Origin of the sequence: Paenalcaligenes hominis (genome assembly GCF_011927625.1) — a bacterium.
GTDB lineage: Bacteria > Pseudomonadota > Gammaproteobacteria > Burkholderiales > Burkholderiaceae_B > Paenalcaligenes > Paenalcaligenes hominis.
In genome coordinates this window covers 230687-344363 of the sequence record NZ_JAATIZ010000002.1, presented here as the reverse complement: position 1 = coordinate 344363, position 113677 = coordinate 230687, and the positions used below count along the sequence as shown (strand labels likewise).

Below are 113677 nucleotides of genomic sequence, written 5' to 3'. Positions count from 1 at the left end.
GCGACAAAGCGAACTGCGTAAAGATGGTCGCTTGCCTTGGTTACGCCCTGATGCCAAAGCTCAAGTTACCTTCCGTTACATTGATGGCCGCCCTGTTGAGGTCGACACCGTGGTGGTCTCCACTCAGCACGACCCCGATCTGTCTCAAGAAACCATTCGTGACGCCGTCATTGAAGACATTATTCGCCCTACTTTTGCCGAGGGCCTGCTAACGGATAACACGCGCTTTTTAGTGAACCCGACCGGTAAGTTTGTTATTGGTGGTCCAAATGGGGATTGTGGCTTAACCGGACGTAAAATTATCGTTGACACCTATGGTGGCGCATGCTCTCACGGTGGTGGGGCTTTCTCCGGTAAAGATCCCTCTAAGGTTGACCGCTCTGCTGCCTATGCGGCGCGTTATGTCGCCAAAAATATTGTGGCAGCTGGGCTAGCGCGTCAGTGCGAGGTGCAAGTCAGCTACGCGATAGGGGTGGCCGAGCCAATTAATATCACTGTTTATACCAATGGCACAGGCATTATTCCCGATGATCAAATCGCGTTATTAGTCCGCGAGCATTTCGACTTACGCCCACGTGGTATTGTGCAAATGCTTGATCTATTGCGTCCTATTTACACCAAAACCGCCGCTTATGGCCATTTTGGACGTAGCGAACCCGAATTTACTTGGGAAGCAACGGATAAAGCGGCTGCCCTAAAAGCAGCTATCTAAGGCGAAAGCCATAGACCCTGAAACCACGCTAATGGTATGATAGGCGTGGTTTCTCACCTGCTTGAGACAGGCGCACACGCGCCACAAATTTTGATGTAAGCCAATCTGAGGAGCGTTGCGACTTTGTCGATGCCTAGCATCCAAAGCCAGGCTCAGATTTGGAACGTTGCTCACGTTTTTACCTAGAACAACGACGCTCACCTACCTTCTGATCGACAGGGTTGGTGAGCTTTTTTTTGCTCCGACCCTTTTCTACGGATTTTCCGGAGCTTCTATGTCTACTTTTACCGATTACAAAATTGCCGACCTCAGCCTAGCGGATTGGGGGCGTCGAGAGATTGCGATTGCAGAAACCGAAATGCCTGGCTTAATGGCAACCCGCGAGGAATATGCAGCGGCTCAGCCTCTAAAAGGGGCGCGTATTGCAGGCAGTCTACATATGACTATCCAAACGGCTGTATTGATCGAGACGCTGGTGGCTTTGGGTGCCGAGGTGCGCTGGGCATCATGCAATATTTTTTCCACACAAGACCATGCAGCGGCTGCCATTGCGGCTAACCAAATTCCTGTGTTTGCCATAAAAGGGGAAAGCCTCGAAGACTATTGGGAATATTGCCATCAGATTTTCAATTGGCCAGGCGAACAAGCCAACATGATTTTGGACGACGGTGGTGATGCTACCGTGTTGCTGCACTTAGGTGCTAAGGCTGAAAAAGATTTGTCTGTACTTGATGCGCCATCAAGCGAAGAGGAAACCGTCCTGTTTGCAAGTATCCGCGCCAAGCTTCAAGAAGACGCCACATGGTATTCAACTCGCTTGGCTCAAATCCAAGGGGTGACCGAAGAAACCACCACCGGGGTGCAGCGCCTTTACCAAATGGCGAAAAAAGGCGAACTGGCTTTCCCTGCTATTAACGTGAACGACTCCGTCACCAAATCCAAGTTTGATAATTTATATGGGTGTCGCGAGTCCTTAGTCGATGGCATTAAGCGCGCCACCGATGTGATGGTAGCCGGAAAAATCGCGGTAGTATGTGGTTTTGGTGACGTGGGTAAGGGCTGCGCCCAAGCTCTACAAGCACTACGTGCCCAGGTTTGGGTAACAGAAATTGACCCGATTTGTGCTTTACAAGCCTCTATGGAAGGCTACCGTGTGGTCACCATGGAAGAAGCCGCTGACAAAGCGGATATTTTTGTAACCGCTACGGGCAACTACCATGTGATTACACGCGAACATATGGAGCGCATGAAAGACCAAGCCATTGTGTGTAATATTGGTCACTTTGATAATGAGATTGATGTGGCGGCCTTGTCTGACCTCGAGTGGGAGGAAATCAAGCCTCAGGTAGACCACGTGATTTTCCCAGATGGCAAGCGTATTATCCTGTTGGCTCAAGGTCGTTTAGTCAACTTGGGTTGTGCGACAGGGCACCCGTCTTTTGTGATGTCTGCATCATTTACTAACCAAACCATTGCACAAATTGAGCTTTTTACTCAGGGTGATCGCTATGAAAGTGGTAAAGTTTATGTGTTGCCCAAGCACTTAGACGAAAAAGTGGCTCGTTTACACTTGGCAAAGCTCGGTGTTAATCTTACTACGTTGTCGGAAGAGCAAGCCAAGTACATTAACGTACCGCTTGAGGGACCGTTTAAGGTCGATCATTACCGTTACTAAAAATAAGTCAGGCACCACTGGGGTGCCTGTTTCATAAGGAGCGTAATCATGACATTACTACTCGTCTGGATTCTAAACGCAGTAGCGTTGCTTATCGTGGCCTATATTTTGCCCGGTATTCAGGTTGCAAGTTTTACCTCAGCCTTAGGCGCTGCGGTGGTGCTGGGCTTACTGAACATGCTGGTCAAGCCTGTACTGCAAATCCTCACGTTACCCCTGACCGTGGTCACTCTGGGTTTATTTTTGCTAGTGATTAACGCTCTGGTATTTTGGTTGGCAGGGTCTATTTTGAAAGGCTTCCAAGTGACTGGATTTTGGTGGGCCTTTATCGGAGCCATTGTGTACAGTATTGTCACTAGCTTGCTTTCGAACCTTATCCCAAACTAAATCCATTAGGTATTGCCCTAGGCTACCACCTAACACTGCAATACGTACCTGTGTTGAGGTGGACACCTAAAGAGGGGCTGGCTTAGGCCAGCCCTTATCTGTTAGTACTGCGTCTAAAGGCACATCGTGTGCCGCGGCCACATAGTCCATTTGACTTAGGTCGCCTACTGCCCAACTTAGGCCAATGGTCGTAAAAGTCTGTTGGCGTGCTGTTAAGTCTGCTAAAGTGCGGTCATAATAGCCTTTACCATAGCCTAACCGATCGCCTTGGCGCGTAAAACCCAAGGTGGGCACAAGAATGATTTCTGGGTCAGGTGCTAGTTCTGGCGTATCGGGCTCAAGCACACCAAAAGCCGCTTTTTTCATAGCTTGCCCAGGGTGCCATGGCTTAAATACTAACGGCGAATCGGGGCTAACCACACAGGGTAGGCTAACGTGAATGGCTTCCTCTTCTGCCCATTGCACAAGCAAAGGCCCTAAATCAGGTTCATGAGCCAATGCCCAGTACGCTGCAATATGCAAGGGCTGTTGCGGTTCAGGGCGGTGTTGTCGGTATTGGTTAAGCCAAGTAAATAAACGGCCTCGCATTAGCAGTGCACCGCGGCGTGTGTCTCTGGATTCTTGGGCAGCGCGTAGATGTAATAATTGTTGGCGTAGGTCATGATAGTTTGTCATAGTGAGTCATTTATAAAGGGCTAGTCCATGTTCTTACAGCTAAGGTATCAGAAAAATAGCCTTCTAGGCAGTAGCGTGCCACGGAATCGTTGGTTGATGCACGTCGGTCTTATCAGCAGTGTGTTTTTAGTTGGGTGCGCTGGTGCAGCCAAAGCGCCTGAGGTCGAAGCGCATCAAGCACCTAAACAAATGGCTGCGCTCGCTCCTACCTATGCGGCACCCCCTCCGGCGGTGCGTTGGAATCAACTGCCTTCTGTACCAGCAACTGCGCGCCAAGCCGTTATCGATGCTCGCGCTGCATTACAAGCTAAAAACTGGCGCCGTTTGGTAGAGCTTGTACAGCCCGCCAAAGCCGATCCTGTATTAGGGGCTTATCCCGCCTATTGGCATTTACGCCAACAAATTCATGACTCCACTCGACCGATTCCTTCTGACCAACTTTGGCAGTTTTTACGTGAGTACGACGACGAGTACTTAGCGCAACGCCTAAAAGGGGACTGGGCGATTGCGGCAGTACGAGCCGGTGATTTTCAGCTCATCAATCAATTGCAGCCCCAAGACCTTGGTAATTCACAAGTGCGTTGTGCGGTGGCCTATGGTAGGCATATGACTCAGCAGTCTTTAGATATCCAACGGGTTTTGTCTCAGTTTGTGCCGGGTTCGACTTGCTGGAGCCTGTTGGATCAGCTTTGGGAAGCCAAAGCAGTGGGCTTTACCGATGTGCGAGATTTAATGCGCGCCGCCTTAGAGCAAGGTAAAACCAGCGAAGCAAGACGCTATGCAGCTATTATTTTTGATGGCAAACAAATGCAAGACTACACAGCTCTAATGGAAGCACCGCGTCGTTGGCTAGACCAACAAGGGCAGGTCCAAGGGCAGGCTCATACCGAATTAGTTTCTTTAGCCTTATCACGTCTAGCAAGACAAAGCGATCGTGCGGCTCAAGCCCAGTATATCGAACAAAAATGGGCGGCTCAGTTACCTCAGGCAAATAAAGATTGGGTATGGGGGCAGTTTGGCTTAATACCGGCTTTGCGTGTGGAAAATGATGCAGCACGTTGGTATCGCTTATCAGGCACTACTCCCAAAACAGACTATAACCATGCATGGGAAGTGCGAGCCGAGTTGCGCCAGTACCCCATCGACTGGAAGCAAGTTGAACGCGCTATTGCGAAGATGTCTGAGCCTCAGGCCTCCGAGCCAGTGTGGGTGTATTGGAAAGCGCGTGCCTTAGCTGCTCAAGGCCACCAAGCCCAAGCGCAAGCCGCCTATGAGTCCATTAGTAGTGATTTAAGTTTTTATGGTCAGTTGGCCAACGAAGAGCTAGGGCGTGCTATTCCATTGCCACCACAGCCTACACCGATTAGTGTGGCTGAAAAACGCGATGTGGCAACACGACCTGCTTTTTTACGCTCTTTAGAGCTATTTAAACTGGGTTGGCGTCCCGAGGCCACGACAGAGTGGGCCTTTGCTTTGCGTGGCATGAACGATAGGCAGTTACGTGCTGCGGCCGAGTTAGCCCGTGATAACCATGTGTATGATCGTGTAGTGAACACGTCTTTATTAACCAAACAAGAGGTGGATTTCAGTCAGCGTTTTGTAGCGCCCTTTGAGGGCGGGGTCACAGAAAAAGCCCGCTTGATCGGTTTAGATCCAGCATGGGTATATGGGCTCATTCGTCAAGAATCCCGATTCATGATGGATGCGCGTTCGGGTGTAGGGGCATCGGGCTTGATGCAGCTTATGCCCGCTACTGCAAAATGGACGGCCAATAAAATAGGAATGACTCATTTCACGCCTTCGATGGTCAATGAGTTCGAGACCAATACTATCTTGGGTACTAATTACCTAAACATGGTGCTGGGGCAACTAGGTGGTTCCGAGGTCTTGGCCTCTGCTGGTTATAACGCCGGGCCCAAACGGCCTATTAATTGGCGCTCACGTCTACAAGGGCCGGTCGAGGGTGCCATTTTTGCAGAAACCATTCCCTTTACCGAAACGCGTCTGTATGTGAAAAACGTGCTGTCCAATGCCACCTATTACTCCATGATGTTCAGCGGCCAACCCCAGTCACTCAAACAGCGTTTAGGTACAATTAGTCCTCAGTCTAGTCGTACGACGGAGTTGCCTTAATGCCAATTAGTCCAACGCAACAGCAGGCCTTAAACCAACTGGTTGCTCAGCCTGATCTTTTGCTAGATGGCTTGCAGTGCTATGTGGTGGGGGGGGCTGTGCGCGACACGTTGCTCGGTCTGCCGGTCGGAGACCGCGATTGGGTCGTGGTCGGCGCGAGCCCCGAGCACTTAGCCCAACGTGGCTTTATTCCGGTAGGCGGAGACTTCCCCGTCTTTCTGCACCCGCAAACTAAAGAAGAGTTTGCCTTAGCCCGCACAGAGCGTAAATCGGGGCGTGGCTACCAAGGGTTTACTTTTTATACGGGGCCTGATGTGACATTGGCTGATGATTTGTCACGCCGCGACTTGACGATTAACGCTTTAGCCATTGACACCCAGGGGCAGTTTTATGATCCATTGGGTGGCTATGCCGATTTAGAGCAGAAAACCTTACGCCATATCGGCACAGCCTTTGTCGAGGACCCGGTTCGGCTCTTGCGTTTAGCGCGTTTTGCAGCACGCTTTAGTTCATTTCGGATCGCAGCCGAGACAGAGCAATTGGCGCTGCAGTTAGTGCAAAACGGCGAGGTCGATGCGCTCGTGCCAGAGCGCGTCTGGCAAGAGCTACACAAAGGCTTGCAAACCCATGACCCTTTACGCATGGTTCAGGTATTAGCGCAATGCGGCGCCTTAGAGCGTGTTTTGCCTGGGCTGCGGCTTAGCCCAACGTTGGACACCGCAATGGCGTGTGCTATCAGGCACGACCTGTCTACGCTACAGCGGTTTGCGATTTTATGCTCGCAAAGCCCACACCCCGAGTCGATAGCACAGCATATTAAGGCCCCTACGGCTTATAAAGAGGCTGCGCGACTATTGCCTTTGCTGTTAGATGCTGCGCAAGCGCAACCAACGCCTAATCAGGTGGCGCAGGCCCTGCAACGCCTAGATAGTTTAAGAAAACCAGAGCGTTATAGGCAGTTAGTGCAAGCGGCTGAGTGCGTGGCCCAAGCCAACTGGCCTTTGTGGCAACAGGCTGCTTGTGTGTTTGCCAACGTTGATGCCGCTGCTATTGCACAACAGCATCAGGCGCAGCCGCAGGCCATACCTGCAGCTATTTTAAAGGCAAGAATAGCAGCCTTGGCGGCTATTTTTTAAGCTGAGCAAAGGCCACAATACAGCTAACTACCACTGCGCCCCCTACTATTTGCATTGGGCTAAGAGCCTGCCCCAAAATTAACCAGCCCAAGGTTAATGAGGCCACGGGCTCGATATTCATGGCTGAGGCATTTTGTGCCAAGTTAAGGCGGGGTGCCAGCATAAACAGCATAATAAATGCACAGGCGTACAGGCCGCTAAGCAACAAAAGAGTGGCGAGGCCTACCCCTGTTTCGGGCAGGCTAAGACCGCCAGGGATGATGTCCACACTGCCAGCACTTAGCGTGAGGCACAAGACGGTTAGCATGGTGTAAAAGCTGCGTGCGCTGCCTTGAACCCGAGAAAGCTTATTTTCTGTCACCCAAAGCCCTAACGCAAACGAGAAAGCGGCAAATAAAGCAAAACCAATGCCTATAAGCCACAAGTCGATGTTGCTTTGGTCGCTTTGTGCTAAAGCAGGAATATCAAGCGCTAGGATCAGTCCAATTAAAATTAACCCCATGATACTGGCACGGGCTTTAGTGGGTGGTTTACCCCCTAGTAGCCAAGAAATAAGTGCTAATTGCACGGGGAAGGTATTGACGGTGAGCAGCGCAATGCCTACTGGAATGCGTGATACCGCAGAGTAAATACTAATGCTTTGAATAGCAATGAGCAGGCCAAGTAGTAATTGCCAAGGCACCAAGCGCCATCTGAGTTTAATGCTTTGCTTATAGACGACAGCAAGTAAAGATAACAGCCCCAGTGTAACGATCGAACGAAACACCACGGCGGTAAGTAGGCCTGTACCGTTATCAAAGCTAATACGAGCAGCAATATGGGCACTGGCAAAACAGGTGCCTACACTCAGTAAAATAAACAGCGCCACACGGCGGGAAAAAGGTTGGGCTGGGGTCATACGTTTTTATCGTATCTTTATAAAAAATCGCGTCTATCACGCATCATAAAACCCAGAAGCGGGGTGGGTAGGTCTTTGCCCAAGGCTAATACCTTAAAGAGCTCTCCCATTTCGGCTTCAGAGAGTAAGGTTTGGACTGCATGAACCTGTTGCGACCAACGCTGCAAATGAGAGTTATTGTTTAGGTCTAGCGCATGGTGTATGGCTTCTAGGTCTTGCGTTAGGCCACAATTCATTAAAAAGTGAGCTTGAGACGTATAACCCCCTACCTCTAATTGCGCTGCCAAAGCGGCATCCGCTATAGCGGTAAAATCCACATGGGCGGTGATGTCTTGCAGACCGGGCAAGATTAAGGACTCATCATGCGCAAAATGACGGAAGTGGCACATGAGCGTGCCCGTAGTGCGTTGGGCATGGTAGTACTCATGCTGTGCAAAGCCGTAGTCAATTAATAGCGCACCACCTACCTGCAGCCAGTCGCCCATGGCTCGAATCCAGCTTTCGGCCTGTAGGTTGATTTCAGAGCGGTAACCGGCAATACGCGGCAACCGTTCTTCAGCGATTCGTGCTAACTCGCCTTTGGCTAAACGAGCGGTCAATCTAAAAGGGCTAGGTGCTGTCGCTGCGGCCTCGTGATTAACACTGACACCTAATTCCAAAATGCTTAAGTCCGCGCTGCGCTGCACTAAATGCACAGGCATGGCATCCAATACCTCGTTGGCAAGCACTGCGCCACTAAACGCTGTGGGCAACTCATTTACCCACTGCACTCGTTGGCCCCAGCTAGCAAGGCGCTCTTGCTGACGTGCGCGTAACGAAGGCGATAGCTCCAAAATAATGTAGGGTGTGGTGGCATGACCCATTTGATCTAGCGTTGTAAGAACGGATGCCGCCAACGCACCTGAACCCGCCCCAAACTCGAACACCTTTGGTTCAGGGCAGTGCTGAAGAATTTGAGCCACCTGTTTGGCTAGGCATTGTCCAAACAAAGGACTTAGCTCTGGGGCAGTGGTGAAATCGCCCGCATAGTGGAACTTGGTGCTTCCCCCCGTGTAATAACCCATCTGAGGTGCGTACAGCGCGGCTTGCATCCATTGATCGTAAGGCAGGAAGTTGTCGTGGTCTGCAATGAGTGCGGCTAAGGCTTGATGGTGGCGATCCAGCAGCGGAAGCAGTTCGGGTTCAAGTTTAGGCAAGCCGTGGGGATACAGGGGGGCAGGGAAACAGATCATGGTTTATTTTTTTTATTTTGAGAAAGAGATTTTAAAGCGCGTAACATACCAATAAAAAAGCTGATCAGCACTGCGCTGATCAAGGCTGCAATAAAATTGCCGAACACCACCCACAAGGGCAAGCACAATAAAACGGCAAGAAGTAATGGTTTAGATAATAAAGCGTTCATACGTAACCCGTAGAGGTGAATCTATAGTACTCATACTGTGATGGACTGCGAGGATTTCGTGCATAGGTGTCCACGTCTTGGCGTATTGCTGGAACCCTAAGCAGAGAGAAGCCTATCACTTAAAGGCTGTAAAAATCATACCAAGGCAAGATGTAAGCAGCGTAGGAGGGCCTAATAAAATCTGCTAGGATTACAATTAGCTTACAGAGACTAAGACCGTGCAGTGAAAACTGGGAATTACAGCAAAATAAGTACAATCTCGTGCTTTTTATTCGCGTAAAGTGCCGTAGCCGTCTATCATAATCATCTTTATTATGCTTTTTTGCTAGAGATAATCAAAATGCCACAATATCGTTCACGTACTTCTACACATGGTCGCAATATGGCCGGCGCGCGCGCTCTTTGGCGTGCAACGGGCATGAAAGACGGTGATTTTAACAAGCCTATTATTGCTGTGGTTAACTCGTTTACACAGTTTGTTCCAGGCCACGTCCACCTCAAAGACATGGGGCAATTGGTAGCACGTCAGATCGAGGCAGCAGGGGGCGTGGCTAAAGAGTTCAACACCATTGCCGTCGATGATGGTATTGCCATGGGGCACGATGGTATGTTGTATTCCCTGCCTTCACGCGAGCTTATTGCTGACTCGGTAGAGTACATGGTGAACGCACATTGTGCTGACGCAATGGTGTGTATTTCTAACTGCGACAAAATTACCCCTGGCATGCTGATGGCCGCTTTGCGCATTAATATTCCAGTGGTCTTTGTTTCGGGTGGTCCGATGGAGGCCGGCAAGGTCGTAGCCAAAGACGGAAAAACAGTGGTGCGCAAATTAGACCTCGTAGATGCCATGATTCAAGCGGCCGACAGCTCTGTCAGTGATGAAGAAGTCGCTGAAATTGAACGCAGTGCTTGTCCTACGTGTGGGTCTTGCTCGGGTATGTTTACCGCTAACTCCATGAATTGCTTAACCGAAGCCTTAGGCTTGGCTTTGCCAGGTAATGGTAGTTTAGTGGCGACCCATGCGCGTCGTCGCGGCTTATTTGAAAATGCCGGTACATTAATTGTTGAGCTCTGTAAGCGCTACTACGAGGAAAATGACGAAAGCGTTTTACCGCGTCAGATTGCTAGCTTTGGTGCTTTTGAAAATGCTATGGCACTGGACGTCGCCATGGGTGGCTCCACCAACACCGTTTTGCACTTACTGGCTGCGGCCCAAGAGGCAGGCGTCGATTTCACTATGGCCGATATTGACCGCATTTCGCGTCACGTACCCTGTCTGTGCAAGGTAGCCCCCGCAACCGAACTCTATCATATGGAAGACGTACACCGTGCGGGCGGTATTATGGGTATCTTAGGCGAGCTCGGCCGTGCTGGTCTGTTAAACCTCGATGTGGGCAATATTCACAGCGGTACATTGGGTGAAGCCATCAAGCGTTGGGACATCAAAGGGGCCAACGCTAAAGCCGTAGATACTTTCTTCCGCTCTGCTCCAGGTGGTGTGCCGACTCAAGTCGCATTTAGTCAAGACCGGTATTACGAAGAGGTCGATGCTGACCGTGAAAATGGGTGTATACGTAGCAAAGAGCACGCGTATTCCCAAGACGGTGGTCTTGCTGTGATGTACGGCAATTTGGCTGAAAAAGGGTGTATTGTCAAAACGGCTGGGGTTGATGACAGTATTTTGCAGTTCACCGGCACAGCCCGTGTATTTGAAAGCCAAGAGTCCGCTGTGGATGGCATCTTAAATGGTGTGGTGGTGGCAGGCGACGTGGTGGTAATTCGCTACGAAGGGCCTAAAGGCGGGCCAGGTATGCAAGAAATGCTGTATCCCACTTCCTATTTGAAATCGATGGGGTTGGGCAAAAGCGCCGCGTTGCTAACAGATGGGCGTTTCTCTGGTGGCTCATCGGGTCTAGTGATTGGTCATGCCTCGCCCGAGGCCGCAGAGGGCGGGGTCATCGGATTGATCGAAGACGGTGATACGATTGAGATTGATATTCCTAACCGTCGCATTCATTTGGCTGTCAGCGATGACGAGCTACAAACGCGTCGAGCCGCCATGGAGGCGCGCGGCGACCAAGCGTGGCAGCCCGTCGAAGCACGGCCCCGAGTCGTGTCTCAAGCCTTGCGTGCCTATGCGGCGCTAGCTACCTCTGCCGACCGTGGTGCGGTGCGCGATATTAGCCAAATCGTGCGTAAATAACGAATCTAAAGAGTAAATGGCCATGTTAAATCCCGATCAAAAGCAGTTGCAACAACGTATTATTACCGAGTTAGGGGTCAAGGCTCGTATCGACCCAGCGCACGAGTTAGAGCAACGTATCAAGTTCATTAAAAACTACCTGCGCCACAGCAAAGCTCGCAGCTTAGTCATTGGTATTAGCGGTGGTATTGATTCGCTGGTGGTCGGATACATGGCCCAGTTAGCCGTTGAACAACTGCGTCAAGAAGGCGTAGACGCTACCTTTATTGCTCTACGCTTGCCCTACGCTGAACAACGTGATGCGGCCGATGCGGATGCAGCGATTCGTCATATTCAGCCGGATCGCTGTCTAGAACTAAACATTCAACCGGCTACCGATGCAGTAATGGAAACTTTACTGCAGGCAAAGCAGGGCTTTCGTTCTGAATCCCATCAAGATTTTATTAAAGGCAACGTAAAGGCGCGCCAACGCATGATTTATTGTTATGCCGTTGCCGGGGCTGAGTCGGGTTTGGTTTTAGGTAGCGACCAGGCCGCCGAGGTATTAATGGGTTTTTTCACCAAATATGGCGACGGGGCGGCTGATCTTATGCCTCTGGCAGGGCTGACAAAATCACAAGTACGCGAGCTTGCCGCCCAGTGTGGTGTGCCCGATGCGTTGACACATAAAGTCCCTACTGCAGATCTTGAGTCGCTTACGCCTTTGCAACCCGACGAAGACGCCTTTGGAGGGGTGACATATCATGACATTGATGCGTTTTTAACCGGTCAGCCAGTTTCTGTAGACGCCTTTGAAAGTATTATAGAGCACTACACGCGCAGTGCTCACAAGCGGCTTTTACCTGCTTCACCCCTGACTTTCTCTTTTTAGGCCGTTTTGCTATGCAGCCTGTTTTACCCCCTTTTTTGATTGCTCGTTGGCTTTTATTACTGTTATTGGTAGCAGGCTTATATTTTCTGAAAGGCTTTATTGTCCCGGTGCTAGGGGCGCTGATTATCGGTTTAGCGAGCTGGCCTGCTTATAAACGCCTACTGGCGTATTTAAATGGGCGCACTATTGTTGCAGCAACTGCTGCGCTGCTCATTGTGATCGGTGTGATCATTTTACCGTTGTCTTTTGCCTTGACCTTTGTCATCAAAGAAGCCAGCTCTTTTGTGATTTGGGCCTTAGCTGCAAACCGATACGGTATGCCTGTACCCGACTGGATTCCCCAGTTGCCAGTGGTCGGTGAACGGCTAAGCGAATACTGGCAGTTATATGTAGGCGAGCCGCATGCGCTAGGCGCCTTAGTGGAAATAGTCAGTGGTGAGCATTTAGGCAATATTTATCGTATGGTCCTAAGCGCGACTGGCAACGTGTTTCATTTACTGCTGACCTTGTTGTTTTTGTTGATCACGTTATTTTTTATTTATAAAGACGGCGATCGTTTATTAGGTCAATTAGATATCGTGGGCGAACGCATCTTGCCTGAACGGTGGCAACGTTTTTCACGGGTAGTACCCGCCACGGTTAACTCCACGGTGACAGGTATGACGCTTATCGCGGTGGGCGAGGGGGTTGTGCTGGGCATCGCTTATTGGATTGCGGGCGTTCCTTCTCCGGCGTTACTGGGGGCGGTTACTGGCTTTATGGCATTAATCCCCGGTGGGGCGCCATTATCTTTTACCTTGGTCTCATTGTATTTGGTCGGCTCAGGGCAAGCCGTCGCTGGTTTAGCTTTGTTCTTATGGGGGGCCATAGAGCTCTTTATCGTAGATAAAACCTTGCGGCCACGCTTAGTAGGCGGGCCAGTTAAGCTCCCATTTTTACCTACTTTTTTTGGCTTAGTCGGAGGGGTACAAACCATGGGAATTGTGGGGTTATTTTTAGGACCGGTGTTAATGGCCTTGTTGGTTGCCATTTGGCGCGAATGGGTCTACACCGGACGCCAACATCGTCTTGCAAATGATTCTCAATCGTAATTAAGTTACACTTAACTTTTTTCATCATTTAGGAATACGAGCATGGTCAATGACAGTGCGACCCGATACGGGCTTATTTCACGATTTTTCCACTGGCTAATGGCCTTGGGCTTTGTCTGGATGCTAGTAAGTGCAAGTGCGCGCTTTATAGACAAAGAGGCGGCGTTTACTAAAGCGGTGTTTGCCTATCATGGTCAGGTTGGGTTTACTATTTTATGGTTAGCCGTGCTGCGTGTTATTTGGGCGATCATTCAACGACCCAATCGGCCAAAGAACCCCTTTGCAGTCAAGTTGGGTCATGCTTGTATGTACGTATTAATGGTTGCCGTACCTGCCATTGCCGTAATTCGCATGATAGGCATGGGACGTGGTTTTACCTATTGGGGCCTGTGGCCTATCTTGGAAAAAACTGGGGTAGAAACCGCATGGATGAAAGAGTTAGGCAATACCTTTCATGGCAATCTAGGGTGGTTATTGTTTGCATTAATTATCGGCCATATCTTTTTTGCCTTTAAACACAGTCATAGTCCAACTGATCAAAAAGTTTTGCCTCGTATGCTAGGTAAAACCTTATAACAGCAAAAAGCCTTTAACCGTGTTAAAGGCTTTTCTGTTTTACTGGGTGAATGCCTTAGGCATCGTGGGGTTTTCTGTGTTTATGTTTGCCTCCTTTTTTGTGTTTGTCCTCTAAGACATGAATGCTGGCATCAGTGGGGTGGATCCGAAGCTGAACCGGTTTTTGGTCTTTATCGAGGGCACGTGCCACATAGCCATGATGACGCGAGCTACGAATGCTGCGAATGTCGGTATAGCCGGCTTTTTCCAAGGCCTCGTAAGCGGCTTTAAGGGTGATCCACTCAGAGCGGTCAGGCAATGCAGGACGTGTTGCAGTGGCTGGGGCATCAGCCGTTGCACTGGCCGCGACCAAGACGGAGTCGAGGGGGAAAACGGGTTGGGCATGAACGCTACCTAGAAAAAGCATGGCGCTAGTGGCGAAAGCACATAGGGGTAGCATGAGCTTGGGTTTCAACATAGTGGATTCCTATAAGGTAAAACATGAACATGACACCATTGTGCTTGACCCACTATGAACCCAAAATGAAGTGGTTATTCATTATTCGTTCATTTCTTTTGATTTATTGTATAGGTTTATTTGTACGGCAAAGGCTATGCGACAACTGCTTGCATCCTGTTTAATGGTTGGGTTTCTAGCGATGGGCACAATCGCCCACGCTGGGCCCCCCTTATCCTATGATCAAATCCGTACCGCTCGCGAAAAAGGGGAAATTCGCTCGCTACGGTGGGTGATGCATCAAATTCAGCCTTATTATCCCGGGCGCTTGCTCGATGCCGAGCTCAGCCGTAAAAATGGTCGTTATGTGTACCGTATTAAATTGTTGCAGCCTGGGGGCTATGTTAGTCGGTTAATGGTCGATGCGTATACGGCCGAGATCCTTAAAGCGCGTTCTCGTCCCTTAGAAAAAAGGAAACACTAATGCGTGTATTAGTGGTCGAAGACGACCAGCAATTACAAAACCAAGTCGCTGAAGCGCTTCAAACGCAGGGCTATGTCATAGATACCGCCGCAGATGGCGAGCACGCCCACTATATGGCGGCAGTGGAAAACTACGATTTAGTGATTCTCGATTTAGGCTTACCGCAGTTAGATGGGCTGACACTATTAAAGCGCTGGCGCAGCGAAGGCTTAACCTTTCCCGTCCTAATTTTAACCGCGCGCGATAGCTGGCATGATAAAGTCAGTGGCATGGACGCCGGGGCCGATGACTACGTCACTAAACCTTTTCACACCCAAGAGCTGCTAGCACGCACCCGGGCGTTGTTACGTCGGGCTGCCGGGCATGCCTCTGCCACACTGGTATGTGGTGACTTAGTGCTCGACACCCGCCAATCTCAGTTTTTTTATCAGCACCAAGCCTTACACTTAACCAGCCACGAGTTTCGTGTATTGGCCTACCTAATGCATCACAGTGATCAAGTCCTTTCTCGCAATCAGCTGATAGAGCACATTTATGCCCAAGACCAAGAACGAGACTCAAACACCATTGATGTGTTTATAGGGCGTCTACGTAAAAAAATTCCAGCGGCCTATATTCAAACGGTACGAGGCTTAGGCTACAAGCTGACCCACCCCCATGAGTAACACCAAACGGTTCCCTTTTTCGTTATCACAGCGCTTATTGGCAGGGGCTTTGTTATGGGTGTTGTGCAGTTTGATTGCAACAGGGTTGTTATTAACTCAGCTCTTTAAGCAGCATATCGAGGAGCAGCTGTATAAAGAGCTCACGGTGCACATGCTGCAATTGATTTCCCAAATGGAACAAGAGGCCACTGCGCCTTTAGCGGTACAGACTCACCTTAGCGACCCACGGTTTGAACAACCCCTAAGCGGCTTGTATTGGCAAATACAAAGTGTAGAGGCCAAGGTCCCAACCTTATATTCCCGCTCTTTATGGGATGAGCGGCTGAGCTTACCCAGACCCGAGGCTGCCACCGAACTGCGCACGCATTATCAAGACCCTTTGCTAGGGTCGCTTTATGTGGTGGGACGGCAGGTGGCGTTATTAGATACCGAGCACGAGCCACAGTATGATGTGTGGGTGGCTGCTCAAAGCGAGGTCTTACTCGAGCCTTTACGACGTTTTAGTCGTATGTTGGTACTGTCTTTGCTGTTACTAGGTAGTGTATTAATTGTGGGGGTGTGGTGGCAGCTTCGCTTAGGTCTTAAACCGCTGCATCAGCTGCGTGTGCAATTAGGCCGCGTTCACGAGGGCGTCGATGAAAAAATCGCCGGTCACTACCCCAAAGAAATCCAACCGCTGGTGTCCGAATTTAATCGGGTTCTAGATAGCAATGCAGAAGTGATTCAACGTGCGCGCACACAGGCAGGTAATTTAGCGCATGCCATTAAAACGCCTTTAACGGTTTTGGCTAACGCCGCCAAAAAAGAACACAGTCCATTAGCGCATTTAGTTCACGATCAAGTCATCACCGCCCAGCAACAGGTTGACTATCATCTTTCGCGTGCCCGTGTTGCCGCGGCAGTAAAAACAGTAGGGCGGCGAACACGCGTGGTGCCAGCGGTAAACACTTTGATCCAAGTGCTGACTCATGCTTATACCGAGCAAACGCTAACGGTAAAGACCGATTGGCCGGATCCGGATCTGTATTTTAAAGGTGAGGCCCAAGACCTGCACGAGCTACTGGGCAATGTATTAGACAATGCATTTAAATGGGCTCGTTCTGAGGTTCATGTGCAGGGCCAACGGCACCCGACGGCTTCAGGGCGGACTGAATTGCAAATTTGGGTTGATGATGATGGCCCCGGCCTAAGCCATGACCAATGTGTGGCGGTTTTTAAGCGCGGTGTGCGCGCCGATGAGATAGCGCCAGGCTCTGGCTTAGGTTTGGCGATAGTGGCCGATTTAGTGCAGTTGTACGAAGGGCACGTCTATGCCACACGCTCCCCATTGGGCGGGTTGCGTGTGGTGCTACATTTGCCTTAGGACAGGGCTTGTTGGCGTAAAACAAAACGTTGCAGCTTACCGGTTTCAGTGCGGGGTAACTGCTCGACAAACTCAATGGCCCTAGGGTATTTATAAGGGGCCGCATTGTGTTTTACAAAATCTTGAAGCTCTTTGATGAGCGCTTCAGATGGCATAAAACCATCGCGCACGATAATAAAGGCTTTTAAGATTTGCCCACGTAGCTCGTCAGGTACACCGACTACGCCACATTCGGCCACAGCGGGGTGTTTTAACAAGCAGTCTTCTACCTCTGGCCCTGCAATGTTGTAGCCCGAAGAAATAATCATGTCGTCGTTGCGGGCTTGGTAATACAAATACCCGTCGGCATCCATCACAAAGGTATCGCCGGGTAAATTCCAGCCGCCCTGCACAAACTCGAGTTGGCGTTCGTCGTCTAAATAGCGACAGCCACTGGGCCCACGTACCGCTAGACGTCCTACTGTGCCGTGCGCTACCGGTTTCAGGTCTTCGTCTACGACTTGTGCTTGAAAACCAGGCACCACTTTACCGATGGCACCGGCACGCACGTCTTCTGGACGACTCGACACATAAACGTGGATCATTTCTGTGCCACCAATACCGTCAATCATTTCAATGCCCGAGGCTTTTTTCCAGAGCTCTCGGGTTGCTTGAGGTAAGGCTTCGCCAGCCGAGACGGTCTTTTTTAAAGTGCGTAGTGAAAACTGGTCTACTAAGGCAGCCATTTGCCTATAAAAGGTCGGCGCAGTAAACGTCATGGTAATACCAAAACGATCAATATACTCTAAGAGGCGCTTGGGTGTGAGTGACTCGGCCAACACAGAGCTGGCTCCGACCCGAAGGGGAAAACACAACAAACCACCTAAACCAAAGGTAAATGCCAATGGGGGGGTGCCACAGACTTTATCGCTTGGTTCAAGCTGTAGAATATGTTTGGCAAAGGTATCACACATAATTAATACATCACGGTGAAAGTGCACGCAGCCTTTGGGCTTGCCAGTCGTGCCGCTAGTAAAGGCAATCAGACAGACATCATCGGCTGCACTATCACATGGCGTAAAGGTTGTTGGCTTGGTACGGGCTAGGGCATCAAGACTAGTGGGTTCAGTCGAATTAAAAAGCAAGGTGGATTGCAAAAAGGGGCTATGGTGTTCGTGGTCTGGGTTCAGGCAATGCTGCAGCTCTGCACCTAGTTGTGCATCGCACACCGCCGCTTGAATTTCGGCTTTATCAATAATGGTTTTGAGCTCGACGGAACGTAATAGAGGCATAGTAGGTACCGTAACTAGCCCCACTTTTAATGCCGCCAACCAGCTTGCCGCCATCATGAGGTTATTAGGACCGCGCAACAAAAGGCGGTTGCCGCTGACTAAACCCATGTCTTCTACAAATACATGCGCAATTTGATTGCTGAGTTGCTCGAGCTGGGTATAGGTAATGTGTTTTTCTTCGTCATTTTCTAACCACTGCAAGGCAATATGATCGCCCATTCCGCGTGCAATTTGGCGTCCAAGTAACTCGCTAGCTGCGTTGAGGCGAGGCGGGTAAGCCACGTCTTCATTTTGATCTAAGAGTAATACAGGCCACTGCTCTTGGGGTGGCAGATGATTGCGAGCAAAAGGGTCGAGGTAGCCAGTTGCTTCCATGGATTGTCTCCTGTTATTAGTTTACTTCTTAATTATATCCTTATGAACTAAATGGTTTGGGCTTATTTGTCTAGGGATTACCCCCATCGGACTTACCTTAGCTGTGTTAAGTTGAAGACGCAGGTATAACAAGACAACTAGCCAAAAGTGACAGAGTTCTTATTAAAAAGTTAAACTGCTCGTGGTCTTTTAAGGAAAAATGATGAAAGTAAAAAAACTCAGTTTGGCATTGACGGCGATTTTAGCCAGCATGAGCTTTGGGGCACAGGCGCAGGTCAAAATTGGTACCGTGGCCTCGTCCACTGGGGTGGTCTCCGCTATTGGCATTCCCCAACGTAATACGGCAATGATGTTACCGACTAAAATTGGTGATTTGACAGTGGAATACATCCACTTAGATGACGCCAGTGAGCCCAATAACACCGTGACATCTGTAAGAAAATTGCTTAGCGAGGAAAACGTTGACGCGATTATTGGGCCATCAGGGGCTCCGCATGCTTTGGCTTTAATTGATATTGTCAGCGAAGCTCAAACACCATTGATCGCACCAGTTGGTTCTATTTCTGTGGTGTTGCCCATGGATGAAAAACGCAAATGGGTGTTTAAACCTACGCAAAACGACGGTTTGGTAGCAGACAAGCTGTTTGAACACATGCAAGCCAATGACGTCAAAACTTTAGCGTTTATTGGCACAGCCGATGCCTATGGCGAAACTTGGTTTAATGTCATGTCCGAGCGCCTAGAGCCATGGGGTATTAGTTTGGTGGCCAACGAGCGCTTTAATCGCCCCGATACCTCTGCGACGGGTCAGGTCTTAAAAATGACGTCTGCAAAGCCGGATGCCGTGTTGATTGCAGCTCCGGGCGGTCCAGCTGTGATGCCACAAATCGGCTTAAAAGAGCGTGGCTACGAGGGCATTATTTATCAAACTCATGGTGCAGCGCTAAATGATTTTATTCGACTAGGGGGCAAAGCAGTAGAGGACACCATTCTTGGCGGCAGCCTTATGTTAGTTCCAGATCAAATCTCGGATGACAACCCGTCAAAAGCCATCGCACTCAATTACATGAATGCCTACAAAGAACGCTATGGGGCTATGCCGGCCACCTTTGGCGGCAACATTTACGATGCATGGATTCTACTCGAGGCGGCTATACCCGTGGCTGCCCAATCGGCCGAACCCGGTACGGTAGAGTTTCGTCAGGCATTACGTGATGCCCTCGAGGGTATCAAAGAGCTTCCAGGTACTCAGGGAATCTACAACATGAGTCCTGAAGACCACAGTGGGTTTGATGAGCGGGGTGTTGAACTCTTGACCATTAAGCAGGGTGAATGGCAGCGGGTTGAATAACTAGCAAAAAGACCTGCTTTGTAAATAAAGCAGGTCTTAAGAACATAACTAAATAATATGCTGGCATGCGTTAATAAATACAATGCAGGCCGACAGGCCACACACTAAAGCAAACCCCATTTGTATGTATTGCGGCGCAATGGCCGGGGCGGCTAAACGGCCAGCCACCATGCCTGCAATGACCAAGCCGACGAAACCCCAGGTAGCACTCGGTAAATGCGTTAAGCTACTAAAGGCATTAGACACCGTAATAGCAGAAACCAGTGCAATCACTAACAACGAGGTGGCAACTACACTGTGCATTTTCAGATTGGTGTAGCGTTTTAATAGCGGTACGATTACAAAGCCACCACCTACACCTAATAAGCCAGTCAATAATCCGGACACCGCACCAATACCGATCATGGTGCTAAGACTGCGTTGATTCCAAATGAACTTACCGGTTTGCTCTGAGATCATGCATGCTTTGATGGGCTCGGGGTCAGAGGTGGAGGGGGCGGTTTTGCTGCCGCGAGCTTGGTTGAACATCCGCAACGCCACTACACACATCACTGCACTAAATAACGCCATCAGCCAGAATTCAGACAAACGTTTGGCTAACCATACCCCAAATGGCGAAATCAGACCGCCTGTCATCGCCATGAGCATTGCCGCTTTATAACGTACTAAGTGGCGACGGAAACCGTCTAGAGCCCCAGTTAATGCGGCAAGCCCTACCGCAATAAGCGCAATAGGGGCCGCACTGGTCATATTCAGACCTACCCCAATCACCAATGCAGGTACAGCAAGAATACCGCCACCTGCTCCGGTCAGCCCCAAGGTAAGGCCAACCAGAAAACCTAGAATGCTACTTATTATCATGATTAAGCATAGAAGGAGATCAAAGCATCAATATATCACAACCTTATATGCTTATATGCTCTTGTAATATTAGTAGCGTAAAAATAACATTTTAGGCATTGAGTTGTTTAGCAACAGCCTGGTCATACCACTGATGCAATGCGGCCGAATCAGGGGCTATTTCCGTGGCTAAGCCACCGGTGAATTCGCGCCACTGTGGCAAGAAACGCTCGGCCACTACAGTAAGCATGGGTGTGCCTTCGCTCATGATTTCTAGCATTTCATCTGCAAACCCATCGCCTTCGGCCTCGAGTTTGCCAAAGCGGTTAACAATTAATAAATCTGGGCTTTGCATACGCGCTGCTTGTAAAATGGTACTGGCGTTGCTGACCGCCTCGGCATCTAGGCAGCAGCTGGTATTGTGTTTGCCTAGGTCTTGTGCAATAGATAGATAGGCGCCTGTGCTTAGGTCAACAATGCCCATTTGGCTGCCATAAGCAAAGCTGACCTCGGGGTGCGCTTGAATCACACCCAAAATGTTTTTGTCTTGCGCTTGTAAGTCTTGAATAAAAGCGTATAAAAACTCATCGGCGTATTCGGCGCTTTCATGTACGAGAGCTGCAATAGCTAAAGCGGGGGTAGTTGACTCCATCTGCATTCCAAGTGTGGTAATGTTTAAAAAATAGTCTGATAAGCAAGTTGTTTTGTCAGGTCTTGCTTGCACCAAGGGGTGTAGGCCCAGTAAACGTCAAGAGTAGACGAGTATGAATAAATTTTGGATGAGCGCGCTGATTACCAGCTTTATTTGTCAAGCCCACGCAGCTAGCCTAAGCGTAGCACCAAAACCTGGGCAATGGCAGATTAATACCCAAAACTATGCCGAAGGTCAAGACATAGCCCCCCGCCTAGATGCCATCAAAAAACAGGCGGCGGCGTTTTTAGAGCCCAAGTACCTAGAACGCCTTTCACAATTTGACCCCTCTCAATTCAATGAATGTTTAACCCCCAAACAGGCTGCTCTTCTCCAAGAGCCTGCTCAAAGTTTAGATGTCATTGGCCAAGCCTTAGGGCAATGCACATTACAGTTAGATGGCCAAACAGACACTAGCATGCGTTTTAGTGGGTATTGCAACGCATCTAAGCAAGGCATTTCAGGCAATATTACCGGGCAGGTGCATTACCTAAGCCCAACTCAGGCCGAAGGGCATATTGATGGGGTGGGGGTTTTTCCACCCCACCTACAGCTTTTGCTTTTAGGTTATTTAAAGTCAGAGCTACAGGTGCGTCATCAGTTTAATGCGCAGTGGCAACAGGCGCAGTGTGTGCGCAAGTAGTATTGCGCATGCAAGCCCAAAATACCACTAACCAAAACGCATAGGTCATGACCCCATTATTGTGGGATAAAAACGCTTGCGATAGACCAAAGTCAATATAGGCCACGGGCAAGATCATACCTGCAGTGGCTAAAGACCGTGTCGCTAAATTGGGATGGCGTAAATATTTAGCAAATAAACGAATAGGTACCACATACAAAAAAGCAAGCGCTAGTAAACCTACGAGCCCCCGTTTAGCCAATATATCTAAGACCTCATTATGAGCATGGTTAAACGCGCCAATTACCGGATTGGCCTGACCTTGTTCCGCTAAATCTTGCATAGCCCCTTGCATTTGATCTTTGCCCCAGCCTAGCAGAGGGCGTTCTTTGGCTAAAAGTAAGGCCGCTTTCCACATTTCAAAGCGCGCCCCTAATGAAGTGTCGCTATTTCCTTGCTGATACAACTCGATGTCATGAAAAGCCGCCTGTACCCGTTGTTGTACCTGTAAGGTTGGGGTGTGATAGACCGCGGTAACGGCAATAACTGCCCCAATCAAGATACCGATTTTAAGACGCCATGGGAAAAATGAATGGTAAGCTTTGGCTAAAATCAAAACCACAAAGGGAACACTAATCCAACCGCCTCGACTGCCCGATAATAACGAGCTAAACACCCCCAAGACGGCGGCCAGCAGCAGCAACACAAACCACCAGCGCCGCGCTGTGGGGCGAGTTTTTTGAGCTGCCCACCCCAAACCGGCCAGACAGAAAAAACCCGTAAGCATAGAAAGATTACCAAACTGAATGGCTTGAGTATGACCAAGGGCTCGATCCCACCCTAAGACCCAAAACTGCCAGCTGGCTAAACAGGCGGTGGCTAAACTACCGATAATCAGGCCAGCCCACAACCACTCAAGACGAGGGGGATAGGTGCGTAAAGCAAAAAACACAGGGATGGCACAAATAAAACGCAGCGCTTTATCAAAGCTACTGCCGCTGGCTTGATGATAAAGGGCATCAAAGACACCATTTAAACCAAAAACGAACAAAGCCGCTAACAGCCAGATGTCTTGAGCACTGAGACGTGCAGAGAGTGAGGAAAAGGAACCTAAGCGATATAAGCCGGCGAGCAAAAGCAAGCTAGCCCCTACAGAATACCCACTGGGTAGCACTAAATTTAATGCCCCAAGAAAAAACAGTGCTAAACCAGTATAAAGGGACGAAGAAGGTAGGGAAGTAGCAGTCATGAAAGAGAGGCCTAGCAGCAAAGTTAAGTCGTTATTTTAGGAGATAGCGCACGCAGTGAAAGCAACGGTTTGTGATGAAATATCGCTAGGTTCTGAAAGCCTCGTTTGCTAGCCCCTAGGCATTTAAAAACTACCGAATAGTGTCCCCAAGGTAATAACAGTAATTAAAGCAATTAACGGCACCCCCATGGTGACAGCGGCAATATTCGCATAAGACTGGCGGTGATTGAGCTTGCAAATAGCAAGTAATGTAATAATAGCTCCACAATGCGGCAGCGTATCAACCCCCCCAGCTGCCATTACAGCCACGCGATGCAATAGCTCTGGGCTAATACCAACTTGTTCGGCCATGGCAAGATAGTTTGCCCCTAAGGTCTGCAAAGCAATGCTTAAGCCGCCCGAGGACGAGCCTGTGATGCCAGCAAGCACATTCATGGCAATGGCTTCGGAAATCAAGGGGTTTTCTGGGCTGAGATTCAATACGGCGTCTCGGATCACAGCAAAGCCTGCCAAGCTGGCGATCACAGCCCCATAGCCCACTTCAGAAGCCGTATTAAATAAAGGTAGCATAAAACCAAATACGCCTTGGTTAATAGTTTCCTTTAGGTTTTCCCAGCGACCTAAGCGTGTCAAAACTAAGGTTAGGCAGGCCGTCACTAAAGCAATAATTAAGGCCCATAAACCGGCCATTTTGGTGGCATCCACCTGAGGAAACTGCTGCTCGAGAGCAGCGAAATTGGTATTGGGGAAGACCACATAGGTAAATAATGCATTGACGCCAATGACGAGCACTAAAGGCAGGACGGCAAGACCTAGTGGCATAACAGAAAGTGGACCGCGCACAGGGGTAGCAGTGTCTGCTAGGGTTTCTGTTGTAGTGCCTGCCGTATCACTGGCGTGGTGGCCATACCCTTCGTTGTGAGCCTGAGCCTTGCGCACCCGAGATTGCAACCACCACCAACCCCCAAACAGCATAATGGCAGAGGCGATTAAGCCTAAACCAGGTGCAGCAAACACATTGGTCCCGTAATAGGGGATGGGGATAGCGTTTTGAATCGCTGGCGTGCCCGGCATGGCCGTCATGGTAAAAGTAAACGAACCGAGCGCAATCGTAGCGGGGATCAACCGTTTGGGAATATCGGCAGCTTTAAAAAGATTTTTAGCTATAGGGTAAATCGCAAAAGCCACCACAAACAATGACACCCCACCATAAGTCAGCAAACCACAAGCCAATACGACGGTAATCACAGCATGTTGGTAGCCTAAACGTTGCACGATCCAACGCGCAATGGTGTTGGCTGCGCCTGAGTCCGCCATAAGCTGACCAAATAAAGCCCCTAGTAAAAAAATAGGAAGAAACTGCAACACATAGCCACTTAAGGCTTTCATAAAGGTTTCGGTGTAAATCGGCAAGAAAAAATGCAGGTCACCCGATAAAAACACAGCAAGCGCCGCCATCAGTGGGGCCAAAAGTAAAACAGTAATGCCCCTGTAAGCCAAGTACATCAGCAAAAGTAGAGAGATCACAATAGCTAAGGTGCTAGACATACAAATAGGTCCTTAGTTGATTTTTGAAAAATAAAATAATGCGTGCAGGCGTGATTGTACAAAGAAGTTAAAAAATAAATGTCTTCTACTTGGCATTTCTAGGAAAAACGCATAAAAAAAGAGGGGAGACCCCTCTTTTTGAGTACTAGTCGATGGCATAGCCCAAATACTCGGGTAACCATAAGGCAATACTCGGGAATATCATGACCAACAACAAAGCACTAAACATAGTGACTAAAAACAAAATCGACCACCCAAACGTATGTTCAAGGCGGATATTGGCCACTTTAGTCGTTACCAGTAAATTAACGGCTACAGGCGGTGTAAATTGCCCAATTGCAATGTTCATGGCCAGTAAAATACCAAACCAAATGGGGTTCCATTCAAAATGATTAATCAGCGGGATTAAGATAGGCGTCAAAATCAAATAGATGGAAATCGCATCTAAAAACATCCCTGCAATTAAAACCAATACCATCACTAAAAGCAGGAGTACCCAAGAGCTGTCTGAAATAGACAAGATTAGTTGAGCCAGATGCGTAAACGTCCCCAGTGTGGTGCCCGCCCAAGCAAAAATGCCTGCTAAAGAAATAATAAGCAACACAATACCGGAAATTTTGGCGGCTTCATTGAAAATAGCCCATAGCTCGGCCCAGTTGAGCTGTCGGTAAATAAAGGCCCCAATTAACAGTCCATAGGTGACTGCCACCACAGCGGCTTCGGTAGGGGTAAATAACCCAGAGCGCAGCCCGCCTAAAATAATCACCGGAGCAAAGAGGGCGGGAATGGCACGAATAAAGCTTTGTTTGATGGGGGGCCGTTCGCTCGTTTTTTCTGACTCCCAGCCGTAACGCTTAGCAAGTAAGTAAGACGGAATCAGCAGCGAACACCCGGCTAAGATCCCAGGGAAAAGTCCAGCGGCAAATAATGCACGTAAGTCGAGCCCAGGCAGCATGACGGAGTACAAAATGAGTGCAATAGATGGGGGGATTAAAATAGCGGTAGAGGCCGCAGCGGCTATTAACGATACAGAAAAAGGCTTGGGGTATCCGGCTCTGGTCATACTGGGTAGCATGACCATAGCCACTGCAGCGGCATCGGCAGGCCCAGAGCCGCTCATACCGCCCATGATTAAACACACAAGCACTGCCACCAGCGCCAAACCGCCATGCCGTTGGCCGATCAGAGACTGGGCAAAAGTCACTAAGCTAGCGGCTACACCAGCCCGCTCAAAAATGAGCCCCGTTAAAATAAACAGAGGAATAGCAATAAGGGGGTATTTGGCTACGCTGTTATACGTATTTGTGCCTAAGGTCGCCAGCATGTCGGGCGATAAGCCCATAACAATCCCTACCGCACCACCTAAACCCAAAGCAAAGGCAACGGGCATACCAATCAGCAAACACAAAGCAAAGCTGATTAACATCCATAAATCGGGGCTCATGCGGGGTACTCCTCGTCATCCGAACGCATGCGATCACGCCAATTTTGGGTGGTACGTAGCATGACAGCTAAAGATAATAGAGGCAGCCAAATGAGGTACATCCACGTGGGATACCCCAGGCCAGCAGATAATGAGTCCCATTGGTATTCTTCGTAAGCCAGCTGGCCGCCATACCAGGCGACCAAACCTAAAACAATTAAACTACCTAGCCATTGCAAGGTATACAGCACACGTCGTCCCGTGCGATTGAGTTTATGTTCTAAAAAGGAAATACGAATATGTTCGTTGCTACGAGCCGCCACTGCACCGCCAGCAAACGTTAGGATCACCATAAAAAATACGGAGAATTCCTCGGTAAAAGCAAACGAGGCTTCGGTGGTATAGCGCACCACCACGTTAGCCAGACTGATAAGACTAATCGCTGCTAAAGCAAAAACACCCAGCAGTGATTCAATACGGGTTTTAGATTTAGACATACAAATCAATAGTAAAAATAAAGGCGCAGAGTTACTGCGCCCATTGGTAGCAATTAGCGGTTTGCTATGGCTTTTTGGGCCGCATCCACTAGGTCTTGACCAATTCGGGGAGTCCATTTTTCGTAGACGCTTTGAGTCGCCTCTACGAAAGCTTGGTGTTGCTCTGGCGTTAGCTCTGTGATTTCAACACCACGCTCACGAATACGGGCTAGCGTATCGTTTAGGTCGGCACGGGACTTTTCGATTTCCCATTTGCCTGCGTCAACAGCGGCTTCTTTTAGAAGCTGTTGGTCTTCGGGGGATAAGGTGGACCAAACGCGTTGGCTTACACCAAAAATGAGGGGGTCGTTCATGTAGTGCCAAAGGGTGAGGTATTTTTGGTTGGCACGATCAGCCCGAGCGACATCATACACAGCCAATGGGTTTTCTTGGCCGTCTACGGCGCCGGTGGTCAGCGCGGGTAGCGCATCAGTCCAGCTCATTTGAGTGGGGTTAGCACCCAATGCATTAAACGTATCTAAGAACAAAGGGGAACCGACTACTCGAATTTTTAGACCTTTTAGGTCTTCGGGCTTGGAGAGCGCTTTGTGCGAGTTGGAGATTTCGCGGAAACCATTTTCGCCCCAAGCAAGTGGTATTACACCACGTTTTTCAATGGCATCAAACACCATTTTTCCTGCTTCGCCCTGAGTGATAGCATCAACGGCAGCATTATCAGGCATCAAGAAAGGAAGCGAGAATAAGTTCACTTCAGGAACCTGAGGGGACCAGTTAATGGTTGAACCCACCGCCATATCAATGAGTCCACTGCGCATAGCGGAGAATTCGCGGGTTTGATCCCCCGACACGAGTTGCGAGTTGGGGTAAATTTTAAGAGTAATGCGTCCGTCAGAACGCTCTTTGACGAGCTCAGCCCATTTTTCAGCGGCTTGGCCCCAAGGGAATGCTTCGGACAACACGGTGGATACAGAAAACTCGCGTGTTTCTTGGGCTAGGGCTGCGCCTGTGGTTAGCGCAAAACAGGCAGCACCCACAGCAAGCCACTTTTTGATTTTCATTTATCTCTCCTTTTATTGCATTACAAATAGATAAGAAATTTGATAGTAGCAGAACTTAACAGTAGAGATGAAATGCGAATCCGCTTGGTTTAGACAGGGAAAACCATAGTGGAAATAATAGGGTTGAGATTTAATAGTTAAATCGATATAACTAAAAGCAACCAATACCTCAGCATTGAGTGTGCTAGCATTTATAATGAAATGTGATTGTTTAATGATTAAAAGGGGAAGACCATGTCATTGCGTATTAATGATGTAGCACCAAATTTCACCACCGACTCCACTGCCGGCGAAATCACCTTACACGATTGGATTGGCGACAGCTACGCTATTTTGTTTTCACACCCCAGAGACTTTACTCCTGTGTGTACCACTGAATTCGGTGCGGTAGCCTGCTTGGTGCCCGAGTTCGCCAAACGCAATACCAAAGTCATGGGCGTGTCGGTAGACAACGTCGAAGATCACAACAAATGGAAGCGCGATATTGAGGCCTTCTCGGGTTCGCCTGCCGACTTCCCCATTATTGATGACACCTCGTTGCAGGTATCAAAACTGTACAATATGTTGCCTGCCGAGGCCTATTTACCCGATGGGCGTACCCCAGCAGACAGCGCAACAGTACGTACTGTATTTATTATTGGCCCAGATAAAAAAATCCGTTTGACCTTATCGTATCCGATGTCTGTGGGTCGCAACTTTGCGGAAATTTTGCGTGTGCTTGATGCCATTCAATTAACTGATGGCAAGCCTCTTGCAACGCCCGCCGACTGGACACCTGGCCAAGACGTTATCGTGGGGCTAGCGCTAAACGACGAGCAAGCCAAAGAAAAATTTGGCGAGGTGGACATTAAATTGCCTTACCTACGTTTTGTTAAGGCACCTAACTAAAGTAGCCACGCCTAAAAACCCTGCTCAGCAGGGTTTTTTTGTTCATAAGGCAGTGCTAAGATACGGCCTTCAATTGCCGGATGACCACCATGCGTTCTTCTTCCCCTGCAACCACTCGCCGCCGCTCTCGCGCTAATGCGGCTCCGCGCTTAATTGCATTCAATAAACCGTATGATGTGCTGACCCAGTTCACCGATGAGCAAGGGCGAGCCACATTAAAAGATTTCGTGCCCATCGCGGGGGTCTATGCGGCAGGGCGCTTAGATCGTAATAGTGAAGGCTTATTGCTCTTGACTAACGATGGGCGGCTTCAAGCTCGTATTGCCGAGCCCAAATTTGGAATGCGTAAAACCTATTGGGCTCAGGTCGAGGGCGAGGCCCAGGCGGAACAACTCGAGGCACTGCGTAACGGGGTGCTGTTAAATGATGGGCTCACTTTACCGGCAGAGGTATCTGTCTTAAACGAGCCGAACATCTGGCCTCGCACGCCTCCTATCCGCTATCGTGCCAACATTCCTACCACCTGGATTCAACTACGGATCAGCGAAGGAAAAAATCGCCAAGTGCGGCGTATGACAGCCGCAGTAGGGCTACCTACATTGCGTTTAATACGAGTGCAAATAGGTCCATGGTCGTTGGGGCCATTGCCACCGGGGCAATGGCAAGACCTAGCGATTCCAGCCCATTTTTAAACTAGCGGCAGTAAATAAAGCCTCGGTGTCCTAGCGGTGTGCAAGTTAGCTTGGGTTTAGGGGCTTCTGTTTTTTGAGTAGGGCTTGCCGTTTTTTCTGGGGCGGATGCCTGGGAAGGAGTCGAGGAAGTAGCGGGGGCTGGAGAGGTTGGCTTTGCAGCAGCATAGGCTGTAGCCGTGATGACACTCATGCCTAAGATGAGTCCCAGGTGGACAATTAAAGAGCGCATAGTCAATCGATACGAACACGTAAACGTATAGCATAACGCAATAGAGGTGCCTGTATCAAAGCCCTCTTACGAAACATCGCCCCATCGGAATGGGGCGCGGTATACCGAATTTAACGCATCACAAGCCCGCCATCTACCACTAAACATTGCCCCGTCATAAAGGCGCTCTGTGCAGAGGCTAAAAACACAATAGGCCCAGTGATGTCAGTAGGGGTAGCAATGCGACGCAGAGGGGTACGCGCAATAATGTCCTCTCGTATCGAGGCGCGTGTCGCACGGCTAGAGTCAGTGGGCCAGATAAGCCCTGGAGCCACACTATTAACACGTATACCATAGGGACCTAGATCGGCTGCCATTTGCTTAGTCAGCCCATTTAATGCCGCTTTGGCTGTTGCATAATCAGCATAAGGCACGATGGGGTCTTCGCTGAGGTCGCTATTGATATGAATAATACTGCCGCGGCAGGCACGCTGCATATGAGGCACCACCGCGTGGCTAACAAGCCAAGTGCTTTTTACCGAACCATCTAATTGGCGAGCACAGTCTTCCCAGCTTAACTCATGAAAACGTTGACGTTGATCTGGGTTGAAGCAATAGGGCGCAAAAGCATTATTAACCAACACATCAATACGTCCTGTTTCGCTGATGATGTCTTGCACCATGGCCTGTACGGCAGAGGCATCTTGCACATCGGCCGCAATAGGCCAGGCTTGTCCGCCAAGCTGTTCGCAGGCCCGAGCGGTGTCCTGGGCTGCTTCGGTGTTTTGCTTGTAGTTGATAACAACCAGGGCGCCCTGTGCAGCAAACGCTTTCGCCGTAGCGGCTCCAAGGCCACGACTGGCCCCGGTGACTAAAACGGTTTGACCTTTAAAGTTCATGGCACCAGCTCTGTACTGACATACTGTTGCATATCAAGTGGGCTCTTGATCAAGCCTAACTCAAAATACGTATCGGCAGCTTTTTGTAAAGAGCTGACATCTAATGTGCCCAAACCATCACGTTGGGTGAGCTCAGACTCACTGGAACGATTGCGTGCCTCGATAATTTGTTGATTTAGCTTAGAGTCTTGGCCATCAATGGCATATTTCACGGCAAGCTGTGCAGCTTGATCAGGGTGCTGAATCATCCATTCAGTGCTGTTTTTATAGGCCTGTAAAAACTGTTGAATCGCCTCTTTACGCTCTGCAACGTCTTTAGCACGCACCACAAACAAATCGCTAGAGTAATTTAAATAGTCTTTGACTTCGATGACTTGTGGGTCTTTTAGGCCACGGTATTGGGCTACCAATAGCCCCGTGTCTGTGGCAGCGGTAGCATCAACTTGACCCTGCATGAGTGGAGCAAAGTTCAATAAGCCTGTGACAATAATTTCCACATCGCTTTCTTTTAAACCCACCTGATGCAACAAAATTTGCAAGTTTTGCCGTGTGCCACTGGCTAGGCTGTATACCCCAATTTTTTTCCCCTTTAAATCCTCTGCCTGTTTAATGGGGCTGGAATTAAGACTGACGACATTAAAGACATTCTGGGGATAAATATCATACACAGCAATGAGCTCAGCCCCTTGGTCTAAAGCGGCAAAGAAAGAGCCCGGGTCCGTAAACGCAATATCGGCTTGCCCACTAAGCAAGTTACGTAAGGCATCGCCACCACCCGCGCCGGGTAGGTAGGCCAAGTCCAACCCTTGCTCGTTAAAGTGCTTGAGTTCTGGCTCAGCAATAATTTGCGTGATTTCACTGATGGGCTTGCTCCAGCCCGCTAAAGTAAAGCGTTCGGTAGCATGTTGTGCCCAAGCCAATGAGCCACTTAGGGCTAATGAGGTACCCAACGCCAAACCAGCGACCTGACGTAAAAAAAAGCGTTTAACAATCATGAGAATACACACCAGTAGAATGAGGTGAATAAAAACGCAACACAATGCGTTGCAAAGCCAGAGTGCAGTAGTACAACCCTAGCCCTAATCCAGTGATTAAGATAAGAACGGCGAACATAAGGGTAGTGTCCATAGAGCCCTGCGCAGCAATAATTAATGCGCCTAAACCCTGATTTGCCCCGATAAACTCGCCCACAATGGCTCCTACCAGGGCCAAGACGGCAGCGACTCGCAACCCCGACAAGGTATAAGGCAGCCCCAAACGAAGCTTTAGGCGCCACAGCGTTTGCCAACGAGTGGCGCCTAGCATACGGAATAATTCCAAACGGGCTGAGTCCGTTTGCTGCAAACCAGTTAGGGTGTTTTCTAGTACGGGAAAAAAACAGACTAAGGCCGTAATCACCACCATAGGTAAAAAGCCAAACCCAAGCCATAGCGTCAGCAAGGGGGCCAAAGCCAGTTTAGGAACCACTTGGCTGGTCAACACATACGGCATTAACACGGCTTGCCAGAAACGAGATTGCCCCAGTAGTACGCCAAGCACAAAGCCTAACCCACCCCCTAAAAAAAGACCGGATACAACCTCTAGTGTAGTTTGGCGTAAGTGTGGCCAAAAATACCCAGACATCAAGCCGTTATAAAGGGCCTGTGCAACGCGGCTGGGGGCAGGCAAGATCAGAGCAGACCAATTAAAGTGGTGAACTGCCCATTCCCAGAAAAGCAGCACTATCACTAAAAAAAGCAGTGAGCAGCATCGTGACCAAAAAGAACGTCTCATTGAAGTTGTTTCATCTTTAAGCGAAAGGCATAACTCAGCTGAGCAAATTCGGCATCGGCACGTAATAACTCAGAGCGAGGCGTGGTGAAATGAATAGGATAATGGGAGTGCAGTCGACCTTGTTCCAGTAAGGTGATCGTGTCGCTTAAATATAATGCCTCGGTGACATCGTGCGTGACAAACAGCACTGTACTTTGGTATTGAGCACAAAGGCTTAACACTAAGTCTTGGAGTAGTTCTCTGGTTAATGCGTCTAAGGCCGCAAATGGCTCATCTAGCAACAACAAAGAAGGCTGCAATAACAAAGCCCGAGCCAACGCCACCCGACTTTGTTGGCCACCAGAAAGCTGTGACGGATAGCGTTGCATTAAATCACTCAACCCCACCTCAGCAAGCAGGGTCTTAGCTTGATGAATTTGGCTTAAGCTAGGTGTAGCGTGCAATGCCGCAGGTAATAAGACATTATCTAGCACGGTCAACCAATCCAACAGCGTCGGCTGTTGAAATACAAACCCAATTTCTGTGCTGGGCTTAAGCAGGGCTTTGCCTTTAAGTAGTACCTGGCCAGCGGTAGGCTGAATCAATCCAGCTGCAATTTTTAATAAGGTGGATTTACCCGAACCACTGCGTCCAAGTAAACAATGAAACTCGCCTTTTTGTAATTGCAGGTCAATATCGGTCAACCCGTGGTGTTGATTCGCATAGCGATGACTAATGTGCTGAAGCGCTAAGAAAGCCATACGTTAATCTCTATACCAAGCAAATTGTTGTGCTAAGCGTTCTGCCGAGCTTTCTATGTCCGTCATCCGGATAAGATCTAATAAGCTAAAGCGCCCATCATGATGCCAGCCCGCTTGGGGCTGTGCCGTCGCCCCCAGCGCGCAAAGACGATGCACGCCAATGGCACTGAGCTGAGTGGCTACAAGAAAAAGCTGTTCTGGACTGGTCGCGAGCGCCACCGTTTGCAGCACACGACGGTATGGACGCAGCAAATCAATCACCTCTTGACTATGGTCCACTGCGATGACGGTGATACAGCGTTGGGTTGGACTGGCCTCGGGTTGGGTGGCATGTTCCTTGTATACCACGGCCCATTCATCGGTAGGACTACCAAAAATCTCCACTGCTTGGCCTTGTAACCACGCCATGGTGTGCACTTGGCGCCACTGAGCGAGGGCCTGTTTGGTTGCTAGGGAAATAGGCTGACGCGGATACCGTTGCGCCAACGCGTTTAATTCGCCAGCGACTAGCAGGGCAAACTCTTTGGGGCTTACGGCTGCGCCGCGTTCTACAAAAACAGTTTGTGGCGCATAGCACGCTTGTTGATCCCATTGGCTACTGTCTAAAGCCACGAGTTGAGCACAATGCTGAGCTTGTCGTGTATCGAGCGCGCACTGACTAATATAGGCGGCACTAAATTTATGACCATGACCTAGCAATCGCACTGAAGCGGGCAATTGATTTTGCCACGCCTGTAAGGTGGCTTCGCCCCCATACACCATCATGACATCCACCTCTTGCAGCAGACTGTGCTCTGAGCCGGTATCACCGCCTGGCCACCATAAAACAGCTAGGGTTTGGGCTAAATCGGGGGCGACACGTTGTAAGCTGCGCGCAAACCACGTTGCAAAAATAGGTTCGGCGGTGGCTACCTTGCCCAGACTTGGACTTTTAGTTAGGAGGGCCGCTATTTGGGACCACATGGGAATGCCGGGAACATTGCCAGCCCACACCACGCCTAGCAGTTCAGGTCCAATGGCTTTGGACCAGCCGCCTTGGATTCGGGGCTTGAAATCATCCAGAATCGTTGGGTCAGTGAAATCTTCACTCAAAAAACGCAGCAGCTCGGGACGCCTAAACGTACGCAAGCAGGCGTTAATGCCGAGTCGTAACATTTCCGCATCGTAGCCGGTGATTTTTTGTAAAGCGCGTTCCACCTGTTGACGTTGTTCACAATGTGGATTCAACATGAGCTGTACGCACTGATCCAATGCCGATACGATGTCGTAAATCGAGCGTTCACGTAAATGACGCTGGGCTTGGGTCTTTAAGTATGTTGCACACTGTTTTATTTGATCTGGGTGCAGGCGTGGTAATTGCAGATGCAGCACGCCATACGGAGACGTATGAGTATGCGTTTCCCATTCTACCGAACCCAGCATGGCCTGCTCTGGCCAATATCCTGCTTGCCAGTGCTGTGTGTTCATTGCACAGCCTGCAAGAAATGCTCCATCGCTAATGAGCAGCCTTTGGCTTCTGCCCCTGCAACACGGCCTAATAATTGAAAGCCTTCGTCTTTAGCCAGGCCTAAGTCTTCTGTTAACAGAGCTGCAACCGAGTTGTAATTCGCTAGGTCATAATGCACCACCACCCCAGGCTCGCCCTGCGCAACATCCGCCCCTGTCAGCGGGTCAACCAAACGGAAACGCGTCCAATGTGGCCCCGACTTGACTGAAGGTGTGTTGTGATTTCCTCTGTCGTAGAGCTGAGAGCTGAGTTCAGTCATGCCATACATATTGATGCATTGGCTAGGGGTTACGCCGAAGAACTCGTGTAAGGCGGCATAAAACTCAGTCAGCTCAATGTCTCTGGACTGACCTTTAAAGCCCCCCGTGTCAAAAAGGCGGCTGCCGGCAGGGAGTTGGAAACGACGTTGGCGCTGTTGGAGTTCGTCTATGAGGTGTACAAAGCTGTAACTGGCCCCTAATAACGCATAAGGCTTGTTGTTAGCGATCGCTGACTCTAGCTGGGCGCATAAAGCATCCACCTGTAACCCTTCTTCATCAATAAAATAACCACTGGACTCCGTACCAAAGTGCGTTAGAGCTAAGCCCAAATAATGCGCCAAAGAGGAATGAGGCAAGGTGTCGGCAGTAGGGAAAATAATTCCCATTTGCATACGCTCATCATCTAGCATAAAGCGCTCTTTAAAGTACAAGCGCATAGACAGGTCGTACACCGTGGCATCCGGATGATAGTTGCGTCCGCGCACATTTTGAGTGGTGCCACTGGTCATGAAGACATGTTGGCAGAGCTCGGGCGGGTAACAGCTTAAGGTGGCATCTTTAAAAGCATTGATAGGCACAGCAGGAATATCGCGCCAATGCGTGATAAAGCGCGGTGTTTTGCCTAGATGCTGACAATAGCGTTGATAAGCGAGATTATGCTGGAATTGGTGCTTAAAAATGCGTAAAGCCATGGCGTTAAACGCCGTATCACTGTGATCGGGAACCAGCATAAACTGCTGTAGGTCTTGGATTAATTCCGTTGGTAAAGCTGGATGAGTAGAGCTATGCACACACGCCTCTTAAGCAACAAACGCTAAGGTTTAAAAGGTAAAGGTAGCCAAATTATACATAAAGGCCATAGCAAAACGGGCTTTACGCGTTGCGTTTGTGCCGTTAATCTGAACCTTAAGTCACCGTCAAACTAGCGATAGGAGGTGTTTGTGAAATACCGTACCTATGGAAGTGAGGTTGAATATGAACCCAATGCAGAAGAGCAGGTTCTAAAAAACACCCTTCACATTAAAACCCAAGCAGAAATGAACCTAGCAGAAAACCGTCTGTTGCTGCGGTTGTATGAAGCCCTGTTTGAGCCTAAGTTTGATGTGCCGCAAGTATCTGTAGAGGTGTTGCAGTACTGGCATTATAGATGGCTTGGGCCCCTGTATCAGTGGGCAGGCCAATTGCGTACTGTACACATGTCTAAAGGTGCTTTTCCTTTTGCCTCTGCGCACTTGCTTCCTACATTGCTACATCAGTACGAGCAACAGTTTTTGCAGCATTATCCATACCTCCCTACCTATAGCCTAGATGAATTATGGGCTTATTTAGCGCAGAGTCATGTGGAGTTTATTTTGATCCACCCCTTTAGAGAAGGGAATGGGCGCTTGGGAAGATTGCTACTGGACGTGATGGCAACTCAAGCTGGCTTTACCCCTTTAGACTACAGCGGGTGGGACCAGAATAAAGCCTATTATATAGGGGCGATTCATGCTGGGCTGATGGGAGACTATATGCCTATGCAGCGTTTAATTAAAGATATTTGGCCTGCCTAAGCTAACGCGCTAGCTGCAACTGCGCATAGCGATCAGATTTAAGTTGGGCTTCGATAGTAGCCGTGTTGGCTGTGCTTTCTAGGGCTGCAGAGCTAGCCACAGCACGATAAAGACATTGTTTAGAGACGGTTTTAGTAGGCTGACGCAAGGGTGCGCTGTGTACATTTGACATGTAATAGGCTCCAAGAGAACACCTTTGATTATACCATGCACTGCTCTGGTTTTTGTCGTTGCCGTACATTTAGCCCTCGAACAAAACCTACTGAGTTGCAGTATAGTTAGACGAAAAAAAGACCGCAAATGCGGTCTGTTTTTTATGCTAATGGTGCCCGAGGCCGGAATCGAACCGGCACCCCTCTCGGGATCGGATTTTGAGTCCGACGCGTCTACCAATTCCACCACTCGGGCACGAGCTATCTGGTAGCAGCAAAAAGAAATTATAGAGGGAGCAGGGCAGATACGCAAGCAATTTTTCAAAAGCTAAAAGCAAAGCATTTATTTGTCTAATCCTCGGCACTGATTTATAGCAGGGCGTTACGTTTGAGTGTCATAATCAACCCCTTAATAAGGGTTTAACTAAGCGAGCTTGGCATGCAAATTTGGGTAGATGCGGACGCATGTCCGGTGGTCATTAAAGATATTTTGTATCGAGGTGCACAGCGCTGGCAGTGCAAGATGTATTTAGTGGCAAATCAGGCGTTGCGTACACCGCCGTCGCCATGGGTGCGTGCGATTCAGGTTCAGCGTGGGTTTGATGTGGCCGATGATTATATTGTGGCGCAGGCTCAAGCAGGCGATGTGGTCATTACCGGCGATATTCCGCTTGCTGCACAGCTAGTAGATAAAGCGGTCCATGTGCTCAGCCCCCGTGGAGAGCGTTTTACGGCTGATACGATTCGAGAACGGCTAGCAATGCGCGACCTAATGGAGGAATTGCGAGGTTTCGGTGTCGATACCGGAGGGCCGGCCGCGCTGTCTCATAGTGATAGAAAAGCGTTTGCCAATGCCTTTGATGCGTTAATGCAAAAATTAAGCCGGACTTAAGATGATGAGTGCGCGTTCCCGTAGTCCACAGAGCCTAATGTGCCCATTTACATGTGAATACTGATGGTTTGTGCCCACATGACTAGAAGCGTCTACAGAGTTGGGTTACTCTTTTAGCTTGTATTAATAAGGAGTCGATTATGGCACAAGCCGCCGCAAGTCATATTTTAGTAGAAACAGAAGCCCGCGCTCAGGAATTAAAAAGCGCTATCGAAGCAGGCGCCGATTTTGCGCAACTTGCTCAACAAAACTCTAGCTGCCCATCCGCCCACCAAGGTGGCGCATTAGGGACATTTGGCCGTGGTCAAATGGTGCCTGAGTTTGATGAGGTAGTGTTTACTGCCCCAGTAGGCGTAGTTCAAGGGCCTGTTAAAACCCAGTTTGGTTACCATTTGGTTTTGGTGACAGAACGCAACGACTAATTCTTTGTGCCTTAGCCATGCGCTAGCCGTTGCTATTGCCTAGTCAACGGCCGTGCTGGCTTTGTGGAGCAATGAAATGGGCGTAGTCTGTGAGTGCAACATGTTGCGCTTAACGAGGTCTAGCTTACATAAAGACTACGCCCCTTTCACGCATACCACCTGCTTTAACACATGCAAGACTTCTACTAAGTCTTCTTGATTTGCCATGACCTCATCAATGTCTTTGTAAGCGCTCGGCAACTCGTCTAACACTGCAGCATCTTTGCGGCACTCTACCCCTTCGGTTTGGGCACGCAAATCCTCTACACTAAATTGCTTTCTGGCTTGGGTGCGGCTGAACTGACGGCCTGCCCCATGTGCACACGAGCAATACGAATCAATATTTCCTTTACCACGCACTATATAGCTGCGTTGGCCCATGCTGCCGGGAATAACGCCTAAATCACCGTCCCTAGCTCGAATAGCCCCTTTGCGTGTCACCCAGAGCTTGCGCCCAAAGTGCTCCTCTTGCTCTACGTAATTGTGATGGCAATTAATGGCTTCTTGGGTAACGTGAAACGGTTTTTTAATATGGCGGCGTAGAGCCGCTATGGTTTTAGCCATCATGACGCGACGGTTTTCAAAGGCGTAGTCTTGAGCCCATTGCACGGCCTCGACGTAGTCGTCAAAGTCGTCGCTGTCATCTGGCAAATAGGCTAAATCGGCATCTGGTAACTGAATACCAAACGCTTCCATGCGTTTTTTGGCTTTTTCTATGAAATAACGGCCAATTAAATTGCCAATGCCTCGCGAGCCAGAGTGCAGCATGACCCATACGTCATCGTTTTGATCTAAACAGATCTCAATAAAATGATTGCCTGAGCCTAGGGTACCGATTTGACGCTGCGCATTATTTTTTTCTAGCAGAGGATGTTTTGCTGTGAGTTGTTTTAGGCGCGTAGACAGCTCGATATCGAACTTGGGCATGTTTTTAGGCTTGTGCGTCCCTGCAGGCCCCGCACCCAGAGGCACGTCTCGTTCGATCTGGTGACGTATAGGGGCTAAATTGTCAGGCAGATCGGTGGCTGTCAGCGACAAGCGCACGGCATTAATCCCACATCCGATGTCTACCCCGACTGCCGCCGGAATCACCGCATGATCGGTAGCAATAACACTTCCTACTGTGGCACCAATACCCACATGGACATCAGGCATGGCAACCACCCCATGCGAGTGCACAAAAGGTAGCGTGGAGACATTCTGTAATTGAGCTAAGGCGGCTGGATCAATATCGTCGGTCCAGATCTTGATGGGCGCAGCCCCTTCATGGTGTATAACGTGTTTCATACAATCTATGATGGCATGGACTACGCTAGAATACCAGCTAAGGTCTTGGAAACACGAGGTATTTTAAGAAAATAGGTTATGTGCTTGAATTTTTACCTAACGCACCCATCTATAAACCTATTGATTAACTCTTTTCCTTATATGTGAACCGACATGAGTCAAGTAGAACAAAAGAATGAGGAAGTCCTCGGCTTTCAAACAGAAGTAAAACAGCTACTGCATTTGATGATTCACTCTTTGTACTCCAACAAAGAGATCTTTTTGCGCGAATTGGTATCCAATGCGTCCGATGCGTGTGACAAATTGCGCTTTGAAGCCATTGATAACCCCGACCTTCTCGAAGGGGATGCGGATCTACGCATTCGTGTGGATTACGACAAGGATTCCCGTAGCATCACCATATCAGATAACGGGATTGGGATGGACCGGGACGAGGTGATCCAAAACCTAGGTACCATTGCTCGTTCTGGCACCAAAGAGTTCTTTAGTCAATTAACCGGTGATAACAAAAAAGACTCGCAGCTTATTGGTCAGTTTGGGGTCGGTTTCTACTCGTCTTTTATCGTGGCAGAAAAGGTTTCTGTTCTAACTCGCCGCGCGGGAACACCTGAAACAGAAGCCGTACTTTGGGAGTCCACCGGAGAGGGCGAGTTCACTATTGCGCCGGCTGAAAAAGCCGATCGTGGTACAGCGATTACCTTGTACTTGCGTGAAGAGGATGCTGAGTTTGCCGATAACTGGCGTTTACGTTCAATCTTGCGTCGTTACTCAGATCATATTTCTTTGCCAGTGCAAATGCGCAAAGAGGAATGGAACGAAGAAAAACAAGAAAACTTACGGACTAACGAGTGGGAAAACGTCAACCAAGCCAACGCGCTCTGGACTCGCTCACGCAATGACATTGAAGACGAGCAATACATTGAGTTTTACAAACATATTGCTCATGACTTTGAAGAACCATTAGCGTGGACACATAATCGTGTCGAGGGCCGCACCGAATACACCCAACTGCTGTATGTGCCCAAACGCGCTCCGTTTGATATGTGGGATCGCGATGCCAAACGTGGTGTGCAGCTTTATGTAAAACGTGTGTTTATCATGGACGACGCCGAGCAGTTGTTACCCAACTATCTGCGTTTTGTTCGGGGTGTGATTGATTCGGCTGATCTGCCCTTAAACGTGTCCCGCGAAATTTTGCAGGAGAGCCGTGACGTACGTGCGATCCGTGATGGCTCTGCTCGTCGTATTTTGTCCTTGCTCGAAGACCTAGCAGAAAATCAAGCCGAGAAATACGAGAGTTTCTGGCAGGTATTTGGTTCCGTGCTGAAAGAGGGCGTAGGCGAAGACTCGACGAACAAAGATCGTATTGCGAGCTTGTTGCGCTTTGCGTCGACCCATAATGACACCTCTGTGCAAAATGTCTCGTTCGCGGATTACATCGAACGCATGAAAGAGGGTCAAGACAAAATTTACTACGTCACAGCAGACTCTTATTCTGCCGCTAAAAACAGCCCTCATCTCGAGGTATTCCGTAAAAAAGGTATCGAGGTCTTGCTGTTTAGCGAAGGGGTAGACGAGTGGATGCTGTCGTTCTTGAATGAGTTTGACGGTAAAGCCTTGGTATCGGTTGCTAAAGGCGGGTTAGATCTTGCCGAGCTAGCAGATGATGAGGAAAAGAAAAAACAAGAGCAAATAGCAGAAACCTACAAGCCGTTAGTCGAGCGTTTAAAAACCGCTCTAGGTGACAAGGTGAAAGAGGTGCGTATTACTGGTCGCTTGGTGGATTCACCTGCGTGTGTGGTCGTGGATGAAAATGAAATGAGTCCGCATCTACTGCGCATGCTTCAAGCCGCTGGTCAACAAACGCCCGAGCTAAAACCTATTCTTGAAATTAACCCCGAGCACAGCTTAATTAATCGTATTAATGAAGCCGCAGAGGATGACTTTAGCGATTGGGCCGCGTTGCTAGTCGACCAAGCCATGCTTGCCGAAGGGGCTACATTGGATGAGCCAGCGTTGTTTGTACAACGTATGAACCGCTTGTTATTAAAAAGCTAAGGCGCTCTTTTTCTAACGGCTAAAGGCGATGTGAACACATCGCCTTTTTTGTTGCCTCGTAGCAACACTGCAAATGGCAATAACATTCGATTTGCGTTTGCTAATGATAATGATTATCATTTGTCAAATTGTAAATTTAATTAGAATGTATTCATTTCAGGAGAGTGTGATGCTCAGCAGTTATCCGTTGGCCAGATCATTTAGCCAAAAGGTGCTTTATACGGCAATTTGTAGCGCGCTAGCGGCCCCCGCTTTTGCACAGGACACCGACACCAACACCGTGCAGCAATTAAAAACGATTTCTGTGCAGGGATCGAATGTGGATGCGTACCAAGCTAAAGAAGCCAGCTCTCTGAAAATGACAGCTCCACTGTTAGACACGCCTCGCACCGTGAATGTGATTTCTGAAGAGTTAATTAAAGACCGGGCCGCCACCTCACTGCAAGATGTGCTGCGCACCACGCCAGGTATTACATTAGGTTCCGGAGAAGGGGGCACCCCAACCGGAGACCGTCCGTTCATACGCGGCTACGAGGCCAGTACTGACATTTTTATTGATGGGGTTCGTGATTATGCACGCGGTTCACACGAAACATTTAATTTGGAGTCGGTAGAGGTCATTAAAGGCCCCAGCTCAGCCTACACTGGACGAGGTGGTACCGGTGGCAGCATTAATTTGGTAACTAAAACCCCAAAATTAGAAAACTTTGCCGAGGGCAGCGCAGGCATTGGTAATGGCGGCCAGCATCGGCTGACAGTAGATGGTAACTATGTGTTTAGTGACACGGGTGCCATGCGTTTAAACCTGATGCGTACTGGTGGTGATATGCCAGGCCGTAATGAAGTGAAAATGGATCGCTGGGGGATCGCGCCGTCGATATCATTTGGCTTAGGAACGCCTACTCGGGCCACATTGAGCTATTCCCATATTGTGAACAAAGACACACCCGATTGGGGCATTCCTTTCCGTAATCAGGCCAATCCAGATCGGGTAGAGCCGATTAAAGTTGATCGCAACAACTATTATGGTCGTAAGGAAGTGGATTTCCGAGAAAATACCTTTGATACCGCCACGGCTGAAATCGAGCATGATTTAAATCACGATTTTACCGTACGAAATATTACCCGTTACGGAACTAGCCTTAACCACTATCTCTACACTCGCCCATCTTTTGATAATTGTGTGGCAGGGGCAACAGGATCATGCGCCACGGAAGATGCAGGCCTGCAGTTTACGCGTGCTGATCGTATGCGTTGGCGCAAAAGCGAGTCCTTAATTAACCAAACCGATGTATTTGGTCAATTTAGAACAGGGCAGCTAGAGCACCAAATTGCGGCAGGAATAGAGTTCAGCAAAGAAGACATTTACTCTAAAGCCATGACAGGTGGGCCTGGTGCCGATACCGATTCATTTTGGAATCCGAATCCCAATCGCCCTTACACCACGAATTTTGCTTATGGCCCAAAGACAAAAGATGGTTCAATTAAGACCCAATCCATTTATGTATTTGACACGGTACAGTTAAACGAGCAGTGGTCGGTGAATGCTGGGGTGCGTTACGACAAGTTTAAAGTGACGGATACCGTTAAAAATAATTCACGTACAGATAATCTATGGAATTACCAAGCCGGGGTTGTCTATAAACCAGTCCATAATGGCTCGGTGTATCTCTCATACGGTACGTCCTCTAACCCAGCAGGGGAAAACTTTGGACAGGCAGGTGGGGCAGATGGCCCTGCGGGTGGTGCTCAGTTGCACGACTTAAAACCCGAGAAAAGCCACTCTTGGGAGCTAGGTACCAAGTGGGATGTAATGGACGAGAAGTTGTCCTTAACCGCCGCAGTATTCCAAACAGATAAAACCAATGCCCGTTCTACCGACCCGTTAACCGGAAATGTGTCATTGGCAGGCAGCAATCGTGTACGTGGTCTAGAGCTAAGCGTTTCAGGTGCTATTACCCCCAAATGGGATGTGTGGGCTGGCTATACGTATTTAGATCCTAAGATTAAAAAATACCGTAATGGTACGAATGTCTTTGATGGGAATCAAATCAAATTTATCGCTAAAAACAGTGCTTCGTTGTGGACTACATACAAGTTTATGCCCGACTGGACTGCCGGTGCAGGGGTAACCTATGTAGGGCAACGTTTTGTGGATGATGCCAATGTGTTAAAGCTTCCTTCTCATACTGTATATGATGCCATGGTGCGTTACGATGTGAATAAGAGCTTCAACCTGCAGTTCAATGTGAACAATATTGGCAACACACGGGTATACGATGCGTCTCATGTGGGTATTTTTGCCAATGTGGGGCCGGGCCGTTCCTATATGCTGAATGCGACTTACCGTTTTGAGTAAATCTTGAGCTGATGCAGCCAGGTTACCGCCCCTTAGGGGGCGGTTTTGTTTATGATGATTGAGTGGGTTTTTGAGTGGGGTTTAGTATGCTGATTACCATTTCTGAGGTATTAACGCCTGAACAAGTGCACGACTGTCAGCAGGCGTTATTAAGTGCGCCTTGGCAAGAAGGCAAGGAAACGGCAGGTTATTTAGCACAGCAGGTAAAAACCAATTTGCAGTTACCTATAGACAATGCAATTGCTCAACAGGTTGGCGCTTTTTTATTGCATATTTTAAATAATAACCCAAGCTTTGTGGCGGCTGCGCTACCCGCCAAAATTCTACCGCCACGCTTTAATTGCTATCAGGGCGGCGGCACGTACGGGAATCATATTGATAATGCCATTTTTCCTTTAGCAGATACCTCACAACGTCTGCGCACCGATGTGTCATCCACATTATTTTTGAGTGATCCGGACGACTACGATGGGGGCGAGCTAGTGATTGAGGATACGTACGGGCAGCAGTCGATTAAATTAAACGCTGGCGATATGGTGTTGTACCCGGGTACCAGTTTGCATAGAGTCAACCCAGTCACCAAAGGACGTCGATTCGCCTCTTTTTTTTGGACGCAAAGCATGGTGCGACAGGCGCATAAACGCAGTATGTTGTGGGAATTAGATCAAAGCATTCAACGCTTGGCGGCTAGCAATGCGTCACCCAGTGAACTTGCCCGGTTAAGTGGCGTCTACCATAATTTATTACGCGAATGGGCTGAACTCTAATGACAACGATTTTGCCACCTTTAACCGCTATCCCTGCTGAAATTGTTGCGGTTCAAGACTACGTGCCGTATGCCTACGAACGCATGAGTGCTCAAGCTTGGGCGTACTTTAGTGGTGGGGCCGCTGATGAACAGCTTATGCGTCGTAATGAAGCCGGAGCCCCCTACCGTATTTGGCCGCGGGTACTGAATGATTTAAGCCATGCCTCCACTCAGTTGCAGTTACTAGGCCAGACGTATGCGTATCCCCTATTTTTAGCGCCCGTAGCGTATCAGAAACTGGCTCACACCCAGGGTGAGCTGGCTTCGGCACTGGCGGCAGCGGCAATGCAGACCCCTTTTATTATTAGTATGCAGGCATCTCAGACCATTGAGGCCATCGCACACCATGCGCCAGGGCCGCAGTGGTTGCAATGGTATTGGCAGCCAGATACACAGGCCACAGAGCGTTTGTTACAGCGTGCCGTAGCAGCTGGGATACAGGCCATCGTATTAACGGTAGATGCGCCAGTCAATGGTATTCGAAATACTGAACAACGTGCACAGTTCGCTCTACCAGAGCCGGTCGCTGCGGTAAACCTCAAAGACATGCACATCCCTGTCCCTCCAGTCGTTGGGGCAGGACAAAGCCCACTGTTTGGTACGGGTTATTTGGCTACCCGACCCACATGGCACGAGGTCGCACAGTTTATAAAGCACAGCCCTTTGCCGGTATTGTTAAAGGGCATTTTGCATCCTCTAGATGCGCAGCAAGCCGTAGAAATCGGTGCGGCAGGGGTTATTATTTCCAATCATGGTGGGCGTGTTTTGGATGCTAGCCCTACAGCATGGGAGGTTTTGCCTTTAATTGTCCAAGCGGTAGACCGGCGCATCCCTATTTTGATGGATGGCGGTATACGTCGTGGCACAGACATATTTGTGGCCTTAGCACTTGGGGCGCAGGCTGTATTGATTGGGCGCCCCTATGTGTACGCTTTAGCTGCGGCGGGTGCTGCGGGGGTTGCTCATGTTCTGCATATATTACGCACTGAGCTTGAAGTGGCGATGGCCTTAGCGGGTTGCGCCCAACTCGCTGATATAAACAAGGCTAATCTAATGCCTTTGGGCTAGTCCAGCGGAAAAAAACGCAAAGGTAAATGGCACTGGTGTGCATAATGCCACCAATCGAAGCTAGGGCCCGGGTCTGTTTTACGTCCCGGTGCAATATGCTCATGACCACGCACCGCGCGTATGGGATAGCGTTGGCATAGTAGCTCGGTCAACCTACTTAAGCGTTCGTATTGCTCGGGGGTATAGGCGATGTGGTCAGCGCCTTCTAGCTCTATGCCAATAGAAAAATCATTGCATCCTGTTAGCCCCTCGAAGAGCGATTCGCCCGCGTGCCAGGCGCGATCATCCGTTGATACAAACTGCACTAAATTCCCGTCGCGCCGAATTAAAAAATGGGCTGAAACCGTGACCCCACGAATGTTCTCAAACCAAGGGTGTGCAGTAAAATCGAGTTGATTTTGAAAAAAATCAATGACTGCATCGCCTGAGAACTGATTAGGGGGCAAGCTAATATTGTGGACTACTAACAAAAAGGGCGTAGAGAGGTGGGGGCGTTCGTTGTGGTTTGGGGAAACAGCATGCTGCACCCCCTCTATACGATGCAACCAACCATGACGATCTAATTGCATTAGTGGCGTGGCCCAAGTTTGGCGTGATCTAAACTACACCATGTGTGATCATTACTCATGAGTGCCTCTGAGCGAGGCAGATAAATACCACAATGGGCGCAGCGCACCATTTGTTCTGTTCCCTTAGGGCTAGGCGCACGCCTTGGGCGCGTACGCGCTACCGTTTTTTTATGGGTGATGAGTCGGGTGATAAATAACGCGGCAATAATAACAACCACCCAAATTAATAATTTAGCCAAAAGGACCTCGCTGCAAAATAACATCTAACACAAATCGGCTTCCGGAATAGGCCAGGAATAAAAAACTAAACCCTACCAAAGTCCAGCGTAAAGCCGTGCGCCCGCGCCAGCCTCGAATACGGCGACCGAGCAGCAACCCACCAAAAGTAAACCAAGACAACAGAGTAAAAAACGTTTTGTGATCGACAGGAAGCAGTTGATCAACTAACCGTAATGATACCGCGGCGCCTGTCAATACAGTAAGCGTCAATGCAAAAAAAGCCATGCGTATCAAGCGAAACAAGAGGTCTTCCTGAACCATAAGAGGTGGCATGCTATCGAGAGCTCGGTACCACGTGTTTTGTTCTCCGGCGCGCTGAACCGGTTTGTGAAGTTGACGATCAAGCACTGTAATTAAAATGGCATGTAAAGCCGCCACACCGGCCAAGCCATAAGAGGCCAACGCAATTAATAAATGAACCCGTAACCATTCGCTGGTTTCAGAGCTAACAACGACGCCATGCGGAAAAAGCGCTGCAATTAAGCTGACTACAGCAGCCGTAGGTAGTAATATAAGTAATAAACTATCCAAGCGTAGGTATAGGCTTTCGAACCAAAATACCACCATACCTAACCATAACCCCGCAGATAATGCGCTGGCCCAGCCTATATGCAGACCTTGAGGCATAATAATGGCTAATAATAAACCGGTGCCATGAATGATAATAGCGCCTAATAATCCCGTTCTGAAGGTACGGTCTAAGTGGGGGGATCGTTGGTATTTTTGTATGGGTAGCCATAAGGATAAAGCCAATACAGCATAGGCGATGGCCGCCAATCCATGAAATACTATACTTGCAGACATATTTATCGACAGGGTAGGTAAAGGTTTTCAGGCACGATGCCACAGTAAACCATATTTAATCTGTCTCCTCTATTCTATAGTTTAAGCGAAACCAGCCATATGTTTGAAAATCTTACCCAACGTATGTCACGTGTTGTAAAAACAATGCGTGGCCAAGCCCGATTGACTGAGGCCAACACCCAAGAAATGTTGCGCGAAGTCCGCATGGCCTTACTCGAGGCCGACGTGTCTTTACCTGTGGTACGAGAGTTCATCGCCAAGGTCAAAGAGCAGGCTTTGGGCCAAGAGGTCGCCGATTCGCTCAATCCAGGTCAAACCTTAGTGGGCTTAGTTCACAAAGAGCTTACTGACTTAATGGGCGCCGACTTAGGTGAGCAGGCATCAGAGCTTTCTTTGGCGACTCAACCCCCCGCTGTTATTTTAATGGCAGGTCTGCAGGGGGCGGGTAAAACCACTACCACGGGTAAGCTTGCGAAATGGCTCGCCGAGGGTGGTCATACACAAAGTGGGCGCAAAACGGGCAAAAAGAAAGTGCTCGTGGTCAGTGCCGACGTGTATCGTCCTGCTGCCATAGATCAGTTGGAAACCGTAGCCGGTCAAGTCGGGGTGGATTTCTTACCCTCTAGTGCGACAGAAAAACCGCAAGACATTGCGACTCGTGCTGTGGATCACGCGCGTAGACATCATTACGATGTATTGATTGTGGATACAGCAGGGCGGTTAGGTATTGACGAAGCCATGATGCAAGAGATCCGCTTGCTCTACGATACCGTAAACCCCATTGAAACCTTGTTTGTCGTTGACGCCATGCAGGGGCAAGATGCGGTTAACGTAGCCAAAGCCTTTGCTGAGGCATTACCTTTAACTGGGGTGGTATTGACCAAGTTAGACGGTGATGCACGCGGGGGCGCTGCCTTATCCGTGCGTCACATTACAGGCAAGCCGCTAAAGTTTGTCGGGATCTCTGAAAAGCTAGATGGCCTAGAGCCTTTTCACCCCGAGCGCATGGCTCAGCGTATTTTGGGCATGGGCGATATCGTCAGTTTAGTCGAGCAAGCCCAGCGTAATATTGATATTGCTGAAGCCGAAAAAATGGCTAAAAAAATCAAAGCCGGCGACCGCTTTGATTTAAACGACTTTAAAGATCAGCTCCAGCAAGTGAAAAAAATGGGTGACATGGGGTCACTACTGAAAAAACTGCCTGCACAATTTGCCGCGGCAGCGGATCAAATTCAGGGTGGCGAAGCAGAAAAGCAAATGGCTCGCACAGAGGGCATTATCAATGCCATGACTCCGGCCGAGCGCGAAAAGCCTGAAATTATTAAAGCATCACGCAAACGCCGTATTGCCTTAGGCTCCGGTGTGCCTGTCCAAGAGGTCAATCAGTTGCTCAAACAGTTCGAGCAAATGCAGGGCATGATGAAAAAAATGAAAGGTGGCGGCATGGCTAAGATGATGCGCGCCCTTGGCGGCATGGGCGGTGGCGGCATGGGCGGTGGTATGCCTGGGCTAGGCGGCATGATGGGCGGCCTAGGTGGTATGCTAGGGGGCGGCGGTGGTGTACGAGGAGGCGGCGGTAAAGGTAAAGGCCGTCGTCGTCGCTAGTGGGCTCCGCCAGTGCGGGTCATAATGACGTAAAAAAGCCCTAGGGAAACCTAGGGCGATTTGGACTCGGCCTTTAAAGTCTTAGGCGTTGAGTTCGGGAATGCGTAATACCTGACCCGGATAAATTTTATCAGGGTGGCTTAGCATAGGGGTATTGGCTTGGAAAATAACCTGATACTGGTCACCTTTGCCTTTACCGTACATTTCTTCGGCAATTTTCCACAAGGTATCACCTGATTTAACGGTGTACATGCGCGCCTCGGGGGCAGGTTTAGCTACCTGCAACTGGTTATTGACCTCGGCCACGCCCATAGTATTACCTAATGCCAATGCAATTTTTTCTGCTAGCTCTGTGGTGTCGGCGTTACCGCTTACAGTTACCTTATCACCATCTACATTGACGTTAATGCCTTCCGCATCCAAATTGTGTTTAGCTAACTCTTTTTTTAGCTCGTCTGAGGTTGCTGGGGATGTATCAGTACTACCAAGAATCTTGGATCCCACGTTTTTCAAAAAACTTAAAACGCTCATTGCACTTCTCCTTGAAAGGGGATTTGATGGGTGACACGTTTTATTATGCAGACATAACCGCGATAAATTAACTTGGGATTGTTAAGCTTTGTGAGAAAGTGATTAGCCCCCACCTACTGCCACCACGATTTCTAATTGGTCCCCGTCATTTAAGAGGGTCTCAGCATGCTGGCTTTTGGGTACGATTTCGCCATTGAGCTCAACCGCAATACGTTTATCTACGTAACCCAAGTCCTGTAACAATTGGTAGATGTTTTGCCCTTCGAAAGAGCGGGCTTCACCATTAAGAATAAGTTGCATTTATTTCTCCATTAGCAGGGTGGCAGGGTTAGGGGTGGTATTGCGCGTGAAGAGTAAGTCCCACACCCCATGACCTAAACGTAATCCGCGCGTTTCAAATTTAGTTTGAGGACGATAGTCAGGACGTGGTGCGTAATCGGTAAATTGATTGTCAAGCAGGGGGCTGGCGGATAAGACCTCGAGCATTTGTTCGGCGTAGTTTTCCCAGTCGGTCGCACAGTGAATATAACCACCAGGCAACAATCGCGACGCTAAAAGCTCAATGAAGGGGGGTTGGATCAAACGACGTTTGTGATGACGTTTTTTGTGCCAAGGGTCTGGAAAGTAAATATGTACACCCGCTAGCGTCGCAGGCCGCACCATATCACGCACAACTTCGACGGCGTCGTGTTGAATAATACGGATATTTGTCGTGTTGTGTTCTTCGATGCGTTTTAACAGCGAACCCACGCCAGATGGAAAAACCTCTACACCCAAAAAGTTGTCTTCAGAGCGTGCCTGAGCAATTTTTAATGTGGTTTCACCCATTCCAAAGCCAATTTCCAGAATGGTGGGGGCTTGGCGTTTAAACGTGGTTTCTAAATCTAACACACGATTTTCATAAGGGATGCCCCAAACTGGCATCAAGCGGTCATAGGCGTCTTTTTGACTAGGCGTCATATGAGCCCGTTGCGAAACAAAACTTTTTATATGACCAAAGTCTTTAGGATTTTTTTCAGAATTCATGATGCGGTATGGCAGCGGTTGGGATATAATAACGAATACAGCCTGTTATTTTAGCACGCCTACAGGTATTTCTTAGCCACAGTACCTTAATGCGGGTGTAGTTCAATGGTAGAACGGCAGCTTCCCAAGCTGCATACGAGGGTTCGATTCCCTTCACCCGCTCCAACGGTTTCTCTTCCCCTAGCTAGCCCAATCTTTCCATGCTGCTTGTTTAGCGGGTGGATGGCGTTGTGTCGCAAGCCCCAGCCATTAATTAATTATCAGGCCCATCCAAGATCTAGGCAGTGTTTACATCAGAACTGAATTGTTTGCTGTATGTGGCTGCATGCAACTCAAGCACCTCGGCGCTGAATTGAATATGAAGCGTTGTAACATGACTGAATTGCTGAGCTACTGTTTGGCTAAGACGTTGCGCTAAGTCCGCGCGGTCTTCTAGCGTGCGTCCGGGCATTAATTTCAGACATGCATGCACAAAAGCGCGTTGGCCTTGGTTGCCAATTAAAAAATGCTCCACAGGAAAAAGGCGTGTTTTGATATCAAATTCAGCAAAATGCCCACTTTCAATTAATGCGTCGTTCAGTGCGGTTAGCAAAGCCTGAGGGTCAGGATTCAGGTTGGCAGAGTATTCAACAAGTAAATGGGGCATAGTTTAATAAGCCTTATTCGGGGTTAACGACATCCACTGGATCAAAGTGGGTCATGACGTCGAGCGCGGGTAAAACGGCCATGACACGACGGCGTGCATCCTCGGCAATTTCGTGACCTTCATAAATAGTCAGGCGGCCATCCATTTCTAGGTCGACCTCTACCCAAATCATATCGCCAAGTTTACGGGTTTTTAAATCGTGTAGGCCCATTACCCCAGGGGTCTCTAAGATAATTTTTGTGATTTTTGCCTCGGTGGCATCATCAACGGCTTGATCCATTAAGTCATTAAATGCATTAAACGCAAAGCGCCATCCCATGCGTAAGATTAATAGCCCCACCACGAGCACGGCAATAGGATCCGCAATAGGTAAACCCATAAGGTTAGCCACAATGGCTACGGCCACCACCAAAGAAGAGGCAGCGTCAGAGCGAGCATGCCATGCATTCGCGACCAACATGGTAGAGCGGACGCGTTTGGCGACGCGTAATAAATACCTAAATAATAGCTCTTTAGCAATGAGCGCTAAGACAGCAATAGGCAAGGCCAATAAGTGCACCGTTTGAATCAAGCCGGGGTTTTGCAGTTTAGTAAAACTGCTCCAGAGCATCCCTAGCCCTACAATGATTAAAATGGCACCTACTGCTAAGGTGGCTGCGGTTTCAAAGCGGTGATGCCCATAGGGGTGTTCTGCATCAGGGGCCTTGCTGCTGTGTTTATTGGCAATCAATACAATGGCATCCGAGATCAAATCGGATAGCGAATGAATCGAATCAGCGATCAAGGCTTGGGATTTAGCAAAGATTCCTACAATCAGCTGCAAGATGGATAAGAACAAGTTAACTGCCACACTGACTAAGGTGGAGCGGGCTGCAGCCAGATTGCGTTCAAGTTCGTTATCGTCTGTGCGAGGCATACGTTCTCACTACGTTAAGGTCAAAATAAAGGCACTAAAGTGATTTAGTGCCTTGGGGGGTAGCGTTTAGCTAATACGCATGCCCGGCGTGGCGCCACTATTGGGCTCAAGAATATAAAGCCCAGGGTGTTTTTTTTCATCAGCGTGGCTAGCCGCTAGAACCATTCCTTCGGATACACCAAAACGCATTTTGCGAGGGGCAAGATTAGCGACGAGCACCGTTAGCTTGCCTACGAGATCTTCGGGACGGTAGGCTGACTTGATGCCAGAGAACACCTGACGTAAACGGCCTTCGTCTACATCTAGCATTAGGCGCAGTAATTTATCTGAACCTTCGACTTCAGTGCATTCAACGATTTTGGCTACGCGCAAGTCGAGCTTTACGAAGTCTTTGATATCAATAGTGTCAGCAATGGCTTCACCGCCAGGTGTAGGCGTTGCCTCTTCCACCACAGGTGGCTCAAAGAGCGCATCCATTTGCTTTGCATCAACGCGCTGCAGTAGATGTTTAAAGCGGGCGATGGAGGTTGGCAGCACAGCGGCATCGGCCCACGTAAAACTGCGCCCAAGTTCAAAAAGCTCGTTAGCGACTCGATCTGCAAGCGTGGGCACAATAGGCGCCAACATAACGGAAAGCGCTTTAAAGCCCGCAATAGCACGAGAACAAATGTCTTGAAGCTGAGCTTTGGTTTCAGCAGAGGCTTCGTTGAGCCCTTTGGCTAAAATCCATGGCTGCGCGGTATCAAAGGCTTGGTTAATGGTGTCGGCGTACGCCATGGTCTGACGAATTGCACGGCCATATTCGCCTAGTTCAATATTGTGACTGACCGTTTGAGCCAGCTCGGTGATTTCAGCTTGCATGGCGCTAGTGTCGCCTACATAGGCTAATTGGCCATCAAAAAACTTACCAATAAAATTAGCAGCGCGGCTAGCAATGTTGACGTATTTGCCAACCAAGTCGCTATTAACGCGTGCGACAAAATCATCGGGGTTGAAGTCGATGTCTTCGACGTGGGAATTGAGCTTGGCTGCAATGTAATAGCGCATCCACTCAGCATCTAGGCCTAGCTCTAGGTAGCGTAAAGGTGAAATGCCTGTACCGCGACTTTTTGACATCTTTTCGCCACTAAGCGTAATAAAGCCGTGTACGCGCAGCGAGTCGGGGGTTTTACGGCCCGAGAACTTCAACATGGCTGGCCAGAACAGCGCATGAAAATACACGATGTCTTTACCAATAAAGTGAACCTGCTCGGTGTCGCTGTCTGGGTCAATGAGCGCATCAAAATCTATGCCTTTTTTGGCACAGTAGGCTTTTAAAGAGGCTAAGTAGCCCACGGGCGCATCCAGCCATACGTAAAAGTATTTGCCCGGCGCATCTGGAATAGGGATACCGAAATAGGGCTCATCACGGGAAATATCCCAATCGGATAAGGCGGCTTCCCCGTCTTCGTTACTGAGCCACTCGCGTGTTTTACCTAGGACTTCGGATTGCAAACGAGGGCGCCCTTGTTGGTCTTGACCTGTAGTCCAGCTTTGCAAAAACTCTACGCAACGTGGATCGGACAGACGGAAGAAAAAGTGCTCTGAGGTGCGTAGCTCGGGTCTAGCCTGGCTAAGTGTCGAGTACGGGTTAATCAGATCAGTAGGGGAGTAAACAGAGCTACAGGCCTCGCAGCTGTCGCCGTACTGGTCTTTGGCGCCACATGAGGGGCACTCGCCCTTAATGTAGCGGTCAGGCAAAAACATGCCTTTTACGGGATCGTAGAATTGTTCAATTTCTCGGACATCAATAAAACCCGCTGCTTTGAGTTGCTTGTAAATGCCTTGAGAGAGCTCGATGTTTTCAGGCGAGTTGGTGCGATGCCAGTGATCGAACTGAACATGAAAACCATTTAAATACTGGGGGCGCTCGGCCGCTACACGTGCTACCAGTTCGTCAGGGCTAATGCCTTCACTTTCAGCCTTTAGCATGATTGGCGCCCCGTGAGCGTCATCAGCCCCTACAAAGTGCACAGTATGTCCTGACATTCGCATAGACCGCACCCAAATATCAGCCTGGATGTATTCCATGATGTGGCCGATGTGAAAAGAACCGTTTGCATAGGGAAGTGCAGTTGTAACGAATATCGTGCGCGACATAAATGTAAAACCTATAAAGGGCAATAGCCCGCACAAAGGCGAGCATAAAAAAGCAAAGAATGAAAAAAGTAAGCCTAAGGCTAGCTAAGCATAGCAGAAGCCATAGTATACCGTGCTTATTCTACGGTATTTCACGCATCTCGATGTCAGTAACGTTTTGCGTACTACGTTTAGTCGATGTAGTATCCGTAGACGAAGGGCGTGTGAAGTGAGGGCGTACGCGATTGCGGCGGCGCTGATCCCAGTACGATTTAATGGCAAAGGGACGGCCGCTAATTTTTGCGACAATGTAAAGGATAGCCATGGCAACCGCAGTGGAAATCATAAACACCACCGCCATTAACATCCCTACAAGAGTCAATACAAAGAAGAGCAAAGAGCGTAGAATCTGGTTAAATGTATTCATAATTCTGTATGACACGAATTAAAGAGATAAGTTTCTCTAGTCCGCTATATAAATAGCGCATTAGTCATTTAAATTTAGGGCCAGTTTAAAGATGAGTGTAAAAAACGAGCAAATTTTGACTGCATTAGCTTCAGTGCTAGACCCCAACACCCACAAGAAAATCGACGTGTCAGAGCAAACCTGTGCTTTGCAACTTGAGGGTCACAACCTAAACCTAAGTCTAACACTGCCTTATCCTTTCTTAGATAAAGATGGGGTGCTAAAGCAAAGAATTCAAGAGGCGATAACGCCTTTAGGGCTGACACTAACCCAGTTTAACGTAAAAACTAACGTAAAAACCCATGCAGTACAAGATAGTTTGCGCCCTTTACCTAATGTGCGCAATATCATTGCCGTGGCGTCGGGCAAAGGTGGTGTCGGAAAAAGTACCACTTCTGTTAATTTAGCCTTAGCCCTATCACAACAAGGTGCTAAGGTTGGGCTTTTGGATGCGGATATTTATGGGCCAAGCGCGCCTATTATGTTGGGTATCAACGAGCGTCCTACGTCCATCGATGGTAAATCTATGCGCCCCATCGAAGCCCACGGCATACAAACCAACTCCTTGGGTTTTCTGATGCAAGACGATGCGCCAGCGATATGGCGTGGCCCGATGGCCACTCAGGCCTTAACGCAGCTCATCACACAAACCGCATGGAACGATTTGGATTACCTAATTGTTGATATGCCACCAGGTACAGGCGATATCGCATTAACGATGGCACAAAAAATACCTTTGGTAGGCGCTATCGTGGTGACTACGCCCCAAGACATGGCACTGGCTGATGCTAAAAAAGGCTTGCGTATGTTCCAACAGGTAAATGTGCCTGTGCTGGGTATTGTAGAAAATATGTCTGTGCATGTGTGCTCTAATTGTGGGCACGCCGAGGCAATTTTTGGCCAACATGGTGGCCGAGAAATGGCAGAGCAATATAATGTACCTTGGTTAGGTTCCCTGCCGTTGGCTATGACGATCCGCGAGCAAACTGATTCGGGTAACCCAACCGTTGCAGCGGCACCTGAAAGTGCCGAGGCCCAGCTCTATCACGATATTGCCACCAAGGTAGCGGCACGCATTGCGGGCTTACCGGGTGATGCGTCCTGGCAACGACCCAAGGTAGTGCCTCGACCTCTCTAATTTATTCAAAAAGGATTTGCATGCGTGTGCGCGCTTTTCTGACGGCTTTGTGCTTAGTGCCTTTGGCTCTTCAAGCTCAAGAGCCAGAAAACAATGCGGTACCTGAAGTCGTTATTGATCCAGGTGGGGTGGCACCCGAGGCCTTGAAAGCCATTCATGGTGCCGTGGATGCCATCACACGCCTTGCCGAGGACCAAGACCTCGAAGAGGTCTCACGGTTACGGCGTCGGGCACATGATGCCACGGTATCAGCTCTTGAAACGCAAGGCTATTTTGATGCGGTCGTTAATCTAGAGGTCGGCGAGGACTACCAAGGGGAAACCTGGGACATTATTATTAATCCAGGCGAGCGCACCTTAGTTAAAACGGTAAATATCAATTTTGCCGGCCAAATTACCGAGCCCGAGTTCGATGAGCGTGTCACACGTTTGCGGCAAAATTGGCCGTTAAAGCCTGGCGAGATTTTTTTAAACAAAGAATGGTCCGATGCAAAGTCGGATCTGATCCAAAAGGTCAAATCCAAAGACTTTTATTATGCTCGCTATAGTCATACACGCGCTTTAGTGACTGCTGATTTATCCACTGCCGAGCTCGACTTAGGCATTAAAAGTGGGCCTCGTGTGCGGATGGGCCAACTCTACACCACTGGGTTAAAACGCGTTCCCGAGTCACTGGTTCATCGTTATGTCACCTATACACCAGGCGAACCTTACGATCAGGAAAAGCTCGACAACTGGCAACAAGCTTTACAATCCACCACCTTTTTTCGTGGGGCTTTTGTTACGCTAGACGACAGCTCGGCCCAGCAAAAGGTCAGGGCCGATGGCGAGGTAGAGCTGCCTGTTTTAGTGCGCGTCACCGAGGCGCCAGCACGTCGATTTACCGGTTCAATTGGGGCAGATAGCGATCATGGTCCACGTCTAGAGGCTATTTATCGACAAAACATTGTGTTTGGGCTGCCTGTGTGGGTGGAGACGGGCTTAGGTCTAGATAAAAATCGTCAGCGTTTTTTTGCCGACATGCATTTGCCCCCCACCGTGTCAGGGTTTAGAAATAGTCTAGGCTCTTTATATGATCATCAAGATGTCGAAGGGCTAAAACAAACACGGGCTGCTGCTGGCGTCAAAACCAAATATGATTTTGTGACCTCAGGTCGGGCAGATTACGAGAGTCAAGCAAGCTTAATGGGGGTCTTAGATGAAAGTAAGGTTCGTGGCGAACAATCCGCCATACGAAGCACTTCTATCGAGTTAACAGGGCAAATACTACGTCGCGATGTGGATAACAAGTACGACCCACGCCAAGGAAATCTCGTTGAGTTAGGGCTGGGTGTGAACTACCCACTTGAAAAAAAATACAACATCTTATACCGCGCTAGCTTACGTTCACAGTTTTGGTTTCCCGTTGGCAATGAAGACGTCTTTATGGTGCGTGCCGAGGCAGGAAAAGTATGGCCTAATTCCGATCATATCCCTATTGGTTTTGGCTTTAGAACAGGTGGGGCACGCAGTATTCGAGGTTATAAATACCAAAGTATAGGTACCCCCCGAGCATCAGCTATTGTAGGGGCGCCAGCGATGGCGGTGTTAAGTGCAGAGTATCAGCACTTTTTTAATTCCACCTTTGGCATGAGCGTCTTTGTCGACGTGGGTGATGCTGCAGAAAGCTTTAAAGCCATGTCGCCGCATTGGGGATATGGCGTAGGGGCTGCGATGCGCACGCCTGCAGGCCCATTTTATGTAGACCTCGCCTACGGACAAAAAACCCATGATATCCGTTTGCATTTCTCTTTAGGGATTGCTTTTTAATGAAACTAGGCCGAATTTTCCGTCAGGTGATGTTCTGGACGGTTCCTATTGTGGCAACGATCCTAGTCATCGTAACGGGGTTTGTCTATTGGTTAGTGGCTACCCCAACCGGCACGCGCTGGTTAATACATACGGCAGCATCCCAATTCGATGGGGAAACCCAGGGCGTACGAGGTAGTCTTTGGCATGGGCTTGAGCTTGAGCACATCCATCTAAAACTACCGAATCAACTTACCGTAGAACTCGATAGCGCTGCAGTGAAAGTGGATTGGCCGCGGGTGTGGCACCACCGAGAATTACGTATCGAGCACCTGACAGCAGAAAAAGTGGCGGTCTGGATGGATGGCGTCCCTGTCGACGAGCCGCCTAGTACAGAGCCTTTTACCATGCCAGATTTACCCGTTACGGTTCGTCTGGACGAGCTCTATGTCGGCAGTGTGTTTTTTTCCCAGCACGGCGAGGTATTGCCGGTGGATTTAAGCCAGCTGCAATTACGGGCCAGTGCCGATCTTACCCAAGAAAAGGCGCACATTGAATTGCACCAAGCCCATGCAGGCTATGAAGACATGCAGCTGGATCTTCACGGACAAGCCGAACTGGCACCGATTGCGGCACCTTGGCACAGCCAAGCTCAGCTTCAAGCCACGATTCATAGCGACCAAGCGTCTAGTCAAATTTGTGTTAATCAGTATTTACCTGCGCATTGGCAAACCACTGCCAAGCCTACTACAGCGCAAAAGTCAGCTGACTCAACCGTTCCCGAGGCCAACTCGACATCTGTGCCAGCAGATTGTCGTGTCGAGGTCAGTGCGCAATGGAATGGCTCACTGGAACAAGGCCAGCTTAGTTTACAGGGCGCAGGACAAGGTTTGCATTTACAAGCTCAATCCGATCTCGAGCTGGATCACGCTTTTCCTTTGCGTGATACCTTTATTGATTTAGTGCTGCCCGACGAGTCAGGTGTACAAGCTCGTTTAGATTGGAGCCATTCGGCCGAGCAACCCAACACAGAGCATGTAAAAGGCACGATACATGTTAATCGCTTTGACGTGGGTGCTTGGATCCCCAACCAAGACCTTCCAGCCGTATTAAGCTTTGACTCAAGTTATGACGTGGTGCTTAGCCAAGGCGGCAGGCAACTGGATGCAGCAAAAATAAAATTAACGATTAAGCCAGGCAGTCGATGGAATAATGAAGACGTAGCCGGACATGTGATTGCTGATGTGGGTCGTCTAGAGCTAGAGAATCAGCCTGTGCTGTGGCAGGCATATTACGTCGAAAACAGCGATATTGATCTAAAGCTCGGCGCCAATAGCGTGCTTTTAAAAGGGGCTTTTGGCTTAAAAGAACACGCGTTAAAGGTCAATGTAGACCTGCCTGACATGGCGCAAATTTGGCCTGATTTAGACACGATTGGGCCCACAAAGTTGGACGCAGAGCTAAAAGGCACGTTGCATGAGCACGCGCTTGAGGCCAAATTGCTGCACGTGCTTGAGGGTGAAAAGGCCAAAGAGGGCGAGCTCGGGGTAGGTCCAGTTGAGGCAGCACTTGCTTTAACGGGTATCTGGGATATGAATACTCAAACTCCAAGTTGGCGTGGGCAAATACAGCCTTTAAAGCTTGACCATGCGGGGTTACACGTACAAGTTGCAGATCGTATCCCTATTAATGTGCAGTTACCTGCGGCAGAGCAGCAGTTAAACGTAGAGGTAGGGGCGTTTACGCTACGTTCAGAGATTGATAACTATGCCTTGCTCCAGTTGCAGCATCAGAAAACACAATGGAGCCCAGCCGGGTTTCAAACCCAAGGGCGCGCGCCAGATGTGATCTTATCCGAAGAGCGGGTACAGCGTGTGATGAAGCTCTTAAACCTCGAAGAGCCCGAGTCGGCCCATGGCGGTGTGATTGATAAACGCAAACAGAAAGTAGCAAAAGGCCAAGATTTACATTTGCAGCTTGACTGGAATGTGGGGCTTAAAGAAGCTTTACAAGGGCGTATTCAGCTAAAACGACTAGCGGGTGATATTTTAGTTCCAGCCGATCCTCCGTTCCTATTAGGTCTAACTAAAACCGAGGCGCTGATTACACTGACGCCCCAAGGCGGTGCTGGACGCAGTGTTATTCAAGCCGAGCTTGATGTACAAACGCAAGACAAGGGCTACATCAAAGCAACCGGCAATACCCCTATTTATTACACGGCGGCACAAGGCATTCATGTACGCGATGCAGATCGCAAAGAGCTGGTCTTAAATGCCCACATGGATGACTTGGCGTGGACTAGTTTGTTTTTACAAGACAAGCTTGTATTAGGGGGCGCCTTGGATGCGAACCTGCGTATTCAAAGCACTCCAAATGGTAGTTTCACATCCAGTGGTACCATGCAAGGCAAGAACCTAAAAGTGGTGCGTTTAGATGATGGGGTTCGATTATTAGATGGAACCTTAAAAGCGTCCTTAAACAACAACCGGTTTGAACTAGAACGCTTATATTTTCCTGCGGTATTACGGGTGGAACCCAAAGAATGGCGTACTGCCACCTGGATCAAAGAAAACCCGGATGCAAAAGGAGGCGGTGTCACCGTAAGCGGCTACTGGGAGCTTGATCAAAATAGGGGTGACTTTGATGTGAAGCTATACCGTTACCCTATTTTGCAACGAGCCGACCGTTATGCCATGGTAACAGGCGACATCCACTTAAATGCGGCCTTACCTCACATCACACTAAGCGGTAAAATTACCGCCGATGCCGGTTGGTTTAATTTAGACATGCTAGGCGGTATTCCTACTGTGGACAGCGATGTCATTGTGGTTCGTTCTACTGACCCAGTGAAAGAGGAAGACGAGAACAGCGCGCCGCTCGATATGACCATGAATCTAGAGGTAGATCTAGGCCCTCGATTCTATTTAACGGGTTACGGGGTTAACTCGGGTCTAGTTGGTAGCATGCAAATTCAAATGCTGAATGATCAGCTCACTGCATTGGGTGCACTAAATACCCGAGGCGGAGCCATTGAGGTGTATGGTCAGCGCTTACAGCTACGTCGAGGTACCGTGACTTTCCAAGGCGATATTGCTAATCCCATTTTGGATATCCAAGCATTACGTACAGGCTTAAGTGTGCAGGCTGGGGTCAAGGTCGGAGGCACCGCACGTCGTCCTAAAATTGATTTGATTTCTGTCCCCGATGTCTCAGAACTAGAGAAACTTTCTTGGCTCTTGTTTGGTCATGGCCCGGATGATGGGGGGGATATCGCGCTGCTGTTCTCAGTGGGTACGTCCTTTCTTGGTGGGGGCGAGCCTTTCTATCGCCGCTTTGGGATTGATGAGCTAAGCATGCGCTCAGGCGAATTAGGCGGAGCAGGAAGCATACTACCTGCTACTAGCGTAGCCAGCAGCCCAGAAAACGAAATTAGCGCGGTCGAGCGCCGCTTTATCGAGGCCAGTAAAACATTAAGCAACGGGGTTAAGCTCAGTGTGCGTCAAGCCCTAGCAGACACAGGTACGGTAGGTCGTGTCAGTTATCGTCTCTCTAGACGCTTAACTGCCGAGGTAAGCGTAGGGACCATCAGCGGTTTAGCATTGGTTTACCGATGGTTCTCACGTGACGACCCTGAGTAATACTTTTATAGATACATTGCGGTCTCCACGCTTAACAGAGGATAATATGAGTATTAAAAGCGATCGTTGGATACGAGCCCAAGCAGAAAAAGGCATGATTGAGCCGTTCGAGGCGGGTCAGGTACGCGAGATCAATGGCCAGCGTATTGTCAGCTATGGCACCAGCAGCTATGGTTATGATGTGCGGTGTGCGAACGAGTTCAAAATTTTCACCAACATTAACTCCACTATCGTAGATCCAAAGCATTTTGATGAAAAATCATTTGTGGATTTTGTGGGGGATGTGTGTATTATTCCACCTAATTCTTTTGCGCTTGCGCGCACTGTTGAGTTTTTCCGTATACCGCGTGATGTGCTCACTATTTGTTTAGGTAAAAGCACCTACGCACGTTGCGGTATTATTGTGAATGTGACGCCCCTAGAGCCCGAGTGGGAGGGCCATGTCACACTCGAATTTTCAAATACCACCCCCCTACCTGCCAAAATTTATGCAGGTGAAGGCTGCGCACAAATGCTGTTTATCGGCGGTGATGAAGTCTGTGAAACCTCTTACAAAGACAGGGGTGGTAAATATCAAGGCCAATTAGGCGTCACCTTGCCACGCACCTAGGAGCAAGTCGGCATGAAATTTCGTTTTCCTATCGTTATTATTGACGAGGACTTTCGTTCAGAAAATGCATCCGGTTCAGGTATTCGTGCCTTAGCCGATGCCATCAAGATAGAAGGCTTCGATGTACTTGGTGTAACCAGTTATGGTGACCTAAGCTCCTTTGCACAACAGCAGAGTCGAGCCAGTGCGTTCATTTTGTCCATTGATGACGAGGAGTTTGATGAAGACTCCCCCGAGGACGTAGCGGCTGCCATCAAAAATTTACGTACCTTTATTGGCGAGCTGCGTTTTCGTAACGATGACATTCCCATTTATTTATATGGGGAAACGCGTACTTCTCAGCATATTCCTAATGATATTTTGCGTGAGCTGCATGGCTTCATTCATATGTTTGAAGACACGCCTGAGTTCGTTGCGCGCCATATTATTCGTGAGGCTCGCTCCTATCTTGACGGCTTGGCGCCGCCTTTTTTCCGTGAGCTAGTCAAATACGCCTCTGATGGGTCGTATTCATGGCATTGCCCAGGTCACTCTGGGGGCGTCGCTTTTCTAAAAAGTCCGGTAGGGCAAATGTTTCACCAGTTTTTTGGTGAAAATATGCTGCGTGCAGACGTTTGTAATGCGGTCGATGAGTTAGGTCAGCTTTTAGACCATACAGGTCCAGTAGCCGAGGCCGAAACCAACGCTGCCCGTATTTTCCATGCCGACCATTGTTTTTTCGTGACCAACGGCACCTCTACCTCTAATAAAATCGTGTGGCATGCTAACGTAGCCAATAACGACATTGTGGTGGTAGATCGTAACTGTCATAAGTCCATTTTGCATGCGATCACCATGACGGGGGCTATTCCTGTATTTTTGCGCCCGACACGAAATCACCTCGGTATTATTGGCCCAATCCCGCTCGACGAATTTTCCCCTGAAAGCATTCAACGCAAAATTGAAGCCAATCCGTTTGCACGCGAGGCAGCTAACAAAACCCCTCGTATTTTGACGTTAACGCAAAGCACCTACGATGGCGTAATCTACAACGTTGAGCAAATTAAAGAAACATTGGGCGACACCCTAGAGACCTTGCACTTTGATGAGGCATGGTTACCCCACGCGGCATTCCACAGTTTTTACAAAGACATGCATGCGATTGGCCCAAATCGTCCGCGTAGTAAAAACACCATGATTTATGCCACCCACTCTACGCATAAATTGCTTGCTGGGTTGTCTCAGGCTTCACAAATTACGGTGCAAGACGCAGAAGAGCGTGCGTTGGATCGCAATATTTTCAACGAAGCGTACTTAATGCACACCTCTACTTCACCTCAATACGCCATTATTGCGTCATGTGATGTGGCTGCTGCCATGATGGAGCCGCCGGGTGGTACGGCATTGGTCGAGGAAAGCATTAAAGAAGCTCTCGAGTTTCGTCGAGCCATGCGTAAGGTGGCTTCAGAGTATGGTAAAGACGATTGGTGGTTCCAGGTATGGGGTCCAGACAAGCTCACTAGCGAAGGTATAGGCAGTCGCGACGACTGGGTTTTGAAATCAGGTGACAAGTGGCACGGTTTCGGAGAGCTAGCGGATAACTTCAATATGCTCGACCCCATCAAAGCTACGGTGGTGACGCCGGGTTTAGACATTTCGGGTACATTTGCCGACACGGGTATCCCCGCTGCGTTGGTGTCTAAATACTTGGCAGAGCACGGGGTGGTAGTTGAGAAAACCGGCTTGTACTCGTTCTTTATCTTGTTCACTATTGGTATTACCAAGGGCCGTTGGAATACGTTGCTTACGGCGTTGCAGCAATTTAAAGACGATTACGATCGTAATCAGCCGCTTTGGCGTATATTGCCAGACTTCTGCAAAGCCCATCCGACCTACGATCGTCTTGGCTTACGGGATCTTTGTCAGATGATTCACGAAGTCTACAAGAAATATGATCTAGCGCGTCTAACCACAGAGGTCTACCTCAGTGACATGGTGCCCGCTATGAAACCGTCTGACGCGTACGCCAAAATGGCACATCGCGAGGTAGAGCGTGTCAGCATTGACGAACTCGAAGGCCGTGTCACTGGGGTACTGCTCACTCCGTATCCCCCAGGGATTCCGCTCCTTATTCCGGGTGAGCGCTTTAACCGCATGATCGTGGACTACCTGAAATTTGCGCGTGAATTCAATGCCGAGTTCCCCGGCTTTGAGACTTACGTGCATGGCTTAGCTCAAGACATCGGGCCCGATGGTGAACCACGCTACTATGTTGATTGCATACGAGAAAGCTAACCACGTATGACAATGATATTTGATGTAGCGGTAATTGGTGCAGGGGCTGCCGGCATGATGGCAGCCAGTGTAGCAGGGCAGCGTGGTCGTCGAGTGGTTCTCATCGACCACGCTAAAAAGCTGGGCGAAAAAATACGTATCTCTGGGGGTGGGCGCTGTAACTTTACGAATACAGGCACCACCTCGCAACAATTTGTCTCGCAAAACCCCAATTTTTGTCGATCAGCCTTAGCGGCCTATACCCCTACGGATTTCATCCGTTTAGTGGAAAGCTATGGCATTCGCTGGCATGAAAAACACAAAGGGCAGTTGTTTTGTGATGATTCCAGTGAGTCGATTATTCAGCTTTTGCGTCAAGAGTGCGTAAAGGGCAATGTGACGTGGCGTATGCCATGTGCCGTACAAGGTGTACAGAAAACCGAGCACGGCTATGAGCTTGCTACGGAGCAAGGGCTTATTCGCTGTGCGCAATTAGTTATTGCCACAGGCGGCATGGCCTTGCCTCAGGTTGGGGCCACAGACTTTGCGTTGCGATTAGCTCGGCAATTTGGGCTAAAGGTGATCGAGCCACGCCCAGCACTTGTGCCGCTTACCTTTGATGGAGTGTTCTGGCAAGAATTTGTTGCACTAAGTGGCGTCAGTGCCGAGGTAGAGCTAAGCGTAGCACTTGCTCCAAAGAAAAAAATCAGCTTCTTAGAAGACTTGCTGTGGACACATCGAGGCTTGTCGGGGCCAGGGATATTACAGATTTCTAGCTACTGGAATCCAGGTGAAAAAATACATATTAACTTGGCGCCACATCTCGATTTGCAAACGACCTTTCTAGCAGCAAAGCAAGGAAACAAACAACAGCTAGGTAATTACTTGACGGGCTTGTTACCTAAGCGCTTAGTGGAGCCATGGTTGGCGGCAACAGCAGCCCTGGATCCCAGCTTGTTACAGAAACGATTAGCGGATTTACCGGATAGCGTATTACGTCAATTGGCCGAAGCGTTAAGTCAATGGTCTTTAGTGCCAACGGGAACCGCAGGCTATAAAAAAGCCGAGGTGATGAAAGGTGGCGTGGATACGCGCGAGCTCAATCAAAAAACGATGGCTACCCGTGCTCACCCAACGCTTTACTTTATTGGCGAGTCAGTCGATGTCACAGGCTGGCTCGGTGGTTATAACTTTCAATGGGCATGGGCTTCGGGTGTTGCTTGTGGTCGTGCCGTATAAAGGAAAAAAATGCAGTTACCTAACGATAGAAAATACGCCTCTACCCATGAATGGGTTCAAGTCGAAGGGGATATCGTGTTAGTGGGCATTACCGATTTTGCTCAAGACCAATTGGGTGATTTGGTGTTTGTAGGCGATTTCACTACGCAGGTTCATTTAGCTGAAGGTGCAGTAGCAGGCATCGTTGAGTCTGTAAAAGCCGCATCGGATATTTACGCACCTATTGCAGGCACCGTGGTGGAATACAATCAAAGTCTTGATGATGCGCCAGAGCAGCTTAACGAAGCGCCCTTTAGTACGTGGATTTTTAAATTAAAGCCCGATAACGTGGCAGACATTGAAAACCTGTTAACGGCAGAGCAATACCAAGTAGAAAACGACTAAAAAACGCGGCGTAGCCGCGTTTTTCCATAGTGCTGGTAGAGTTTGTCATAGACGAAGCCGAATTCCAGTGGCTCGGCTTTATTCAAAGCACGGTGATACAAGTAGAAGGCGCTGCGCTCATGACAAAACGGGAATGCGCTGCAAAATCTCAATGGCTTGATCCAACGTCTGTTCTTTTTTGGCAAAGCAGAAGCGTAACAAGCGTTGTTCTGGCGGGGCGTTTAAGTAAAAAGCACTGTATGGAATAGTGGCTACACCGTATTGCTCGATCAGTGTATGACAAAAACGCATGTCATCGTCAGTGCTAAATTGACGGTAATCGGCGGTTAAAAAGTAGCTACCTTGGCTGGGTAGGAACTGCCAAGCAGAACCGCTTAGCCCCTCAAGAAAATAGGCTTTCTTTTGCGCGTACATGGCGGCGACTTCGTCAATATGCTGTGGGTTTTCCATTAACTCGGCTAGGGCGAATTGAGAGGGTGTATGCACAGAAAATGTAGTCAAACTATGAATCTTGCGTAGTTCTTCGCTTAGGGCTTGGGGTGCAGCGAAAAAGCCTGTCTTCCACCCAGTAATATGAAAGCTTTTGCCAAACGAACCAATGACAATACTACGCGCTTGCAGGGATGCAATGCGTGACACACTGATGTGACGCTGCGGACTAAATACCATATCTGCATAGACTTCGTCGCTAATCACAATGACTTCGGTACCGTCAAGCAGTTGACCCAACCGTTCTAGGTCGGATTGGCTGAGGATAGTGCCGCTGGGATTATGCGGCGAGTTAAGTACGATGGCTTTAGTTTTGGGGCTTAATAGCCGCTGCACCGTATCCCAATCGACCGCAAAATCAGGCGCATTGAGTGTCACACGCTTAATGACGCCGCCAAATAGCTCAATCGTGGGCTCGTACGTATCGTAAGCGGGCTCAAGAATAATGACTTCATCGCCAGGACGAATTAGGGCAGCAAAGCTACAAAACAAGGCCTCCGTAGCCCCTGCACTAATTGTAATTTCCGTGTCAGGGTCATAGCTATGCCCATCGCGACGCTGTAGATAGGCACTAATTTGTTTACGTAACGCAGGGATGCCTTGGCCTGGTGCGTATTGATTCATGCCTTTTACGGTGTATTTGTGCAAGAGCTCGACTAAAAGTGGAGAACACCCAAAATCAGGAAAGCCCTGAGCCAAATTAATGGCGTTATGCTGGGCAGCTAAGCCCGAGATATAAGAAAAAATATTGGGACGTAACTGCGGAAGTTTAGAGCTTATAGACATGACGAAGCAGACCTAGACAAAAGAGTTAAGACAAAAATAGATTCTAAGTTTTTTTAGTTATGGGTGCAGAGTGGTTTAGCAGCGTCTTAGCTATAGAGATAAAAATGCCATGCGTTTAAGCATGGCAAGTCAATGAGAGCTAGGGGTTAACTTTGTTTGGTGTAGGTGACAAAGTCGTAGCTAAAGCCGTTTTCTTCGGGCTGTGGCAGACGTTCTGTTTCGACCCAACCTGAAGGCAGTTGGGGGAAAAAAGTGTCCCCTTCGATATCAGCATGAATTTCTGTGGCAATGATTTCATCGGCTACGCTTAGGCCTAAGGTGAAAATTTGTTCACCCCCAATAATGCAGGCTTTGTCGTAGTCAGAGCACGCGGCAAGGGCCTCGTCCAAACTAGGAAATACGGTGACGCCTTCGGGTTCAAACTGGGGATTGCGACTGATCACAAAGTTAGGGCGCCCCGGCAGAGGTCGGCCAATGGATTCCCAAGTCTTACGACCCATAATAATGGGCATGCCCATGGTGGCTGCTTTGAAGTGCGCTAAGTCTTTAGGTAAATGCCACGGCATAGCGTTGTCGCGTCCAATGCAGCGGTTACGTGTATAAGCCACTACCATTCTGATGTTTGTTTTCATACGTTAAACCTAAACCGCTACGGGCGCTTTAATGTGTGGGTGAGGGTCATAGTCGACGATTTCAAAATCAGCAAGCTCGTACTCGAATAAACTGGCCGGTTTGCGTTTGATATGAAGTGTTGGATAAGGACGCGGCTCGCGATTGAGCTGGAGTGCGACTTGATCCATGTGATTGCTGTATAAGTGGCAGTCGCCACCTGTCCAGATAAAATCACCGACCTCTAGATTGCATTGTTGGGCCACCATGTGAGTAAGCAACGCATAGCTGGCAATATTAAATGGCACGCCAAGAAAAATATCTGCACTGCGTTGATACAGCTGACACGACAGCTTGCCATCGGCCACATAAAACTGAAATAGGGCATGGCAAGGCGGCAACGCCATATTACGAATATCAGCTACATTCCATGCAGAAACCAATAAGCGACGCGAGTCGGGATTGGTTTTAATTTGCTCTAGTAACTGCGCGATTTGATCAATAGGCTCACCACTTGGCGTGGGCCAAGAGCGCCATTGCACCCCATATACCGGCCCAAGGTCGCCATTGCTGTCCGCCCATTCATCCCAGATCGTGACGTTGTTTTCTTGGAGCCACTTGACGTTGTTGTCACCACGTAAAAACCACAGTAGCTCAATAAAAATACTACGGGTGTGCAGTTTTTTGGTGGTGATCAGTGGAAAACCTTGGGAGAGATCAAACCGCATTTGATACCCAAAGGTAGACAGGGTGCCGGTACCAGTACGATCTGTTTTTTTGGTGCCGTGTTCGTAAACATGGCGCATCAGCGTTTCGTATTGATTGGAGATGCTCATGCTAGTTATTCCGTATTTCGACTGAGTAGGTGATGTCAGCCGCTTTGCCTAGCATCGCACTGGCAGAGCAGTATTTTTCATGAGAGAGTTTAACGGCACGCTCTACGGCTTGGTCGGGCAGGTCGTGCCCGGACACCACAAAATTAAAATGAATTTTAGTGAAAATCTTTGGTTCGGTTTGGGCTCGCTCGCCGCTTAGGTGCACCTGGCAATCTGTAACCTGATGTCGGCCGCGCTTTAAAATAAGCACTACATCGTAGGCGGCGCACCCGCCGGCGCCTGCCAATAACATTTCCATTGGGCGTGGCGCCGAATCGTTACCGCCGCCTTCGACCGCACCATCCATGACGGTGACATGACCGCTGCCTGTGCTGGCTACAAAAAGCATGCCGTTGTTATGGTTCCAGTTAACTGTACATTCCATGGTGGGATCCTTAGTAATGAGTTCCGGGCAAGAAACTTGTTGTTCTTTGACCTACAATAGCTCTATTGTAGCTTTTTTTCTGAATCCAAACCGATGTAACAAGGTAGGGAATAACTATGTCAAATACGAGTGATAGCACAGCCTTGGTCGTTGTCGAACCAGAGGTTGTACCGCAACTACAGCGTCGTACTACCTTTTTTGATGCGGTCTTGACAGAGGTAGGGCATGCGTTGCAGGTCATTTCCCGATCTGCCCAAGCCTCCAGACCTAATCCCGCAGGTCGACCGTCCGCCCAGTCTGAAACCGAACTCTCTCCCGAGGAACAGCGCCATGCGGCGGGTTTAATGCGCGTTAATCATGTGGGCGAGGTCTGCGCTCAGGCTTTATACCGTGGTCAAGCCATGTTGGTAAACGATCCAGAGTTAAAAAAACTGTTGCATCAAGCCGCCTCCGAAGAGGTAGACCACTTGGTATGGTGTGATGAGCGTTTATCCGAGTTAAATAGCCGGCCTAGCGTTTTAAACCCTCTGTGGTATGCGGCTTCGTTAGGCTTAGGGGTTATGGCAAGCAAGGCAGGCAAGCCCTACAATTTGGGCTTTATGGCTGAAACCGAGCGTCAAGTCGAACACCATTTAGATCAGCATTTGACCTCTTTACCTAACCAAGACGAACGTTCAAGAAAAATCGTCGAGAAAATGCGCGACGATGAAATTTCGCATCGCACGACGGCAGAGCAGCATGGGGCCACACGCCTGCCTGCCCCAATTCGATTAGCAATGAAAGGCATGTCAAAAATCATGACGACGAGCGCTTACAAAATCTAGTGTTTGTACGTAATACCAAAACTAGGGTTTATGCCTAAAGACTTTTTGTCATTTAATTGTCGGTGTTTTGCGACAAAACCACAGAATAGGCAGTGCATCCTTAGATTACCTTGCATTGCACAAAGAAAGTAGCTAAACTTTAGTTATTGGATGTTGAGTAGCAACGCAAGGGTAATAACCCTAAATATTTGCTCAGGCTCGGGAAAACCCCTTGCAGCCCAACATGCCCCGGTTGTCTCCTCCACCCTCCTCCTTTGGTGGATTTGCCCGAGATCTTTTGATCTCGGGTTTTTTTTTGCCTAAACGTTTTATTCAATAAAAATAGCCCGAAAATCATTGACGTTAGTGTGGGTAGGTCCAGTTGTTATGGATTGATCTATGCGTTGGAAAAAGGTGTGGGCATCATTACGATGTAAATAATCTAAGGGATCTAGGCCTAAAGCCAGGGCTTTAGGCCACGTGTCGGGTGTAATAAAAGCGCCTGCAAGGGGTAAAGCCCCATCCGTTCCATCGGTATCAGCGGCTAACGCCGTGATGGCAAACTGATCCTTCACTGCAATGAGTAAGGCGAGCAAGAACTCGGCATTGCGACCACCTTGTCCTTGGCCTTTGACCGTCACACTCGTTTCGCCTCCGGAAAGCAAAATACAAGGGGGTGTATAGGGTTGAGCATGGCGACTACAGCTTTGTGCCATGCCGGCCATGACTTTTGCGACTTCTTTGGCTTCCCCTTCGATCGTGTCACCAAGATAGAGGGTGGGAATGCCTGCTTGGGAAAACCGCTGGCGAGCAGCACTAAGAGCGTGATGAGGGGTGGCAATAAGATGGGTTTGAATCTTTTTGGCAATAGGGTGGTCGGCTTTAACGCTTTCCCATTCGCCATGCTTTAGTGCAGACCGAATAGCGCTAGAGACGGTAATGCCATAATGATCCAGCACCTTTAACGCCTCAGTGCACGTGCTGGGGTCAATCACGGTGGGCCCCGAGGCGATGCATGTAGGATCATCGCCAGGCACATCGGAAATTAATAAATTAACCACACGTGCAGGAGCGCAAGCGGCGGCTAAACGCCCACCTTTAATAGCAGAAAGATGGCGTCGGACTCGGTTGATTTCATGGATAGAAGCACCAGAGCGAATCAACGCTGTATTGATTGCTTGTTTCTCGGCAAGGCTTAAGCCCTTAGCCGCTAAACTGACTAATGCTGAGCCGCCACCAGAAAGTAAACAAATAACTAAGTCGTGTTCGGTCAGATGACTAACCAAATCAAGCATTTTTCGAGCGGCTTCTGCACTGGCGGCATCTGGGACAGGATGAGCGCACTCAATAAGTTGAATATGCTGTGTAGGGAGGCGGCTGTGATAAGGCACAGCCACTAAGCCTTCTACTTGATCCCATGAACCCGTCCAGTGCGCCTCAAAAGCCTGAGCCATAGCCGCGCCGGCTTTGCCCATGCCGATGACCACAGTTCGACCAGAAGGCGGCTTAGGCAAATACATGGGAAGGCAAAATTCGGCTTGAGCGGCTTGGATAGCCGCTTTCAAGCCGTCATAAAGCAAGCGTGTGGTGTTATTCATGCTGGCTTAATGTATGCTGTGACATGTCCTCTAGGACTTTGACGATGGCCGAGTGATCCCAGTCGCTGCCCCCTCGGGCTACGCAACCGCTAAGCAGCTGCTGAAAAACCGCTGTGCTGGGTAATGCGACCCCTAGTTCACGTGCCGTATTTAACGCGCTGGTAATGTCTTTTTGGTGCAGATTGACTTTGAAGCCTGGGTCAAACTGGCCGGAAGTCATGCGCTTGCCATGGACCTCAAGAATACGTGAGTTAGCAAACCCACCTAATAACGCTTGACGCACTTTCTCAGGGTCAGCACCGGCTTTGGAAGCCAAAACGAGCCCCTCTGCAACAGCCTGAATAGTTAAGGCCACAATGACTTGGTTAGCCATTTTCGTAATTTGGCCAGCGCCATTGTCGCCTACGTGGGTGATATTTTGACCCATCAGCTGGAAGAGCGGCAAGGCACGTTCGAAAGCAGCGTTGGAGCCCCCCACCATAATACTTAGACTCGCTGCTTTAGCCCCTACGTCTCCGCCCGAAACGGGGGCGTCCAGATAATCACCACCTAGGGCTTTTATTTTTTGTGCAAAATCGATGGTAGCTACTGGAGAGATAGTGCTCATATCAATGATGAGTTTGCCGGCTAGATGAGCTGCAGTAACTCCGTCTGCACCAAATAAAACCTCCTCGACGTTGGGGGTGTCGTTAACAATGAGAATGATGATGTCTGCAGCCTCTGCGGCGCTTCGGGGGGTGGGACAAATAGTGGCGCCGGCTTTAACAACTTCTGGACTGACTTGACTACGGGTGTTGGCATAGACATGGTGTCCTCCTTTGATAAGATTTAAGCACATGGGAATTCCCATAATACCTAAGCCAATAAATGCAACTTTTTCCATGAAACGTCCTTAGTGAGGGTGATGTAAATAGGGCTGCAACCAACTTAAACCAGCCCCGGTATGGTGCGCGGGGATGTATTCGCAGCCTATCCAGCCAGAATACTGTAGCTGTTTTAAAAAATGAAAAATAAAATCGTAGTTCAACTCGCCTAAATGGGGCTCGTGGCGCCCAGGGGTGTTCGCAATTTGTATATGGGCAATATAGGGCAGTAATCGCTCTAAGCTAAAGCAAATATGGCCCTCCATGCGTTGGGCATGGTAGATGTCAAATTGCAGTTTGATATTATCGTGATTGAGCTCGTGCACGATATCAAGGGCTTGCTGGCTGTAATTTAAAAAATACCCAGGCATATCAAAGTGATTGATGGGCTCGATGCATATAATACGATCGTGCTCTGCGGCGGCCTGGGCTGCGTAGTGTAAGTTTTCTAAATAACACGTTAAAGCCGCTGTTGTAGAAAGCCCTTCGGGTTTGATGCCCGCCATGCAATGGATAAGTGAATTGCCCAACGTACACGCATACTCGAGAGCAAGGTGCACACTGTCTTGAAATTCTTGGCGTCGATCGGGTAGACAGGCTAAGCCGCGCTCCCCCGCGCCCCAGTTACCTGCAGGCAGGTTGAAAAGGACTTGTTCAAGCTGATTGTCGTCCAGAAGCTGACGCAAAGCGGTGGCAGTATGGTCATAAGGAAAAAGGTATTCCACCCCCTTAAACCCTGCCGCCGCGGCATGAACAAATCGTTTTTGGAAATCGTATTCGGTAAATAATAAGCTAAGATTGGCGGCGAACTTGGGCATGCCTTTTCCCTATAAAGTGACTTTAAACGTATAGTTGATAATAGCCAGTGCCTACGAGTTAGGCTAGGGGGAGCATTCCTGAGTCGTCATGATTAATTCAGCGTAGGTCTATATGAGTCGATATACCGAAATTCGTAGTTTCGTTTTGGTGGCAGAGCGAGGCAGTTTCGCGGCAGCGGCCGTGGTCGAGGGCGTGACTCCCGTGGTGCTTGGGCGCCGTTTAGACGCCTTAGAAAAACGACTTGGCGTCAAGTTGATGCATCGTTCTACACGGGGTCTAGTCCTGACGGATCTGGGCGAGCAGTTTTTAGAGCAGTGCAAGCTGTTATTGCACGATTTTGAGATGGCTGAAGCCAGCATCAGCGATCAACACAACACCATGCGTGGACGTTTGATGGTTTCCGCCCCGGCCGCATTTGGCCGCAAACACGTTGCACCCCATGTGTTGGCTTTTAAGCAGCGTTATCCAGAGCTTCATTTAACCTTTAACTTTACCGATAGTGTGATTGATTTGGTCAATGAAGGCTATGACATGGGCATTCGGGTTGGCGCTGTGTATGACCCCAACTATGTGGCGGTGCGGCTGTATCCTAACCAACGTGTGGTGTGTGGTACGCCTGCTTATTTCGAGAAACACGGCGTGCCGCAAACCCCTGAAGACTTAGTGCACCACAACTGCTTGGCCTTTAACTTACAAGGCGGACAGCAACATGGGTGGACTTTTATACGCAACGGCCGAGTTTTTTCTGTGCGGGTTCAAGGCGACCTGGACAGCAATGAGGGCGAGCTACTGTACGACTGTGTGAAAAAAGGCTGGGGGATAGGGTGGCGTTCGATGTGGGAAATCCAAGCAGAGTTGCAAAAGGGCGAGCTCATAACCGTATTAGATGACTATGCAATGCCGGATTACGATATCCAAGCGGTGTATCAGCAGCAGCGTTATGTCCCTGCCAAAGTCCGTGTGTTCACTACGTATTTAAAAGAAATTTATAATCAGCCCGGCTATTGGCAGGGCTGAGTGTGCATGCGCTAAGCGTTATTTTTTATCCGACCACAGTACACCGCCCGTGGCCCAGTCTTCACGTTTAATGTCTTTGAAAATGACATGGACGGCCTCGGGTTTACAGCCAAGCACATCACAGGCTTCGGCAGTAACGCGTTCGACAAATTTTCTTTTTGTGTCCGTGTCGCGCCCAGCAAATAACTCTACGGTAATTAAAGGCATAATGATGCTCACAAAGTAAGTCAAGTAAAACGATTAGCCTACCTGCTTACCTAAGAGTCTGCAATGAGGGTAGTCGCCATACAGCCGCTTTGATAGAACAAAAAGGTTGTATCTAAGCGTAACCTTAAGCGTTCTTGGGCTAGCGTGCTGCATGATAAAGAGTGAGACGCAATAAAGCACGACAAACTACACGGAATGATCGGTACACCGTGCTATCTAAAATGCATGGCAACCAAGGATTTACATTACAATTTAGCGTGATGGAATACGTGTCTTGTAGCAGTTGTATCGATCCGCGTCTTCGCGTTGTTACAAATACGTCTCATAATTAATAATTGAATTTTTAGTGAGGCTAGCAGTGGATTCAGCATCTGCTTGGGATTTTTTAACTTGGCTCTCGATCACCATTGTGGCGTTTGTGGTGGGGGGCATTATTGTCTGGTCAGAGCGTTGGCATGGGCGGTTGACGGGTGATACCGATATGTCCAAACCCCAAGCCACACACTTACGTCCTGCACCACGTGTAGGGGGCTTAGCTATTCTGGCAGGAAGTCTAGCAGGGCTATTGGTGCTTGGCCCCAGCAATATGACCTTGACGTGGTTATGGCCCGTGCTTTTCGTGGCCGCAATGCCTGTGTTTGTCGCTGGCCTCGTCGAAGACATCACTAAAGACGTGGGCTCACTAAAACGCTTGCTAGCCGCCTTTGCCTCTGCTGCTATTGCGTGGTGGTTATTAGGTGGTGTGTCGCGGGTTGGCGTTAGCTGGGCAGATTGGATTCTTGCCTTTTGGCCTATTTCTTTATTTTTTACCATGATTGCCGTAGGGGGCTGTACCCACGCCTTGAACATTATTGATGGTATCAACGGGTTAGCCGGCATGGTTGCTGTGCTCATGGCGATTTCTATTGCGTTAGTTGCTTGGCAGGTTCAAGATTACCCTATTGTTTTAATTGCTACGGCCTTGGCTTCAGCAACATTAGGGTTTTTAGCGTGGAACTTTCCATTCGGGCGCGTGTTTCTTGGCGATGGTGGGGCGTACTTTCTTGGTTTCATGTTGGCCGAGCTAGCCGTGTTATTAGTAGTACGCAATCCTAGCGTATCGCCGTTTTATGCGTTAGCTGTGCTGTTTTATCCTGTGTTTGAAACCCTTTTCTCGATTTGGCGACGTAAGTTTAAACGAGGTGTAGCGGTAGATCAGCCCGATTCATTGCACTTGCATCAATTGATTTTTCGTCGTTTGGTCCGGGTCAGTGTACTCAAAGAAGGGCGGCGCTATGTACCACCTACATCCAATGCCATGGCTTCTCCGTATTTATGGGGATTAGTGCTCATCGGGCTGGTGCCCGCCACCATTTGGTGGGACAACGCTTGGATTTTAAGCGCAAGCTTGGTGGTGTTTATCTGTAGTTATACTTGGCTTTATGCGCGCTTGGTGCATTGGCGTCGTCCAGTGTGGTTATTATTGCCCTCGGTGCGGCGTGCGAAACGAGAGCGGGCTAAATAAGTACGAATTATTTTATTTTGGAGAAGTGTCTTGGAGTTGCAAAACGTAAAACTTGCTGTGGTCGGACTGGGCTATGTAGGCTTGCCTCTAGCTGTGGAGTTTGGCAAGCAGCGTGAGGTACTGGGTTTCGATATTAACCCACGTCGTATTGCTGAATTACACCAAGGGGTTGATCACACTCTAGAGGTTGAGTCAGACGAACTCAAAACGGCTGTGCATCTGCGCTACACCAGCGATGCAGCTGAGCTGGCTCAGGCGAATGTCTTTATTGTGACCGTGCCGACGCCCATTGACGAGTATAAGCGTCCTGATTTGACGCCATTAATTCGAGCTAGCGAAACCATTGGCAAGGTGTTGAAACGCGGCGATATTGTTATTTACGAGTCAACTGTCTACCCAGGAGCCACCGAAGAAGACTGCGTGCCGGTCTTAGAGCGGGTGTCTGGGTTACGCTTTAATGAAGACTTTTTTGCCGGGTACAGCCCAGAGCGTATTAATCCAGGCGATAAAGTGCACCGTTTGCCGTCCATACGTAAAGTCACTTCCGGCTCTACCCCCGAGGTAGCGGATCTAGTCGATGCGTTGTATGCCCAAATTATTACTGCAGGCACTCATAAAGCCCCGTCTATTCGGGTCGCCGAAGCCGCTAAAGTTATTGAAAACACACAACGTGATGTGAACATTGCTTTAATCAATGAGCTTGCTTTAATTTTTAATAAGCTCGACATTGACACCTTAGACGTGCTTGAGGCCGCCGGAACCAAGTGGAATTTCTTGCCTTTCCGACCGGGCCTAGTAGGTGGACACTGTATTGGCGTGGACCCTTATTATTTAACGCATAAAGCGCAGTCTATTGGTTATCATCCTGAAATCATTCTTGCTGGGCGTCGTTTAAACGACAGCATGGGCGCTTATGTGGCGTCACAGCTGGTAAAAAGCATGACGAAAAAGCGCATTCAAGTTCAAGGGGCGCGTGTGCTATTAATGGGTTTAACCTTTAAAGAAAATTGCCCAGACTTACGCAACACGCGCGTGGTCGATATTGTGCGCGAGCTTGCCGAGTACGATGTCAACGTCGATGTGTACGACCCATGGTTAGATGCCGAAGCCACAGAAAAAGAGTACGGCATCGTACCCATTACCCAACCCGATGTCGGTCAGTACGACGGGATTGTCTTAGCAGTGGCTCATGATGCGTTTAAAGAGCTAGGCATAGACGCCATTCGCTCGTTTGGCAAAGCCACCCATGTATTGTATGACTTGAAATATGTGTTGGACAGCTCCGAGTCTGACCTACGTTTATAAGAGGATTTATGTCTAGTCCTTTAGCTATCGAGCAGGCCTGGCAGACCTTGCGTGCCTCCCCTAAAGTGTGGTTAGTCACCGGATGCGCAGGGTTTATTGGATCAAACTTAATCGAAGCCTTGTTGCACCAAGGGCAAACGGTGGTAGGTTTAGATAATTTTGCCACCGGCTTTGCCCATAACCTCACCGAGGTACAGCACAGCGTAGGCCCAGAAAACTGGCAGCGCTTTCGCTTTATCGAGGGCGATATACGCGACGTAGCCGTATGTCATCAGGCCTGTGCAGGGGTGGACTATGTGTTGCACCAAGCCGCCTTGGGTTCAGTGCCTCGCTCAATTAACGACCCGCTAACCACTAATGCCGTTAATATCAGTGGGCATCTAAATATGTTGGTGGCAGCACGTGACGCACAGGTCAGCGCATTTGTTTATGCGGCGTCAAGCTCGACCTATGGCGATCACCCTGCACTTCCTAAAGTCGAACACACCATCGGTAACCCTTTGTCGCCTTATGCGGTCACTAAATACGTGAATGAACTCTATGCACAGGTTTTTGCCCGCACGTATGGGTTTGAAACCATTGGGCTGCGTTATTTCAATGTATTTGGTAAACGCCAAACCCCTGATGGGGCCTACGCGGCAGTCATTCCTAAATGGATTGGCGCCATGATGCGAGGCCAGTCGGTGGTGATTAACGGCGATGGGGAAACAAGCCGAGATTTTTGCTACATTCAAAACGTAGTGCAAATGAATATTTTGGCGGCTTTAGCCAAACCCGAGGCACGCAATCAGGTCTATAACGTAGCCGTTAATGCTCGCACCAATTTAAATCAACTGTTTGATTTATTAAAAAACGAATTGGCCCACAATGGGGTGTCCTACGATTTAGCCGTGCAACATGGGGATTTCCGCGCGGGTGACGTCCGTCATTCCCAGGCAGATATCAGTAAAGCCCAGCAACTATTAGGTTATGACCCTCAGTACACGATTGCGGCCGGCTTAACCGAAGCCATGCCTTGGTATGTTCAATTTTTATCAAAACTATGATGCGATTAAAAAAGGTGACGCGCCTGCATAGCGATCACCAGCGTATCGCCAAGGCGGCTTTCAGAGTCGCCTTTTTCTTGCTCTTGGGCAAGGCAGCAGGGGCTTTTAAAGAAATGGCAGTCGCTTACCGCTATGGTATTAGCGACGTGGTGGATGCGTATCAGTTCACTATGGTCATGGCGAATTGGTTGCCGGTGACCCTGGTGGGAGTACTTTCCATTGTACTGATCCCCGTATTGGTCCACGCCAAAGACGAGAAGCGTTCAAAACGTATACGCTTTGTGAACGAGCTCATGGGCGCAGTCATGGGGTTAGGTCTTGTGCTTGCCGCCTTCATTTGGGTTGTATGGCCTTGGGTGTTGATCTGGGCTGGTAAAGGTTTAGCCCCTGCCGTTAAGCTCATGAGTAGCGAGCTTTTGTGGGCATTTGCGCCAGCAGCGGTCTTAACCCTACTAACTGGCTTGCACGCAGCGCGATTACGCGCTCACGAGCGTCATATTAATACGCTGCTAGATAGTGTGCCTGCTTTTAGTATCTTAGTGTTTGTATTGCTTGCGGGGTCCACCCAGAATGTAGCGCCTTTAGTATGGGGGACTTTAGTTGGCTATATAGTGCAATGCGCCAGCTTATATTATTTGGCACAGCGCGCTGATGGATTTTATGGGGTACCGCGGCTTGGCTATAGTGCAGAGCAATGGCCTGCTTTAGTTCATGCCGTAGGCATTATGTTGATTGGGCAGGTAGCCATGAGCTTTGTGGGGCCTTTAGATCAATATACCGCTGCCACACTGGGTGATAATGCAAACGCCACGCTTGGTTATGCGAGCCGTTTTATTTCTCTTATGTTAGGGGTTGGGGCGGCTTCAGTAGGGCGCGCTGCCTTACCTGTACTGGCCGATGTGACGCGGCGTGGTGATGCCGTACGAGCGCGTACTATTGCATTAAAATGGTCCTTGTCTATGGTGGGCATTGGGTTGGCTATTGCAGCGTTAGCTGCCTGGCTCGCTCCATGGGGCGTAAGCCTCTTGTACGAACGGGGCGCCTTTACAGCCGAAGACACCGCACGCGTTAGCTCTGTGTTACGCTGGGGTTTGTTACAATTACCCTTTTATTTTGGAGTTTTAGTCTTAGTACAATTACTGGCCAGCCAGCACCGTTACGGCATTATGGCGACCATTGCATTAGCTAACTTTGCAGTAAAGGCCTTAATGAACGTTTACTGGGCTCCAAAAATGGGTGTGCATGGCATTATGTTAGCCACGAGCTGTATGTATGCCACCTCCTTTATTTGTTATTTTCTTGTGGCCTTAAAGCCTGCGGGCTTAGTGCAAAAAAGCGCCAAGCCTAAATAAATTATTATGCATATTATGATTGTAATCCACTCGTTAAGGGGTGGTGGTGCTGAGCGCGTAGCGGTAGATTTAAGCGCATACTGGCTACGTTTAGGCTATCAAGTCAGTATAGTCACGCAAATGACCGCAGCAACCGACGCTTACCCCCTGCCCGAGGGGGTGCAACGCTATGTGATGGGAACAGCGCATGCAAGCGGCGGTGGTTTACGTGGGGCCTTGGCCAATTGGCAACGTGTGCGTAAATTGCGCAAACTGATCAAAAAACACAAGCCAGATTGTGTGTTAGGCATGATGACGACAGCATCTGTCTTAGCCGTAATGGCCACAAAAGGGCTGACATGCCGTGTTTTAGTCACCGAGCATACCCATCCACCGTTGCAATCATTGCCGGCGGCTTGGCAAAAATTACGTCGTTGGGCCTATCCCCGTGCACATGCTGTAGTGGCCCTGACCCAAGGCACCGCACAATGGATACACGATCATATTCCGGGGTCCAACGTGGTGGTGATCCCAAATGCAGTCAATTGGCCCTTAAAAAATCAAGAGCCTGTGGTGACTGTACCAAGTAAAGCACAACGCTTGCGTTTATTGGCAGTAGGGCGGTTGCATCCCGTTAAAGGCTTTGATTTATTAATTCAAGCCTTTGCTTTGATTGCGCCGTATTTTCCCGATTGGGATCTGGTTATTTTGGGCGAAGGCGATGAACGTCCGCGCCTGCAGCAACAAATTCAGGAAGCCGATTTAAGCCAACGCGTTCAGTTAATGGGGCGCGTAGGAAATATGGCTGAGTGGTACCAATACGCCGATATGTATGTGCTTAGCTCACGCACCGAAGGGCTGTCTAATACCTTGCTCGAGGCCATGGCAGCGGGTTTGCCGGTGGTTGCGGTGGATTGCGATACCGGACCCAGAGAAATTATTCGTGACAATATTGATGGCATTTTGGTCAACCCCCCAGACGAACCAGAGGCTTTAGCAGCACATTTATCCGACTTAATGGCACGGCCCCTTAAGCGCGCGGCCTTAGCGCGCCGCGCTGTGGATGTCAAAGACCGTTTTTCAGCCGCTTTAGTCATGGCGCAATGGGAACGATTATTGCCCCACCCATTAGCTACAAAGACGCTACCCGCCTCAGACACCACTCCACCCTCTAGCAATCACTAGGCACATTATGAAAATACTGTTTTTTGTGGGTTCAATGAATGCAGGTGGCGCCGAGCGCGTTGCCGCCGAGCTGGCCAATGCTTGGGTGCAGCGCGGCGACGAGGTGTGTTTAGTACCGACCTTTTTAGGTACCACAGACAGTTTTTATCCTTTAGATGGTCGAGTTCAGTTCACGCCATTAGGTCAGCAACTAGGCTGGTTTCCTCCCGGTCTAACCCCTGTACGTAAGTGGCGCGCCATCCGACGTATTTACCGCGAGGTTAAGCCCGATGTGGTGGTGTCATTTCTCACCAATGTGAATGTCAATGTACTGATAGCACTGCGTGGAGTACCTACCCCTGTGGTGGTGTGTGAGCGTACTAATCCGGTGGTTAGTCAAAGTGCAGGCAAACAACTAAAAGCATTACGACGCCGGCTATATCCACGTGCCGCGCGTGTGGTCGTACAGACTCAAGATGCTGCCCATGCCTTTAAAAAGGCCGAGCCTCAGTTGGGCGAGCTGGCGGTCCTACCCAATCCCATCCCGCCAGAGCTAGCCGTAACACCTATGGCACATCAGGTAGAAAAAACCAAAGCGTGTCAGCTAGTGGCGATGGGGCGTTTGGTGCCCGCTAAACAGTTTGAGCAGTTAATCCAAGCTTTTGGCATGATTGCAGAGCAATTTCCAGAGTGGAGTCTGCATATTTATGGCGAGGGGCCAGAACGTGCCAAGCTTGAGCAGCGTGCCGAACTCGTCGGCTTAAAAGATCGAGTGTTCTTACCAGGTAAAACGCCAGAGCCGTGGCAGCAGTTACAACAAGCCCAACTGTTTGTGCTCACTTCTGCTTACGAAGGTTTTCCTAATGTGCTGCTAGAGGCCATGACCTTAGGATTGCCCTGTGTTACGGTAGATTGTCCTAGCGGACCTAAAGAGCTGTCTAGCGAAGGCAGGGACGCTGTATTAGTGCCACTGCATGACCCCACTGCGCTAGAGCAGGCACTAAGCGAGTTAATGGCTGACTCCAGATTGCGTGGGGTACTGGGGTTGCGTGCAGCCGCTTCTGTGCGTGAGCGCTATGGTATGGCAGCGATCCTCGCCCAATGGGATCAGGTCTTTCAGCAGGCCGGTGTGAAAGTTCAGTCATAGGAATCCTCATGAAAACCGAAGCGACAACGCCCTCTCCGTTAGTGGTAGTGCATATTATTTCTGGTCTGGGTCAAGGTGGGGCCGAAACCGTACTCTATCGCCTTGTAACCGCTAAGCAGACGCAAACTCAACATATAGTCATATCAATGAGTGATGCAGGGGTGTTTGGTGAGCGATTGCAGCAAGCCCATGTTGATGTGCATTGTTTGCATATGAAAGGCGTGAAGCTACTGACGGGGTGGTGGGCGTTACGGCGTTTATTAAAAAAACTGCAGCCGGATGTGGTGCAAACGTGGATGTATCACGCCGATTTACTCGGAGGCTTAGCCGCACGCAGTGTGGGTATTAAAACCATTGCATGGGGCATACGAAACTCAGGGGAAAACTTGCATCACAGCAGCCTGAAAGCCCGTGCTGTGGCCTCGTTGTGTGCCAAGGTATCGGGTTGGCTCCCTCAGCAAATTGTGGCGTGTGCAGAAAATGCCGCACGTAGGCACAAACAGTGGGGCTACAAGGCGGAAAAAATGCGTGTCATACCCAATGGCTACGATTTAAGTCAATGGCATCCTCAGCCCGAGCGTGCTGCGGCATTACGAGCACAACTAGGTATAGCGCCCGAAACCCCCATGCTATTAACAGTAGGACGCTGGAATCCATTAAAAGATCATCCTAATTTACTGTCGGCGTTGGGCCGGCTAAAGCGCGCCGGCACAGTTTGGCATGCGGTGTTGGTGGGCGATGGCATAGACAACGACAACGCCGAGCTGATGCGCTTGATTACCCAAGAGGGGCTGCATGATCGCATCACATTACTGGGACGGCGTGATGATGTCCCAGTCATAATGGCGGCCACGGATATTCATGTTTTATCCAGTAAAGCCGAGGGCTTCCCCAATGTGGTGTGCGAAGCCATGGTGTCTCGGGCCTTGTGTGTAGTGACGGATGTCGGCGATGCTGCCCGTATTGTGGCTGAAGAAGGTATTGTTGTGCCTCCCCGCAATGCACAGGCATTGGCCGCTGGCATAGAAAAAGCCCTACAGTTGATCGCTGAGCCTGCTCTTGCGGCACAGCTTGATCGAGCCGCCCAGCGTGTGGCGCAACGTTATAGTCTAAGCACCATGGTTGAGAGCTACGAAAAGCTCTGGCATGACATGCTAAATCAGACACATGACGCTACACGGTCTGTTACTGCCTCAGGTCAAGGGCCGTTGTTGCTGTACGTAGTCAATAACCCGGCATTTTTTGTCTCCCATCGTCTACCTTTAGCCATTGCAGCCAAAAAAGCAGGCTTTACTGTCCAAGTTGCCACCATGGATGGGTCGGCGGTAGCTCGAATCCGCGAGTTAGGCTTTATTCATCATCGTTTGCCCTTAAGTCGCAGTGGCAAAAACCCTTTGGCTGAATTGCGCAGCATTTGGGCTATTTATCGCTTATTTAAACGTGTCCAGCCACAGGTAGTGCATGCGGTTACCATCAAGCCCGTTTTATACGGGGGGATTGCGGCACGTTTAGCGCGCGTTCCAGGCTTTTTAGCTGCTGTGTCAGGTTTAGGCTATATCTTTACCAACGAGCGCGGTGGGCTCATGCGTTGGCTGGCATTGCGCCTTTATGGCTTAGCCTTAAAACACCCTCGTAGTCGCGTTATTTTTCAAAATAGTAACGATCGCGATGTATTGCTAAATGCGGGGGCAGTACGAAGCGAACAAGCGGTATTAATACGCGGTTCAGGGGTGGATCTAGATACGTTTAATTATGTCCCCGAGCCCGATGGCCCCCCTGTGGCCTTAATGGTCTCAAGGCTCCTGCTGGATAAGGGTATTCACGAGTTCATTACCGCTGCCCAAAAAAGCCAAGCTGCAGGCGAGGCGGTGGTTTGGCAAATAGCGGGTAGCCCTGATAAAGGCAATCCGGCTTCCGTCACTGCCGAGCAAATGACGCAATGGCATCAATCCGGCGTAATCCAGTGGCTGGGCGAGCAAACAAATATTGCAGAGCTCTATCACAAGTCGCACATTGCGGTGTTGCCGTCGTATCGCGAAGGCCTGCCTAAGTCACTGATTGAGGCGGCAGCGTGTGGACGAGCTGTAGTCACCACCGATGTGCCTGGGTGCAGAGATGCCATCGAAGCAAATGTGACGGGGCTTTTGGTGCCTGCGCAAGACGCTGATGCCTTGTATGAGGCCATATTAACGCTGGCTAAAAATAAGGCGATGCGCCAACAGTTTGGGCGTGCCGGTCGCGATTTGGCTGAGCGCGCTTTTGATATTAATACGGTTATTGATACCCATTTACGCTTATATGGGTACCTGGCTAAAAATAATTAAGTTATCAGGTGGCACTACCGAGTGCGTGCCACCTGAATAGCGTGAACAGTTAAAACGGTAGCGTTAAATCGGGTCTAAGTTGATGAATGGCTGCTTTAAATTCCTGTTGGATTCGGGCTAAAGCAGCCTCGTTTTGTGCCTCAAAACGTAACACCACTACAGGGGTAGTATTAGAAGCACGCGCTAAACCAAACCCGTCTTCGTATTCAGCACGTATGCCATCAATGGTGATGTGCTCTTTAGCGCTTGGGAACTGGCCTTCGTTAATGAGGCGCTCTACAAAAGCGTGGGGCTCGCCTTCATTCATTTCTAGCTTGAGCTCGGGGGTAGACACGTCTTTAGGCAATGCCTCAAGCACCGCGCTGGGGTCTTGATAGCGTGACAAAATTTCCAATAAACGTGCCGCCGTATAGAGGCCGTCATCAAAGCCATACCAGCGCTCTTTAAAGAAAGTGTGGCCACTCATCTCACCCGCTAAGGGGGCATTGGTTTCAGCGAGTTTTGCTTTAATCAATGAATGGCCCGTTTGCCACATCAACGGTGTGCCACCGGCTTGTTTAATGGCGAGGGCAACATGACGACTGCACTTCACATCAAAAATAATGGTCTCGCCTGGGCGTCGGGTGAGGATGTCTTGGGCGTATAAAATCAGTTGACGGTCAGGCCAGATGATTTCACCATTGCGTGTGACTACTCCTAAACGATCGCCATCACCATCAAACGCCAACCCCAACTCAAAATCGTGCTCTTGGACGTGACGGATTAAATCCACCAGATTGTCGGGGTCGGCGGGGTCGGGGTGGTGGTTAGGAAAGTTACCGTCTACTTCTTCAAATAAAATATCTGTTTCACACCCTAGGGCATCAAAGAGTTGGCGAGCTACTGCACCAGCAACCCCGTTCCCGCAGTCCACGGCCACCCGCATGGGGCGCGCAAGATGAATACTACTTTGAATTTCATTGATGTAGTTTTGAGTGATGCTTTGCTCGATGCGCTGACCTGGTTGATTGGCAACAGGAACAGGATTCAGCATGAGCTGGTAAAGCTGTTGAATGTCATCGCCATACAGCGTTTTGCCCGCCATCATCATTTTAAAGCCGTTGTATTCGGGTGGGTTATGACTGCCAGTGATAGCGACGGCGCTTAATGTATGCAGCATGTTGGCCGCGTAATAAACAAGCGGTGTTGGTGCCAGACCAATATGAATGGTGTTAACACCGGCGCGTTCTATACCTTGCATTAAGGCTTCACCCAATTCAGGGCTGCTATGACGCCCGTCGTAGCCCACCACAATAGCAGGCACAAGCGCCAATGCCGCTTGAGTGCCTAAGGCGTAGCCTAACTTGAATGCGAAATCGGCATTCAGTTGAGTTGGAACAATACCCCGAATGTCGTAGGCTTTAAATACTGAAGCAGGTAAAGCGGTGGTCATGCAGCAGACTCCATGATTAAAATGAATAATTCGTATTATCGCCGATTCACAGATAGGTTGCAGCGGCAAAGTGCACTACCTAACACATAGCAAAGAGGAATGACCATGATGAAGCTAGATGGCTTGGTGGATATAGTAGGGGCAGATCACGTACTCGTTGGTGAGCAAACGGCTCCGTATGTGACGGATTGGCGTGGTCGATTCAGTGGTAAGGCCTTAGCTGTGGTACGCCCTGGGTCTACGGCCGAGGTAGCGGCGGTGGTACGGTGGGCAAATGAACAGCGCTTGCCCCTTTTACCCCAAGGGGGCAATACCAGTTTATGTGGCGGTGCTACCCCAAGTGTTGAACCGGTGCTGATTTTATCTTTATTACGCCTTAACCAAATCCGCAGTATTGATACGGCTAATGACACTATTGTGGTCGAGGCAGGTTGTATTTTGCAACAGGTTCAAGACTATGCCGCTGCGCATCAGCGCTTATTTCCTTTAAGCTTAGCTGCCGAAGGCAGTTGCACCATTGGCGGCAATTTAGCCACCAACGCGGGTGGAACACAGGTGCTGCGCTATGGCAATGCGCGCGACTTAGCGCTAGGCCTCGAGGTCGTAACGGCTGATGGCCAAATTTGGCATGGCTTGCGTGGCTTACGTAAAGACAATACTGGTTACGATTTATGCAGTTTATTCATAGGCAGCGAGGGTACGCTTGGCATCATTACTGCCGCAACGTTAAAGCTGTATCCGGTGCCCGTTGCACAAAATACAGCGTTAGTGGCAGTTCGTTCGCTTGAGGCGGCGGCTCAGTTATTGAGCTTGGCGCGTCAAGGCTTTGATGCGGGCTTAACGGCATTTGAGGTCATGGCACACAATTGCTTAGAGGCGGTCGTGCAGTGCTTTCCCGAACAACGGCTTGCATTCAGTGGCGAGGCCGCCCAGGCGCCGTGGTTCGTTTTAATCGAATTATCCGACAACGAAAGTGAATTGCATGCACGGCAGCGGCTTGAAGAGGTGCTAGGTCAGGCTCTAGAGCAGGACCTAGCGCTAGATGTGATCATTGCGGAAAACACGCGGCAAAGCCAAGAGCTCTGGCATTTACGGGAAAGTATTCCTCTAGCAGAAAAAGTGTTAGGTAAAAGTGTCAAGCATGATATTGGGGTCCCTGTTTCCGAGGTGGCTGATTTTGTTACGCAAACTAATGCCCAAATTCAAGCCGCTTATCCTGGTGTAGAACATGTGATCTTTGGTCATCTTGGTGACGGCAACTTGCACTACAACGTCGCTAAGGGGCGCTATACCGAAGCGGAGGTACTGAGTTTTGAAAAAGCCATCTATAAAATTGTTTTCGACCAGTTGCAGCGTGTACAAGGCACGCTCAGCGCCGAGCATGGTATTGGTCAACTAAAACGGGATTGGTTGGTGTTATACCAAGACCCTGTCGAGCTCGCGTTAATGCGTCAAATCAAACAAGCGCTAGATCCACTCAATTTAATGAATCCCGGTAAATTACTGGCTGACTCCTTACCCAAGTAATCGTTGTATGTGTTTTTTTAATTCAGAATTAGGTCGCTATTACAGTTTTCATACGGTGCTGATTTTTGTGTTGTTAGCTGGGCTAGCGGGATGGTGGCAATACCAACCTCTAGACTTAGCGCTCTCAGCTCAGTATTTTGAAGCCAGCTCACAGCAGTTCATTTATGCCACCCAACCGTTGGTGTATTTTTTTGGTAAATATGCCATTTGGTTTATTCCCTTTGGTGGTGCTTTTGTCTGGGCAGCCTATGGGCTAGTCAAGGCATCCTTGGCACAGCGCAGTATGTATCTACGCATTGCGTTATTTTTCTTTGGCTCACCGCTGGCAATTGGGGTGATTAAACAATTCACCGCTATGCCGCGCCCTATGCACTTAGAGCAGTTTGGGGGCGACCAGGCTGTACCCATTTCGTTTTGGGCACAGGGCTGGGCCCAAGGGGGCGGGGCGTTGCCAAGCGTGCATGCTACCTGTGGTTTTATTTTTATTGCGGTGTATTACTTAGGTTGGGTACAAGGTAACGCACAACGGCGTTGGTTAGGCGTAGGCCTAGCGCTTTTGTTGGGTTTTGGTTTTGGTTATTTACGTATTATGCAAGGCTATCACAGCCTAAGCCAAGTGCTCTGGTCTCAAGCCTGTATTTGGTTATTTGCAAGTATATGGTTTGCGCCCGAGTTAAAAAAAGCGGGGCAGTTACGCCCCGTCTGTGATTAGTCGCTTAGCTCTGCGGTACGGCGCGCGCGTGCTATGGCTTCTTTGATGAGCTCAAAGTCGCCAACATGGTTACTCAGAATTAGCACCAGCGCAGCATTCATGGCATGGCTCTGACTGGTACTGAGGCCTTCGTGCGACTCAATCAGATGCGCATAAAAGTCATCGGCTTTGGTAATATTTAATTCCGTATTTAACATAGCGATTCCTTGTGTTAATGACCACATGCACGGTGCAAAGCCGCTTGAATGCGTAGGTGATCGGTCTGACGCCAGCGTGCAGTCAGATGCTGGTCTGGGCGGAACAAATAACACGAGCCAGCCTGGGCATCGTAGCGCTGTTGCCAAACCCCTACCGAGTCAGTCAGCACATGCCATGATGAGCTAGCAGCGTCTAATGAATGATCGGGGGTGTGAATCACCACCACCGATAAGGGCGCAACCGCTTCTAACGCCTTTACTTTCAGTAGATCATCAGAGCACGGGTTAAATACTGCCAACGTAAACCCCTGTCCTAATTCATTTAGCCACCATCTTGGTTGCTGTGCTTGTTCTAGCGGTGCATCCGTTGCAGGCCCGCCCACGGCGACCGATCCCATAAAGCTATCCTGATCAGGCGTGTTTAACGGACTCTGTTCATAGGTGCTAGGCGTAGACAAGCGACCACTGTTCACCAGGCTGCGTGCAAAACCTAAGTCTTTAGCCAAACGTAAAACGGTATTTCTAAATAGCAAACTGATGTCACTTTTTGGCGTAATAAAATCGGTAGAGCGGCTGGAGTGGGATAGGTTCTCGTCAGCTGCGTATCGTCGCTCACTGCAATAGCTATCTAATAAAGACTCGGGAGCTAGACCGCGTAAATGCAAATCCAATTTCCAGGCTAAGTTGTCTGTATCTTGAATCCCGCTGTTAGCGCCGCGCGCACCAAAGGGGGAAACGCGGTGCGCTGCATCGCCTGCAAACAAAATGCGATTAAAACGGAACTTATCCATCCGTTCGCAGGCAAAGGTATAAATACTGATCCACTCAAATTCAAACTCGTTATCAGCGCCTAGTAAGGCTTGGACACGAGGGCGCACATTTTCTTCTTTGACCTCTTCGATGGGGTCTGCATCCCAGCCTAGCTGAAAGTCGATACGCCAGACATCATCGGGTTGACTGTGCAACAAGACGGATTGATTCGGGTGAAAGGGGGGATCAAACCAAAACCACCGCTCGGCTGGATACGACGCTTTCATGCGTACATCAGCAATTAAAAAACGGTCTTGAAAAATACGTCCTTGGCTGGATTGCCCTAATAATGAACGCAAAGGAGAACGCGCACCATCACAAGCCACGAGCCAGTCAGCGCGCAGTTGGTAACTGCCCTCGGGCGTTGTGACTTCCAACTGTGCATGGTCAGCGTGATTAGTCAGTGCAGTGACCTTATGCTTTGAACGGATTTCTACGCCAAGCTCAATAGCTCGTTCGTATAAATAGCCTTCGCAGTAATACTGCTGTAGGTTAATAAAAGCAGGGCGTCGATGCTGAGGCTCGGGAAGTAGATTGAAATTCCATACTTCCTCGTCACGGAAAAAGACTTTCCCTATATTCCACGAGATGCCTTTTTGCACCATACGCTCGCCTACACCTAAACGATCCCAGATATCTAGGGTGCGCTTAGCAAAGCAGATGGCGCGGGAGCCAACCGAGAAATGATGATCGTCATCCACCACAACGACTTTCTGGCCTCGCAACGCGAGGTCAATCGCCATCCCTAAGCCTACCGGCCCCGCTCCGACAACCACGATGGGATGGTGCTCATCGTGGTTTGGGGTGGGGGCGATAGGTAACTTCATTGTTTGATAGTTAGTCTCTAACACCCTTGTCTCCTGTACTGTCACTCTCTAATGGGTGATTTAGCCTTCAAGTTGTTTCCACATTTCAATATCGCGCTCTGCGGTCCAAATGCGCGGCTCATCATGCCCAGTGGCTTCGTCGTAAGCACGTGATACGTCAAATGGCATGCAGTGATCGAAGATCACCCAGTCGGCATAACGAGGTTTCATGAAATCGTAGGTTTCACGGTAAATGGTTTTTAGGTCTTTGCCTTCGGCCACACCTTGGTTGACGCACGTGTAGAGGTCAGTCAAAAAGGCGCGAGTTCCCGCTAGGGCTTTACGTACTTCGGTAGCGTTTTTCAATGCTGGGCCACGCCCGGGTACCATTTTCTCGGCTTCAAACTCGGCCAAATTATCTAAGGTGTGCGGCCATTCACGGAAGTAACAGTCACCAGCGTAAGGGGTGGATTGGTATTCAACTAAGTCACCGGCAAAGAGGATTTTTTGTTCTGGTAACCACGCAATGGTGTCACCCTTGGTATGACCACGGCCGACTTGCATGATATGGACCTCTAGATTACCTAGGTCTACGGTCATAAAGCCGTCAAAGGTCATGGTGGGCCATGTTAGCCCCTCGGGTACGGATTCCACGTTGCGGAATAAACGAGGAAAACGACCAATTTCGCTGGCTTTGTCTTCTTCGCCGCGCTCTACGATCAGATCATACGTATCGCGACTGGCAATGATTTCCTGTGCGTTATAGGCTGATGCGCCCAATACGCGCACGGCATGGTAGTGCGATAACAAGATGTATTTAATAGGTTTATCTGTGACTTCACGTACACGACGAATCACGTCTTCTGCCATCACAGGGGTAGCTTGCGTGTCAATCACCATGACAGCATCGTCGCCCACAATAATGCCCGTGTTCGGATCGCCTTCTGCGGTGTAGGCGTAGGCGTTGTCAGACAGTTTTTCAAAGGAGACAACTTTGTCTTCCATGTCACCGTGCGAGGCAAACTGTTTAGGTGCAGTCATCGTATTTCTCCATGAGGTTATCAATGAGTAAATAGTAGCTGCTTATTTGTTTATATACAATGTGTTCGATATAGGTGAATTCCATAGGTATAAAAAAACCGCTCTATGAAAAGAGCGGAAAGAGATTCGGTATTTAGGTATTCACATTTTGGCACCGCGAGCAAAAGTAGGTCGCTCGTTGGTTTTGTACCATGCGTTGAATAGGGGTGGCGCAACGGGGACAAGGCTGGCCAGCTTTACCATAAATTTGGGCAAATAAATCAAAATAAGCACCGGCCTCGCCCGTCGCATTTTTGTAGTCACGCAGTGTACTACCACCAGAATCCAGAGCTTGTTGTAATGTTTCCACAATGGCTTGATGCAGGGCCGTGACCTGTGCCAATGACAGGGATTTAGCCGGTGCAGTGGGGTCAATAGCCGCTTTGAATAAGGACTCAGAGGCGTAAATGTTGCCTACCCCTACGACGGCCTGGCCGGCTAAAAGCACGGATTTTATTGAGGCATTACGATTTGCGAACTGTTGAAACAGATAGTCTGGGTTAAACTCAGAATTAAGTGGCTCTACCCCTAGCTTAGCTAACAGAGGGTGTTTTAATATAGGGCCATCTCGTAGATCATGCCATAGCACTGCGCCAAAACGGCGTGGGTCGTGTAACAAAAAGCGGGCATGGTCAAATATCCACTCAACATGGTCGTGTTTCAGTCTAGGCGTATCAAGCGGCACGCTGCGCAGCGAGCCCGACATACCAAGATGAATAATTTGGTAGCCGTGCTCAAAACGTAGTAATAAATACTTGCCACGACGCTCACACGCAAGTACGGTTTTATTTTGTACGAGCTCGTTCATGTTGGGCGGAATAGGCCAACGCATTTTGGGTTGGTGCACTAGACATTGGCGTAACACCTGTTGGGGCATCAGCGTCGCAATTCCGCGACGAGTGGTTTCAACTTCAGGTAATTCGGGCATATTGGGGTGCTAAGATCATTGACTGCTATAGGTTAATTGGGGCATTTGGCTTAATTTCACGCGTTACGACGCCGGTTTTTGGATGAATTTAAAATCTCTATTTTTTCGTACGGTTGTTTTATCTACATGCTTGAGCTCGGCCGCCATGGCCTCTGAAGTCATAGAGCTAAGCCCCGTCGAACATATACAACTGCGCAGTGATGGTCTGCCTATGGTGACACTAAGCCCTGATATTTTATATCGTATTTTAGTAGGCGAAGTGGCAGTACAACAGGGCGATTTTGATACAGCCAGTCAGACCTTTTTAAGCCTAGCACGCGACACGGCTGATCCGCGGTTTGCTCAGCGTGCTTTTCAGTTTTCCATGGCAGATAACAACCTAAGCCGAGGTATTGCAGCCGCCAAGGAATGGTCTATTTTAGCGCCCAACGACCCCGAAGCCAAAGCCACGGCATTAGCTCTAGAGGCTTCAGCAGGCAAAACCACTGGTTTAGCGCAAACCTTATATCAACGTATTAGCCAAGCCCCCGATAAAGAACAGGCCATTATTCAGGCAATGACTATTATCAGTAAAATGGTAGATAGCCGTTTAGCCCTTGACGTCTTAGAGCAAGCCTTACCTAACGATGTACGCCATTTAACGATTAGTCATTTGGCCTTAGCTGATATTGCCTGGACAGCGCAGCAACCCGAGCGTGCCTTACAAGAATCCCGTCTAGCGCTGGCCCAAGAGCCTGATTCAGAGCTTGCCATGCAGCGCGTACTGGAATATGGCTTAGGCATTGATGAGCAAGCTGTTATTGAACAGGCCGAGCAGTTCATTGAGGCCAACTCCGATTTGCGCGATCTTGCTCTGCTCTTAATTAACCGTTTAGTTGACTTAAAGCGTTATGACCAGGCTCTGTATCAGTTAAAGTTAATGCAAAAGCGCAATCCCGAGGACTTTGATTTACAGTTCACCGAGGCCGAGATCAATATCCGCGCAGAACGTTACGACACGGCGGTTCGGCTACTCAACGAATACATTAATGTGCAAACGCAACGTAGACAAAGTCTTAACGATGATCGCACGCTTGCCTTAAGCAGCATTTCTGATGCCCGGTTGTCGCTGGTGCAAATTGCGGAAAAGCAAAACAATTTAAGCGAAGCCATTCGTCAACTCGATTTAATTGAAGAGCCCACTTTGCAGTTTCAGGCCAAGGTCCATCGTGCCGTGCTCGAGGCACGTTTGGGTGACATACGCAAAGCTAACCGCACCTTAGATGCATTAGGTGTACTGGGCCGACGAGATCAAGCGGTGGTCGACCTAACTCGCGCCTCTATTTTGCGCGAATCAGGCCGTACGGATGAAGCCGTAGCGGTTTTAGAGCGTGCAGACAAAGAGCTACCTGATACACCAGAGATCAAATACGATTTAGCGATGCTGTATTCGGCTCAAGGCCGTTACGAAGAGCTAGAGACCTTATTGCGTCAGGTGATCGATTTGCAGCCCCATAACGCCAATGCTTACAACGCGTTAGGTTATACCTTCGTCGATCAGAATGAAAATCTCGATGAGGCTCAGGGGTTGCTCGAACAAGCCTTAGAGCTTGAACCGAATAATCCTTATATCTTAGACAGTGTGGGTTGGTATTTTTATCGTATTGGCGATTATCAAGCCGCGCTGGAATACTTAGTCCGTGCCTTCGAGCTTTTGCCTGATGCCGAGGTCGCGGCACACTTAGGCGAGGTGCTGTGGGCCAAAGGGCGCCAAGACGAAGCGCGTGAGGTATGGCGCAAAGCGCTCAAGCCCGATAATCCCAACTACAAATTATTGCGCACCATGCAACAATACGGGGTCAGTCCTAAATGAAAAACACAGTTCAGCAACTTGTTGTAGTCGGTTTTCTTTTGTTTGGGATGGTGGGGTGTAGTGTAGTGCCCTCACACGACACAAGTACTGCAGTACAAGACCAGTTTCAGCGTTCTGGGCGTTTTGCTTTAAGTGTGGAAAAAAATACCGGCGAGCGCGATGCCGTTCAAGGTGGTTTTGTGTGGAATGAGCATCAGCAACGTATTCAGTTAGATTTAAACAACCCCATGGGCAGTATATTGGCACGTGTGGTGGCGGATGCGCAGGGCGCTCAGCTGCAATACCCAAACGGGGAGATCGAGTACGCTCAATCGGCTGATGCGTTAGTGGCCCAGCTACTAGGCTACGAGCTGCCCGTCGAGGGCATGAAAGATTGGCTGCATGGTCAAACCGGTACACGGCCCGTTACTGACTTAAAAAAAGAACAAGATCAAATTGTGTATTTTCAACAAGACCAATGGCGTGTACGCCTGCAGCGTTACGATGAGCTAGGCCCTAGGCTTTTACACATGCATCGCACACAGCCGTCGCAAAGCTTTTCGGTACGCATTGTAGTGGATTACTAAATTGACAACTCAGGTATTAAAAGCGGTCCCAGCTCCAGCAAAACTGAATCTTTTTTTGCATGTGGTGGGCAGGCGTGCCGACGGCTATCATTTGTTGCAGTCCGTTTTTACCTTTATTGATTTATACGATTACCTTGACTTCACATTGCGCACTGATGGTGTGATTGAACGAGTCGGCGAATCGCTAACCGGTCTAGCGCCAGAACACGACTTAATTATTAAAGCAGCCCGTTTGTTGCAAGCCACGACCGGCGTGCATTATGGCGCAAGCATCCGCTGCCAAAAAAACATACCGGCCGGAGCCGGCTTAGGCGGTGGTTCAAGTGATGCCGCGACGACCTTAATTGCTTTAAATAAGCTGTGGAACACAGGCCTTACACGGGCACAGCTGATGCAATTAGGGCTACGACTTGGTGCCGATGTGCCCGTTTTTATCTTTGGGGAAAGCGCATTTGCAGAAGGGGTAGGCGAGCAGCTTCAAGCCGTAACGTTGCCTAACTTGTATTATCTTGTGGTCAAACCTCAGGCTTTTGTGCCAACGCCTGTGATTTTTTCCGATCAAGGCTTGACAAGAAATCAAACCCCCGTCATAATTACAGACTTTACAGGTTCTTTGATGCAACCCGATTGCGAATACCACGATTCGGTACCGCTATTTGGTGTAAACAATTTAGAGCCCATAGCATGTCAATTCGAGCCAGAAATAAACACACTATTTCAGCTCTTGCGAAAAGCAAAATTACATGCTAGAATGACAGGCTCAGGTTCAAGTTTTTTTGTGCCTTTTTTAGATAAAGAAACAGCCTGTAGACAAAGCGGTTATTTATGTGGTATAGTTTTGCACGAACGGTTGTTAGTGCAGCAGCCCCAACAATGGGTTGTCAGTGGACTTAATGTCCACCCACTTTATAACTGGCTAAACGAATTTGGGGATTAGCCAAGCTGGTTAAGGCACCGGATTTTGATTCCGGCATGCAAAGGTTCGAATCCTTTATCCCCAGCCATACATTTACAGACCTCCAGGTCTGCGTCATAATAAAGCTGTTGAGCTGCTCCTTAACATAGGTAGTAGTCAACGGCTTTATTTTTTCGCCACGCATCAATACATTCTACGACCCTCACATCATGGCACATGACCGATTCATGATTTTCACTGGTACAGCAAACCCACGTTTGGCTGTAGACGTTGCAAATCACTTAGACATGTCTCTTGGCAAAATGACCGTAGGTCGCTTCTCTGACGGGGAAGTTATGGTCGAAATTAACGAAAATGTACGCGGTCGCGACGTTTTTGTACTTCAGCCAACTTGCGCTCCTACCAACGACAATTTAATGGAAGTCATGGTCATGGTTGATGCCTTACGCCGTGCTTCTGCCGGTCGCATTACCGCTGCCATTCCCTATTTTGGGTATGCGCGCCAAGACCGCCGTTCACGCTCTGCTCGTGTGGCCATTACCGCTAAAGTCGTCGCAAATATGCTTCAGGTTGCCGGTGTAGACCGTGTCATGACCATGGACTTACACGCAGACCAAATCCAAGGCTTCTTTGATATCCCCGTCGATAATATCTACGCTTCCCCTATTTTGTTGGGCGACATCTGGCGCTGTAACTACAAAGACTTAGTGGTGGTGTCTCCTGATATCGGTGGTGTAGTGCGTGCTCGTGCTTTAGCTAAACAGCTCGAAGCCGATTTAGCCATTATTGACAAGCGTCGTCCACGCGCTAATGTGTCCGAAGTCATGAATATCATTGGTGATGTCAACGGTCGTACCTGTATTTTGATGGATGACATGGTAGATACTGCTGGCACACTATGTAAAGCAGCCGAAGCCCTAAAGCAACGCGGTGCGGTCGCCGTCTATGCTTACTGTACTCACCCTGTGTTATCGGGCGAGGCCATTGAACGCATCAAGCATTCCGAGCTCAACGAGCTTGTTGTCACCGATACCATTCCACTGTCGGCCGAAGCCCGAGAGTGTGAAAAAATACGTCAGCTGTCTTGTGCTGCCCTATGGGGGGAAACCATGCTGCGTATTTCAAATGCCGAGTCGGTTAGCTCGCTATTTGTAGACTAAGTTTCTAACGCAATACACTGGTCGCGGTGTAGTGTTTTTATTGTTTGCGATTTATCGCAATTCCGGAGTTTTCTCATGAAATTTAAAGCCTTTGCACGTGATGTACAGGGTTCGGGTGCGAGCCGCCGCCTGCGTCGCGCTGGCCAGGTTCCTGCCATTGTTTACGGTGGCAACGCCGAGCCTGTTATTGTGGCCCTAGACCACAACCAGATCTACCACGATCTACGTAAAGACGTATTCCATGCTTCTATTTTAGAAATGGACATCGATGGTAAATCTGAAAAAGTGATTTTGCGCTCTGTACAGTGGCATGCGTACAAGCCGCAAGTGATGCACGTTGATTTCCAACGCGTTCGTGCTGATCAGCCTATCACTACTCGTGTACCTCTTAACTTCCTTAATGGCGATGAGTCCCCCGCTGTGAAACTACACAGCCAAGTCATTAGCCAGTTGTTGGTTGACCTAGAAGTCACATGTTTGCCTGGCGATTTGCCTGCATCTATTGATGTAGAGCTTGGCGCACTCGAACCCGGTGAAACCATCACCTTAGCCGCGGTCACATTGCCTGCAGGCGTGGAATACGCAGGTGCTAGCACAGATCCAGATCCTGCTTTAGCGACGGCTTTACAAGTTGGTGGCGGTGCAGCCGCTGATAACGGTGACGATGCCGAAGGCGACGAAGCATCCGAAGACAGCGCAGAATAATTATTTTATTTTTTGCTGTAAGCCCTGCTTATAATAAAACCCCTGTTAGCGTGGCTGACGGGGGTTTTTAGTATGTGGATACCAAAAATGACAGAAGGAATTCGTTTAATAATTGGTTTGGGTAACCCAGGCGCAGACTACGAAAAAACGCGTCATAACGCGGGTTTTTGGCTTGCTGATGAGTACGCCAAAAAAATGAATGCCAGTTTTAGTTTAGATAAAAACATGGCCGCTTGGGTAGCTAAAGGCCGCTTTGATGGTCAACCTATTATTATTGCCAAGCCCACCACTTTTATGAATCGCTCCGGTCAGGCTGCCGGTGCTTTAATGCGTTTTTACAAGTTAAAACCAGAACAGGTTTTGGTGCTGCATGATGAGCTAGATCTTTTGCCTGGTCAGGCCAAGCTTAAAAAAGGCGGTGGTCATGCAGGGCACAATGGTTTACGCGATATTCAGCAAGTTTTTTCTAGCCCAGACTATTGGCGTATGCGGATTGGGATCGGTCATCCGCGTAGCCTAGGCGTAGCGCAACAGGTTGCCGCTTTCGTTTTAAGTGCCCCCCGAGCCGCTGAACGCGAGGCGATTGAAGACGTGCTGTGGCGTGCTGATGCCATCTTAACGCCGCTACTGCAAGGCAACTTCGATTTAGCGATACAACAACTGCATGGGGGGAATGGGTGAGTCAAACACCTAGTTTCAAACACGAACTACGCGATTTTTTTTCTTTTCTACGCGCCCCTAACCTGGCTCCTCGCCTTAAAGGCCAAGACCTTGGGCAGGGTTGGCATACTGACTGGACGAACGGTCTAGGTGTGAAACGCATCGTTCAGTGGGCCCTAGTTTTATGGCTAGTTAATTTAACGGTATTTGGGCCTTTGGCAGCAGGGGTAGCTACCTCAACGGGAACCCAACATCGACTTGATCTGTCCAATATCCCTTGGAAGCAAGCGATTCTTTGGGCGCCGCTGATCGAAGAAATGGTCTTTAGGTATCTACTGCGTCGACCTTCACAGTTTTTATGGCTGCTGCCTGTGACGCTGTGGTGTTTATTTAATGGCCCTCAAGCCCTAACAATTGGTCTGGTGTTGGCAGTGGTCGTGCTGTTGTATGTACGCCCCGTTTATGGGGCAGGGCGTCCTTCGGTCTTTGCCGCCATAGGCCTAGGCAAAGCGTGGCCTAGACGATGGTATGTGTTTTATGCGCGGCATTTTGGGTGGGTCTTTTACACTGCGACGCTGCTATTTGCTGCACTTCACCTTTATAATTTTAAGTTTGACCAGATTGATTTTTGGATGTTGCCCATGCTTATCTTGCCACAGTTCATGACAGGTTTAGTCTTGGGGTGGCTGCGGGTGCGTCGAGGCATTGGCGCGAGTATTATTTTACATGCCGTGTTTAATGCTGGACCTATTTTAGTCATTATGGCGATTGTGCGCTTGATGCCTATAGGACACTAGTCAACCGCCATACTACTTTTACTTTTTTGATTTTTTATTTCTAGGAACGCCATGTCACTTCAATGCGGCATTGTTGGCTTGCCCAACGTTGGTAAATCTACCTTGTTTAATGCACTCACCAAAGCCGGTATTGCAGCGGAGAATTACCCTTTCTGTACTATTGAGCCTAATGTGGGTGTAGTAGAAGTCCCTGATCCTCGTCTAGCGCCTCTTGCTGAGATCGTTAAGCCCGAGCGTGTGTTACCAGCAGTGGTCGAGTTTGTGGATATTGCGGGCCTTGTTGCAGGAGCCTCCGAAGGCGAAGGCTTAGGGAATCAGTTTTTAGCCAATATTCGTGAAACGGATGCCATCGTCCATGTGGTGCGGTGCTTTGATGATGAAAACGTGGTGCACGTGTCCGGCAAAGTCGACCCTATTGCTGATATCGAGGTGATCCACACTGAGCTCGCACTGGCTGACCTAGCCAGTGCAGAGCGTGCTTTACAGCGCAATCAGCGCACGGCTCGTTCAGGCGATAAAGACGCTATTCGTTTGTGTAATGCACTAGAACGTATTATTGCCGCCCTAGGCGAGGGCACACCTGTTCGTGCACTGGATTTTGATGAGTCAGAACAAGCAGCCATTAAACAGTTTTGTTTTATTACGGCCAAGCCCGCTATGTACGTTGCCAACGTCAAGGAAGACGGTTTCGAGCAAAACCCGTATTTACAATTAGTGGAAGACTACGCGGCCAAGGAAAACTCCCCAGTGGTTGCTGTGTGTGCCGCAGTAGAAGCCGAAATTGCTCAGCTTGATGACGAAGATAAGTCGGTGTTCCTCGAGGACATGGGCATGGATGAGCCAGGTCTAAATCGTGTTATTCGTGCGGGATACAAGCTCTTAGGCTTACAAACCTATTTTACTGCTGGCGTAAAAGAGGTGCGGGCCTGGACGATTGCCGTAGGCGCTACCGCTCCCCAGGCCGCAGGCGTCATTCACACTGACTTCGAGCGAGGGTTTATTCGCGCTCAAACCATTGCCTACGATGATTTTGTGCAATATAAAGGTGAACAAGGCGCAAAAGAAGCCGGCAAAATGCGGGCCGAGGGCAAAGACTATGTGGTCCATGATGGCGATGTCTTGAATTTCCTCTTTAATGTCTAAGCCTTAACCCTGCGCAGGTATCCCCCTCAGGGTGCCCCATAGCGCGATGCTTTCACACGGTTATTTGCGAAGCTCGCTCTGAAAAAACTCAGAGCGAGCTTTGTTCGTTTAGGTTTTAAATAAATAAAAGAAATTTATATAGAACAGGTACGTCGTTACGCCTTCCTAATAACCATGATAAAAATAGGGTAAATAAATGTTACTTTGTTTTTACTAGGAGCCGTAATGGTCAGCTTACGATTATCTGCTTTATTTATTTCGCTAGGGGCTGCTACCGCCGTTACAGCCGCTACGTTACGTCCTGAGCCAGTCCAGCCTATTACGCCTCATCAAGTGACGGATGCGGCCAAAGTTGAACTTGGTAAAAAACTTTTTTTTGATCCCCGGCTCTCTAAGTCAGGTTTTATCTCTTGTAACTCTTGCCATAATTTAAGCATGGGTGGCTCAGATAATTTAGCGTCTTCGATTGGCGACCGGTGGCAGCAAGGGCCTATCAACTCTCCTACCGTCTTAAATTCCAGCCTAAACCTAGCGCAATTTTGGGATGGTCGTGCCGAAAACCTAAAAGCCCAAGCGGGTGGCCCTATTGCTAATCCTTTAGAAATGGGTTTTACCCATGAACTAGCCGTAGAGGTTCTACAGTCTATTCCTCAGTACGTAGAGGAATTCAAACAGGTGTATGGCAACGCAAACTTCACCATTGATGAAGTTACTGACGCAATTGCTGTGTTCGAAGAAACCCTTGTTACGCCTAACGCAGCTTTTGACCAATGGCTCAAAGGCGATGACGAGGCCCTGACCGACCAAGAACTTGCAGGCTATATGCTCTTTAAAAATAGTGGCTGTGTCGCCTGTCATAATGGCGTGAATTTAGGCGGCTCGTCTTATCAAAAGATGGGGGTCATAGAGCCTTATCAAACCGATAACCCAGCAGAGGGTCGTAGTGCTGTCACAGGGGCTGACGCCGATCGATTTAGCTTTAAGGTGCCCACATTGCGTAACGTAGAATTAACCTACCCGTATTTTCATGATGGTGCGGTCGATACACTAACAGAGGCCGTCGATATCATGGGCCGGTTACAATTGGGGCGTCATTTTACTGACCAAGAAAATGCCGATATTGTTGCATTTTTAAAAACCTTAACCGGCGAACAGCCTCAAATTACTTTGCCTATCTTGCCGCCGTCGCATGATAAAACACCGCGTCCTATTCCTTTCGATTAGTCAGCGCGTATCGTTAAATCAAGCGGAGACCGTTCTGGTTGTTGTTGAATTTGATACCCCATCCATAAACTGCGTGCAATGCGCTGGGAAAACAACCAGGCGGTTTCTGCTAAAGCGGGGTTGGCTTGTTGTTGACAGGTGCGGTGAAATAGCTGAAGCCACTGTTCGAATAGCTCAGCACTTAAATTGGGCAAAGCCGCGTGTTTCATCATGGGTGATCCAGAAAAGTCGCCCGTTTTTAATAATAACGACGACCAAAAGCTCACCATCGTATTCAGGTGTTTAGGCCAGTCCTGAATATGTTCATTGAAAATAGGGCCTAATTCAGGGTGTAGACGAATTTGGTCATAAAAGTCGTGAACAAGTTGGGTAATTTCTTCGCGGCTGCAAGCTATAGGTGTTTTCATTCTGGTGCACTCCAGGCATTAAAGGTATATTTAATATACCTCTTATTACGTCTTTAGTCTTAGCTACGTGTGGTGGTTGATTTTTCTAATATCATCTAAACTAGGAGCAATTAATTTTGCATACCACGGAGAAGTGAATGAGTTTTGAATTCCGCCAACTCACAAAGACCTTTGCTGTTGCCCCCCAATTGCAGCCAGAAGACCTTCAAGCTGCAGCCGAGGCAGGGTTTAAAAGTGTCATTATCAATCGGCCCGACTTTGAGCTCGAGTTTAATCAACCTAGCTCAGACACCATGATCGCGGCCGCACAGCAGGCAGGTTTAAGCGTACGCTACCAACCCGTAGTAAGTGGTTCCATCACCATGGAGAACGTTCAGGAATTCAAACAGCTATTGGCCGAGCTTCCCACACCTATTTTGGCCTATTGTCGTAGTGGTGGCCGTTGTGCAAATTTATTTCAGTACGCACAACAAAATTGATATTAATCAATAGGTGCAGCCGTTTGATTGACGTATAGTCAATCTAAACACTTCGTGTAATAACTTCCAATAACGGGGCAAACTATGTTCAAAAAGATCTTAATTCCTACCGACGGATCCACCTTATCTGCACAAGCAGCAAATAAAGGGGTTTCCTTTGCACGTCAAATTGGTGCAGAGGTCGTAGCCTTACACGTCACTCAGCCTTTTGCCGCCACCGTAGGTTTCGATGGTATGGCTGCTGCCTATGCGATTACGGACGAAGACTATGAAAAAAATGCATCGTTGCAATCTCAGAAATACTTACAGGCTGTACTAGATCGTGCGGAAACAGCAGGGGTAAAAGCCACGTCGCGTTCCATTTCTAACTTTAATGTGGCAGATGCCGTGGCTACGGCTGCGCTCGAGGAAGGCTGCGATCTTATTTTTATTGGTAGCCATGGTCGTAGTGGTTTATCGCGCTTGCTATTAGGCAGCGTAACCGCCAAAGTGCTAAATCTTGCTCCGTGTGCGGTGTTGGTTTACCGCGTAAAAGACGCCACCTAACTCCTTCTAACGCTAATCAAAGCCTGCTTTGTTAAAGCAGGCTTTTTTCATCTGCTAACGAGTACAATAAGAAAAATGATTAAAAGGAAAAGTGAATGTTAGCGTTTGAGTTAGATTTTGCTGATGCGTTGATTGATATAGACAGAAAGCTCACCGTCAAAGGCGCGCCTGCGCATACCGAGCTCGTTATTCATTCTAAAACCGAACGGGCTGGGCAAATCTGGCGCAGTCAAATTACGGTCCAAACGGATGAGCACGGCATGGTGAATTTAGCAGACGTGGTGCCCAGTGCAGGCAGTTACACAACGGCACAACCGATGGGGCTTATCTATACGCAATTAGCAGAAAACGCGGCCTCTACCGAACTCTTTCCTGTGTCTGTGCATCATGCGTTGCATACCGAACTCGAGGCGCATTGTGCAGGCCAAGTGGCTAAAACCGTATTAACCCAACGTTTAACTCACGCTACGGTACAACGCGTAGAAATTAATCAGCCCGGTTTTCATGGCATTATGTTCGTGCCTAGCACAGCAGGCGATAAACCGGCTGTTATGGTGCTGAAAAACCAAAGTGCGGCTCCACTCGACGAGGCACACGCCGCGCTTTATGCCGCTCGGGGTTACATAGCGCTAGCCCTTGATTATGCGCAAACACCTAGCTTAGATACAGATCCTGAGGCCTTAATGCCTTTTAAATTAGCTTTAGCTTGGCTACGTACTACCATGCGTCCCAAGCATAACTTTGTGGCCGTGTCAGGGTATCAACAAGGGGCTGAGTTAGCATTGTTGCTGGGTGTGCAGCTGGCTGACCAAGTGTCTGCTGTGATTGCCTGCGAGCCTACTGCTGCGGTGCGTTCTCCTTATCCGCTAGCTGTAGAAAATAGCTTAGGGCCTATCTTGTTAGCATCGGGTCAACAGCATGTCTCAAGTCAATACCACCATACGATTGGGCAACGTCTAGAGCAGGCGGGCTTTGATTATAATTTTCAGTGGTATGACTTCGAGGGTGTAGGGGCGGGGTTAAGCTTTGCCCATGTACCCACCCTTCATTTGTGTCCGGACGCAGAGCAGGCCCTACGTTTAGCGGCCGCCAACAAAGAGCTCTGGTTTGCCATCATTGGGTTTTTGCATCAGGCCGTGATAGAGGCGGCGCGCCCGACACAGTTACACGCGTGAACTGGGTGTAAGCTCTTCACGATACGTGGTTAACGCATTGACTACTATAGGTAAAAGCTCATGCTCTGAGCTTTTACCCTGGGGGTATTGGTCTAAAAAGCGCAAAATGCTTTCACGCATTCGAGGCTCCCAAAACAACCGCACATGGTCGGCTACGGCTTTGGTAGAGGCATCGGGGTTGGGTTGGGCTTCAAAAAAAGCCCCTATTTGATTGAGCATGGGAATGAGCGGATCAACATGCATAGTCTGTACTCGCTTGTAAGAATTCGGGATGACTGTAAGCGCTGAATTGCTTTTCACGGCCAAAAGCAACCAATAATAGGCCAAGCTCATCAGCGACTTGAATCGCATAGGTAGTGGGGGCAGACACAGCAACCAAGACCGAGGCGCCTAGTGCTGCCGTTTTTTGTACCATTTCAAAACTGGCGCGACTTGACACTACCACCAAGCCCTTTTCGACGGCAGTGTTATGAGTCAGCAAATGCCCAATGAGCTTATCGAGTGCATTATGGCGACCAACGTCTTCGCGTACGACCTGTATGACCCCATTCAGATCAGCCCAGCCTGCTGCATGGGTGGCCCCTGTGACTTGATGTAAAGGCTGCCGATGGCGTAGCTGATCAAGGGCATTAAAAATAGCGGTAGCGCTATAAGGCTGCACGGGGGGGGCAACAGGAGCTAAGTCGCGTCGTACCTCATTTAAACTTTCTAGGCCGCAAAGGCCACAGCCTGTTCGCCCAGCCAGTTGGCGACGGCGTTGTTTAAGTTGGTTTAAGCAGGCGGAAGCTATTTCTATATTGAGCACGTACCCCCGCTCATCTTGGTCTATCACCACATCATAGATATCATTGGCGCTACGAATGATGCCTTCTGTAAAGGAAAAGCCGATGGCGAGGTCTTCCAAAAAGGTGGGGGTAGCTAAAAGCACCGCGTGGCTGATACCGTTGTATTGCAAAGCAATAGGCACTTCGGTGGCGAGTTGATCGTCCTCGGCGACAGATAAACCATGACGCTTTTGACGCCAAACGGTTCGGGTGCTTTGCCCAGCGCTTAGGGCGGTATCAGCAGCAATAAAAGGGGCAGCGGTGCTTTGTGTCATAACTTAAAGGGTTTCTAAAGAAGGTGAGTCTATGGGTTCAGTGGTGTCAAACGGAGCCTCTCCCTTTAGCAAACGTTGTTGCTCGTGGTGAAATTGCGACCATTCGGTTTGCCACGCAGAGCTATCTTGCGCTGTAACAGGACTGACTTCTACGGCCGTTACTTTGTATTCCGGACAGTTAGTAGCCCAGTCGGAATTATCAGTAGTGACTACGTTAGCGCCAGACTCAGGAAAATGGAAGGTCGTATAAACCACACCAGGTTGCATGCGATCTGTGACCACAGCGCGTAGCGTCGTTTCGCCCTTACGACTGCGCACTGATAGCACATCCCCCGTTTGAATACGTCGCTCTTCGGCATCCATGGGGTGAATTTCTAAGGTGTCTTCGGCGTGCCAGAGCGTATTGGCGGTACGTCGTGTTTGGGCTCCTACGTTATATTGTGACAGAATTCGGCCTGTAGTGAGTAGTAGAGGATAACGTTTCGTCACACGCTCGCTGGTGGGCACGTATTGGGTAATCATAAATTGCCCCTTGCCGCGTACAAACTCATCAATATGCATGATGGGTGTGCCTTCTGGGCTTTCCTCATTACAAGGCCACTGCACGCTACCCCCTAGTTCTTCAATGCGTGCATAGCTAACGCCTTGGAAGGTGGGGGTGAGTCGGGCAATTTCATCCATAATTTGGCTTGGGTGCGTGTAATCCATCGGGTAGCCAAGGGCTTTAGATAGCGCACAGGTAATTTCCCAGTCAGCCATCCCATTTTTGGGTTCCATGACTTTGCGCACTCGTGAAATCCGGCGTTCGGCATTTGTAAAAGTGCCATCTTTTTCTAAGAAAGAGGAGCCAGGTAAAAACACATGCGCATATTTAGCTGTTTCGTTCAAGAAAAGGTCTTGCACAATAATGCACTCCATAGAGGAGAGCGCCGCGGTGACATGCTGGGTATTGGGGTCGGACTGAACAATGTCTTCCCCTTGGCAATATAACGCTTTAAATGATCCGCTTAGGGCGGCATCAAACATGTTTGGAATACGTAGTCCTGGCTCAGGCTCAAGTGTTACCCCCCATTCTGCCTCGAAGAGTTCACGGGTAAGGGAGTCAGAAATATGACGGTATCCTGGGAGCTCGTGGGGGAAAGACCCCATGTCGCAAGAGCCTTGTACGTTGTTCTGACCACGTAGTGGATTAACCCCTACGCCTTCAAAACCAATATTACCTGTAGCCATTGCTAAGTTGGCGATGGCCATGACGGTGGTTGAACCTTGGGTGTGTTCGGTAACGCCTAGGCCATAGTAAATAGCCGCATTGCCACCTGTGGCATACAAGCGAGCGGCAGCACGAATGGTTTCAGCAGGCACACCGGTAATGGGCGCCATGGCTTCAGGGGAGTTGTCTTCTTGACTGACGAAAGCTTTCCACGCGGCAAACGAATCAGTTTCACAGCGTTCTGCAATATAGTCTTCGTTGCAGAGATTTTCCGTCACGATCACGTGAGCTAAGGCAGACAACAAGGCCGTGTTGGTGCCAGGACGCAGTGCTAAATGATAGTCGGCTTTAATATGGGGGGAAGACACCAAATCAATAGCACGAGGATCAATGACAATGAGTTTAGCGCCTTGACGTAAACGTCGTTTTAGACGCGAAGCAAAAACGGGGTGAGCGTCGCTTGGGTTGGCGCCCATAACCAAAATCACATCGCTGGCCATGACCGAGTCAAAGGTCTGAGTGCCTGCCGATTCGCCCAGGGTTTGTTTTAGACCATATCCTGTTGGGGAGTGACAAACGCGAGCACACGTATCCACGTTATTGGTGCCAAAGGCAGCGCGGACGAGCTTTTGGACTAGGTAGGTTTCTTCGTTAGTACAGCGAGAGGACGTAATACCACCGACCGAATGGGTGCCGTATTGGCCTTGAATGCGCTTGATTTCACTAGCGGCGTAATCAAGGGCTTCTTGCCACGACACCGGTTGCCATGGGTCGTTAATGCTGCGGCGAATCATAGGGGTTGTAATCCGGTCCTCGTGGGTGGTGTAGCCCCAAGCAAAACGGCCTTTTACGCACGCGTGACCTCGGTTAGCTTTGCCATCTTTCCATGGCGTCATGCGTACAATCTGTTCCCCTTTGGTTTCTGCCTTTAGGCCACACCCTACGCCGCAGTAAGCACAGGTTGTAATAATGGCTTGATCCGGCTGGCCCATTTCAATAACGTTTTTTTCCATTAGGGAGCCGGTTGGGCAAGCCGCCACACAGGCGCCACATGAAACGCAATCGCTGTCTAGGAAGGTCTCCATTTGACCGGCGGCGACTTGGGCGGCAAAACCGCGTCCGTCAATGGTTAAAGCAAAAGTGCCTTGGGTTTCTTCGCAAGCGCGCACACAGCGGTTACAGACAATGCACAGCTTTGGATCAAAGGTGAAGTAGGGGTTGGTAATATCAGCGCAGGCATCGCGATGGTTCGCGCCATCGTAGCCGTAACGGACTTCACGTAAGCCCACCTGGCCGGCTGTTGTTTGCAGCTCGCAGTTACCGTTGGCCGAGCAGGTTAAGCAGTCGAGCGGGTGATCGGAGATATAGAGCTCCATCACATTCCGTCGGACTTTATGTAAGCGATCATTGGCAGTGGTGACCACTAGGCCTTCTTCGACCAAGGTAGTGCAGGAGGCAGGTTGGCCTCGACGCCCTTCGATTTCCACTAAACATAAGCGGCAGGAGCCAAAGGGCTCAAGGGAGTCCGTAGCGCACAGTTTTGGAATTTGAATGCCAGCCTCGGCGGCGGCACGCATAATTGAGGTACCCGCAGGCGCTGTGACCGCATGACCATCAATGGTCAGCGTGACGTATTCGGTAGAAAGCGATGCGGGGGTACCGAAGTCGCGCTCGCGAATAATAACGGTTTCTAACATAAGAGTCTCCTTTATACGGTAGCGCTAGGGCTAGTGCTGGGCTCTAAGCCAAAGTCCTCTGCAAAGTGATTCAGTGCAGATAAGACAGGATAGGGCGTCATGCTACCCAAAGCGCATAGGGAGGCATGTGTTAAGGTGTCGCATAAGTCGTGAAGTAAAACCACGTTGGCCTCAGGGTCTTGTTTTTGACGAATTTTAGCGATGGTTTCTACCCCACGGGTAGAGCCGATGCGACATGGGGTGCATTTGCCACAGGACTCGACCGCACAGAATTCCATGGCGTATTGCGCCATTTCTGCCATATCGACCTGTTGATCAAACGCCACGATGCCGCCGTGTCCGACCATGGCGGAGATAGCGGCATAGCTTTCATAATCAAGCGGGACATCCCAATCGGATTCAGGCAAATAGGCACCCAGCGGCCCCCCGACCTGAACCGCACGTAAATCAAGGCCAGAGGCACTGCCGGCCCCATAATCATATAAAAGCTCGCGCAACGTCACCCCAAACGCTTTTTCAACCAAGCCACCTTGTTTAAGATTGCCTGTTAATTGAAAGGCTAAGGTGCCACGTGAGCGCCCCATGCCATATTCCTTGTAGTAAGCCGCGCCCTTAGCGAAAATGATAGGGATACTTGCTAGCGTCACCACGTTATTGACGACGGTGGGCTGACCTAAAAAGCCCTGCAAGGCAGGAAGGGGGGGTTTAAAGCGAATCACGCCGCGTTTGCCTTCAAGGCTTTCGAGTAAAGAGGTTTCCTCGCCACAGATATAAGCCCCAGCCCCCAAACGCACCTCGAGATCAAACTGGTGGGAGGAGCCTTGAATGGACTGACCCAAAAAGTTTGCCGCGTAGGCCTTATCAATGGCTTGCTGCAGGATGTCGTAGGCGAGTGGATACTCGGAGCGCAAATAAATATAGCCACGGGTAGCGCCCACACCTAGACCGGCAATAATCATACCCTCGATTAAACTATAGGGGTCGGCTTCCATTAAAATTCGATCTGAAAACGTACCAGAGTCGCCTTCGTCGGCATTACAGACAATGTATTTTTGAGCAGCCGGCGCATGAAGCACCGTATTCCATTTAATCCCTGTAGGGAAAGCAGCACCACCTCGACCGCGTAAGCCAGACTCTGTGGTGGCATCTACGATGGCTTGAGGGCTAAGCGCTAAGGCTTGGTGTAAACCTTGCCAACCCCCATGGGCGGCGTAATCACTGAGGCTTAAAGGGTCAATATGGCCAACGCGGCCAAACGTAAGGCGTTCTTGGTTTTTTAAATAAGGGATTTCAGTAGTTAGACCATGACACAAGGGGTGAGCGCCGCCATGAAGCCAATCGGCTTCAAATAAGCTAGGTAGGTCTTTAGCATGAACGGGACCATACGCAATGCGTCCTGTCTCTGTTTGCACCTCGATAAGCGGCTCGAGCCAAAGTAAACCAAAGGTGCCATTGCGCACAATGTCAATGGGTTGGTTTTGAGCCTGTGCTTGGGCTTTGATAAGAGGAATTAGCGTTTCTACGCCTGCTGCCACAGCGGCCGTATCGCGAGGGATATAAAGACGAATGGGAGTCATGATTGCGCTCCTTTCTCTTGGAGCTGTTGGTTAAGTGTTTGGAGATTAAGGTGAGCAACAGGGTTACCGTTAATCATGGCAGCTGGCCCTTGAGAGCATAAGCCTAAGCAATACACTGGTTCGAGTGACACCTGGCCATCTGCGCTAGTCTGGTGAAAATCGCACCCTAACTGTTCTTTCACTTGGGCAATCAGGCCATTTGCCCCACGCGCCTGACAGGACTCGGCACGACATAACTCAAGCAGTACTGGTGCAGGAGGATGAGTACGGAAATGGGTATAAAAACTAATTACGCCGTGTATTTCCGCACGCGAGCGATTAATAGCAGCACTAAGTAAAGGCACAATGGCTGCGGGTATGTAGCGCAGTTGATCTTGAATGCTGTGAAGTAAAGGCAACAGATTACCTTCTTTGTGGGCATGCTGATCGAGCGCGTGTTGCAATACCGTTTTTAGCTGTTCAGCAGTCAAAGCAGGGGCAGTTATGGACATAGGCGTTGAGCTCTGCCTAACGGCAGCCTCCTATATGATTAAGATAACATATTATTATGGGGTCGATTATGCTTCAATTTACCCATATAGAGCTTATTAATCAATAAGCTTGCGCGGTCAACAATAGACTATGCTAATATGTTATTCATAACATAATAAAGCCCAATGGGGATTTTCATGGATGAAAATACAAAGGTCGTGGTGCAGGCGCAGTGGTCTGTGACGGCGGAATCCACCTTAGATTTCAGTGCATTAATGCAGCTATTGGCGGCTTTAGATAAAGTAGGCAACTTATCCGCTGCAGCTAAACTCACTCAATTCTCGTATCGGCATGCTTGGGGCGTGATACGTCAAGCAGAACAAGTATTAGCGGTGGCTTTAATTGAAACGTCTAGACGCCAAGGCAGCAAGCTGACTGATTTTGCACGACAGCTATTACATCGATATCGCTTATCTGACCAGAAAGTACGCGCTTTTTTGCAAGAGCAACAGCAACTGTTTAGTGCTGACTTGCACGATCTCTATAAAAAACAACAGGTAGTGTTGCGCCTGTATGCAAGCCATGGGTTTGCGGTAGAGGGGCTAATGCGGCAAAAGCCCGACGATCAAGCGCCTTATATCGAGCTGAATTACCGTACAGGTATCGAGGCACTCGAAGCCTTGCAACGCAATGAGTGCGATGTCGCTGGCTTTGAGATTCCCATGGGGCATTATCAGGCGCCTACTTTAGCCATGTATCGCTCTGCGCTTTCCCAGACCCCGCTATTATTGGCTTTGTTGGCACAACGCAATGTAGGGCTATTCGTACAAACTGGCAACCCACTGGGCATCCATACTATTGCCGATTTAATGCGCCCAGAGGTGCGCGTGGTGAACCGTCAAAAGGGTTCCGGGTCTAGAAACTTAATGGAGCTCATGATTGCTGAACAAGAGTTAGACGCCGATTTAATTTTAAATTATGGGGCCACCGAGTTCACACACATGGCCGTAGCAGCGCATGTGGCTAGCGGCATGGCCGATGTGGGGTTTGGCATCGAGACCGCAGCGCAGCGCTGTGGTCTAGACTTTATTTCCCTAGCAAAGCAGCGGTATTTCTTTGCGTTTCACCAAGAGATGGTTAATAGTGCCATCATACAACAATTTTTACAGCGCTTACGCAGCACAGATTACCATAGCTATATGCAGCAATTAGCTGGGTACGAGGCCGAAGGCATTGGTACCCTTTACACCTTAGCTGATGCTTTTGGTGACGATTTTGATTTCACTACTCTACAGCACACTCATGACTGGACGCATATTTAACCCCTCTTCGACATCTTTGGCTCCGGCTCGTCAACCCACGGTGGTGGCACACGAAGGGGCCGGATTACGCGACCAACTACAGCGTCCGTTGCGTGATTTACGTATTTCAGTCACAGATCGCTGTAACTTTCGTTGTACGTATTGTATGCCACGCGAGGTCTTTGGCGCAGATCACGCTTTTTTACCTCAGCCACAGTTACTTAGCTTCGAAGAAATTGTGCGCGTGGCGACCATTGCAGTCCAAATGGGTGTACAAAAAATTCGCCTCACTGGTGGCGAACCTCTATTGCGTAAACACATAGAAAACCTGATTGAACTGCTGTCACAGCTGCGCACTCCAGATGGGCAGCCGGTAGAATTAGCCATGACTACCAACGCCACCTTATTGGCTCAAAAAGCCCAAGCCCTCAAAGACGCTGGCTTGCATCGCGTTACCGTCAGCCTAGATGCGCTAGATAGTGCTCGTTTTACTCAGCTTAGCGATAGCCAAGTAGCCGTTGAGCGCGTTTTGGCTGGCATAGAAAAAGCGGCCGAGGTGGGTTTGGCTCCTGTGAAAGTGAACATGGTGGTGCGCAAAGGGATCAACGATGATCAAATCATCCCCATGGCTCGCTATTTTAAAGGACGCGGTCATGCCTTGCGTTTTATTGAATACATGGACGTAGGCAATACCAATGGCTGGAACATGGCCGAGGTCATTACTGGCGCTCAAATTGTCGAGCAATTAGCTCACGAGTTCGAGATCGAACCGGTAGCGGCCGACTATTATGGCGAGGTCGCGGATCGCTATCGCTATGTCGATGGCAGTGGCGAGTTTGGTATTATTACCAGCGTTTCTAATCCTTTTTGTGGGGATTGCACGCGTATGCGTTTGTCGCCCGAAGGGCAGTTTTTCCTTTGTTTATTTGCTAGTCGCGGCTACGACGTTCGCAGTTTATTACGCAGTCAGGCCACAGACAACGAGATTGCCGCTCATCTAATGGAAGTCTGGCGCGGCCGGGGCGATCGTTACTCCGAGCTTCGCGGGCAAAACCAAGCCCCCCGAGAAAAAATAGAAATGAGTTACATTGGTGGCTAATGCCTAGGTCAGCACTTACTGGGGCAATTCTCACAGGCGGTCAAGCACGCCGCCTTCAAGACTTAGGGGCAGTAGATAAAGGGTTGGTAGAGCTGCAGGGCCGTCCTTTGGTCGCTTGGGTGCATGAATGCTTAACTGATTTTTGTCAGTCATCGTTGTTAATCAGCGCGAATCGCAATCAAAGCGCTTATGCTGCTTATGGCACCGTGGTCTCTGATCCAACCGCGCTTGACCCCTATCAAGGGCCACTTGCAGGGTTATGGGCCCTGCTAGAACAGTGTGAAACAGAGTGGTTGTTGGTCTTGCCCGTCGATACGCCTTTTATTCGTCCGCCTCTTTTGCAAACCCTCTGGGAAGCTCGTCTGGCTAAGCCGGAAAGCGCGTTGTTGTATATGCAACATCAGCGCTCCTACCCGTTGTGCTTATTAGCTCATCGTTCTGTGCTTGCCTCATTAAAAGCCGATGTATTGGCTGGTGAGCGTCGTGTACAACGATGGTTGAGTCAGCACCAAGCTGTTGCTGTCGATATGCGGCAGTATTCAGATTCCTGCTTTTTTAATATTAATACGCCTGACGATATACAAAGCGCCCAATTAAGGGCGCTTGAATTAAGGGAAAACTAATAGCCCCAATGTTTTAAATCGTAATAGGCTACGGTTGCCCCAAGCCCTACGTGTTGTTCTGCTGGGATACGTGCTAGACCCGTAGACCAGCCTAATGAACTGATAATGGCCGACCCTTGTTGAGCATGGGGGGTTAAATATAAAAACCCATCGGCATCCGGGCGAGCTTGAACGCGAATGAATTCCTCGCGCCAGCCGTGAAATACCGTATCACTATCGAGTTTGCCATACAGCACACGGGGCATAGCGTGACGACGACCTTGCAGAATACGAATCATGGGCGAAACCATAAGCGTAAATACAGCAAACGACGATACAGGGTTGCCGGGTAATCCTACAATAGGGGTTTGGCCGATATGAGCAAGGGCAACCGGTTTACCGGGCTTCATGCGCACTTTCCATAGATTCATCTCGCCGCCTAACTGTTCAATAGCAGGTTTGACGAGATCTTTATCGCCCACTGAAACCCCGCCCACGGTCAAGACCAAGTCGCATTCTTGGCTAAGCTGAGTTAATGCCGCTTGAATAGTAGGCAAGGTGTCTTTAGCGTGCAATACAAGGTGTACGCTGGCATTAAGCTGTTGGACCATAGCGGCCAACATGGGCGCATTGGAGTTATAGATTTGGCCTTCTTTTAAAGGCTGGCCTGGCTCGGTAAGCTCGTCGCCAGTAGTGAGAATACCAATCTTGGGGATAGGGTAGACATCGACCTCGGTGATGCCTTGTGAGGCCAGCATGGCAATATGACCACTGTTAATGGTTTTGCCTTTAAGAATCACTGTCTTGCCTTGGCTCATGTCCTCGCCGCGGTAACGCACGTTAAGGCCTTGCGTGGGGGGCGTGTGAATTTGGACTTGGTCGTCAGACTCGGTACAGTTTTCTTGGATGACAACCGTATCGGCACCTGTAGGCATTAAGCTACCAGTAAAAAGACGAATGGCTTTGCCTGCTTCAAGGGGGTCAGGGATATCGCCCGCATAACACCGTTGCTGAATAGGTAAGCTTACCCCCTCGGCGTAGTCCGCAAAACGAATAGCATAGCCGTCCATGGCGCTATTATCTGCTGGTGGGATATCAATAGTGGCTTGAACTGTATCGGCTAATATACGCCCTAAGGCGGCATGTACTGGAATACGCTCAGTGCGAGTAGGACGAACTGCCGCTTGAATAAGGCGGTCTTGAGCGGTATCAAAGTCGAGCATAATAACCCTTTTTTAAAGAAGCAGTTTAGGATTTGGAAGCACAGTGATCAGCAAAATTACACGGCTTGTGTTGGCTGTTTAGTTGCTCGCGAATCAGACGTGTCCAGGCCAAGCGACAGGCATTGGTTGAGCCAGGCAAGCAAAAAATAACCGTTTGGTTTGCTAAGCCTGCGATAGCGTCGGATTGCATCGCTGAGCTGCCGATATCTTCGAAAGACAATTGGCGAAAATGCTCGCCAAAACCCGTGATGGTGTGATCAAAAAGTGGCTGTAATGCGGCAACAGTATTTTTTTCTGGGCCAAAGCCTGTACCACCATTCGTGATAATGACATGAAGCTGCGGGTTAGCAATCCATGCACTGACAATTTTGCGCAGTTCGTAACGATTAGCCGGGCTGATCGCGCGCTCTAGGCACTGATGACCTGCGCGTTGTAACTGATCAACCAAGTAGTCGCCAGAGGTGTCATTGGCAGCAGTGCGTGAGTTGGAAATAGTTAATACGGCACAATTCAGTTTAATCATGGGATTCCCACTTGGCTGTTTTAAGTGCATCTGCCTCGCGCTGCTGTACCCAAAACTTTTCGCCGGATTGCAGTTTTTCTCGTTTCCAAAAAGGCGCACGTGTTTTTAGGGCATCAATAATGTATTCACCGGCGGCAAACGCATCGCCACGGTGCACACTGGTTACCCCAACAAAGACAATTTGTTCGCCTAAGTGCATTTCTCCAACACGATGGACCACGCAATAGTCTAA

111 protein-coding genes, 3 tRNA genes, 1 pseudogene and 1 riboswitch (2 of these 116 cut by a window edge) are annotated in these 113677 nt (G+C 49.3%); of the genes and pseudogenes, 60 read left to right on the top strand and 55 right to left on the bottom strand.

The window, feature by feature from the left end; translation table 11 throughout:
- The 3 genes from metK to GGR41_RS05670 all read left to right on the top strand — a co-directional run.
- Nucleotides 1-712, top strand: partial view of a methionine adenosyltransferase gene (gene metK, locus GGR41_RS05680; RefSeq protein WP_077734459.1) — the 3' portion only. Its footprint begins 452 nt before the window's first position; the window shows 712 of its 1164 coding nt (coding positions 453-1164); the start codon falls outside the window, past its left edge; the stop codon is at nt 710-712.
- A 101-nt stretch (nt 713-813) separates the two neighbouring features.
- A riboswitch (S-adenosyl-L-homocysteine riboswitch) is annotated at nt 814-918 on the top strand.
- Between the two features lie 68 nt (nt 919-986).
- Nucleotides 987-2387, top strand: coding sequence for an adenosylhomocysteinase (gene ahcY, locus GGR41_RS05675; RefSeq protein WP_167661018.1), 1401 nt, complete (start codon nt 987-989; stop codon nt 2385-2387).
- Between the two features lie 48 nt (nt 2388-2435).
- Nucleotides 2436-2774 carry a phage holin family protein gene (locus GGR41_RS05670; RefSeq protein WP_077734461.1) on the top strand — a complete coding sequence of 113 codons (339 nt, stop codon included), beginning with the start codon at nt 2436-2438 and terminating at the stop codon, nt 2772-2774.
- 66 nt (nt 2775-2840) lie between these two features.
- On the opposite strand, the gene GGR41_RS05665 is transcribed toward GGR41_RS05670, so the two are convergent.
- Nucleotides 2841-3449 carry a 5-formyltetrahydrofolate cyclo-ligase gene (locus GGR41_RS05665; protein WP_167661017.1) on the bottom strand — a complete coding sequence of 203 codons (609 nt, stop codon included), beginning with the start codon at nt 3447-3449 and terminating at the stop codon, nt 2841-2843.
- A 27-nt stretch (nt 3450-3476) separates the two neighbouring features.
- Here GGR41_RS05665 and GGR41_RS05660 point away from each other — a divergent pair, with 27 nt between their 5' ends.
- On the top strand, nt 3477-5582 hold the full coding sequence (locus tag GGR41_RS05660; RefSeq protein ID WP_167661016.1) for a lytic transglycosylase domain-containing protein: 2106 nt from the start codon (nt 3477-3479) through the stop codon (nt 5580-5582).
- Nucleotides 5582-6718, top strand: a complete 1137-nt coding sequence (locus tag GGR41_RS05655; RefSeq protein WP_276509336.1) for a tRNA nucleotidyltransferase/poly(A) polymerase-related protein — start codon at nt 5582-5584, stop codon at nt 6716-6718. The genes GGR41_RS05660 and GGR41_RS05655 overlap by 1 nt, the downstream gene beginning before the upstream one ends.
- Here GGR41_RS05655 and GGR41_RS05650 read toward each other — a convergent pair.
- From GGR41_RS05650 to GGR41_RS05640, 3 genes are read right to left on the bottom strand one after another with little or no spacing between them, the layout of a single operon-like run.
- Nucleotides 6708-7616, bottom strand: a complete 909-nt coding sequence (locus GGR41_RS05650) for a DMT family transporter (protein WP_167661015.1) — start codon at nt 7614-7616, stop codon at nt 6708-6710. The two genes, GGR41_RS05655 and GGR41_RS05650, sit on opposite strands and share 11 nt — an antisense overlap.
- Before the next feature lie 17 nt (nt 7617-7633).
- The gene (locus GGR41_RS05645) at nt 7634-8848 is read right to left on the bottom strand and encodes a class I SAM-dependent methyltransferase (RefSeq protein WP_167661014.1); all 1215 of its coding nucleotides are present in this window, start codon (nt 8846-8848) and stop codon (nt 7634-7636) included.
- A complete protein-coding gene (locus GGR41_RS05640; protein WP_167661013.1) occupies nt 8845-9018 on the bottom strand; it encodes a hypothetical protein in 174 nt (57 codons plus the stop codon). The genes GGR41_RS05645 and GGR41_RS05640 overlap by 4 nt, the downstream gene beginning before the upstream one ends.
- Nucleotides 9019-9358: 340 nt before the next feature.
- Between GGR41_RS05640 and ilvD the strand changes: the two genes are divergently transcribed.
- From ilvD to GGR41_RS05620, 4 genes are read left to right on the top strand one after another with little or no spacing between them, the layout of a single operon-like run.
- A complete protein-coding gene (ilvD, locus tag GGR41_RS05635) occupies nt 9359-11224 on the top strand; it encodes a dihydroxy-acid dehydratase (protein ID WP_077734464.1) in 1866 nt (621 codons plus the stop codon).
- 22 nt (nt 11225-11246) lie between these two features.
- Nucleotides 11247-12095 carry an ammonia-dependent NAD(+) synthetase gene (gene nadE / locus GGR41_RS05630; protein WP_167661012.1) on the top strand — a complete coding sequence of 283 codons (849 nt, stop codon included), beginning with the start codon at nt 11247-11249 and terminating at the stop codon, nt 12093-12095.
- 11 nt (nt 12096-12106) lie between these two features.
- On the top strand, nt 12107-13186 hold the full coding sequence (locus tag GGR41_RS05625) for an AI-2E family transporter (protein ID WP_167661011.1): 1080 nt from the start codon (nt 12107-12109) through the stop codon (nt 13184-13186).
- 42 nt (nt 13187-13228) lie between these two features.
- Nucleotides 13229-13762 (top strand): cytochrome b, encoded by a 534-nt coding sequence (locus GGR41_RS05620; protein WP_167661010.1) that lies wholly within the window; start codon nt 13229-13231, stop codon nt 13760-13762.
- Nucleotides 13763-13817: 55 nt separating this feature from the next.
- On the opposite strand, the gene GGR41_RS05615 is transcribed toward GGR41_RS05620, so the two are convergent.
- The gene (locus GGR41_RS05615) at nt 13818-14219 is read right to left on the bottom strand and encodes a PepSY domain-containing protein (protein WP_167661009.1); all 402 of its coding nucleotides are present in this window, start codon (nt 14217-14219) and stop codon (nt 13818-13820) included.
- A 136-nt stretch (nt 14220-14355) separates the two neighbouring features.
- Here GGR41_RS05615 and GGR41_RS05610 point away from each other — a divergent pair, with 136 nt between their 5' ends.
- From GGR41_RS05610 to GGR41_RS05600, 3 genes are read left to right on the top strand one after another with little or no spacing between them, the layout of a single operon-like run.
- Complete coding sequence (locus tag GGR41_RS05610) at nt 14356-14682, top strand: PepSY domain-containing protein (protein ID WP_167661008.1); 327 nt, start codon at nt 14356-14358, stop codon at nt 14680-14682.
- Nucleotides 14682-15347, top strand: a complete 666-nt coding sequence (locus GGR41_RS05605) for a response regulator transcription factor (RefSeq protein ID WP_077734468.1) — start codon at nt 14682-14684, stop codon at nt 15345-15347. The genes GGR41_RS05610 and GGR41_RS05605 overlap by 1 nt, the downstream gene beginning before the upstream one ends.
- Nucleotides 15340-16710, top strand: coding sequence for an ATP-binding protein (locus tag GGR41_RS05600; RefSeq protein WP_167661007.1), 1371 nt, complete (start codon nt 15340-15342; stop codon nt 16708-16710). The genes GGR41_RS05605 and GGR41_RS05600 overlap by 8 nt, the downstream gene beginning before the upstream one ends.
- Here GGR41_RS05600 and GGR41_RS05595 read toward each other — a convergent pair.
- Nucleotides 16707-18356 (bottom strand): AMP-binding protein, encoded by a 1650-nt coding sequence (locus tag GGR41_RS05595; protein WP_167661006.1) that lies wholly within the window; start codon nt 18354-18356, stop codon nt 16707-16709. The genes GGR41_RS05600 and GGR41_RS05595 overlap by 4 nt on opposite strands.
- 202 nt (nt 18357-18558) lie before the next feature.
- Between GGR41_RS05595 and GGR41_RS05590 the strand changes: the two genes are divergently transcribed.
- Nucleotides 18559-19707: an ABC transporter substrate-binding protein gene (locus tag GGR41_RS05590; protein WP_167661265.1), complete on the top strand. Its 1149-nt coding sequence runs from the start codon at nt 18559-18561 to the stop codon at nt 19705-19707.
- A 48-nt stretch (nt 19708-19755) separates the two neighbouring features.
- On the opposite strand, the gene GGR41_RS05585 is transcribed toward GGR41_RS05590, so the two are convergent.
- Nucleotides 19756-20568: a sulfite exporter TauE/SafE family protein gene (locus tag GGR41_RS05585; protein WP_167661005.1), complete on the bottom strand. Its 813-nt coding sequence runs from the start codon at nt 20566-20568 to the stop codon at nt 19756-19758.
- A gap of 91 nt (nt 20569-20659) precedes the next feature.
- Entirely contained in the window at nt 20660-21199 is a 540-nt protein-coding gene (locus GGR41_RS05580) for a DUF2478 domain-containing protein (protein ID WP_167661004.1), read from the bottom strand.
- Between the two features lie 112 nt (nt 21200-21311).
- On the opposite strand from GGR41_RS05580, the gene GGR41_RS05575 reads away from it, so the two are divergent.
- Nucleotides 21312-21881, top strand: a complete 570-nt coding sequence (locus GGR41_RS05575) for a DUF3617 domain-containing protein (protein WP_167661003.1) — start codon at nt 21312-21314, stop codon at nt 21879-21881.
- Here the strand turns inward: GGR41_RS05575 and GGR41_RS05570 are convergent.
- The 5 genes from GGR41_RS05570 to GGR41_RS05550 form a co-directional block, all read right to left on the bottom strand.
- Nucleotides 21841-23109, bottom strand: a complete 1269-nt coding sequence (locus GGR41_RS05570; RefSeq protein ID WP_167661002.1) for an O-antigen ligase family protein — start codon at nt 23107-23109, stop codon at nt 21841-21843. The genes GGR41_RS05575 and GGR41_RS05570 overlap by 41 nt on opposite strands.
- A 123-nt stretch (nt 23110-23232) precedes the next feature.
- Nucleotides 23233-24657 (bottom strand): GntP family permease, encoded by a 1425-nt coding sequence (locus GGR41_RS05565; protein ID WP_167661001.1) that lies wholly within the window; start codon nt 24655-24657, stop codon nt 23233-23235.
- 145 nt (nt 24658-24802) lie between these two features.
- Entirely contained in the window at nt 24803-26101 is a 1299-nt protein-coding gene (locus GGR41_RS05560) for a TRAP transporter large permease (RefSeq protein ID WP_167661000.1), read from the bottom strand.
- Nucleotides 26098-26577 carry a TRAP transporter small permease gene (locus GGR41_RS05555; RefSeq protein ID WP_077734478.1) on the bottom strand — a complete coding sequence of 160 codons (480 nt, stop codon included), beginning with the start codon at nt 26575-26577 and terminating at the stop codon, nt 26098-26100. The genes GGR41_RS05560 and GGR41_RS05555 overlap by 4 nt, the downstream gene beginning before the upstream one ends.
- 53 nt (nt 26578-26630) lie before the next feature.
- Nucleotides 26631-27635: a DctP family TRAP transporter solute-binding subunit gene (locus tag GGR41_RS05550; RefSeq protein ID WP_167660999.1), complete on the bottom strand. Its 1005-nt coding sequence runs from the start codon at nt 27633-27635 to the stop codon at nt 26631-26633.
- Between the two features lie 234 nt (nt 27636-27869).
- On the opposite strand from GGR41_RS05550, the gene GGR41_RS05545 reads away from it, so the two are divergent.
- Nucleotides 27870-28523: a peroxiredoxin gene (locus GGR41_RS05545; protein WP_077734479.1), complete on the top strand. Its 654-nt coding sequence runs from the start codon at nt 27870-27872 to the stop codon at nt 28521-28523.
- Nucleotides 28524-28612: 89 nt separating this feature from the next.
- A complete protein-coding gene (locus tag GGR41_RS05540) occupies nt 28613-29215 on the top strand; it encodes a pseudouridine synthase (protein WP_209279754.1) in 603 nt (200 codons plus the stop codon).
- 1 nt (nt 29216) lies between these two features.
- Here the strand turns inward: GGR41_RS05540 and GGR41_RS05535 are convergent, their stop codons facing one another.
- The 7 genes from GGR41_RS05535 to GGR41_RS05505 all read right to left on the bottom strand — a co-directional run bounded on the left by GGR41_RS05535 (nt 29217) and on the right by GGR41_RS05505 (nt 35393).
- Entirely contained in the window at nt 29217-29444 is a 228-nt protein-coding gene (locus tag GGR41_RS05535; protein WP_167660997.1) for a hypothetical protein, read from the bottom strand.
- A gap of 110 nt (nt 29445-29554) precedes the next feature.
- The gene (locus GGR41_RS05530) at nt 29555-30322 is read right to left on the bottom strand and encodes an SDR family oxidoreductase (RefSeq protein ID WP_167660996.1); all 768 of its coding nucleotides are present in this window, start codon (nt 30320-30322) and stop codon (nt 29555-29557) included.
- The gene (locus tag GGR41_RS05525; protein WP_167660995.1) at nt 30319-31317 is read right to left on the bottom strand and encodes an ABC transporter substrate-binding protein; all 999 of its coding nucleotides are present in this window, start codon (nt 31315-31317) and stop codon (nt 30319-30321) included. The genes GGR41_RS05530 and GGR41_RS05525 overlap by 4 nt, the downstream gene beginning before the upstream one ends.
- The gene (locus GGR41_RS05520) at nt 31307-32095 is read right to left on the bottom strand and encodes an ABC transporter permease (RefSeq protein WP_077734484.1); all 789 of its coding nucleotides are present in this window, start codon (nt 32093-32095) and stop codon (nt 31307-31309) included. Before GGR41_RS05520 ends, GGR41_RS05525 begins: the two co-directional genes overlap by 11 nt.
- Entirely contained in the window at nt 32092-32835 is a 744-nt protein-coding gene (locus GGR41_RS05515; protein ID WP_167660994.1) for an ABC transporter ATP-binding protein, read from the bottom strand. Before GGR41_RS05515 ends, GGR41_RS05520 begins: the two co-directional genes overlap by 4 nt.
- A gap of 3 nt (nt 32836-32838) precedes the next feature.
- Complete coding sequence (locus GGR41_RS05510) at nt 32839-34302, bottom strand: acyl-CoA reductase (RefSeq protein ID WP_167660993.1); 1464 nt, start codon at nt 34300-34302, stop codon at nt 32839-32841.
- Nucleotides 34299-35393 carry a LuxE/PaaK family acyltransferase gene (locus tag GGR41_RS05505; RefSeq protein WP_338112413.1) on the bottom strand — a complete coding sequence of 365 codons (1095 nt, stop codon included), beginning with the start codon at nt 35391-35393 and terminating at the stop codon, nt 34299-34301. The genes GGR41_RS05510 and GGR41_RS05505 overlap by 4 nt, the downstream gene beginning before the upstream one ends.
- A 150-nt stretch (nt 35394-35543) precedes the next feature.
- Here GGR41_RS05505 and GGR41_RS05500 point away from each other — a divergent pair, with 150 nt between their 5' ends.
- On the top strand, nt 35544-36155 hold the full coding sequence (locus GGR41_RS05500) for a Fic/DOC family protein (protein ID WP_209279753.1): 612 nt from the start codon (nt 35544-35546) through the stop codon (nt 36153-36155).
- 1 nt (nt 36156) lies between these two features.
- Here GGR41_RS05500 and GGR41_RS05495 read toward each other — a convergent pair whose 3' ends face one another.
- Nucleotides 36157-36327 carry a hypothetical protein gene (locus GGR41_RS05495; protein ID WP_167660992.1) on the bottom strand — a complete coding sequence of 57 codons (171 nt, stop codon included), beginning with the start codon at nt 36325-36327 and terminating at the stop codon, nt 36157-36159.
- A 151-nt stretch (nt 36328-36478) separates the two neighbouring features.
- Nucleotides 36479-36563 (bottom strand) — tRNA-Leu (locus tag GGR41_RS05490).
- A 183-nt stretch (nt 36564-36746) separates the two neighbouring features.
- Between GGR41_RS05490 and GGR41_RS05485 the strand changes: the two genes are divergently transcribed.
- Entirely contained in the window at nt 36747-37199 is a 453-nt protein-coding gene (locus tag GGR41_RS05485; protein WP_167660991.1) for a YaiI/YqxD family protein, read from the top strand.
- A 122-nt stretch (nt 37200-37321) separates the two neighbouring features.
- Nucleotides 37322-37621: a peptidylprolyl isomerase gene (locus GGR41_RS05480; protein WP_268235105.1), complete on the top strand. Its 300-nt coding sequence runs from the start codon at nt 37322-37324 to the stop codon at nt 37619-37621.
- A 135-nt stretch (nt 37622-37756) separates the two neighbouring features.
- On the opposite strand, the gene GGR41_RS05475 is transcribed toward GGR41_RS05480, so the two are convergent.
- Nucleotides 37757-38947, bottom strand: coding sequence for an RtcB family protein (locus GGR41_RS05475; RefSeq protein ID WP_167660990.1), 1191 nt, complete (start codon nt 38945-38947; stop codon nt 37757-37759).
- A gap of 153 nt (nt 38948-39100) precedes the next feature.
- Here GGR41_RS05475 and htpG point away from each other — a divergent pair, with 153 nt between their 5' ends.
- The 4 genes from htpG to GGR41_RS05455 all read left to right on the top strand — a co-directional run bounded on the left by htpG (nt 39101) and on the right by GGR41_RS05455 (nt 45240).
- Nucleotides 39101-41005: a molecular chaperone HtpG gene (htpG, locus tag GGR41_RS05470; RefSeq protein ID WP_167660989.1), complete on the top strand. Its 1905-nt coding sequence runs from the start codon at nt 39101-39103 to the stop codon at nt 41003-41005.
- A gap of 145 nt (nt 41006-41150) precedes the next feature.
- A complete protein-coding gene (locus GGR41_RS05465; protein WP_244951437.1) occupies nt 41151-43364 on the top strand; it encodes a TonB-dependent receptor in 2214 nt (737 codons plus the stop codon).
- An 86-nt stretch (nt 43365-43450) separates the two neighbouring features.
- Complete coding sequence (locus tag GGR41_RS05460; RefSeq protein ID WP_167660988.1) at nt 43451-44131, top strand: Fe2+-dependent dioxygenase; 681 nt, start codon at nt 43451-43453, stop codon at nt 44129-44131.
- Entirely contained in the window at nt 44131-45240 is a 1110-nt protein-coding gene (locus GGR41_RS05455; protein WP_167660987.1) for an alpha-hydroxy acid oxidase, read from the top strand. Before GGR41_RS05460 ends, GGR41_RS05455 begins: the two co-directional genes overlap by 1 nt.
- Here the strand turns inward: GGR41_RS05455 and ampD are convergent.
- Genes ampD through GGR41_RS05440 form a run of 3 tightly spaced genes read right to left on the bottom strand, consistent with a single transcriptional unit; the run spans nt 45237 to nt 46892 of the window.
- On the bottom strand, nt 45237-45809 hold the full coding sequence (gene ampD, locus GGR41_RS05450; protein ID WP_167660986.1) for a 1,6-anhydro-N-acetylmuramyl-L-alanine amidase AmpD: 573 nt from the start codon (nt 45807-45809) through the stop codon (nt 45237-45239). The two genes, GGR41_RS05455 and ampD, sit on opposite strands and share 4 nt — an antisense overlap.
- Nucleotides 45809-46048, bottom strand: coding sequence for a PP0621 family protein (locus GGR41_RS05445; RefSeq protein ID WP_167660985.1), 240 nt, complete (start codon nt 46046-46048; stop codon nt 45809-45811). The genes ampD and GGR41_RS05445 overlap by 1 nt, the downstream gene beginning before the upstream one ends.
- Nucleotides 46041-46892: a cytochrome C assembly family protein gene (locus tag GGR41_RS05440; RefSeq protein ID WP_167660984.1), complete on the bottom strand. Its 852-nt coding sequence runs from the start codon at nt 46890-46892 to the stop codon at nt 46041-46043. Before GGR41_RS05440 ends, GGR41_RS05445 begins: the two co-directional genes overlap by 8 nt.
- Nucleotides 46893-46991: 99 nt before the next feature.
- Between GGR41_RS05440 and ffh the strand changes: the two genes are divergently transcribed.
- Entirely contained in the window at nt 46992-48497 is a 1506-nt protein-coding gene (gene ffh / locus GGR41_RS05435) for a signal recognition particle protein (protein ID WP_167660983.1), read from the top strand.
- A gap of 81 nt (nt 48498-48578) precedes the next feature.
- Here the strand turns inward: ffh and lysM are convergent, their stop codons facing one another.
- The 3 genes from lysM to trmB form a co-directional block, all read right to left on the bottom strand.
- Nucleotides 48579-49028: a peptidoglycan-binding protein LysM gene (gene lysM / locus GGR41_RS05430; RefSeq protein WP_167660982.1), complete on the bottom strand. Its 450-nt coding sequence runs from the start codon at nt 49026-49028 to the stop codon at nt 48579-48581.
- A gap of 102 nt (nt 49029-49130) precedes the next feature.
- Nucleotides 49131-49328 carry a sulfur carrier protein ThiS gene (gene thiS, locus GGR41_RS05425; protein ID WP_167660981.1) on the bottom strand — a complete coding sequence of 66 codons (198 nt, stop codon included), beginning with the start codon at nt 49326-49328 and terminating at the stop codon, nt 49131-49133.
- A complete protein-coding gene (gene trmB, locus GGR41_RS05420; protein ID WP_167660980.1) occupies nt 49329-50054 on the bottom strand; it encodes a tRNA (guanosine(46)-N7)-methyltransferase TrmB in 726 nt (241 codons plus the stop codon). It lies immediately after the preceding gene.
- Between the two features lie 91 nt (nt 50055-50145).
- Between trmB and GGR41_RS05415 the strand changes: the two genes are divergently transcribed.
- Nucleotides 50146-50219: transfer RNA gene (locus GGR41_RS05415), tRNA-Gly, on the top strand.
- Nucleotides 50220-50331: 112 nt separating this feature from the next.
- Here GGR41_RS05415 and GGR41_RS05410 read toward each other — a convergent pair.
- The 4 genes from GGR41_RS05410 to GGR41_RS05395 form a co-directional block, all read right to left on the bottom strand.
- Nucleotides 50332-50700 (bottom strand): 5-carboxymethyl-2-hydroxymuconate Delta-isomerase, encoded by a 369-nt coding sequence (locus GGR41_RS05410; RefSeq protein ID WP_167660979.1) that lies wholly within the window; start codon nt 50698-50700, stop codon nt 50332-50334.
- 13 nt (nt 50701-50713) lie between these two features.
- Complete coding sequence (locus tag GGR41_RS05405) at nt 50714-51616, bottom strand: cation diffusion facilitator family transporter (RefSeq protein WP_077734504.1); 903 nt, start codon at nt 51614-51616, stop codon at nt 50714-50716.
- Nucleotides 51617-51682: 66 nt separating this feature from the next.
- The gene (gene metG, locus GGR41_RS05400) at nt 51683-53755 is read right to left on the bottom strand and encodes a methionine--tRNA ligase (RefSeq protein ID WP_167660978.1); all 2073 of its coding nucleotides are present in this window, start codon (nt 53753-53755) and stop codon (nt 51683-51685) included.
- A 121-nt stretch (nt 53756-53876) separates the two neighbouring features.
- Nucleotides 53877-54161: a hypothetical protein gene (locus tag GGR41_RS05395; RefSeq protein WP_077734505.1), complete on the bottom strand. Its 285-nt coding sequence runs from the start codon at nt 54159-54161 to the stop codon at nt 53877-53879.
- A gap of 91 nt (nt 54162-54252) precedes the next feature.
- Between GGR41_RS05395 and apbC the strand changes: the two genes are divergently transcribed.
- The 7 genes from apbC to gcvH are packed head-to-tail and all read left to right on the top strand — an operon-like array spanning nt 54253 to nt 65249.
- The gene (gene apbC, locus GGR41_RS05390; protein ID WP_167660977.1) at nt 54253-55338 is read left to right on the top strand and encodes an iron-sulfur cluster carrier protein ApbC; all 1086 of its coding nucleotides are present in this window, start codon (nt 54253-54255) and stop codon (nt 55336-55338) included.
- Nucleotides 55339-55364: 26 nt separating this feature from the next.
- A complete protein-coding gene (locus GGR41_RS05385; RefSeq protein ID WP_428978247.1) occupies nt 55365-57146 on the top strand; it encodes an autotransporter assembly complex protein TamA in 1782 nt (593 codons plus the stop codon).
- A complete protein-coding gene (locus tag GGR41_RS05380; protein WP_167660975.1) occupies nt 57146-60763 on the top strand; it encodes a translocation/assembly module TamB domain-containing protein in 3618 nt (1205 codons plus the stop codon). The genes GGR41_RS05385 and GGR41_RS05380 overlap by 1 nt, the downstream gene beginning before the upstream one ends.
- A 46-nt stretch (nt 60764-60809) precedes the next feature.
- Nucleotides 60810-61373 carry a dCTP deaminase gene (gene dcd / locus GGR41_RS05375; protein WP_077734508.1) on the top strand — a complete coding sequence of 188 codons (564 nt, stop codon included), beginning with the start codon at nt 60810-60812 and terminating at the stop codon, nt 61371-61373.
- A 12-nt stretch (nt 61374-61385) separates the two neighbouring features.
- A complete protein-coding gene (locus GGR41_RS05370; protein WP_167660974.1) occupies nt 61386-63647 on the top strand; it encodes an arginine/lysine/ornithine decarboxylase in 2262 nt (753 codons plus the stop codon).
- 6 nt (nt 63648-63653) lie between these two features.
- Nucleotides 63654-64865, top strand: a complete 1212-nt coding sequence (locus tag GGR41_RS05365) for a BaiN/RdsA family NAD(P)/FAD-dependent oxidoreductase (RefSeq protein ID WP_188372585.1) — start codon at nt 63654-63656, stop codon at nt 64863-64865.
- A 9-nt stretch (nt 64866-64874) separates the two neighbouring features.
- The gene (gcvH, locus tag GGR41_RS05360) at nt 64875-65249 is read left to right on the top strand and encodes a glycine cleavage system protein GcvH (RefSeq protein WP_167660973.1); all 375 of its coding nucleotides are present in this window, start codon (nt 64875-64877) and stop codon (nt 65247-65249) included.
- A gap of 117 nt (nt 65250-65366) precedes the next feature.
- On the opposite strand, the gene GGR41_RS05355 is transcribed toward gcvH, so the two are convergent.
- The 4 genes from GGR41_RS05355 to GGR41_RS05340 all read right to left on the bottom strand — a co-directional run bounded on the left by GGR41_RS05355 (nt 65367) and on the right by GGR41_RS05340 (nt 68393).
- Nucleotides 65367-66524 carry a methionine aminotransferase gene (locus GGR41_RS05355; RefSeq protein WP_167660972.1) on the bottom strand — a complete coding sequence of 386 codons (1158 nt, stop codon included), beginning with the start codon at nt 66522-66524 and terminating at the stop codon, nt 65367-65369.
- 146 nt (nt 66525-66670) lie between these two features.
- The gene (locus tag GGR41_RS05350; RefSeq protein WP_167660971.1) at nt 66671-67156 is read right to left on the bottom strand and encodes a dihydrofolate reductase; all 486 of its coding nucleotides are present in this window, start codon (nt 67154-67156) and stop codon (nt 66671-66673) included.
- Nucleotides 67157-67165: 9 nt separating this feature from the next.
- A complete protein-coding gene (locus GGR41_RS05345) occupies nt 67166-67969 on the bottom strand; it encodes a thymidylate synthase (protein WP_167660970.1) in 804 nt (267 codons plus the stop codon).
- Nucleotide 67970: 1 nt separating this feature from the next.
- On the bottom strand, nt 67971-68393 hold the full coding sequence (locus GGR41_RS05340) for an OsmC family protein (RefSeq protein WP_077734518.1): 423 nt from the start codon (nt 68391-68393) through the stop codon (nt 67971-67973).
- Between the two features lie 116 nt (nt 68394-68509).
- On the opposite strand from GGR41_RS05340, the gene coq7 reads away from it, so the two are divergent.
- Nucleotides 68510-69217: a 2-polyprenyl-3-methyl-6-methoxy-1,4-benzoquinone monooxygenase gene (gene coq7 / locus GGR41_RS05335; protein ID WP_077734520.1), complete on the top strand. Its 708-nt coding sequence runs from the start codon at nt 68510-68512 to the stop codon at nt 69215-69217.
- Nucleotides 69218-69525: 308 nt separating this feature from the next.
- Here the strand turns inward: coq7 and GGR41_RS05330 are convergent, their stop codons facing one another.
- Genes GGR41_RS05330 through otnI form a run of 3 tightly spaced genes read right to left on the bottom strand, consistent with a single transcriptional unit; the run spans nt 69526 to nt 72475 of the window.
- On the bottom strand, nt 69526-70794 hold the full coding sequence (locus tag GGR41_RS05330) for a glycerate kinase type-2 family protein (protein ID WP_167660969.1): 1269 nt from the start codon (nt 70792-70794) through the stop codon (nt 69526-69528).
- A complete protein-coding gene (locus GGR41_RS05325) occupies nt 70787-71677 on the bottom strand; it encodes a 2-hydroxy-3-oxopropionate reductase (protein ID WP_167660968.1) in 891 nt (296 codons plus the stop codon). Before GGR41_RS05325 ends, GGR41_RS05330 begins: the two co-directional genes overlap by 8 nt.
- A gap of 9 nt (nt 71678-71686) precedes the next feature.
- On the bottom strand, nt 71687-72475 hold the full coding sequence (otnI, locus tag GGR41_RS05320) for a 2-oxo-tetronate isomerase (protein ID WP_167660967.1): 789 nt from the start codon (nt 72473-72475) through the stop codon (nt 71687-71689).
- A gap of 112 nt (nt 72476-72587) precedes the next feature.
- On the opposite strand from otnI, the gene GGR41_RS05315 reads away from it, so the two are divergent.
- Nucleotides 72588-73493, top strand: a complete 906-nt coding sequence (locus tag GGR41_RS05315; RefSeq protein ID WP_077734523.1) for a LysR family transcriptional regulator — start codon at nt 72588-72590, stop codon at nt 73491-73493.
- 18 nt (nt 73494-73511) lie between these two features.
- Here the strand turns inward: GGR41_RS05315 and GGR41_RS05310 are convergent, their stop codons facing one another.
- Nucleotides 73512-73700, bottom strand: a complete 189-nt coding sequence (locus GGR41_RS05310) for a 4-oxalocrotonate tautomerase (protein WP_167660966.1) — start codon at nt 73698-73700, stop codon at nt 73512-73514.
- 358 nt (nt 73701-74058) lie between these two features.
- Here GGR41_RS05310 and GGR41_RS05305 point away from each other — a divergent pair, with 358 nt between their 5' ends.
- The 8 genes and pseudogenes from GGR41_RS05305 to GGR41_RS13240 all read left to right on the top strand — a co-directional run bounded on the left by GGR41_RS05305 (nt 74059) and on the right by GGR41_RS13240 (nt 83521).
- A complete protein-coding gene (locus tag GGR41_RS05305) occupies nt 74059-75204 on the top strand; it encodes an MraY family glycosyltransferase (RefSeq protein ID WP_167660965.1) in 1146 nt (381 codons plus the stop codon).
- 30 nt (nt 75205-75234) lie between these two features.
- Entirely contained in the window at nt 75235-76509 is a 1275-nt protein-coding gene (gene tviB, locus GGR41_RS05300) for a Vi polysaccharide biosynthesis UDP-N-acetylglucosamine C-6 dehydrogenase TviB (protein ID WP_077734526.1), read from the top strand.
- A gap of 8 nt (nt 76510-76517) precedes the next feature.
- On the top strand, nt 76518-77555 hold the full coding sequence (locus GGR41_RS05295) for an SDR family oxidoreductase (protein WP_167660964.1): 1038 nt from the start codon (nt 76518-76520) through the stop codon (nt 77553-77555).
- Entirely contained in the window at nt 77552-78907 is a 1356-nt protein-coding gene (gene murJ / locus GGR41_RS05290) for a murein biosynthesis integral membrane protein MurJ (protein ID WP_209279751.1), read from the top strand. Before GGR41_RS05295 ends, murJ begins: the two co-directional genes overlap by 4 nt.
- 15 nt (nt 78908-78922) lie before the next feature.
- A complete protein-coding gene (locus GGR41_RS05285) occupies nt 78923-80071 on the top strand; it encodes a glycosyltransferase family 4 protein (RefSeq protein ID WP_167660963.1) in 1149 nt (382 codons plus the stop codon).
- 7 nt (nt 80072-80078) lie between these two features.
- On the top strand, nt 80079-81197 hold the full coding sequence (locus tag GGR41_RS05280; RefSeq protein ID WP_167660962.1) for a glycosyltransferase family 4 protein: 1119 nt from the start codon (nt 80079-80081) through the stop codon (nt 81195-81197).
- A pseudogene (locus GGR41_RS13245) lies at nt 81152-82228 on the top strand (glycosyltransferase); the annotation flags it as partial. The gene GGR41_RS05280 and the pseudogene GGR41_RS13245, both read left to right, overlap by 46 nt.
- A gap of 120 nt (nt 82229-82348) precedes the next feature.
- Entirely contained in the window at nt 82349-83521 is a 1173-nt protein-coding gene (locus tag GGR41_RS13240; RefSeq protein WP_308633641.1) for a glycosyltransferase family 4 protein, read from the top strand.
- A 49-nt stretch (nt 83522-83570) separates the two neighbouring features.
- Here GGR41_RS13240 and GGR41_RS05270 read toward each other — a convergent pair whose 3' ends face one another.
- The gene (locus GGR41_RS05270; RefSeq protein ID WP_167660960.1) at nt 83571-84953 is read right to left on the bottom strand and encodes a phosphomannomutase/phosphoglucomutase; all 1383 of its coding nucleotides are present in this window, start codon (nt 84951-84953) and stop codon (nt 83571-83573) included.
- A gap of 105 nt (nt 84954-85058) precedes the next feature.
- Between GGR41_RS05270 and GGR41_RS05265 the strand changes: the two genes are divergently transcribed.
- Nucleotides 85059-86480: an FAD-binding oxidoreductase gene (locus tag GGR41_RS05265; RefSeq protein WP_167660959.1), complete on the top strand. Its 1422-nt coding sequence runs from the start codon at nt 85059-85061 to the stop codon at nt 86478-86480.
- A 7-nt stretch (nt 86481-86487) separates the two neighbouring features.
- Complete coding sequence (locus GGR41_RS05260) at nt 86488-87192, top strand: phosphatase PAP2 family protein (RefSeq protein WP_167660958.1); 705 nt, start codon at nt 86488-86490, stop codon at nt 87190-87192.
- Here the strand turns inward: GGR41_RS05260 and GGR41_RS05255 are convergent.
- The 4 genes from GGR41_RS05255 to mutM all read right to left on the bottom strand — a co-directional run bounded on the left by GGR41_RS05255 (nt 87189) and on the right by mutM (nt 91013).
- Nucleotides 87189-87389 (bottom strand): DUF2783 domain-containing protein, encoded by a 201-nt coding sequence (locus tag GGR41_RS05255; RefSeq protein ID WP_188372586.1) that lies wholly within the window; start codon nt 87387-87389, stop codon nt 87189-87191. The genes GGR41_RS05260 and GGR41_RS05255 overlap by 4 nt on opposite strands.
- 14 nt (nt 87390-87403) lie before the next feature.
- The gene (locus GGR41_RS05250; RefSeq protein WP_167661257.1) at nt 87404-89026 is read right to left on the bottom strand and encodes an FAD-dependent oxidoreductase; all 1623 of its coding nucleotides are present in this window, start codon (nt 89024-89026) and stop codon (nt 87404-87406) included.
- Between the two features lie 60 nt (nt 89027-89086).
- Nucleotides 89087-90046, bottom strand: a complete 960-nt coding sequence (locus tag GGR41_RS05245) for an MBL fold metallo-hydrolase (RefSeq protein WP_077734534.1) — start codon at nt 90044-90046, stop codon at nt 89087-89089.
- A gap of 133 nt (nt 90047-90179) precedes the next feature.
- Nucleotides 90180-91013, bottom strand: coding sequence for a bifunctional DNA-formamidopyrimidine glycosylase/DNA-(apurinic or apyrimidinic site) lyase (gene mutM, locus GGR41_RS05240; RefSeq protein ID WP_167660957.1), 834 nt, complete (start codon nt 91011-91013; stop codon nt 90180-90182).
- A 145-nt stretch (nt 91014-91158) separates the two neighbouring features.
- Between mutM and GGR41_RS05235 the strand changes: the two genes are divergently transcribed.
- The 10 genes from GGR41_RS05235 to GGR41_RS05190 all read left to right on the top strand — a co-directional run bounded on the left by GGR41_RS05235 (nt 91159) and on the right by GGR41_RS05190 (nt 100036).
- Nucleotides 91159-92865, top strand: a complete 1707-nt coding sequence (locus GGR41_RS05235) for a tetratricopeptide repeat protein (RefSeq protein WP_244951436.1) — start codon at nt 91159-91161, stop codon at nt 92863-92865.
- Nucleotides 92862-93431, top strand: coding sequence for an outer membrane lipoprotein LolB (locus GGR41_RS05230; protein ID WP_167660955.1), 570 nt, complete (start codon nt 92862-92864; stop codon nt 93429-93431). Before GGR41_RS05235 ends, GGR41_RS05230 begins: the two co-directional genes overlap by 4 nt.
- Before the next feature lies 1 nt (nt 93432).
- Nucleotides 93433-94368 carry a 4-(cytidine 5'-diphospho)-2-C-methyl-D-erythritol kinase gene (gene ispE, locus GGR41_RS05225; RefSeq protein ID WP_167660954.1) on the top strand — a complete coding sequence of 312 codons (936 nt, stop codon included), beginning with the start codon at nt 93433-93435 and terminating at the stop codon, nt 94366-94368.
- Nucleotides 94359-94435 (top strand) — tRNA-Gln (locus GGR41_RS05220). The genes ispE and GGR41_RS05220 overlap by 10 nt, the downstream gene beginning before the upstream one ends.
- A 121-nt stretch (nt 94436-94556) precedes the next feature.
- On the top strand, nt 94557-95507 hold the full coding sequence (locus GGR41_RS05215) for a ribose-phosphate pyrophosphokinase (protein ID WP_077734544.1): 951 nt from the start codon (nt 94557-94559) through the stop codon (nt 95505-95507).
- 75 nt (nt 95508-95582) lie between these two features.
- On the top strand, nt 95583-96212 hold the full coding sequence (locus GGR41_RS05210; RefSeq protein ID WP_077734546.1) for a 50S ribosomal protein L25/general stress protein Ctc: 630 nt from the start codon (nt 95583-95585) through the stop codon (nt 96210-96212).
- An 87-nt stretch (nt 96213-96299) separates the two neighbouring features.
- Nucleotides 96300-96893, top strand: coding sequence for an aminoacyl-tRNA hydrolase (gene pth, locus GGR41_RS05205; protein ID WP_167660953.1), 594 nt, complete (start codon nt 96300-96302; stop codon nt 96891-96893).
- The gene (locus tag GGR41_RS05200) at nt 96890-97669 is read left to right on the top strand and encodes a CPBP family intramembrane glutamic endopeptidase (protein ID WP_167660952.1); all 780 of its coding nucleotides are present in this window, start codon (nt 96890-96892) and stop codon (nt 97667-97669) included. The genes pth and GGR41_RS05200 overlap by 4 nt, the downstream gene beginning before the upstream one ends.
- 51 nt (nt 97670-97720) lie before the next feature.
- Nucleotides 97721-98812, top strand: a complete 1092-nt coding sequence (ychF, locus tag GGR41_RS05195; protein WP_077734550.1) for a redox-regulated ATPase YchF — start codon at nt 97721-97723, stop codon at nt 98810-98812.
- A 225-nt stretch (nt 98813-99037) separates the two neighbouring features.
- A complete protein-coding gene (locus GGR41_RS05190; RefSeq protein WP_167660951.1) occupies nt 99038-100036 on the top strand; it encodes a cytochrome-c peroxidase in 999 nt (332 codons plus the stop codon).
- Here the strand turns inward: GGR41_RS05190 and GGR41_RS05185 are convergent.
- The gene (locus tag GGR41_RS05185; RefSeq protein ID WP_167660950.1) at nt 100033-100443 is read right to left on the bottom strand and encodes a group III truncated hemoglobin; all 411 of its coding nucleotides are present in this window, start codon (nt 100441-100443) and stop codon (nt 100033-100035) included. The genes GGR41_RS05190 and GGR41_RS05185 overlap by 4 nt on opposite strands.
- 137 nt (nt 100444-100580) lie before the next feature.
- Here GGR41_RS05185 and GGR41_RS05180 point away from each other — a divergent pair, with 137 nt between their 5' ends.
- The 3 genes from GGR41_RS05180 to GGR41_RS05170 all read left to right on the top strand — a co-directional run bounded on the left by GGR41_RS05180 (nt 100581) and on the right by GGR41_RS05170 (nt 102643).
- Nucleotides 100581-100922, top strand: coding sequence for a protein tyrosine phosphatase family protein (locus GGR41_RS05180; RefSeq protein WP_167660949.1), 342 nt, complete (start codon nt 100581-100583; stop codon nt 100920-100922).
- A gap of 84 nt (nt 100923-101006) precedes the next feature.
- Nucleotides 101007-101468 carry a universal stress protein gene (locus tag GGR41_RS05175; RefSeq protein WP_077734556.1) on the top strand — a complete coding sequence of 154 codons (462 nt, stop codon included), beginning with the start codon at nt 101007-101009 and terminating at the stop codon, nt 101466-101468.
- Between the two features lie 95 nt (nt 101469-101563).
- Nucleotides 101564-102643, top strand: a complete 1080-nt coding sequence (locus GGR41_RS05170; protein WP_167660948.1) for an acyl-CoA thioesterase/BAAT N-terminal domain-containing protein — start codon at nt 101564-101566, stop codon at nt 102641-102643.
- On the opposite strand, the gene GGR41_RS05165 is transcribed toward GGR41_RS05170, so the two are convergent.
- The 5 genes from GGR41_RS05165 to GGR41_RS05145 are packed head-to-tail and all read right to left on the bottom strand — an operon-like array spanning nt 102632 to nt 108717.
- Nucleotides 102632-102886, bottom strand: coding sequence for a formate dehydrogenase subunit delta (locus GGR41_RS05165; protein WP_167660947.1), 255 nt, complete (start codon nt 102884-102886; stop codon nt 102632-102634). The two genes, GGR41_RS05170 and GGR41_RS05165, sit on opposite strands and share 12 nt — an antisense overlap.
- On the bottom strand, nt 102876-103742 hold the full coding sequence (fdhD, locus tag GGR41_RS05160; protein ID WP_167660946.1) for a formate dehydrogenase accessory sulfurtransferase FdhD: 867 nt from the start codon (nt 103740-103742) through the stop codon (nt 102876-102878). Before fdhD ends, GGR41_RS05165 begins: the two co-directional genes overlap by 11 nt.
- 3 nt (nt 103743-103745) lie before the next feature.
- Entirely contained in the window at nt 103746-106649 is a 2904-nt protein-coding gene (fdhF, locus tag GGR41_RS05155) for a formate dehydrogenase subunit alpha (RefSeq protein ID WP_167660945.1), read from the bottom strand.
- An 11-nt stretch (nt 106650-106660) separates the two neighbouring features.
- Nucleotides 106661-108226, bottom strand: a complete 1566-nt coding sequence (locus GGR41_RS05150) for a formate dehydrogenase beta subunit (RefSeq protein WP_167660944.1) — start codon at nt 108224-108226, stop codon at nt 106661-106663.
- Entirely contained in the window at nt 108223-108717 is a 495-nt protein-coding gene (locus GGR41_RS05145; RefSeq protein ID WP_077734565.1) for a formate dehydrogenase subunit gamma, read from the bottom strand. The genes GGR41_RS05150 and GGR41_RS05145 overlap by 4 nt, the downstream gene beginning before the upstream one ends.
- 177 nt (nt 108718-108894) lie before the next feature.
- Here GGR41_RS05145 and GGR41_RS05140 point away from each other — a divergent pair, with 177 nt between their 5' ends.
- Genes GGR41_RS05140 through mobA form a run of 3 tightly spaced genes read left to right on the top strand, consistent with a single transcriptional unit; the run spans nt 108895 to nt 111720 of the window.
- On the top strand, nt 108895-110019 hold the full coding sequence (locus tag GGR41_RS05140; RefSeq protein WP_167660943.1) for a substrate-binding domain-containing protein: 1125 nt from the start codon (nt 108895-108897) through the stop codon (nt 110017-110019).
- On the top strand, nt 110000-111097 hold the full coding sequence (gene moaA, locus GGR41_RS05135) for a GTP 3',8-cyclase MoaA (RefSeq protein WP_167660942.1): 1098 nt from the start codon (nt 110000-110002) through the stop codon (nt 111095-111097). Before GGR41_RS05140 ends, moaA begins: the two co-directional genes overlap by 20 nt.
- A complete protein-coding gene (gene mobA, locus GGR41_RS05130) occupies nt 111097-111720 on the top strand; it encodes a molybdenum cofactor guanylyltransferase MobA (protein WP_167660941.1) in 624 nt (207 codons plus the stop codon). The genes moaA and mobA overlap by 1 nt, the downstream gene beginning before the upstream one ends.
- On the opposite strand, the gene GGR41_RS05125 is transcribed toward mobA, so the two are convergent.
- The 3 genes in view from GGR41_RS05125 to GGR41_RS05115 are tightly spaced (at most 25 nt apart) and all read right to left on the bottom strand, a layout consistent with a single transcriptional unit that may run on beyond the window.
- Nucleotides 111717-112922, bottom strand: coding sequence for a molybdopterin molybdotransferase MoeA (locus GGR41_RS05125; RefSeq protein ID WP_167660940.1), 1206 nt, complete (start codon nt 112920-112922; stop codon nt 111717-111719). The genes mobA and GGR41_RS05125 overlap by 4 nt on opposite strands.
- Nucleotides 112923-112947: 25 nt before the next feature.
- A complete protein-coding gene (moaB, locus tag GGR41_RS05120; RefSeq protein ID WP_167660939.1) occupies nt 112948-113445 on the bottom strand; it encodes a molybdenum cofactor biosynthesis protein B in 498 nt (165 codons plus the stop codon).
- On the bottom strand, nt 113438-113677 hold the 3' portion of the coding sequence (locus GGR41_RS05115) for a molybdenum cofactor biosynthesis protein MoaE (RefSeq protein WP_077734571.1). 222 nt of this gene lie beyond the right edge of the window; only the last 240 of its 462 coding nucleotides appear in the window; its start codon lies beyond the right edge, outside the window — the gene reads right to left on this strand; it ends in the stop codon at nt 113438-113440. The genes moaB and GGR41_RS05115 overlap by 8 nt, the downstream gene beginning before the upstream one ends.

Coding starts and splice junctions, on each gene's coding strand:
- fdhD (WP_167660946.1), bottom strand. CDS start 103,742: ATGACACAAAGCACCGCTGCCCCTTTTATTGCTGCTGATACCGCCCTA.
- GGR41_RS05310 (WP_167660966.1), bottom strand. CDS start 73,700: ATGCCTTTAATTACCGTAGAGTTATTTGCTGGGCGCGACACGGACACA.
- GGR41_RS05365 (WP_188372585.1), top strand. CDS start 63,654: ATGACAATGATATTTGATGTAGCGGTAATTGGTGCAGGGGCTGCCGGC.
- otnI (WP_167660967.1), bottom strand. CDS start 72,475: ATGCCCAAGTTCGCCGCCAATCTTAGCTTATTATTTACCGAATACGAT.
- mobA (WP_167660941.1), top strand. CDS start 111,097: ATGCCTAGGTCAGCACTTACTGGGGCAATTCTCACAGGCGGTCAAGCA.
- GGR41_RS05590 (WP_167661265.1), top strand. CDS start 18,559: ATGAAAGTAAAAAAACTCAGTTTGGCATTGACGGCGATTTTAGCCAGC.
- GGR41_RS05575 (WP_167661003.1), top strand. CDS start 21,312: ATGAATAAATTTTGGATGAGCGCGCTGATTACCAGCTTTATTTGTCAA.
- GGR41_RS05460 (WP_167660988.1), top strand. CDS start 43,451: ATGCTGATTACCATTTCTGAGGTATTAACGCCTGAACAAGTGCACGAC.
- GGR41_RS05215 (WP_077734544.1), top strand. CDS start 94,557: ATGGCACATGACCGATTCATGATTTTCACTGGTACAGCAAACCCACGT.
- GGR41_RS05355 (WP_167660972.1), bottom strand. CDS start 66,524: ATGTCTATAAGCTCTAAACTTCCGCAGTTACGTCCCAATATTTTTTCT.
- GGR41_RS05515 (WP_167660994.1), bottom strand. CDS start 32,835: ATGGCTTTCTTAGCGCTTCAGCACATTAGTCATCGCTATGCGAATCAA.
- GGR41_RS05210 (WP_077734546.1), top strand. CDS start 95,583: ATGAAATTTAAAGCCTTTGCACGTGATGTACAGGGTTCGGGTGCGAGC.
- GGR41_RS05190 (WP_167660951.1), top strand. CDS start 99,038: ATGGTCAGCTTACGATTATCTGCTTTATTTATTTCGCTAGGGGCTGCT.
- GGR41_RS05550 (WP_167660999.1), bottom strand. CDS start 27,635: ATGAAAATCAAAAAGTGGCTTGCTGTGGGTGCTGCCTGTTTTGCGCTA.
- trmB (WP_167660980.1), bottom strand. CDS start 50,054: ATGAATTCTGAAAAAAATCCTAAAGACTTTGGTCATATAAAAAGTTTT.
- GGR41_RS05605 (WP_077734468.1), top strand. CDS start 14,682: ATGCGTGTATTAGTGGTCGAAGACGACCAGCAATTACAAAACCAAGTC.
- GGR41_RS05475 (WP_167660990.1), bottom strand. CDS start 38,947: ATGAAACACGTTATACACCATGAAGGGGCTGCGCCCATCAAGATCTGG.
- apbC (WP_167660977.1), top strand. CDS start 54,253: ATGAGTGTAAAAAACGAGCAAATTTTGACTGCATTAGCTTCAGTGCTA.
- mutM (WP_167660957.1), bottom strand. CDS start 91,013: ATGCCCGAATTACCTGAAGTTGAAACCACTCGTCGCGGAATTGCGACG.
- GGR41_RS05600 (WP_167661007.1), top strand. CDS start 15,340: ATGAGTAACACCAAACGGTTCCCTTTTTCGTTATCACAGCGCTTATTG.
- moaA (WP_167660942.1), top strand. CDS start 110,000: ATGACTGGACGCATATTTAACCCCTCTTCGACATCTTTGGCTCCGGCT.
- GGR41_RS05535 (WP_167660997.1), bottom strand. CDS start 29,444: ATGCGCTCTTTAATTGTCCACCTGGGACTCATCTTAGGCATGAGTGTC.
- GGR41_RS05280 (WP_167660962.1), top strand. CDS start 80,079: ATGAAAATACTGTTTTTTGTGGGTTCAATGAATGCAGGTGGCGCCGAG.
- GGR41_RS05570 (WP_167661002.1), bottom strand. CDS start 23,109: ATGACTGCTACTTCCCTACCTTCTTCGTCCCTTTATACTGGTTTAGCA.
- GGR41_RS05625 (WP_167661011.1), top strand. CDS start 12,107: ATGCAGCCTGTTTTACCCCCTTTTTTGATTGCTCGTTGGCTTTTATTA.
- GGR41_RS05495 (WP_167660992.1), bottom strand. CDS start 36,327: ATGTCAAATGTACACAGCGCACCCTTGCGTCAGCCTACTAAAACCGTC.
- htpG (WP_167660989.1), top strand. CDS start 39,101: ATGAGTCAAGTAGAACAAAAGAATGAGGAAGTCCTCGGCTTTCAAACA.
- GGR41_RS05585 (WP_167661005.1), bottom strand. CDS start 20,568: ATGATAATAAGTAGCATTCTAGGTTTTCTGGTTGGCCTTACCTTGGGG.
- GGR41_RS05340 (WP_077734518.1), bottom strand. CDS start 68,393: ATGGAATGTACAGTTAACTGGAACCATAACAACGGCATGCTTTTTGTA.
- ampD (WP_167660986.1), bottom strand. CDS start 45,809: ATGCAATTAGATCGTCATGGTTGGTTGCATCGTATAGAGGGGGTGCAG.
- GGR41_RS05610 (WP_167661008.1), top strand. CDS start 14,356: ATGCGACAACTGCTTGCATCCTGTTTAATGGTTGGGTTTCTAGCGATG.
- GGR41_RS05405 (WP_077734504.1), bottom strand. CDS start 51,616: ATGCCTCGCACAGACGATAACGAACTTGAACGCAATCTGGCTGCAGCC.
- ilvD (WP_077734464.1), top strand. CDS start 9,359: ATGCCACAATATCGTTCACGTACTTCTACACATGGTCGCAATATGGCC.
- GGR41_RS05465 (WP_244951437.1), top strand. CDS start 41,151: ATGTATTCATTTCAGGAGAGTGTGATGCTCAGCAGTTATCCGTTGGCC.
- nadE (WP_167661012.1), top strand. CDS start 11,247: ATGTTAAATCCCGATCAAAAGCAGTTGCAACAACGTATTATTACCGAG.
- GGR41_RS05285 (WP_167660963.1), top strand. CDS start 78,923: ATGATTGTAATCCACTCGTTAAGGGGTGGTGGTGCTGAGCGCGTAGCG.
- GGR41_RS05565 (WP_167661001.1), bottom strand. CDS start 24,657: ATGTCTAGCACCTTAGCTATTGTGATCTCTCTACTTTTGCTGATGTAC.
- moaB (WP_167660939.1), bottom strand. CDS start 113,445: ATGATTAAACTGAATTGTGCCGTATTAACTATTTCCAACTCACGCACT.
- GGR41_RS05145 (WP_077734565.1), bottom strand. CDS start 108,717: ATGTCCATAACTGCCCCTGCTTTGACTGCTGAACAGCTAAAAACGGTA.
- pth (WP_167660953.1), top strand. CDS start 96,300: ATGACAGAAGGAATTCGTTTAATAATTGGTTTGGGTAACCCAGGCGCA.
- GGR41_RS05410 (WP_167660979.1), bottom strand. CDS start 50,700: ATGCCCCATTTACTTGTTGAATACTCTGCCAACCTGAATCCTGACCCT.
- GGR41_RS05640 (WP_167661013.1), bottom strand. CDS start 9,018: ATGAACGCTTTATTATCTAAACCATTACTTCTTGCCGTTTTATTGTGC.
- GGR41_RS05670 (WP_077734461.1), top strand. CDS start 2,436: ATGACATTACTACTCGTCTGGATTCTAAACGCAGTAGCGTTGCTTATC.
- GGR41_RS05125 (WP_167660940.1), bottom strand. CDS start 112,922: ATGCTCGACTTTGATACCGCTCAAGACCGCCTTATTCAAGCGGCAGTT.
- GGR41_RS05645 (WP_167661014.1), bottom strand. CDS start 8,848: ATGATCTGTTTCCCTGCCCCCCTGTATCCCCACGGCTTGCCTAAACTT.
- GGR41_RS05180 (WP_167660949.1), top strand. CDS start 100,581: ATGAGTTTTGAATTCCGCCAACTCACAAAGACCTTTGCTGTTGCCCCC.
- GGR41_RS05655 (WP_276509336.1), top strand. CDS start 5,582: ATGCCAATTAGTCCAACGCAACAGCAGGCCTTAAACCAACTGGTTGCT.
- GGR41_RS05150 (WP_167660944.1), bottom strand. CDS start 108,226: ATGACTCCCATTCGTCTTTATATCCCTCGCGATACGGCCGCTGTGGCA.
- GGR41_RS05165 (WP_167660947.1), bottom strand. CDS start 102,886: ATGCATGTTGATCCGCTCATTCCCATGCTCAATCAAATAGGGGCTTTT.
- GGR41_RS05660 (WP_167661016.1), top strand. CDS start 3,477: ATGTTCTTACAGCTAAGGTATCAGAAAAATAGCCTTCTAGGCAGTAGC.
- GGR41_RS05595 (WP_167661006.1), bottom strand. CDS start 18,356: ATGGAAGCAACTGGCTACCTCGACCCTTTTGCTCGCAATCATCTGCCA.
- GGR41_RS05615 (WP_167661009.1), bottom strand. CDS start 14,219: ATGTTGAAACCCAAGCTCATGCTACCCCTATGTGCTTTCGCCACTAGC.
- GGR41_RS05440 (WP_167660984.1), bottom strand. CDS start 46,892: ATGTCTGCAAGTATAGTATTTCATGGATTGGCGGCCATCGCCTATGCT.
- GGR41_RS05140 (WP_167660943.1), top strand. CDS start 108,895: ATGGATGAAAATACAAAGGTCGTGGTGCAGGCGCAGTGGTCTGTGACG.
- GGR41_RS05650 (WP_167661015.1), bottom strand. CDS start 7,616: ATGACCCCAGCCCAACCTTTTTCCCGCCGTGTGGCGCTGTTTATTTTA.
- GGR41_RS05520 (WP_077734484.1), bottom strand. CDS start 32,095: ATGAGACGTTCTTTTTGGTCACGATGCTGCTCACTGCTTTTTTTAGTG.
- GGR41_RS05270 (WP_167660960.1), bottom strand. CDS start 84,953: ATGACCACCGCTTTACCTGCTTCAGTATTTAAAGCCTACGACATTCGG.
- GGR41_RS05325 (WP_167660968.1), bottom strand. CDS start 71,677: ATGGAAAAAGTTGCATTTATTGGCTTAGGTATTATGGGAATTCCCATG.
- murJ (WP_209279751.1), top strand. CDS start 77,552: ATGATGCGATTAAAAAAGGTGACGCGCCTGCATAGCGATCACCAGCGT.
- fdhF (WP_167660945.1), bottom strand. CDS start 106,649: ATGTTAGAAACCGTTATTATTCGCGAGCGCGACTTCGGTACCCCCGCA.
- GGR41_RS13240 (WP_308633641.1), top strand. CDS start 82,349: ATGCTAAATCAGACACATGACGCTACACGGTCTGTTACTGCCTCAGGT.
- dcd (WP_077734508.1), top strand. CDS start 60,810: ATGAGTATTAAAAGCGATCGTTGGATACGAGCCCAAGCAGAAAAAGGC.
- gcvH (WP_167660973.1), top strand. CDS start 64,875: ATGCAGTTACCTAACGATAGAAAATACGCCTCTACCCATGAATGGGTT.
- GGR41_RS05330 (WP_167660969.1), bottom strand. CDS start 70,794: ATGAATAACACCACACGCTTGCTTTATGACGGCTTGAAAGCGGCTATC.
- lysM (WP_167660982.1), bottom strand. CDS start 49,028: ATGAGCGTTTTAAGTTTTTTGAAAAACGTGGGATCCAAGATTCTTGGT.
- GGR41_RS05540 (WP_209279754.1), top strand. CDS start 28,613: ATGCGTTCTTCTTCCCCTGCAACCACTCGCCGCCGCTCTCGCGCTAAT.
- GGR41_RS05250 (WP_167661257.1), bottom strand. CDS start 89,026: ATGAAGTTACCTATCGCCCCCACCCCAAACCACGATGAGCACCATCCC.
- GGR41_RS05380 (WP_167660975.1), top strand. CDS start 57,146: ATGAAACTAGGCCGAATTTTCCGTCAGGTGATGTTCTGGACGGTTCCT.
- GGR41_RS05345 (WP_167660970.1), bottom strand. CDS start 67,969: ATGAGCATCTCCAATCAATACGAAACGCTGATGCGCCATGTTTACGAA.
- GGR41_RS05455 (WP_167660987.1), top strand. CDS start 44,131: ATGACAACGATTTTGCCACCTTTAACCGCTATCCCTGCTGAAATTGTT.
- ahcY (WP_167661018.1), top strand. CDS start 987: ATGTCTACTTTTACCGATTACAAAATTGCCGACCTCAGCCTAGCGGAT.
- GGR41_RS05395 (WP_077734505.1), bottom strand. CDS start 54,161: ATGAATACATTTAACCAGATTCTACGCTCTTTGCTCTTCTTTGTATTG.
- thiS (WP_167660981.1), bottom strand. CDS start 49,328: ATGCAACTTATTCTTAATGGTGAAGCCCGCTCTTTCGAAGGGCAAAAC.
- GGR41_RS05525 (WP_167660995.1), bottom strand. CDS start 31,317: ATGATTGTTAAACGCTTTTTTTTACGTCAGGTCGCTGGTTTGGCGTTG.
- GGR41_RS05265 (WP_167660959.1), top strand. CDS start 85,059: ATGATGAAGCTAGATGGCTTGGTGGATATAGTAGGGGCAGATCACGTA.
- GGR41_RS05530 (WP_167660996.1), bottom strand. CDS start 30,322: ATGAACTTTAAAGGTCAAACCGTTTTAGTCACCGGGGCCAGTCGTGGC.
- GGR41_RS05555 (WP_077734478.1), bottom strand. CDS start 26,577: ATGTCTAAATCTAAAACCCGTATTGAATCACTGCTGGGTGTTTTTGCT.
- GGR41_RS05665 (WP_167661017.1), bottom strand. CDS start 3,449: ATGACAAACTATCATGACCTACGCCAACAATTATTACATCTACGCGCT.
- metG (WP_167660978.1), bottom strand. CDS start 53,755: ATGTCGCGCACGATATTCGTTACAACTGCACTTCCCTATGCAAACGGT.
- GGR41_RS05170 (WP_167660948.1), top strand. CDS start 101,564: ATGTTAGCGTTTGAGTTAGATTTTGCTGATGCGTTGATTGATATAGAC.
- GGR41_RS05485 (WP_167660991.1), top strand. CDS start 36,747: ATGCAAATTTGGGTAGATGCGGACGCATGTCCGGTGGTCATTAAAGAT.
- GGR41_RS05560 (WP_167661000.1), bottom strand. CDS start 26,101: ATGAGCCCCGATTTATGGATGTTAATCAGCTTTGCTTTGTGTTTGCTG.
- GGR41_RS05620 (WP_167661010.1), top strand. CDS start 13,229: ATGGTCAATGACAGTGCGACCCGATACGGGCTTATTTCACGATTTTTC.
- GGR41_RS05510 (WP_167660993.1), bottom strand. CDS start 34,302: ATGAACACACAGCACTGGCAAGCAGGATATTGGCCAGAGCAGGCCATG.
- GGR41_RS05185 (WP_167660950.1), bottom strand. CDS start 100,443: ATGAAAACACCTATAGCTTGCAGCCGCGAAGAAATTACCCAACTTGTT.
- GGR41_RS05245 (WP_077734534.1), bottom strand. CDS start 90,046: ATGACTGCACCTAAACAGTTTGCCTCGCACGGTGACATGGAAGACAAA.
- ffh (WP_167660983.1), top strand. CDS start 46,992: ATGTTTGAAAATCTTACCCAACGTATGTCACGTGTTGTAAAAACAATG.
- GGR41_RS05315 (WP_077734523.1), top strand. CDS start 72,588: ATGAGTCGATATACCGAAATTCGTAGTTTCGTTTTGGTGGCAGAGCGA.
- GGR41_RS05175 (WP_077734556.1), top strand. CDS start 101,007: ATGTTCAAAAAGATCTTAATTCCTACCGACGGATCCACCTTATCTGCA.
- GGR41_RS05580 (WP_167661004.1), bottom strand. CDS start 21,199: ATGGAGTCAACTACCCCCGCTTTAGCTATTGCAGCTCTCGTACATGAA.
- GGR41_RS05295 (WP_167660964.1), top strand. CDS start 76,518: ATGTCTAGTCCTTTAGCTATCGAGCAGGCCTGGCAGACCTTGCGTGCC.
- GGR41_RS05545 (WP_077734479.1), top strand. CDS start 27,870: ATGTCATTGCGTATTAATGATGTAGCACCAAATTTCACCACCGACTCC.
- GGR41_RS05350 (WP_167660971.1), bottom strand. CDS start 67,156: ATGAAAACAAACATCAGAATGGTAGTGGCTTATACACGTAACCGCTGC.
- GGR41_RS05230 (WP_167660955.1), top strand. CDS start 92,862: ATGAAAAACACAGTTCAGCAACTTGTTGTAGTCGGTTTTCTTTTGTTT.
- GGR41_RS05260 (WP_167660958.1), top strand. CDS start 86,488: ATGTGTTTTTTTAATTCAGAATTAGGTCGCTATTACAGTTTTCATACG.
- ychF (WP_077734550.1), top strand. CDS start 97,721: ATGTCACTTCAATGCGGCATTGTTGGCTTGCCCAACGTTGGTAAATCT.
- GGR41_RS05255 (WP_188372586.1), bottom strand. CDS start 87,389: ATGTTAAATACGGAATTAAATATTACCAAAGCCGATGACTTTTATGCG.
- coq7 (WP_077734520.1), top strand. CDS start 68,510: ATGTCAAATACGAGTGATAGCACAGCCTTGGTCGTTGTCGAACCAGAG.
- GGR41_RS05235 (WP_244951436.1), top strand. CDS start 91,159: ATGGCCTCTGAAGTCATAGAGCTAAGCCCCGTCGAACATATACAACTG.
- GGR41_RS05370 (WP_167660974.1), top strand. CDS start 61,386: ATGAAATTTCGTTTTCCTATCGTTATTATTGACGAGGACTTTCGTTCA.